The 113,670-nt window shown below is 72.7% G+C and carries 108 protein-coding genes, 2 pseudogenes and 1 riboswitch; of the genes and pseudogenes, 63 read left to right on the top strand and 47 right to left on the bottom strand.

Going from position 1 to position 113,670, the window contains the following annotated elements; genetic code table 11:
- Positions 1–295: pseudogene (locus tag IH00_RS39570) on the bottom strand (aminobenzoate oxygenase); the annotation flags it as partial.
- A 160-nt stretch (positions 296–455) separates the two neighbouring features.
- Here IH00_RS39570 and IH00_RS0124220 point away from each other — a divergent pair.
- From IH00_RS0124220 to IH00_RS0124200, 5 genes are all read left to right on the top strand, one after another.
- Complete coding sequence (locus IH00_RS0124220; RefSeq protein ID WP_031076992.1) at positions 456–1,391, top strand: AurF N-oxygenase family protein; 936 nt, start codon at positions 456–458, stop codon at positions 1,389–1,391.
- A gap of 38 nt (positions 1,392–1,429) precedes the next feature.
- Complete coding sequence (locus IH00_RS0124215; RefSeq protein ID WP_031076990.1) at positions 1,430–2,152, top strand: TetR/AcrR family transcriptional regulator; 723 nt, start codon at positions 1,430–1,432, stop codon at positions 2,150–2,152.
- Between the two features lie 10 nt (positions 2,153–2,162).
- Positions 2,163–2,435, top strand: a complete 273-nt coding sequence (locus IH00_RS0124210) for a hypothetical protein (protein ID WP_031076988.1) — start codon at positions 2,163–2,165, stop codon at positions 2,433–2,435.
- A gap of 37 nt (positions 2,436–2,472) precedes the next feature.
- Entirely contained in the window at positions 2,473–4,959 is a 2,487-nt protein-coding gene (locus IH00_RS0124205) for an outer membrane protein assembly factor BamB family protein (RefSeq protein ID WP_052411599.1), read from the top strand.
- Between the two features lie 76 nt (positions 4,960–5,035).
- Complete coding sequence (locus tag IH00_RS0124200; RefSeq protein ID WP_031076983.1) at positions 5,036–6,253, top strand: C40 family peptidase; 1,218 nt, start codon at positions 5,036–5,038, stop codon at positions 6,251–6,253.
- 98 nt (positions 6,254–6,351) lie between these two features.
- On the opposite strand, the gene IH00_RS0124195 is transcribed toward IH00_RS0124200, so the two are convergent.
- The 5 genes from IH00_RS0124195 to IH00_RS0124175 are packed head-to-tail and all read right to left on the bottom strand — an operon-like array spanning position 6,352 to position 12,071.
- Positions 6,352–7,587, bottom strand: a complete 1,236-nt coding sequence (locus IH00_RS0124195) for a styrene monooxygenase/indole monooxygenase family protein (protein ID WP_031076982.1) — start codon at positions 7,585–7,587, stop codon at positions 6,352–6,354.
- A 21-nt stretch (positions 7,588–7,608) separates the two neighbouring features.
- The gene (locus IH00_RS0124190) at positions 7,609–8,220 is read right to left on the bottom strand and encodes a GTP-binding protein (protein ID WP_031076981.1); all 612 of its coding nucleotides are present in this window, start codon (positions 8,218–8,220) and stop codon (positions 7,609–7,611) included.
- On the bottom strand, positions 8,201–8,620 hold the full coding sequence (locus IH00_RS0124185) for a DUF742 domain-containing protein (RefSeq protein ID WP_031076979.1): 420 nt from the start codon (positions 8,618–8,620) through the stop codon (positions 8,201–8,203). The genes IH00_RS0124190 and IH00_RS0124185 overlap by 20 nt, the downstream gene beginning before the upstream one ends.
- Positions 8,617–9,117 (bottom strand): roadblock/LC7 domain-containing protein, encoded by a 501-nt coding sequence (locus IH00_RS0124180; RefSeq protein ID WP_031076977.1) that lies wholly within the window; start codon positions 9,115–9,117, stop codon positions 8,617–8,619. Before IH00_RS0124180 ends, IH00_RS0124185 begins: the two co-directional genes overlap by 4 nt.
- Positions 9,114–12,071: a nitrate- and nitrite sensing domain-containing protein gene (locus tag IH00_RS0124175; RefSeq protein ID WP_031076975.1), complete on the bottom strand. Its 2,958-nt coding sequence runs from the start codon at positions 12,069–12,071 to the stop codon at positions 9,114–9,116. The genes IH00_RS0124180 and IH00_RS0124175 overlap by 4 nt, the downstream gene beginning before the upstream one ends.
- A gap of 384 nt (positions 12,072–12,455) precedes the next feature.
- Here IH00_RS0124175 and IH00_RS0124170 point away from each other — a divergent pair, with 384 nt between their 5' ends.
- On the top strand, positions 12,456–13,283 hold the full coding sequence (locus IH00_RS0124170) for a protein phosphatase 2C domain-containing protein (protein WP_031076973.1): 828 nt from the start codon (positions 12,456–12,458) through the stop codon (positions 13,281–13,283).
- A 366-nt stretch (positions 13,284–13,649) separates the two neighbouring features.
- Here the strand turns inward: IH00_RS0124170 and IH00_RS0124165 are convergent, their stop codons facing one another.
- The 5 genes from IH00_RS0124165 to IH00_RS42865 form a co-directional block, all read right to left on the bottom strand.
- The gene (locus IH00_RS0124165) at positions 13,650–14,114 is read right to left on the bottom strand and encodes a MarR family winged helix-turn-helix transcriptional regulator (RefSeq protein ID WP_031076971.1); all 465 of its coding nucleotides are present in this window, start codon (positions 14,112–14,114) and stop codon (positions 13,650–13,652) included.
- 465 nt (positions 14,115–14,579) lie between these two features.
- On the bottom strand, positions 14,580–15,386 hold the full coding sequence (locus IH00_RS0124160) for an enoyl-CoA hydratase/isomerase family protein (RefSeq protein WP_031076969.1): 807 nt from the start codon (positions 15,384–15,386) through the stop codon (positions 14,580–14,582).
- On the bottom strand, positions 15,383–16,576 hold the full coding sequence (locus IH00_RS0124155) for a beta-ketoacyl synthase N-terminal-like domain-containing protein (protein WP_158827916.1): 1,194 nt from the start codon (positions 16,574–16,576) through the stop codon (positions 15,383–15,385). The genes IH00_RS0124160 and IH00_RS0124155 overlap by 4 nt, the downstream gene beginning before the upstream one ends.
- Entirely contained in the window at positions 16,573–17,439 is an 867-nt protein-coding gene (locus tag IH00_RS0124150; protein ID WP_031076964.1) for a hypothetical protein, read from the bottom strand. The genes IH00_RS0124155 and IH00_RS0124150 overlap by 4 nt, the downstream gene beginning before the upstream one ends.
- A gap of 42 nt (positions 17,440–17,481) precedes the next feature.
- Complete coding sequence (locus IH00_RS42865) at positions 17,482–17,727, bottom strand: acyl carrier protein (protein WP_031076963.1); 246 nt, start codon at positions 17,725–17,727, stop codon at positions 17,482–17,484.
- 374 nt (positions 17,728–18,101) lie between these two features.
- Between IH00_RS42865 and IH00_RS0124140 the strand changes: the two genes are divergently transcribed.
- The 11 genes from IH00_RS0124140 (at position 18,102) to IH00_RS0124090 (ending at position 31,821) form a co-directional block, all read left to right on the top strand.
- Positions 18,102–18,872, top strand: coding sequence for a 2OG-Fe dioxygenase family protein (locus IH00_RS0124140; RefSeq protein ID WP_031076961.1), 771 nt, complete (start codon positions 18,102–18,104; stop codon positions 18,870–18,872).
- An 11-nt stretch (positions 18,873–18,883) separates the two neighbouring features.
- Entirely contained in the window at positions 18,884–19,975 is a 1,092-nt protein-coding gene (locus tag IH00_RS0124135; RefSeq protein ID WP_158827914.1) for a class-II aminoacyl-tRNA synthetase family protein, read from the top strand.
- A gap of 66 nt (positions 19,976–20,041) precedes the next feature.
- Positions 20,042–20,293, top strand: coding sequence for a hypothetical protein (locus IH00_RS0124130; protein WP_031076957.1), 252 nt, complete (start codon positions 20,042–20,044; stop codon positions 20,291–20,293).
- Positions 20,294–20,345: 52 nt separating this feature from the next.
- Positions 20,346–21,752, top strand: a complete 1,407-nt coding sequence (locus tag IH00_RS0124125; protein WP_199819803.1) for an MATE family efflux transporter — start codon at positions 20,346–20,348, stop codon at positions 21,750–21,752.
- A gap of 35 nt (positions 21,753–21,787) precedes the next feature.
- A complete protein-coding gene (locus IH00_RS0124120) occupies positions 21,788–22,999 on the top strand; it encodes an ATP-grasp domain-containing protein (RefSeq protein WP_158827912.1) in 1,212 nt (403 codons plus the stop codon).
- A complete protein-coding gene (locus IH00_RS0124115; protein ID WP_031076952.1) occupies positions 22,996–24,276 on the top strand; it encodes an aspartate aminotransferase family protein in 1,281 nt (426 codons plus the stop codon). The genes IH00_RS0124120 and IH00_RS0124115 overlap by 4 nt, the downstream gene beginning before the upstream one ends.
- Positions 24,277–24,370: 94 nt before the next feature.
- Positions 24,371–28,234 carry a non-ribosomal peptide synthetase gene (locus IH00_RS0124110; protein ID WP_052411598.1) on the top strand — a complete coding sequence of 1,288 codons (3,864 nt, stop codon included), beginning with the start codon at positions 24,371–24,373 and terminating at the stop codon, positions 28,232–28,234.
- Between the two features lie 173 nt (positions 28,235–28,407).
- Positions 28,408–29,112 carry a 3-oxoacyl-ACP reductase FabG gene (gene fabG / locus IH00_RS0124105; protein WP_031076948.1) on the top strand — a complete coding sequence of 235 codons (705 nt, stop codon included), beginning with the start codon at positions 28,408–28,410 and terminating at the stop codon, positions 29,110–29,112.
- A gap of 86 nt (positions 29,113–29,198) precedes the next feature.
- A complete protein-coding gene (locus IH00_RS37635; protein ID WP_158827910.1) occupies positions 29,199–29,948 on the top strand; it encodes a 4'-phosphopantetheinyl transferase family protein in 750 nt (249 codons plus the stop codon).
- Positions 29,945–30,784: a dimethylargininase gene (ddaH, locus tag IH00_RS0124095; protein ID WP_031076945.1), complete on the top strand. Its 840-nt coding sequence runs from the start codon at positions 29,945–29,947 to the stop codon at positions 30,782–30,784. Before IH00_RS37635 ends, ddaH begins: the two co-directional genes overlap by 4 nt.
- Positions 30,785–30,789: 5 nt before the next feature.
- The gene (locus IH00_RS0124090) at positions 30,790–31,821 is read left to right on the top strand and encodes a hypothetical protein (protein ID WP_158827908.1); all 1,032 of its coding nucleotides are present in this window, start codon (positions 30,790–30,792) and stop codon (positions 31,819–31,821) included.
- Positions 31,822–31,984: 163 nt separating this feature from the next.
- Here IH00_RS0124090 and lon read toward each other — a convergent pair whose 3' ends face one another.
- On the bottom strand, positions 31,985–34,402 hold the full coding sequence (lon, locus tag IH00_RS0124085) for an endopeptidase La (RefSeq protein WP_031076942.1): 2,418 nt from the start codon (positions 34,400–34,402) through the stop codon (positions 31,985–31,987).
- A gap of 233 nt (positions 34,403–34,635) precedes the next feature.
- Here lon and IH00_RS45090 point away from each other — a divergent pair, with 233 nt between their 5' ends.
- From IH00_RS45090 to IH00_RS0124070, 3 genes are all read left to right on the top strand, one after another.
- Positions 34,636–34,770 (top strand): hypothetical protein, encoded by a 135-nt coding sequence (locus tag IH00_RS45090; RefSeq protein ID WP_267882595.1) that lies wholly within the window; start codon positions 34,636–34,638, stop codon positions 34,768–34,770.
- A 379-nt stretch (positions 34,771–35,149) separates the two neighbouring features.
- Entirely contained in the window at positions 35,150–35,575 is a 426-nt protein-coding gene (locus IH00_RS0124075; protein WP_031076940.1) for a DUF4259 domain-containing protein, read from the top strand.
- Between the two features lie 304 nt (positions 35,576–35,879).
- Positions 35,880–36,578 carry a GNAT family N-acetyltransferase gene (locus IH00_RS0124070; RefSeq protein WP_052411596.1) on the top strand — a complete coding sequence of 233 codons (699 nt, stop codon included), beginning with the start codon at positions 35,880–35,882 and terminating at the stop codon, positions 36,576–36,578.
- Here the strand turns inward: IH00_RS0124070 and IH00_RS0124065 are convergent.
- A complete protein-coding gene (locus IH00_RS0124065; protein ID WP_052411595.1) occupies positions 36,502–37,467 on the bottom strand; it encodes a rhomboid-like protein in 966 nt (321 codons plus the stop codon). The two genes, IH00_RS0124070 and IH00_RS0124065, sit on opposite strands and share 77 nt — an antisense overlap.
- A 152-nt stretch (positions 37,468–37,619) precedes the next feature.
- Here IH00_RS0124065 and IH00_RS0124060 point away from each other — a divergent pair, with 152 nt between their 5' ends.
- The 10 genes from IH00_RS0124060 (at position 37,620) to IH00_RS0124015 (ending at position 49,141) form a co-directional block, all read left to right on the top strand.
- Positions 37,620–38,204, top strand: coding sequence for an RNA polymerase sigma factor (locus IH00_RS0124060; RefSeq protein ID WP_031076935.1), 585 nt, complete (start codon positions 37,620–37,622; stop codon positions 38,202–38,204).
- Positions 38,201–39,184 carry a serine/threonine-protein kinase gene (locus IH00_RS0124055; RefSeq protein ID WP_031076933.1) on the top strand — a complete coding sequence of 328 codons (984 nt, stop codon included), beginning with the start codon at positions 38,201–38,203 and terminating at the stop codon, positions 39,182–39,184. Before IH00_RS0124060 ends, IH00_RS0124055 begins: the two co-directional genes overlap by 4 nt.
- 5 nt (positions 39,185–39,189) lie before the next feature.
- Positions 39,190–40,158: an ATP-binding cassette domain-containing protein gene (locus IH00_RS0124050; protein ID WP_420710915.1), complete on the top strand. Its 969-nt coding sequence runs from the start codon at positions 39,190–39,192 to the stop codon at positions 40,156–40,158.
- Positions 40,158–41,390 (top strand): hypothetical protein, encoded by a 1,233-nt coding sequence (locus IH00_RS0124045; protein ID WP_052411594.1) that lies wholly within the window; start codon positions 40,158–40,160, stop codon positions 41,388–41,390. The genes IH00_RS0124050 and IH00_RS0124045 overlap by 1 nt, the downstream gene beginning before the upstream one ends.
- Positions 41,387–42,103 carry a hypothetical protein gene (locus IH00_RS0124040; protein WP_234334939.1) on the top strand — a complete coding sequence of 239 codons (717 nt, stop codon included), beginning with the start codon at positions 41,387–41,389 and terminating at the stop codon, positions 42,101–42,103. The genes IH00_RS0124045 and IH00_RS0124040 overlap by 4 nt, the downstream gene beginning before the upstream one ends.
- A 10-nt stretch (positions 42,104–42,113) precedes the next feature.
- Complete coding sequence (locus IH00_RS0124035) at positions 42,114–42,788, top strand: spermidine synthase family protein (RefSeq protein WP_031076926.1); 675 nt, start codon at positions 42,114–42,116, stop codon at positions 42,786–42,788.
- 89 nt (positions 42,789–42,877) lie between these two features.
- Positions 42,878–43,615 carry a response regulator transcription factor gene (locus IH00_RS0124030; protein WP_031076924.1) on the top strand — a complete coding sequence of 246 codons (738 nt, stop codon included), beginning with the start codon at positions 42,878–42,880 and terminating at the stop codon, positions 43,613–43,615.
- Complete coding sequence (locus IH00_RS0124025; protein ID WP_234334938.1) at positions 43,612–44,748, top strand: HAMP domain-containing sensor histidine kinase; 1,137 nt, start codon at positions 43,612–43,614, stop codon at positions 44,746–44,748. Before IH00_RS0124030 ends, IH00_RS0124025 begins: the two co-directional genes overlap by 4 nt.
- Positions 44,749–45,027: 279 nt before the next feature.
- Positions 45,028–48,864, top strand: coding sequence for a multifunctional oxoglutarate decarboxylase/oxoglutarate dehydrogenase thiamine pyrophosphate-binding subunit/dihydrolipoyllysine-residue succinyltransferase subunit (locus IH00_RS0124020; RefSeq protein WP_031076921.1), 3,837 nt, complete (start codon positions 45,028–45,030; stop codon positions 48,862–48,864).
- 91 nt (positions 48,865–48,955) lie between these two features.
- Positions 48,956–49,141, top strand: coding sequence for a DUF6104 family protein (locus tag IH00_RS0124015; protein WP_031076920.1), 186 nt, complete (start codon positions 48,956–48,958; stop codon positions 49,139–49,141).
- Here the strand turns inward: IH00_RS0124015 and IH00_RS0124010 are convergent.
- Positions 49,059–49,988 (bottom strand): hypothetical protein, encoded by a 930-nt coding sequence (locus IH00_RS0124010; RefSeq protein WP_052411593.1) that lies wholly within the window; start codon positions 49,986–49,988, stop codon positions 49,059–49,061. The two genes, IH00_RS0124015 and IH00_RS0124010, sit on opposite strands and share 83 nt — an antisense overlap.
- A gap of 144 nt (positions 49,989–50,132) precedes the next feature.
- Between IH00_RS0124010 and IH00_RS0124005 the strand changes: the two genes are divergently transcribed.
- On the top strand, positions 50,133–50,960 hold the full coding sequence (locus tag IH00_RS0124005; RefSeq protein WP_031076918.1) for a DUF4097 family beta strand repeat-containing protein: 828 nt from the start codon (positions 50,133–50,135) through the stop codon (positions 50,958–50,960).
- 1 nt (position 50,961) lies between these two features.
- Positions 50,962–51,825, top strand: a complete 864-nt coding sequence (locus IH00_RS0124000; protein ID WP_031076916.1) for a PadR family transcriptional regulator — start codon at positions 50,962–50,964, stop codon at positions 51,823–51,825.
- A gap of 35 nt (positions 51,826–51,860) precedes the next feature.
- Here IH00_RS0124000 and IH00_RS0123995 read toward each other — a convergent pair whose 3' ends face one another.
- The 3 genes from IH00_RS0123995 to IH00_RS0123985 all read right to left on the bottom strand — a co-directional run bounded on the left by IH00_RS0123995 (position 51,861) and on the right by IH00_RS0123985 (position 55,884).
- A complete protein-coding gene (locus tag IH00_RS0123995) occupies positions 51,861–53,270 on the bottom strand; it encodes a glycoside hydrolase family 5 protein (protein WP_031076914.1) in 1,410 nt (469 codons plus the stop codon).
- A 76-nt stretch (positions 53,271–53,346) separates the two neighbouring features.
- Positions 53,347–54,312: a zinc-binding dehydrogenase gene (locus tag IH00_RS0123990; RefSeq protein WP_031076911.1), complete on the bottom strand. Its 966-nt coding sequence runs from the start codon at positions 54,310–54,312 to the stop codon at positions 53,347–53,349.
- Between the two features lie 351 nt (positions 54,313–54,663).
- Entirely contained in the window at positions 54,664–55,884 is a 1,221-nt protein-coding gene (locus tag IH00_RS0123985) for an NAD(P)-dependent malic enzyme (protein ID WP_031076909.1), read from the bottom strand.
- 585 nt (positions 55,885–56,469) lie between these two features.
- On the opposite strand from IH00_RS0123985, the gene IH00_RS0123980 reads away from it, so the two are divergent.
- From IH00_RS0123980 to IH00_RS0123970, 3 genes are all read left to right on the top strand, one after another.
- Entirely contained in the window at positions 56,470–57,438 is a 969-nt protein-coding gene (locus IH00_RS0123980) for an ABC transporter substrate-binding protein (protein ID WP_031076907.1), read from the top strand.
- 474 nt (positions 57,439–57,912) lie between these two features.
- Positions 57,913–58,776, top strand: coding sequence for an amino acid ABC transporter permease (locus IH00_RS0123975; RefSeq protein ID WP_052411605.1), 864 nt, complete (start codon positions 57,913–57,915; stop codon positions 58,774–58,776).
- A gap of 4 nt (positions 58,777–58,780) precedes the next feature.
- On the top strand, positions 58,781–59,542 hold the full coding sequence (locus IH00_RS0123970) for an amino acid ABC transporter ATP-binding protein (protein ID WP_031076903.1): 762 nt from the start codon (positions 58,781–58,783) through the stop codon (positions 59,540–59,542).
- Positions 59,543–59,620: 78 nt separating this feature from the next.
- Here the strand turns inward: IH00_RS0123970 and IH00_RS0123965 are convergent, their stop codons facing one another.
- The gene (locus IH00_RS0123965) at positions 59,621–60,382 is read right to left on the bottom strand and encodes a class I SAM-dependent methyltransferase (RefSeq protein ID WP_031076901.1); all 762 of its coding nucleotides are present in this window, start codon (positions 60,380–60,382) and stop codon (positions 59,621–59,623) included.
- 85 nt (positions 60,383–60,467) lie between these two features.
- On the opposite strand from IH00_RS0123965, the gene IH00_RS0123960 reads away from it, so the two are divergent.
- Positions 60,468–61,097 carry a CGNR zinc finger domain-containing protein gene (locus IH00_RS0123960; RefSeq protein WP_031076899.1) on the top strand — a complete coding sequence of 210 codons (630 nt, stop codon included), beginning with the start codon at positions 60,468–60,470 and terminating at the stop codon, positions 61,095–61,097.
- Here the strand turns inward: IH00_RS0123960 and sodX are convergent.
- The gene (gene sodX / locus IH00_RS0123955) at positions 61,001–61,426 is read right to left on the bottom strand and encodes a nickel-type superoxide dismutase maturation protease (protein ID WP_039947358.1); all 426 of its coding nucleotides are present in this window, start codon (positions 61,424–61,426) and stop codon (positions 61,001–61,003) included. The two genes, IH00_RS0123960 and sodX, sit on opposite strands and share 97 nt — an antisense overlap.
- Positions 61,427–61,568: 142 nt before the next feature.
- Between sodX and sodN the strand changes: the two genes are divergently transcribed.
- Both sodN and IH00_RS39030 read left to right on the top strand, forming a co-directional pair.
- Positions 61,569–61,964 carry a superoxide dismutase, Ni gene (gene sodN, locus IH00_RS0123950; RefSeq protein ID WP_031076896.1) on the top strand — a complete coding sequence of 132 codons (396 nt, stop codon included), beginning with the start codon at positions 61,569–61,571 and terminating at the stop codon, positions 61,962–61,964.
- A 257-nt stretch (positions 61,965–62,221) separates the two neighbouring features.
- Positions 62,222–63,355: a hypothetical protein gene (locus IH00_RS39030; protein ID WP_234334937.1), complete on the top strand. Its 1,134-nt coding sequence runs from the start codon at positions 62,222–62,224 to the stop codon at positions 63,353–63,355.
- A 203-nt stretch (positions 63,356–63,558) separates the two neighbouring features.
- On the opposite strand, the gene IH00_RS0123940 is transcribed toward IH00_RS39030, so the two are convergent.
- Positions 63,559–64,335: a MerR family transcriptional regulator gene (locus IH00_RS0123940; protein ID WP_031076891.1), complete on the bottom strand. Its 777-nt coding sequence runs from the start codon at positions 64,333–64,335 to the stop codon at positions 63,559–63,561.
- 4 nt (positions 64,336–64,339) lie between these two features.
- Entirely contained in the window at positions 64,340–64,483 is a 144-nt protein-coding gene (locus IH00_RS42860; RefSeq protein ID WP_158827906.1) for a hypothetical protein, read from the bottom strand.
- Positions 64,484–64,619: 136 nt separating this feature from the next.
- Between IH00_RS42860 and IH00_RS0123930 the strand changes: the two genes are divergently transcribed.
- A complete protein-coding gene (locus tag IH00_RS0123930) occupies positions 64,620–65,849 on the top strand; it encodes a serine hydrolase domain-containing protein (RefSeq protein WP_031076889.1) in 1,230 nt (409 codons plus the stop codon).
- Positions 65,850–66,137: 288 nt separating this feature from the next.
- Here IH00_RS0123930 and IH00_RS0123925 read toward each other — a convergent pair whose 3' ends face one another.
- The gene (locus tag IH00_RS0123925; protein WP_199819802.1) at positions 66,138–67,088 is read right to left on the bottom strand and encodes a LysR family transcriptional regulator; all 951 of its coding nucleotides are present in this window, start codon (positions 67,086–67,088) and stop codon (positions 66,138–66,140) included.
- 193 nt (positions 67,089–67,281) lie between these two features.
- Here IH00_RS0123925 and snpA point away from each other — a divergent pair, with 193 nt between their 5' ends.
- Positions 67,282–67,932: a snapalysin gene (gene snpA / locus IH00_RS0123920; protein WP_031076884.1), complete on the top strand. Its 651-nt coding sequence runs from the start codon at positions 67,282–67,284 to the stop codon at positions 67,930–67,932.
- An 84-nt stretch (positions 67,933–68,016) separates the two neighbouring features.
- Here the strand turns inward: snpA and IH00_RS0123915 are convergent, their stop codons facing one another.
- The 3 genes from IH00_RS0123915 to IH00_RS0123900 form a co-directional block, all read right to left on the bottom strand.
- A complete protein-coding gene (locus IH00_RS0123915; protein WP_031076882.1) occupies positions 68,017–68,463 on the bottom strand; it encodes a DUF6304 family protein in 447 nt (148 codons plus the stop codon).
- Positions 68,464–68,524: 61 nt separating this feature from the next.
- Positions 68,525–68,743 (bottom strand): hypothetical protein, encoded by a 219-nt coding sequence (locus IH00_RS37625; protein ID WP_039947357.1) that lies wholly within the window; start codon positions 68,741–68,743, stop codon positions 68,525–68,527.
- Between the two features lie 436 nt (positions 68,744–69,179).
- The gene (locus IH00_RS0123900) at positions 69,180–70,595 is read right to left on the bottom strand and encodes a family 2B encapsulin nanocompartment shell protein (RefSeq protein ID WP_031076879.1); all 1,416 of its coding nucleotides are present in this window, start codon (positions 70,593–70,595) and stop codon (positions 69,180–69,182) included.
- Between the two features lie 252 nt (positions 70,596–70,847).
- Between IH00_RS0123900 and IH00_RS0123895 the strand changes: the two genes are divergently transcribed.
- Positions 70,848–71,438 (top strand): N-acetylmuramoyl-L-alanine amidase, encoded by a 591-nt coding sequence (locus tag IH00_RS0123895; protein WP_031076878.1) that lies wholly within the window; start codon positions 70,848–70,850, stop codon positions 71,436–71,438.
- A gap of 21 nt (positions 71,439–71,459) precedes the next feature.
- Positions 71,460–72,383, top strand: coding sequence for a 1-aminocyclopropane-1-carboxylate deaminase/D-cysteine desulfhydrase (locus tag IH00_RS0123890; protein WP_031076876.1), 924 nt, complete (start codon positions 71,460–71,462; stop codon positions 72,381–72,383).
- Here IH00_RS0123890 and IH00_RS0123885 read toward each other — a convergent pair.
- Positions 72,356–73,957, bottom strand: coding sequence for a Na+/H+ antiporter (locus IH00_RS0123885; RefSeq protein WP_031076874.1), 1,602 nt, complete (start codon positions 73,955–73,957; stop codon positions 72,356–72,358). The genes IH00_RS0123890 and IH00_RS0123885 overlap by 28 nt on opposite strands.
- Before the next feature lie 57 nt (positions 73,958–74,014).
- Between IH00_RS0123885 and IH00_RS0123880 the strand changes: the two genes are divergently transcribed.
- From IH00_RS0123880 to IH00_RS0123870, 3 genes are all read left to right on the top strand, one after another.
- Complete coding sequence (locus IH00_RS0123880) at positions 74,015–74,275, top strand: UBP-type zinc finger domain-containing protein (protein ID WP_031076873.1); 261 nt, start codon at positions 74,015–74,017, stop codon at positions 74,273–74,275.
- Between the two features lie 241 nt (positions 74,276–74,516).
- On the top strand, positions 74,517–74,930 hold the full coding sequence (locus IH00_RS0123875) for an ATP-binding protein (RefSeq protein ID WP_031076871.1): 414 nt from the start codon (positions 74,517–74,519) through the stop codon (positions 74,928–74,930).
- The gene (locus tag IH00_RS0123870; protein WP_063835438.1) at positions 74,927–75,937 is read left to right on the top strand and encodes an RNA polymerase sigma factor SigF; all 1,011 of its coding nucleotides are present in this window, start codon (positions 74,927–74,929) and stop codon (positions 75,935–75,937) included. Before IH00_RS0123875 ends, IH00_RS0123870 begins: the two co-directional genes overlap by 4 nt.
- A 16-nt stretch (positions 75,938–75,953) precedes the next feature.
- On the opposite strand, the gene IH00_RS0123865 is transcribed toward IH00_RS0123870, so the two are convergent.
- Positions 75,954–76,385 carry a hypothetical protein gene (locus tag IH00_RS0123865; RefSeq protein ID WP_031076867.1) on the bottom strand — a complete coding sequence of 144 codons (432 nt, stop codon included), beginning with the start codon at positions 76,383–76,385 and terminating at the stop codon, positions 75,954–75,956.
- Positions 76,386–76,475: 90 nt separating this feature from the next.
- Between IH00_RS0123865 and IH00_RS0123855 the strand changes: the two genes are divergently transcribed.
- Together IH00_RS0123855 and IH00_RS0123850 are read left to right on the top strand one after the other, a co-directional pair.
- On the top strand, positions 76,476–77,444 hold the full coding sequence (locus tag IH00_RS0123855) for a diacylglycerol/lipid kinase family protein (RefSeq protein ID WP_031076865.1): 969 nt from the start codon (positions 76,476–76,478) through the stop codon (positions 77,442–77,444).
- 318 nt (positions 77,445–77,762) lie between these two features.
- Entirely contained in the window at positions 77,763–78,020 is a 258-nt protein-coding gene (locus IH00_RS0123850; protein WP_003953983.1) for a WhiB family transcriptional regulator, read from the top strand.
- Between the two features lie 192 nt (positions 78,021–78,212).
- Here IH00_RS0123850 and IH00_RS0123845 read toward each other — a convergent pair whose 3' ends face one another.
- Together IH00_RS0123845 and IH00_RS0123840 are read right to left on the bottom strand one after the other, a co-directional pair.
- Positions 78,213–79,682, bottom strand: coding sequence for a sensor histidine kinase (locus IH00_RS0123845; protein ID WP_031076864.1), 1,470 nt, complete (start codon positions 79,680–79,682; stop codon positions 78,213–78,215).
- A 370-nt stretch (positions 79,683–80,052) separates the two neighbouring features.
- Positions 80,053–80,646, bottom strand: a complete 594-nt coding sequence (locus tag IH00_RS0123840) for a TetR/AcrR family transcriptional regulator (protein ID WP_039947356.1) — start codon at positions 80,644–80,646, stop codon at positions 80,053–80,055.
- Positions 80,647–80,728: 82 nt separating this feature from the next.
- On the opposite strand from IH00_RS0123840, the gene IH00_RS0123835 reads away from it, so the two are divergent.
- Positions 80,729–81,481 (top strand): SDR family oxidoreductase, encoded by a 753-nt coding sequence (locus IH00_RS0123835; protein WP_031076860.1) that lies wholly within the window; start codon positions 80,729–80,731, stop codon positions 81,479–81,481.
- A 4-nt stretch (positions 81,482–81,485) separates the two neighbouring features.
- On the opposite strand, the gene IH00_RS0123830 is transcribed toward IH00_RS0123835, so the two are convergent.
- Positions 81,486–82,535 (bottom strand): SIS domain-containing protein, encoded by a 1,050-nt coding sequence (locus IH00_RS0123830; protein ID WP_234334936.1) that lies wholly within the window; start codon positions 82,533–82,535, stop codon positions 81,486–81,488.
- 102 nt (positions 82,536–82,637) lie between these two features.
- On the opposite strand from IH00_RS0123830, the gene nagB reads away from it, so the two are divergent.
- Complete coding sequence (nagB, locus tag IH00_RS0123825) at positions 82,638–83,423, top strand: glucosamine-6-phosphate deaminase (protein ID WP_031076856.1); 786 nt, start codon at positions 82,638–82,640, stop codon at positions 83,421–83,423.
- Between the two features lie 58 nt (positions 83,424–83,481).
- Here the strand turns inward: nagB and IH00_RS0123820 are convergent, their stop codons facing one another.
- The 6 genes from IH00_RS0123820 to IH00_RS0123795 all read right to left on the bottom strand — a co-directional run bounded on the left by IH00_RS0123820 (position 83,482) and on the right by IH00_RS0123795 (position 89,181).
- On the bottom strand, positions 83,482–85,008 hold the full coding sequence (locus tag IH00_RS0123820) for a glycoside hydrolase family 3 protein (RefSeq protein ID WP_031076854.1): 1,527 nt from the start codon (positions 85,006–85,008) through the stop codon (positions 83,482–83,484).
- Positions 85,009–85,015: 7 nt separating this feature from the next.
- Positions 85,016–85,861 carry a carbohydrate ABC transporter permease gene (locus IH00_RS0123815; protein WP_031076852.1) on the bottom strand — a complete coding sequence of 282 codons (846 nt, stop codon included), beginning with the start codon at positions 85,859–85,861 and terminating at the stop codon, positions 85,016–85,018.
- Positions 85,858–86,862, bottom strand: coding sequence for a carbohydrate ABC transporter permease (locus IH00_RS0123810; protein WP_031076848.1), 1,005 nt, complete (start codon positions 86,860–86,862; stop codon positions 85,858–85,860). Before IH00_RS0123810 ends, IH00_RS0123815 begins: the two co-directional genes overlap by 4 nt.
- A gap of 108 nt (positions 86,863–86,970) precedes the next feature.
- Positions 86,971–88,248 carry an extracellular solute-binding protein gene (locus IH00_RS0123805; protein WP_031076847.1) on the bottom strand — a complete coding sequence of 426 codons (1,278 nt, stop codon included), beginning with the start codon at positions 88,246–88,248 and terminating at the stop codon, positions 86,971–86,973.
- A gap of 328 nt (positions 88,249–88,576) precedes the next feature.
- Positions 88,577–88,957 (bottom strand): hypothetical protein, encoded by a 381-nt coding sequence (locus tag IH00_RS0123800; protein WP_234334935.1) that lies wholly within the window; start codon positions 88,955–88,957, stop codon positions 88,577–88,579.
- Positions 88,954–89,181, bottom strand: coding sequence for a hypothetical protein (locus tag IH00_RS0123795; RefSeq protein ID WP_158827902.1), 228 nt, complete (start codon positions 89,179–89,181; stop codon positions 88,954–88,956). The genes IH00_RS0123800 and IH00_RS0123795 overlap by 4 nt, the downstream gene beginning before the upstream one ends.
- Before the next feature lie 490 nt (positions 89,182–89,671).
- Between IH00_RS0123795 and IH00_RS0123790 the strand changes: the two genes are divergently transcribed.
- From IH00_RS0123790 to IH00_RS0123760, 7 genes are all read left to right on the top strand, one after another.
- Positions 89,672–90,439, top strand: a complete 768-nt coding sequence (locus IH00_RS0123790; protein WP_031076842.1) for a GntR family transcriptional regulator — start codon at positions 89,672–89,674, stop codon at positions 90,437–90,439.
- 138 nt (positions 90,440–90,577) lie between these two features.
- Positions 90,578–92,830 (top strand): carbon starvation CstA family protein, encoded by a 2,253-nt coding sequence (locus tag IH00_RS0123785; protein WP_078887926.1) that lies wholly within the window; start codon positions 90,578–90,580, stop codon positions 92,828–92,830.
- 5 nt (positions 92,831–92,835) lie between these two features.
- Complete coding sequence (locus tag IH00_RS0123780) at positions 92,836–93,072, top strand: YbdD/YjiX family protein (protein WP_420710913.1); 237 nt, start codon at positions 92,836–92,838, stop codon at positions 93,070–93,072.
- 81 nt (positions 93,073–93,153) lie between these two features.
- The gene (locus IH00_RS0123775; protein WP_031076836.1) at positions 93,154–93,657 is read left to right on the top strand and encodes a GNAT family N-acetyltransferase; all 504 of its coding nucleotides are present in this window, start codon (positions 93,154–93,156) and stop codon (positions 93,655–93,657) included.
- Between the two features lie 77 nt (positions 93,658–93,734).
- Positions 93,735–93,811, top strand: a riboswitch (cobalamin riboswitch).
- A 157-nt stretch (positions 93,812–93,968) separates the two neighbouring features.
- Complete coding sequence (locus tag IH00_RS0123770) at positions 93,969–96,338, top strand: ribonucleoside-diphosphate reductase subunit alpha (protein ID WP_031076834.1); 2,370 nt, start codon at positions 93,969–93,971, stop codon at positions 96,336–96,338.
- Complete coding sequence (locus IH00_RS0123765; RefSeq protein WP_031076833.1) at positions 96,338–97,351, top strand: ribonucleotide-diphosphate reductase subunit beta; 1,014 nt, start codon at positions 96,338–96,340, stop codon at positions 97,349–97,351. Before IH00_RS0123770 ends, IH00_RS0123765 begins: the two co-directional genes overlap by 1 nt.
- 122 nt (positions 97,352–97,473) lie before the next feature.
- Positions 97,474–97,752, top strand: a complete 279-nt coding sequence (locus tag IH00_RS0123760; protein WP_420710911.1) for a DUF2809 domain-containing protein — start codon at positions 97,474–97,476, stop codon at positions 97,750–97,752.
- Here IH00_RS0123760 and IH00_RS44225 read toward each other — a convergent pair.
- The 9 genes and pseudogenes from IH00_RS44225 to IH00_RS0123720 form a co-directional block, all read right to left on the bottom strand.
- Positions 97,732–97,943, bottom strand: a pseudogene (locus tag IH00_RS44225) (peptidase M15); the annotation flags it as partial. The gene IH00_RS0123760 and the pseudogene IH00_RS44225 overlap by 21 nt on opposite strands.
- A gap of 143 nt (positions 97,944–98,086) precedes the next feature.
- The gene (gene def, locus IH00_RS0123755) at positions 98,087–98,737 is read right to left on the bottom strand and encodes a peptide deformylase (RefSeq protein WP_031076829.1); all 651 of its coding nucleotides are present in this window, start codon (positions 98,735–98,737) and stop codon (positions 98,087–98,089) included.
- A gap of 86 nt (positions 98,738–98,823) precedes the next feature.
- On the bottom strand, positions 98,824–99,804 hold the full coding sequence (locus tag IH00_RS0123750; protein ID WP_031076826.1) for a tetratricopeptide repeat protein: 981 nt from the start codon (positions 99,802–99,804) through the stop codon (positions 98,824–98,826).
- 105 nt (positions 99,805–99,909) lie between these two features.
- Complete coding sequence (locus tag IH00_RS0123745) at positions 99,910–101,214, bottom strand: HD-GYP domain-containing protein (RefSeq protein ID WP_078887924.1); 1,305 nt, start codon at positions 101,212–101,214, stop codon at positions 99,910–99,912.
- Positions 101,211–102,647 carry an HD-GYP domain-containing protein gene (locus tag IH00_RS0123740; RefSeq protein WP_420710910.1) on the bottom strand — a complete coding sequence of 479 codons (1,437 nt, stop codon included), beginning with the start codon at positions 102,645–102,647 and terminating at the stop codon, positions 101,211–101,213. The genes IH00_RS0123745 and IH00_RS0123740 overlap by 4 nt, the downstream gene beginning before the upstream one ends.
- A gap of 169 nt (positions 102,648–102,816) precedes the next feature.
- Positions 102,817–103,122 (bottom strand): mycothiol system anti-sigma-R factor, encoded by a 306-nt coding sequence (rsrA, locus tag IH00_RS0123735; protein WP_031076821.1) that lies wholly within the window; start codon positions 103,120–103,122, stop codon positions 102,817–102,819.
- Entirely contained in the window at positions 103,119–103,775 is a 657-nt protein-coding gene (locus tag IH00_RS0123730) for a sigma-70 family RNA polymerase sigma factor (protein WP_031076819.1), read from the bottom strand. The genes rsrA and IH00_RS0123730 overlap by 4 nt, the downstream gene beginning before the upstream one ends.
- Positions 103,776–104,030: 255 nt before the next feature.
- Complete coding sequence (locus tag IH00_RS0123725; protein WP_031076817.1) at positions 104,031–104,678, bottom strand: alpha/beta hydrolase family protein; 648 nt, start codon at positions 104,676–104,678, stop codon at positions 104,031–104,033.
- 82 nt (positions 104,679–104,760) lie between these two features.
- On the bottom strand, positions 104,761–105,576 hold the full coding sequence (locus tag IH00_RS0123720) for an SOS response-associated peptidase (protein WP_031076816.1): 816 nt from the start codon (positions 105,574–105,576) through the stop codon (positions 104,761–104,763).
- A 153-nt stretch (positions 105,577–105,729) separates the two neighbouring features.
- Here IH00_RS0123720 and IH00_RS0123715 point away from each other — a divergent pair, with 153 nt between their 5' ends.
- The 4 genes from IH00_RS0123715 to IH00_RS0123700 all read left to right on the top strand — a co-directional run bounded on the left by IH00_RS0123715 (position 105,730) and on the right by IH00_RS0123700 (position 109,270).
- Positions 105,730–106,443, top strand: coding sequence for a M50 family metallopeptidase (locus IH00_RS0123715; RefSeq protein ID WP_031076814.1), 714 nt, complete (start codon positions 105,730–105,732; stop codon positions 106,441–106,443).
- Between the two features lie 75 nt (positions 106,444–106,518).
- Positions 106,519–107,835, top strand: a complete 1,317-nt coding sequence (aroA, locus tag IH00_RS0123710; protein WP_031076813.1) for a 3-phosphoshikimate 1-carboxyvinyltransferase — start codon at positions 106,519–106,521, stop codon at positions 107,833–107,835.
- 4 nt (positions 107,836–107,839) lie between these two features.
- Positions 107,840–108,850: a ribosome small subunit-dependent GTPase A gene (gene rsgA, locus IH00_RS0123705; protein WP_031076811.1), complete on the top strand. Its 1,011-nt coding sequence runs from the start codon at positions 107,840–107,842 to the stop codon at positions 108,848–108,850.
- 96 nt (positions 108,851–108,946) lie between these two features.
- A complete protein-coding gene (locus IH00_RS0123700; RefSeq protein ID WP_031076809.1) occupies positions 108,947–109,270 on the top strand; it encodes a DMT family transporter in 324 nt (107 codons plus the stop codon).
- Here the strand turns inward: IH00_RS0123700 and IH00_RS0123695 are convergent.
- Positions 109,236–109,913, bottom strand: coding sequence for a TetR/AcrR family transcriptional regulator (locus IH00_RS0123695; protein ID WP_031076808.1), 678 nt, complete (start codon positions 109,911–109,913; stop codon positions 109,236–109,238). The two genes, IH00_RS0123700 and IH00_RS0123695, sit on opposite strands and share 35 nt — an antisense overlap.
- Positions 109,914–110,020: 107 nt before the next feature.
- Between IH00_RS0123695 and hisN the strand changes: the two genes are divergently transcribed.
- Positions 110,021–110,821: a histidinol-phosphatase gene (gene hisN, locus IH00_RS0123690; protein ID WP_031076806.1), complete on the top strand. Its 801-nt coding sequence runs from the start codon at positions 110,021–110,023 to the stop codon at positions 110,819–110,821.
- Positions 110,822–111,021: 200 nt separating this feature from the next.
- Positions 111,022–111,420 carry a CBS domain-containing protein gene (locus IH00_RS0123685; protein WP_031076804.1) on the top strand — a complete coding sequence of 133 codons (399 nt, stop codon included), beginning with the start codon at positions 111,022–111,024 and terminating at the stop codon, positions 111,418–111,420.
- 83 nt (positions 111,421–111,503) lie between these two features.
- Here the strand turns inward: IH00_RS0123685 and IH00_RS0123680 are convergent, their stop codons facing one another.
- A complete protein-coding gene (locus IH00_RS0123680; protein WP_031076801.1) occupies positions 111,504–112,955 on the bottom strand; it encodes a catalase in 1,452 nt (483 codons plus the stop codon).
- 144 nt (positions 112,956–113,099) lie between these two features.
- Between IH00_RS0123680 and IH00_RS0123675 the strand changes: the two genes are divergently transcribed.
- On the top strand, positions 113,100–113,516 hold the full coding sequence (locus IH00_RS0123675) for a Fur family transcriptional regulator (protein ID WP_031076799.1): 417 nt from the start codon (positions 113,100–113,102) through the stop codon (positions 113,514–113,516).
- The last annotated feature ends 154 nt before the right edge of the window (positions 113,517–113,670 follow it).

Below are 113,670 nucleotides of genomic sequence, written 5' to 3'. Positions count from 1 at the left end.
AGGCGTAGTGCCGGCGCAGCTCGGCCTTGTCCTTTTCGGTCATCTTCGCCCAGTGGCGGGTGTGGTGGAGGGTCAGTGCCTCGTCCGGTGTGCCGAGCGGGTCGTACGGGTCGACCTCCAGGTCCCAGTCGATGCGCCGGGTGCCGTCCCACTGCTTGTCCTTGCCCTTCTGGTACAGGGCGAGGAGGCGGTCGCGGCCTTCGTCGTACTCCCAGCTGAAGCGGGCGGTGCCGGCGGCCGGCACCTGCCATATCGCGTCTCCCGGGTCGTTGGCGTAGAGGTCTCGCGTCGACACGGACGGCTCCTTCCCCAGTGCGCTGGCGGTAGTCGGCAGGCTCACACGTTGGTAGACGCCGGGTCAACAAGTCGCGCACGAGGGATTGACGACCTTGCTGACAGGCAGTCTTATAAGGGATGACCCCCAGTAACCCCAACCGCGCGAGGTGCCCTCCACCATGACCACCGTGACCGGACGCGACATACGACTCCTCCGGGACGCGCTCGGCCCGCTCCGGGACCGCGAGCAGGTCGCCGAGCGCCTGCTCGAGTCGTCCGCCAAGCACTCCTTCGACCCGGACAAGGAACTCGACTGGGACGCCCCCCTGGAGGAGGGCAAGTGGTTCTGGCCGCCGGAGCTGGTGTCGCTCTACGACACCCCGCTGTGGCGGAAGATGTCCGAGGAGCAGCGCATGGACCTGGCCCGCCACGAGGCGGCCTCCCTCGCCTCCCTCGGCATCTGGTTCGAGATCATCCTGATGCAGCTGCTGGTGCGGCACATCTACGACAAGTCCGTCACCAGCAACCACGTCCGGTACGCCCTCACCGAGATAGCCGACGAGTGCCGCCACTCGATGATGTTCGCCCGGATGATCCAGAAGGGTGGCGCGCCGGCCTACCCGGTACCGCGGCTCTACCACAACCTCGCCCGCGTCCTGAAGACCGTCTCGACCACGCCCGGTTCCTTCGCCGCGACGCTGCTCGGCGAGGAGATCCTCGACTGGATGCAGCGCCTGACCTTCCCCGACGAGCGCGTCCAGACGCTGGTGCGCGGCGTGACCCGCATCCACGTCGTCGAGGAGGCCCGCCACGTCCGCTACGCCCGCGAGGAGTTGCGCCGCCAGATGGTGACCGCCCCGCGCTGGGAGCAGGAGTTCACCCGGCTCAGCTGCGGCGAGGCGGCCCGCGTCTTCTCGGTCTGCTTCGTCAACCCCCAGGTGTACGAGAACGTCGGCCTGGACCGCCGCGAGGCCGTGGCGCAGGTCAGGGCGAGCGGTCACCGGCGCGAGGTCATGCAGTCGGGCGCCCGCCGGCTGACCGACTTCTTCGACGACATCGGCGTGCTGCGCGGCCCTGGCCGGAAGCTGTGGAAGAGCTCCGGGCTTCTGGCCTGAGCCCCGCCGTGTACGGGGGACGGAGCTACGCTGCGGACATGACCAGTGCCGCGACGCCCGCGTACCGACGGCTCAGTGTCGAGGAGCGCCGCACCCAGCTCCTCGGCGTGTCCCTCTCGCTCTTCGCGCACCGGGCGCCGGAGGAGGTCTCGCTGGACGACGTCGCCGAGGCGGCCGGTGTCTCGCGGCCGCTGGTCTACCGGTACTTCCCCGGCGGCAAGCAGGAGTTGTACGAGGCCGCCCTGCGCTCGGCCGCCGACGAGCTGGAGCTGTGCTTCGCCGAGCCGGCCGCGGGGCCACCGACCGAGCGGCTCGCCCGGGTCCTCGACCGCTACCTCGCCTTCGTCGACGAGCACGACGCCGGGTTCAGCGCCCTGCTCCAGGGCGGCAGCGTCGCCGAGACGTCCCGTACGACCGCCATCGTGGACGAGGTGCGGCGGGCCGCGGCCGAGCAGATCCTGCTGCACCTGGGCGTACCGGACCCCGGCCCGCGGCTGCGGATGATGGTGCGCACCTGGATCGCGGCGGTCGAGGCGGCGTCGCTCATCTGGCTGGACGAGGAGAAGCGGCCGCCCGCCGCGGAGCTGCGCTCCTGGCTGGTCGACCACCTCGTGGCGCTGCTGACGGCGACGGCCGCGACCGACGAGCAGACCGCGGGAGCGGTGGCGGCGCTGCTGGAGCAGGAGACGGCGCAGGGTCCGGTGGGCACGCTGGCGCGCCGCGTCGTCCCCGTGGTGAGCGACGCCGCGCACCTCCTGTGACACTTGCTGCGTGCGAAGCGAGAACACCCCCTTCTACGGCGGCCCGCTGGACGGCCGGGTCCTGCCGGTGCTGACCGGCCTCACCGGCCATCCGCCCAAGTGGTACGTGGTCCCCGTCCCCGCGGACGACGGCGGCCCGCCGACCGTGCACGCCTACCGCCGCGTCCCCTCCGGGTACACCAGGCGGCTGGGGCTCCAGCGGGGCTGGAAGTACGAGTACGCGCCCGGGGGCCGCGAGCGGCGCGAGCTCAAGTGGCCGTGGTCCGGGCCCCGCGGGCAATAGGATCGCCGGAGTCGTGCCACCAGGGGGGAGCTTCCGCATGGAGCCGTCGCCGTCGCTGTCGCCGTCCGCGCCGCCGCCGTCCGCCGGGGACCCGGGCCGGGTCGGCCCGTACACGGTCCTCGCGCGGTTCCGCGAGTCGGCCGGCGCCGTGCAGTACGTGGCGCGGGACGGCGACGGCGCGCGGGCCGTCGTGACCGTCCCGCGGCCCGAGCTCGCCGGACTCCCCGCCTTCCGCCGCCGGTTCGTGGCCGAGTACCGGCTGGCCGAGCTGCTGGCGGGCCGCTGGGTGCCGCAGCCGCTGGGCATCGGCGAGGGCGACGCGGCCGGTGACGGCGAGGGTCCGGGGCTCTGGACGGCCACCGCCTACGTCCCGGCGCTCACCCTCGGCGAGGCGGTGGCCCTGGCCGGACCGCTGCCGGAGAAGACGGTGCGGGTCCTGGGCGCGGGCCTCGCCGAGAGCCTGTCGCGGGTCCACGCCACCGGCACCGTCCTGCACGGCCTCGCGCCCGACACGGTGCTGCTGGCCGCGGACGGGCCGCGGCTGACCGCGTTCGGCGCACTGGGCGCGGCGGCGGCCGCGGAGGCGCGCCCCGGCGGGCAGCTGTCGGTCCGGCTCGGCTACCTCACGCCCGAGCAGGCGGCGGGCGAGGAACCGGGTCCGTCGGCGGACGTCTTCGTCCTGGGCCTGCTCCTGGCCTACGCGGCGACCGGCACGGCCCCGCTGCCGGACGCCTCGGACATCGCCACCGCCGAACCGGACCTGACGGCGGTTCCGGAGGCGCTGCGCCCGGTGATCGCCGAGTGCCTGGCCAAGGCGCCCGGTGCCCGTCCCACCGCCTCGCGCGTGGCGACGGCCCTCGCCCTGGAGGGCGCCGCGTCCCTGGCCCGTCCCGGCTGGCTGCCGGACCGCGTGGTGACGGCGATCGGGGAGCGCGATTCCAGGACGGCGTGGCTGAAGGCCCCGGCCGACCGGGTTCCGGAGGACCGCGTCCCGGACCCGGGTCCCCGCCCCGGGCAGCATTCCCCGGCCGCGGCACCCGCTCTCCCGCCCGCGCCGGCGGAGGCGCCCGGAGCCGCCCCGGGCGACGGGCTGGACGCCCGGACCATGCGCGTGGGACGGACGGGGCCGCAGCGCACCCCCGGTGACCGTGTCACCACCGAGCTCGTCGCGGCGCGGCCGCCGGCCCCGCCCGTGCCGCCCACCCCGCCCGCGGCCCCCGCGCCTGCTCCCGCCCAGGCCCCGGCAGCGGCGTCGCGAGCCACCGCCCCCGTCTCCCGGCGCGCCCTGTTCACCGGGGCCGGCGCCGGGCTCGCCGGAGCGGTCCTCGGGGGCGGCGTCGTCGCCTTCGCGTCCGGTGGTGAGGAGCGCCCCGCCCCGAAGCCCGCGGCCCGCCGGCGCCCCGCCGTGCCCGGACTGCCGCCCGAGCCGCGCTGGGCGTACACGCACGAGGCCACCCCGCGAGGTGTCCTCAACGCCACCGTGTGGCGCGAGCGCACCCTGGTCCTCACCTCCGACGCCCACACCACGGCGGTGGACCTCACCACGGGAAGGCGGCTGTGGCGGGCCACCGGCTCCGCCTCCGCGGCAGCCGCCCTCCCCGCCGGGGACGACCTGCTCCTCGTCGTCACGGCCACGGAGTTCCAGTGGCTCTCGCCCAAGGACGGCACGGTCGCGCACCGGGCACCGCACGGGCCGGGCGGCCTCACGGTGTCCTCCGTCGCCGGGCAGGCGGGGACCGCCGTCTGGTTCACCGCCACCGCCGGGGCGGCCACCCACCTCGTCGCGTACGACGCCGTGCGCCGCAAGGAGCTGTGGCGGGCGCCCGTGCCGGCCGGCCGTCCCCCCCACACCCCCGTGTACGCGGTGGTCGCCGTGCGCCCGGACGGCGTCGTCGTCCGGCAGGACCCGGAATCGGTCACCCCGGCCCAGCGCAAGGCGGCCAAGGGGCTGGCGGTCTTCACCTCGTACGACCGGGTCGTCGGCAAGCGCCAGTGGTTCCGGCCGTTCGGGACCGCGCTGCCGACCGCACCGGCGGTGGGGGACGCCTCCGGACGGCTGTTCGTCCCGGTCGGTGACGAGCTGCACGCGTACGACACGCGCAGCCGCGCGCTGCTGTGGCGGCTGGAGGGCGCGGCGGCGGTCGCCGGGGCGCCGCCGTTCGTCTTCGGGGGCGGCGCGCTGCACGACACCACCCTCTACGTCGCGAACCGCTCCCAGACGGTGTACGCCGTGGACCCGGCGACCGGCAGGCCGCGCTGGCAGCGCGGGACGGAGGCGCCGCCGCGCCCCAAGGCGCCGCAGGTGACCGTCGGCGCGGGCGGCCGGGTGGTGCTGGCGGCGGACGGGACGCAGGTCACGGCGTTCGGGGCGGCGGACGGGCGACGGCTGTGGAAGTTCCAGGACGCGGGCGTCCAGGGGCCGGGCGGCACGGAGACGTTCGCGCCGTACACGGCACTGGCCGCCGGACCGCGGACCGTGGTGGTGCGGCGGGACCGGACCTTCTACGCGCTGCCTGTCGGGTGAACACGGTGCCCCGAACCGCCCAGTAGTCCGCTTTTCGCACCATTGCCGCCGCAGGATGACGGGCGGAGGTGATGGTGTGTCAGGAAAGCTGCTGCGCATGGCGTGCACGGCGGCGGTGCTGGTGCTCGCCGGCGCCCTGCCGGTCGCGGCCGAGCCCGTGCCGGACGAGCCCGTACCCGGCGAACCCGTACCCGGCGAACCCGTACCCGGCGAACCCGGACCGGGCGAGTCCGGAGCCGGTACGTCCGGACCGGCCGGCGGGTCGCTGCCGGACCGGCCGGCCGTCGCCGAACTGCTCTCCCGGCTGCGGACGCTGTACCGGGAGGCGGAGGAGGCGAGCGAGGCGTACAACGCCGCCGAGGAGGCGCTGAAGGCGCACACCGCCGAGACGAAGAGGCTGACCGGGGACCTGACGCGGGTCCGCGGCGATCTGGCCCGCAGCCGGGCCGACGTGGGGCGGCTCGCGCGGGCGCAGTACCAGGGGCGGACGGAGCTCTCCTCGGCGCTGCGGCTGCTGCTGGGACGCGACCCCCACCACGCGCTGGACCAGGCCCGCCTGGTGCGGCGCGCGGCGCGCGAACAGGCGTCGGCGGTGGCCCGGCTGGAGCGCGGGGAGCGGCGGGCGGACGCGCTGGCGACGCAGTCGCGCCGGGCGCTGGACCGGGAGCAGACGCTCACCGAGCTGCGGCGCGCGGCGCGCGACGAGGCCCAGGCGCGGCTGAAGGAGATCGAGGAGATGCTCGCCTCGATGTCGGAGGAGGAGGCCGCGGAGGTCTCGGCGCTGGAGGAGTCGCAGACGGCCGACGCCCAGCGCGAGCTGCTCGCCGGGGGAGGGCTGGACGGTGCCCGGACACCGTCGGAGGAGGGCGACGAGGCGCTGGAGTACGCCGCCGAACAGATCGGCAAGCCGTACGAGTGGGGCGCGGAGGGCCCGGAGTCCTTCGACTGCTCCGGCCTCACCTCGCGCGCCTGGGCGCGGGCGGGGCGCACGATCCCGCGCACCAGCCAGGAACAGTGGCGCACGCTCCCGAAGGTGCCGCTGCGCGCGCTGCGCCCCGGCGACCTGGTCGTGTACTTCCCCGGGGCCACGCACGTGGCGATCTACCTGGGCGACGGCCTGGTGATCCAGGCCCCGCGCCCGGGCGCCCGCGTCAAGGTCTCCCCGCTCGCCGCGAACCCCCTGCTGGGCGCGGTCCGCCCGGACCCGGAGGCCCGCCCGCTGCGCACGTACACCCCGCCGCGCCTGGCACCGACCGCCTCGGCGGGCCCGGACACGGGGTACGACGCACCGTGACGCCGCAACGCCGGAGGGACCACGCCGCGGCGGCGTGGTCCCTCCGGTGATCGGTCACGGCGATGAGACCGGTCAGCACCCGGCCGGACTGCCGGTCGTCAGGCTCCGGTGACCGAGGCCAGGTAGGCGCCGGTCTTCTCGGGGTCGTAGAAGAAGTTCTCGAAGTCCGACGGGTCGTTGAAGCCGTTCGCGAAACGGTTCGCCACCTCCGGCAGGCCGCCCGCCGCGCCGATGAGGTTCAGGACGTGCTCCGGCGGAGGGGCCAGCATGGCGTTGGTCCACTTGGTGACGTGCCGCGCCGTGTCCCAGTAGCGGTCGAACGTCCGCTGCATCCACGCCTCGTCGAAGGGCCGGTCGCCGTGCGAGACGATCGAGTCGAGATAGGCCGCGGCGCACTTGGAGGCCGAGTTGGAGCCCTGGCCCGTGATCGGGTCGTTGGCCACGACGACGTCCGCGACGCCGAGGACCAGTCCGCCGCCCGGCAGCCGGCCGATCGGCTTGCGCACGGTGGGCGCGTACCGGCCCGACAGCGTGCCGTTGGCGTCGGTCAGCTCCACGCGGGTCGCCCGCGCGTACTCCCACGGCAGGAACTTCTCCATCAGCTCCAGCGTGAGAGCGAGGTGCTCACGCGGGTCCTTCACGCCCTGGAAGACGTCCAGCGGTCCGCCCGGAACGCCCTCCCAGAAAAGAATGTCGGCGCGCCCGGAGGTGGTGAGCGTGGGCATCACGAACAGCTCGCCGACCCCCGGCACCAGGTTGCACCGCACGGCGTCGAACTCGGGGTGCTCCGGGCGCGGGCCGAGCCCGTGGACGTAGGCGACCGCCAGCGCCCGCTGCGGCTCGGCGTACGGGGAGCGCTCCGCGTCCCGTTCGAACATCGAGACCAGCTCGCCCTTGCCGGCCGAGACCAGCACCAGGTCGTACGTGCGCGAGAAGTAGTCGAGGTCGGAGACGGCCGCGCCGTGGATGACGAGCTGGCCGCCGCGCTGGGCGAACGTCTCCATCCAGCCGGCCATCTTCACCCGCTGGTCCACGGACTGGGCGTACCCGTCCAGCCTGCCCACCCAGTCGATGGCGCGGGAGGCGTCCGGGGCGGCGACGGACACGCCGAGCCCCTCGATCCGCGGGGCCTGGGACTCCCAGAAGTTGATCCCGAGGTCCCGCTCGTGCTGGAGCGCCGTGTGGAACATGCACTGCGTGGACATGACCCGGCCCGCCCGGATCTCGTCCGCCGTGCGGTTGGACATCAGGGTGACCTCGTACCCCTGCGCCTGGAGTCCGAGGGCCAGCTGGAGACCGGACTGACCGGCTCCGACGATGAGTATCTTCCGCATCGGGAGGGGATTCCTTACTCGTTACTCGGGGGTGGTTTCGAGCGCGCGGGCGACCAGCGCCAGCAGGGACTGGATCACGGAGTCCCGCTGCCGGGCGTCCATGATCACGATCGGGACGTCCTTCGGCACGGTGAGCGCCTCCCGGACGTCCTCGGCGTCGAACAGCTCGGTCCCCTCGAAGTGGTTGACCGCCACGACGTACGGCAGGCCGCAGCTCTCGAAGTAGTCGAGCGCCGGGAAGCAGTCCGTCAGCCGCCGGGTGTCGGCCATCACGACCGCGCCGATCGCACCGCGCACCAGGTCGTCCCACATGAACCAGAAGCGCTGCTGGCCCGGTGTGCCGAAGACGTACAGGACGAGGTCGTCGTCGAGCGTGATGCGGCCGAAGTCCATCGCCACGGTCGTCGTGGTCTTGCCGGGCGTCGCGGTGAGGTCGTCCGTCTCCTCGCTGGCCTGCGTCATCAGCGCTTCGGTCTGCAGCGGGGTGATCTCGGAGACCGACCCGACGAAGGTCGTCTTGCCGACGCCGAAACCACCGGCGACCACGACCTTGGTGGCGATCGGGGCGCGGTCGCGGTCCAGTTCCCAGGACTGCAGCTTCTCGTCGGAGACGTCAGAGACGACGGAGTCCACCCAGCACCCTTTCGAGCAGTGCGCGGTCAGGCCGGCCGGTGCCGTGGCTGGTCCCGTACACACGTATCTTCCCCTGGTCGGCCAGGTCGCTGAGCAGCACCCGGACGACCCCCAACGGCATCTTCAGCAGCGCGGAGATCTCCGCGACCGTACGCATCCGGCGGCAGAGCTCGACGATGGCCCGCATCTCGGGCATCACGCGGGAGCCGAGCCCGCCGTTCGCCAGCTCCTTCCGCCCCCGGTCCTCGGGCGCCTCCAGCGCGGCCACGAACGTCTCGACGAGCAGGACGTGACCGAAGCGGGTGCGGCCACCGGTGAGGGAGTACGGGCGGACGCGGGCGGGGCGGCGCCCCTCCCCTCGTACGGGCAGCCTTCCGGCGGCGGCAGCGGCGGACGTCACTGGGCGGCCTCCATCGATTGGCGCAGCTCGCTGCGGAGTTCGGGGGTCAGCACGTGTCCGGCGCGTCCGACGAACAGGGCCATGTGGTACGCGATGACGCTCATGTCGCAGTCCGGGTCGGCGTGCACGCCGAGCAGCGACCCGTCGCTGATCGACATGACGAACACGCTGCCCTCCGCCATGGCGACCATGGTCTGCTTGACCGCCCCGCCGTCCATCAGTCTGGCGGCGCCCACGGTGAGGCTGCCGAGGCCGGAGACGATGGTGGCGAGGTCCGCGCTGGAGCCGCGGGGGCCGTCGGGCCGGCGGCGGGAGGCGGGGGCGGCGGCCGGGGCGGGGGTGTTCTGCGCCGGGTCGGACGAGAGCAGGAGCAGTCCGTCGGACGACACGACGGCTACGGACCGGACCCCTGGCACCTCCTCGACGAGGTTCCCCAGCAGCCAGTGCAGATTGCGGGCCTCGCTGCTCAGCCCGGGTGTGCCGGTCGTCGCAGTCAACTGCGTGCCTCCTCGACTGTATCCCCCGTCTCTTCTGTCACTTCCGTTCGGGCTGCCGAGGCCTGGGCGATCTCCGCCTCGGCGTCACGGCGGCCCTCCTGCGCGCCACGGTGGAACCCGCCGAGCCGGCGGCGCAGCGCCTCGGCGTCGACGCCGCCCGTGAGCGGGGCGCGCGGCTCGGACGTCGCCACGATCCTGGGCGTGCGCTTGGGCAGACCCTTGTCGGTGACGCGCTGTTCCGGCTCGGTGCCGTCCGGCTCGTCGGCCCGCTCGTGGACCGCGTCGGCGGCGGGTTCGGCAGTGGTGGGCTCGTCGGCGGCGGGCTCGTCGGCGGGGCCGGCCAGGCCGCCGCCGGCCCGGTCGTGCCGGGCGCTGTCGCCGTCGGCGCCGTCGTCCCCGGTCCGGTCCTCCACGGCGCGGTCGTGCTCCGTGCGGTCGTGCTCCGTGCGGTCCGTCTCGGGCAGGTCGTCGCCGACGCGCGGGACGCGCACCTGCAGGGTGGTCTCGGGGCCGGCCTGCTCCGGGTCCTCGAAGCCGGTCGGGTCCTCGGAACCGGACGGCTCCTCGGAACCGGTCGGGTTCTCGAAGCCGGTCGGGCCCTCGGGACCGGACGGGTCCTCGAAGCCGGTCGGGTCCTCGGGACCGGACGGCTCCTCCGTCGGCTCCCCGGCCTCCTGGATCGCGGACTCCGCGGCCGCCACCAGCGGGTCGGCGACGCCGGCCGGCCCGGCCGGCAGCTCGACACCGGCCTCGCCCGCGGGCACGGTCCCGTCCTCCCGGGCCGTGCGCGCACCCGGCAGCGTGTTGGAGTTGGCCTCGGCGACCGAACCCGGCAGGTTCAGCGTCGGCGCGGCCGCCGCGACCGCCTCCGGGGCCGGGGGCAGCAGGGCCGGCGGCAGGACGACGACCGCCGTGACACCGCCCTGCTTCTGCTCCCGCAGCTGTACGCGGACGCCGTGACGCGCCGCCAGCAGCGCGGCCACCCGCAGCCCGAGGCCCTCGCCCTCCTCGTCGGCCGGGTCCTGGCCGTCGGGGCCCGGGTCGGCGAGCCGGGCGTTGAGCTCGGCGAGGCGGCTGACGGTCATGCCGATGCCCTCGTCCTGAACGGAGAGCATGATCTCGCCGCTCTCCAGCAGCCAGCCCGAGAGCTGCACCTTGGTCTCCGGCGGCGAGAACGAGGTGGCGTTCTCCAGCAGTTCCGCGAGCAGGTGGCTGAGGTCGTCGGCGGCGAACCCGGCCACGTACGAGTGCGGCGGCAGCGACTGGATGGTGACGCGCTCGTACCGCTCGATCTCGCTGACCGCCGCGCGCAGCACGTCGACCAGCGGCACCGGGCCCTGGTGGGCGTGGTGGTGCTCGTGGCCGGCGAGGACGAGGAGGTTCTCGCTGTGGCGCCGCATGACCGTGGCCATGTGGTCGAGCCGGAAGAGCGTGGCGAGCCGCTCCGGGTCCTGCTCGCGCTCCTCCAGCTTCTCGATGACGGCGAGCTGCCGCTCGACGAGGCCCAGCGTGCGCAGGGAGAGGTTCACGAAGGTGTGGTGGACGCTGCTGCGCAGCCGCTCCAGCTCGGCGGTGACCTGTTCGGTCCGCTCGCGCAGTTCGGCGCGCTGGCCGGCGAGTTCGGCGGCGAGCGCCTCCCGCGCGGCGACCGCGTCGGTCCGCTCGGCGTCCAGGGCCCCGGCCCGGCCGGCGAGCTCGACGAGCCTGCCGTGCAGGGTGTTGAGGGACCGGACGACCTGGGCGAACTCGTCGTTGCGGCCGGTGAAGCGGACCGGCTCCTCCGTCTCGGGCGCGGCGGCGAGCCGGGCGGCGCCGAGGCGCAGGACGGCGAGGGGCCGGGTGAGGGTGCGGGCGACGGCGGTGGAGATGCCGATCGCCACGAGCAGGCAGCCGCCGAGGAGCGCGATGCGCAGCTCCAGGGCGGTGACGTCGTCGTCCCGCAGCCGCTCCATGCCCGCGACCTCGCCGGTGGCGAGCGCCGACTCGACGCCGCGCATCTGCTCGATACGGGCGGTGAGGGCGGCGGCGAGCTTCTCGTCGTCGGTCCTGCGGTCGGCGTCGGACAGCTCCGGCTGGTCGGTGAGGCGCGCGAGGTAGGTCTCGGCCTTCTTCACCTCGGGCCCGGTGACGGTTCCGGCGAGCCGGTCGCGGGCGGCGGGCGCGGCGGCCCGGTCGAAGTCGGCGAGGGCGGCCTGCTCGCGGACGCGGGCCTGCTGGGCGGCGGCGGTGAGCGCGCCGCGGGTGCGGGCGGCCTCCTCGTCGGCCGGGTCCTTCTCCTCGACGTAGCGCCCGGTGACCGGGTCGTACACGGTGGTGCCCGAGCCGTCGCCGCCGGGGACGGCGAGGGCGGCGAGAAGCAGGCCGCGGGTGGCGGAGGCCTGTTCGACGGCGTGGCCCAGTTCGGCGGCGGCGCGGGTGCCGGCGTCGGCGGCGCGGGCGGGGGTCCTGTCGGCGAGCTCGGCCGCGAGGGCCTGGAGCTTGGCGATCACGTCGGTGTACGCCCGGTGGGCGTCCATGGCGGTGCCCTTGCCGGTGAGGGCGGCGCGCCGGACGGAGGCGACGGTGGCCAGCTCGCGGCGCAGGTCGTCGGGGGCGTCGGAGCCGTCGGCGGCGATCTCGTCGATCTGGCGGTCGACCCGGGCGCTGTGCTCGGCGCCGACGGCGGGCGCACCGCTCTTCCCGTCCCGCCCGGCGGCGATGTACGCGGTGATCTCGTCGCGTTCGTCGGCGAGCGAGTGGGCCAGGGTGACGGCCTGCCGGTTGAGCTGGGCGAGGGTCACCAGCCGCTGGGAGTCGGTGAGGTCCGCGGAGGCGGTGAGGACGGCGGGGGCGCCGGCCCCGATGACGGTGATGCCGACGAGTGCCACGCCGGCCACGAGCCGGCGGCGGACCCGTACGCCGCGGCCCCCCGGTGCCTGCTGAGGGTCGCCGGGAGTGTCACTGCGCTTCTGCACCGGTGCTCACATTCTTGAACTCGTCCACCCTTGAAGCAGAGGTGACGGCCGTTCACATACGTGAAGTCCCACCCCTGGTACGGCTTCCGACCATTCCAGCGCTTTTGGGTAGGCAGCACGCATCGGCCACTCCGCCACCCGAACGAGTGAACAACAATCCGGAGTTGGCGAACAACTCGCGCGGGAGCCCGCCGCGGGGCCCGGCCGGAGGCGGGCTGGATCTTCCGCGCGGGCTTTGGCAGGATGCGCGCCCGCACCTTCCCGGAGCCCGGCCTTCCGGGCCCGGGCCCGGCCGTACGGCTCCTCCGGCCCGCCCGTACGGGGTGTTCCGGCCCCTTGTCGGTCGTGTGAAGAAGTCGTGCGCCCTGCGGCACACTGGGGCCCATGCACACCGAGATCTCCTGCGTCCCGGGTGACCCGGAACGCCCCAACGAGGACTGGGCTTCCGTGGCCGTACCGGCATCGGGCCGGGGTGGAGCCGTGATCGTCCTGGACGGGGTGACACCCCTGGAGGGCGATGTCGGTTGTGTGCACCCGGTCCCGTGGTTCACGGCGCGGCTCGGCGGCACGCTGACCGAACTGTCCGCTTCGCGAGCGGATCTGACACTGACCGACATCCTCGCGGAGGCAATCCGGCGCACCGCGGACGCCCACCGCGCCACGTGTGACCTTTCTCACGTCCGCACGCCTCAGGCAACCGTGGTCCTGGCCCGCTGGGACACCGCGTCGCTGGAACACCTGGTGCTGTCCGACTCGGTGCTGCTGCTGGAGTCCGCCGACGGGTCGGTACGGGCCGTGCGGGACGACCGGCTGGACCGGCTGCCGCCCGGTGCGCTCGCGACCCAGGCGATCGCCGACGCGACCGTACGCAACCGCGAGGGCGGTTTCTTCACCGCGGCGGCCGACCCGTCCGTCGCGGCGCGGGCGGTGACGGGCCGTACGCCGCTGCGCGAGGTACGGGCGCTGGCCGCGCTGACGGACGGGGCGACGCGCTGGACGGAGCGGTTCGCGGCGGGTGACTGGGCGGACTGCTTCGGCGTGCTGCGCAAGGAGGGCCCGCGGGGGCTGATCGCGCTGGTGCGCGCGCTGGAGACGGCGGACGCCGAGGGCACGGCGGGTGCGGCCGGCGCGGTGGAGGCGGTGGCGCGTACGCGGCTGCGGCGGCGCGGCAAGCGGCACGACGACGCGACGGCGGTCTACGTCGAGCTGTAGGCGCCCTCCGGCACGTCGGAGCGGGGCGACGACGGGCTCGGGAGCGCCGTCGCCGGTCCGGGTCGACGCGCTGCGGGCGACGGGGGCCGCGGCGGTCCTGCTGACGCCGGCCCACCGGTTCCCCACGGGCGTGGTGCTCGGCGGTGCCGGCGCGGGGCCCGCCGGGGCTGGTGCTCGGGTACGCAGCGGGCACCGCGACCTCCGTCGCCGAGGGCGCGGCGGGGGCGCCGCGATCGGCGAAGGCGGGGCCGGGCATGCAGCGGCGAGGACGGCGGCCGGCTCCGCGAGGAGCTGCCCCGCGTCGCCCTCCTCGGCGCCGCGCTGCGGGACGTGGCGGCCTGACCGCGGGACCCTCGCGAGAGGCCCCTAAGGGGCGTCCTCCGCGCCGGCGTTCAGCTGGTGGAGCAGCCGGGCCAGTTCGGCGACCTCGGCGCGGTCCCAGCCGGCGAGCTTGCGGCGGTAGCGCTCGCGGCGGGCGTCGCGGACGCGGCGGAAGCGGGCGCGGCCCTCCTCGGTGAGGCGGACGAGGGAGGCCCGCCCGTCGGCGGGGTCGGGGTCACGGGTGACCAGCCCGAGGTCTTCCAGGGCGCGCAGCTGGCGGCTCATCGTCGCCTTGCCCACGCCGAAGTACCCGGCGAGGTCGGTGGCGCGCTGGCTGCCCGTGGCGTCGAGGCGGACGAGCAGGCCGTACGCGGCGGGCTCCAGCTCCGGATGGACCTCCCGGGCCATTTCGCCCGACTGGGCGCGGGCGCGGCGCAGGAAGACGGACAGTTCCCGTTCGAGGGCCAGGAATTCCTGGTCCGGTTCATCCGCCGTACCGCTTCCGTGCACGTCAGCACCCCTCGCGCGCTTTTCCGGTTCTGAGAGTCTGCGCCGGCGGCAGACGTCGCCGCAGCGTGCACAGTATTTCGCAGGCGTGGACCGGCGGCGGTGTCCGGTCCCCTTCCGCGGCGCGGTTCCCTGTGCGGGGCGTGAGGTGTGTTCCGGGGCAGGGGCATGGGCGCCGCCGCTTGTCGTGACCGCACCGGCGGTCCGCCGCCCGGCTCGTGTGCCGCGCGGACCGAGGGCGTGGACGTCTCCAGCCACAGGGGCGGGGTCGCCCGGCCGTCCCTGGGAACAGCGGCGTGCGGTAGGCCCAGGCCTCCGAGGGGACGTACTACCGGAACCGATGGTTCGCGCAGCGGTGCAACGGCTCGTACGGCATCGGCGTGATCCGCGGCGCCCGGGACCGTCTACGGGCCCTCGTGCGCGGCTGAGCCCCGCGGGCGGCCGGGGGCCGCCCGCGGAACGGGCCGCTCAGCGGCCCTCGTAGACCGTGGTGTGTTCCGGGCCGTCCGCCAGGAACGCCTTCACCGCTCGCCGGTGGTCCGAGGTGGCCGTGACCTCGGCGGCGGTGGCCGGTACGGCCGCGTCGGCCGCCGCCGTACCGCCGGCCAGGAAGCGACGCACGAGGTGCTTCGTGGCCGCGTGGGCGCGGGTCGGTCCGTTCGCCAGGCGCAGGGCGTAGGCGTGGACGTCCGCCCGGAACGTCTCCGGCGGGAACACGGCGTTGACGACGCCCCAGTCGGCGAGGACCGAGCCCCGGTAGAGGTCGCCGGTCATGACGAGCTCGCGGGCGCGCGAGGGCCCGGCCCGTTCGGCCAGCCGCTGCGTGCCGCCCATCGCCGGGGTGAAGGCGATCTTGCGCTCCACCAGTCCGAACCGGGCCTGGGGCGTGGCGACGATCAGGTCGCACGCCAGGGCGAGCTCGAAGGCCGCGGTGAGGGTGAGCGAGTGTGCCGCGAACACGGTGGGGCAGGGCAGCGCCTCCAGCGCGCGGACGGTGGCCAGCCGGCCCTCCCAGAAGGACGCGGCGTCCTCGTCGGCCAGCTCGTCGAAGACGCGGACGTCGACGCCCGCGCTGACGACGCGCCCCTCGGCGCGGACGAGGAGCGCCCGGGGCGGGTACGCGGCCAGGTGGGCCACCGCGTCCGCCCAGGCCGCCCACATCCCCTCGTCGAAGAGGTTCATCGGCGGGCTGTCCATGGTGAGGACCGTGAGCGGCCCGTCGGTGTCCAGCCGCAGCACCGCCGAGTCCCCGGTGAGGGAGGAGGGCGGCGTCATCCCACGCTCCGGAAGATGCTGATCGCGTTGTTGCCGCCGAATCCGAAGGCGTTGTTCTGGACGTGCCGCAGCTCCGGAAGGGCGAGGGGCTGCCCGGTGACGAGGTTGATGTCGAGTTCGACGTCGTCGCGGTCGACCGTGGTCGGCGGCACCAGGCGGTGGCGCAGGGTCAGGCACGCGGCCACGGCCCCGGCCGCCCCGGCGGCGCCCATCAGGTGACCGATGGTGCCCTTGATCGCGGTGATCGCCGCACCCGGGTAGTGCTCCGCGAAGATGCCGCCCTCGATGGTGTCGTTGGCGCGGCTGCCGGTGCCGTGGGCGAAGATCACGTCGATGTCGTCGGCCTTCAGCCCGGCCTCGTCCAGGGCCCGGCGGTGGCAGGCGGCGACGCCGTCGCGGTCGGGCGCGGTGGGGTGGCTGGCGTCGTTGCTCACCGCGGTGGCGAGCACCTCGGCGTAGGGCGTGGCGCCGGGGCGCAGGGCCCGCTCGGTCTGCAGGACCAGCATGCCCGCGCCCTCCGAGGGGGTGACGTAGCGCCGGTTCCGGCTGAACGGGCGGCACTGCGCGGGGCCGATGGCCTGGAGGGTGTTGAACCCGATGATGTTCTTCTCGGAGTAGGGGTCGCAGCCTCCGACGACAGCCGTGTCGGCGACGCCCGCGCGCAGCATCTCCAGGGCGCACGAGAGGGCGACGTTGGCGGAGGCGCATGTGCTCTGCACGAGGAAGGCGGGGCCGGTGGAGCCCGCGGTGCGGGCCACGCCGTCGGCGATCGAGTACGGATTGAAGGAGCCCGTACGGGCGATGTCGCGCCGTCCGGCGACGATGTCCTCCAGGGCGTCCGCCTGCCCGTCGCTGCTGCCCACGCAGACCACGGCGCTGCGCAGGGCCTCGTCGCCGGGTTCGAGCCCGGCGTCCTGGAGGGCCTCCAGCGCCGCGAACTCGGCGAAGAGGGAGGCGGACCGCGGGTTGGCGCGGGTGGCCGCGCCGACGCGCTCCAGGGCGGCGTCGCGGGCGGCCTGCGGGACGCGGCCGCCGAGGATGCCGGGCTTCATGCCGGCGTACAGCGGTGCCAGGTCCTCGAAGCGGCTCCTGCCCTCGCACAGGTCGTCCCAGAACGGGCCGGTGCCCGCGCCGGCGGGCGAGATGATGCCGAGTCCGGTCACGAAGACCCGTGTCGCTGCCTGGCTCACCAGGTCCTCCCATCGGTGCTGTTCGCCGGCCGGCGGTTCACCGTCACGCGGGCGTGGCGGCCGTCCGGTGCGCGGCATTCGAGGACGGCCTGCTCGGCGGGGCGGAGTTCCTGGAGCACGCCCATGAAGTGGTGGGCCGCGAAGGCGCCGTTGCGGTCGGGGAAGACGGCGGGCCCGGCGTCGGGGGCCGGCTCCCGTGCCGTTCCGCCGTCGCGCGCCGGGCCGCGGTGGACCGCGCGCAGCGGCGTGCCGGGAGCGGCGTCCCCGGCGCCGAAGGAGAACTCGGCGGTGAAGTCGTCCCCGCCGAGCAGGGCGGCGTGGAGGACGCCGGAGGTGCAGGGGGCGTCCGGCGTGTCGAGGCCCGCGTCCAGGACGGCCTCGGGCGCGTACACGTCGCCGATGAGCACCCGGCTTGTGTCGGACCGGCCGCGGTCGAGGGCGGACAGTGCCTGCCACAGGACGGTCACGGGCGTGAGCGGGCCGGCGTTGACCGTCATGTTGCGGCCGGTCGAGCCGATGCGGAGGTTGACGAACGCCGACGCCGAACTGGAGGTGGCGTTGGGGAAGTACTGGGCGGACAGGAGCCGGCCCTTGGCCGCCGCGTCGCGCTGGAGGCGCGCCAGGGCGGCGGTGTTGCCGTACTCGGTGCCGATCACGACGGTGTCGTCCGACCGCTCCCCGGACGCTTCGCCGGTGGTGAGGACGAGATAGAGGCAGAGCCGGGTGAACGAGTCGCGGAACTGGTCACCGGAGGTGCCGACGACCTCGGGGAGGTCCTGCGGCAGTCCGGCGAGCTCGTCGTCCTGCGCTGCTGAGTGCTCGGGCGCGCACAGCGCGACCCGGCCGAGGCTGAAAGAGAACAACACGACCCTCTGGGACGGGAGGCTGGTGGGCTCGCGGGTGCGTCAGGCGGCGATCTGCTCGCCGACGTAGCGCTGGAGATCCGCGACCGTGACGAGGTCGCGGGAGAACTCGTCCCCGATCTCGACGTCCAGGGCCGCCTCCACCTGGACGATGACGTCGATCAGCTTCAGCGAATCGATGTTCAGGTCCGACTTGAGCTCCTGCTCGGGCGCGATGGTGAAGGAGTCGGGAAGTTCGGCGACCTGCTTCAGGACCGCGGAGATCTGCTCTTCGACGTGGTTCGACACTGTTCCCCCAAGTTGTGTGACTTGCCGATCAAGGACGCTAACCCGGCCGTCCACGACTGTCAATGAATTCCAGGCGAACTCAGGGCTTTTTCCCGGCCACCCCCCGCGATCTGTACAGACGCGCAGCAGATGTCCAATTTGAGATCGCCGGGAATCACCTCCGCACGGATCCGGACAGCAGCATGTCAGCCAAATTAGCTCACTATTCGGACATGGCGAGATCCCTTCACCACCCCTTCTGACCTGCCCATACACGGATTCGCACGGATGTTCGGTGGCCCTTCTGTGGCCTGAGTCACATTGATCACGTTTAGCTCTGTGCGCTAGCGTCCAATTTCGTCAGTGCCAATGGCTCACAGGGGGAACTTTCTGCCATGCCCGTAGACCACTCGACTCTCTCTGCTCAGGGATACGACCGCTGGGATTTGCAAACCCATTTCGGAATTACTGAGCAGGACGAGAACTACAAGGCACTCAGGGCCGCGTACAACGACCTCCCGGAAGACCCGTACGCACCGGGTTCCGGGCGATACCGGCGATACGCCCGCGGCGTTTTCCTTCCGTGGTCCAAGGAATTCTTCTGGATGCCGGCCACGGAAAGCCAGGCCCGTGAGGGCATGAACGGCTACTACCAGGGCGACAACAACCCCGAGTACGTCGGCGTCACCCGGAACCTCCCCGCGATCAGCGACGAGGTCTGCGGCAACAAGCTGCTGCTGGACATGATCCAGTTCGACTTCTCGCAGACCCGCTGGAACGAGGACGACTCCGTCTGGCCGCTCTACGTCGGCGTCCACCTGATCAAGCTGCACATCGAGGACGACGAGCACGAGGCCGTCTCCTCCCCCAACGAGCTGCACCAGGACGGCGAGCCCTACGTCTTCGCCCACCTGATCTACCGCGACAACGCCGAGGGCGGCGCCAACCTGATCGCCACGCCCGAGTACCGCGGCAAGCAGCCCGAGGACGTCCCGCCGGCGGACCGGCTGGCCGAGTTCAACATGGAACGGCCGCTGGAGGCGTACGCCATCACGGACCACCTCGTCAGCCACTACGTGGGCCCCATCCGCAAGGGCAGCGAGCCCACCCCCGGTGAGCGGGCCATCCTGCTCGCCGACTGGGTTCCCATGCGTCACCGCATCTGATGGGCGCGCGCATGAACACCGTGCGGTACCGCCATGAGCGCCCGGTCGGCCCGGGGGCCGTCGAGGAGCTGCGCAAGGCCCTCGCCTTCCACCACCCCGACGTGACCGTGGAGGCGCTGGAGACCGGCGTCGAGGTCGTCCTGCACAGCGGCCCGTCCGAGCAGGAACTCGGCGAGATGGTCCGGCACTTCCTGCGCGGCCACCGCGAGGTCGCCACCACCGTCCTGGCCGAGCACCCCGGCCGGCCCGGCATCAGCTGCGGCCTTCCCGAGGACGACCGCATCCCCGCCGTCCGGGGCGCGTACCTCCAGGGGCCGGAGTGGACCAGGGCCATGGACACGGTCCGCCGGCTCTGCCACGAGCGGCTCGCCGAGGGCTTCGGCGCGCCGCTGCTCGCCGGCCCGGCGCAGATCTCCCGGGACGTCCTCGTACGGGCCGGGTACTACCAGAAGTTCCCCAATCTGGTGAACGCGGTCGCCCGGATCCGCGACGGTTACTGGGACGGCGTCACCGTGTCCCGGCTGAGAGCCGACCAGACGGCGGCACTGGACTCGTTCTACACACCGTCCGAGTCCGTCCTCACCCCTGTCACCTGCTACCACGTCTACGCCAACGCGGCCGAGCTGTCGGCCCGATACGGCACCGGCGTGTACGCCATCGACGGGCCGGTCTTCCGCCACGAGTCCCACAACCACAGCGCCACCCGGCTCGGCGAGTTCAGGATGTTCGAACTGGTCAGGCTCGGCAGCGCCGAGGAGGTCGCCGAATCCTACGAGCGGATGCTGAAGGCCTTCACCGCCTTCTTCACGGAGCTGGACGTGCCGCACCGCGTCGTCAGCGCCTCCGACGCCTTCTTCGGGGACGCCCCGACCATGACCCGCGAGGCCCAGCTCCTCAACAAGAGCAAGTTCGAGGTGCGGGTGCCCCTCGCCGACGGCGCGGAGCTCTCCGTCGCCAGCGTGAACGCGCACGGCGAGGTGTTCGCGGAGGCGTTCGGCCTGCGCCCGCTCGGGGCGGACGCCACCTGCTGCGCCGGAATCGGCCTGGACCGGCTGACGTACGCACTGCTGTCGTACGGGCTGCTCCCCGGCGGAACCGGCTGACCGTTCCGCGTACCGCTCACGCCACACCGGGTTTCCCGGCTTACGACCCATCGAGGAATACGTTCCATGGAAGACCTGACGAACACGGTCGACGAACTGCTCGAACAGCTCGCCGCCGCGCGGGACGTCCCCGCGGACGCCGAACCGTCACAGATCATCATCAGCTCCCTCGACCAGATGCGGTTCCTGGTCGGGCTGGAGGAGCGGCTCGACGTCATGCTGGACGTGGGCGACGTGCTGCCCTTCGACCTGTCGAGCCGCGAGGCGCTGATCAAGAGCGTCCAGGTCCTCCTCGCCGAGTCCGGGGTGGACCTGTGACCTGCGTCGCCCCCGGCCACGGAGGGCTCCCCCGGCACACCGGGGCCCTCCGGTGACCCGCACCGGCTCCCGTCGGCTGGACGTCGGCACCGTGCGCGAGGTCGTGCGCGTCTCGGTGCCGCTGATGTTCGGCATGGTCGGCAACCTGGTCCTGATGCTGGTCGACCGGATCTGCCTGGCCCGGTACTCGGAGGACACCCTGGCGGCCTCCGGACCCGCCGTCTTCACCGCCACCACGGTGATCATGGTGACGACGGGGGCCGTCGGCATCACCCGCTCCTACGTGGCGCAGGCCCACGGGCGCGACGACCACCGCGACGCGATGGACGAGGGCGCCAACGGATTCGTCCTGGCCCTGCTGCTGTCGGGGCTGCTGCTCGCCGCCACTCCGCTGCTCACCCGGGTGCCCGCCCTGAGCAGCCAGCCCGCGCACATCCAGGAGCTGGAGGCGCAGTTCCTCGCGCTGTCCCCGCTGTACGGGTCGGTCATGACCCTGAACATGGCGCTCGCCTCGTACTTCAACGGCATGGGCCGCACCAGGGTGCCGATGACCGTCGGCATCCTCGGCCAGGCCGTCGGCGTGCTGATGACCGTCGGCCTGGTCTTCGGCCGCTTCGGGCTGCCGGAGCTGGGCATGCGCGGCTCGGCGCTCGGCACGCTGAGCGCGGTGACCGTGATGTTCGTCGGGTACGCCGTCTGCCTGCCCAAGGGGTACGCCGCCGGCTTCGGCCGGCTGCTGCGCAAGGGCGTGCGAGGGGTCACGGCCGTGCTGTGGCTGCGGCTGCGGCGCGGGGCGCCCGCGGGCGGCTCGCTCAGCCTGGAGGAACTGGGGCAGACCGCGTTCGTGTGGCTGGCCGCCGTGCTCGGTTCGGTGGCGCTCGCGGCCAACAACGTCGCGCTCGCGCTGAACTACGCCGCCGTCATCCCGCTGATCGGCCTCGGCATGGGCTGCAACATCCTGGCCGGCAAGGCCGTCGGGGCCGGCCGCCACGGGGACGTGCCGCACATCATGCGGGTCACCCTGACCGTCAGCGGCGCCTACGTCGCCGTGGTCGCCTTCTTCCAGATCGTCACCCCGACGCTGCTGCTCGCCCCGTTCGGGCTGAACGGCGCCGACCCGGCCGTCACGGAGCACGCCGTCGACACCTCGCGGGTGCTGTGGACCTACGCCGCCACGTTCATGTTCTCCATGGTCGGCTCCGCCGTACTGGAGTGCCTGGGCCTGGCGAGGTTCGGATTCGTGGCGCGGGTGGTCCTCATGTGGTGCCTGTGTGTCCCCACCCTCATCGCGTTCGCCCTGCTCAACCGCGGTGACGCCGACCTGCTGCCCGTGATGTGGCTGATCTTCTCCTTCTTCGAGGGCGTGATGGCCGCCCTGTGCCTGTGGCGCATCAAGCGCGCCGTGGCCAACGAGGAGAACCGGCTCCACGCCGCCGGCACGGTCGAGCAGACCGCCTGACACACACCAGACGACGAAAGAGTGTGACCTTTCCCGTGAACGTACTCGTCCTCGGCAACGAGGAAGACTGCCGCGACTACCTGGACTACGCCCGGGGCCGGGGCTTCACCGTCCAGTTCCTCGCCCCGCCGAAACTCGCCGCCGACGACCGGGACAACTGGCGCGGCACCGTCGCCGACGCCGCCCGGCAGGCGGTGGACCTGTCGGCCGTCGACGACGTCGTCTCCTTCCACGACAGCTACCAGATCCAGCTGGAGCTGCTGCGCGCCGAACTCGGCCTGCCCTCCCGCGACATCGACACCCTGCTGTGCCTGGCCGACAAGACGCGGTTCAAGGCGCACCCGGCCGTGCGCGACCACATCACCCGCCACATCGAGCTGTCGCCGTCGATGAAGGCGCCCGAGGCGCTGGAGGCGGTGACGGCGGAGCTCACCTTCCCCGTCGTGCTCAAGCCGTCCAACGGCTTCTACAGCGCCGGTGTGGTCAAGGCCGACGGCCCGAAGGAGTTCGCCAAGGCGTTCCTCCAGACGAAGCGGGTGTGCACGGTCCTCCGGGACAGTTCCGGCGAGTCCCGGATGCTCGCCGAGGAGTACCTCGACGGCAACGAGTACGCCATCGACGGCATGGTCAGCCAGGGCCGCGTCATCCCGCTGCAGATCCACCGCAAGCTGCCGCCGCTGGTCGGCCCGCTGTTCCACGAGGTGGCGTACCTGACCGAGCCGTTCGACGCCGAGAAGGGCCGCGACTTCAGCACCCTGCTGAACAGCGTGGTCGCGGGTGTCGGCCTGGACAACTCGCCCTTCCACGCCGAGTTCCGCTTCGACGGCCGGGGCAGGCTGCGCATCCTCGAACTCGCGCCCCGCCTCTGCGGCGGCGGCACCACGACCTACCAGCAGCTGCGGATCTGCACCGGTCTCGACGCCTACGACCTGCTGCACCGCCTCGGCCGGGAGCCCATCGACCCCCAGCCCCTCCACCACCGCGTCGCGCTCGAGTTCGACGCCCCCATCGAGCGCAGCGGCTTCCTCCGCAACACCGCGCAGGCGGTCGACGTCTGCCGGAAGAACGACGTCACCACGGTCCACCTGCACCGTGAGGACGGCCAGTTCGTCCTGGCGCCGCCGCTGAACTTCGAGACGGTCCTCACCGCCTACTTCGCCCGCGACACCCGCGAAGAGGCGGAGGCGCTCCTGGACGTCCTGCTCACCGACTGCAAGATCGAGACCGAAACGGAGAAGTCGTCATGAGGCCGGAGATCAAGCGGGCCCAGCACACCATTCCCGTCGGAGCCAGCTCCCCGCTGCGCGCCTGCCGCAACGTGGACAGCGACCCGCTGGTCGTCGCGGAGGCCCACGGGCAGTACCTCCACGACATCGACGGCACCCGCTACGTCGACTTCATGTACGGCTTCGGGCCTCTGATTTTGGGTCACGCCCCCGAGCCCGTCGCCGCGGCCATCGGCCGCCAGGCCGCGAACGGCACGCTCTTCGGCACGTACTGCACGCAGGAGATCGAGCTCGCCGAGCGGATCACCGCGACCGCCGCCCACCTGGAGCAGCTGCGCTTCGTGTGCAGCGGCACCGAGGCCGTCATGTCCACCCTGCGGCTGGCCCGCGCCTACACGGGCCGCACCCGCATCCTGCGGTTCAACGGCGGCTACCACGGGCACTTCGACCTGGTCCAGAACAAGGACGAGGCGCGGATGCGCGACGCCGGCCTGGACCCGGCGGCCATGAGTTCCAACCTCTTCGCCGAGTACAACGACACCGCGAGCGTGGAGCGGGCCTTCGCCGAGAACCCTGGCGGGATCGCCGCCGTGGTCGTCGAGCCGATCGCGTGCAACATGTCGCTGGTGCTGCCCGAGGAGGGCTTCCTCGCCGACCTGCGCCGCATCTGCGACCGCGAGGGCGCCGTCCTGATCTTCGACGAGGTGATCACCGGCTTCCGGCTCACCTTCGGCCCGGCCAGCAACCTCCTCGGCGTCTCCCCGGACCTCACCGCCTTCGGCAAGATCATCGGTGGTGGCACGCCCGTCGGCGCCTTCGGCGGCCGCCGCGACATCATGCGGCTGCTCGACGAGGAGCGCGTCCTGCAGGGCGGCACCCTGGCCGGCAACCCGCTGACCATGGCGGCCGGCGCCGCCACGCTCGACGTGCTGTCGTCGGACGGCTTCTACGAGGAGCTGGAGCGCAAGGGCGCCCTGCTGCAGTCGGAGATCGAGAAGCACCGGGCCGCCAAGGGGCTGGACTTCACCTTCGCCCGCACCGGCAGCATCTTCGCGTTCCTCTTCGTCCCGCAAAGTGCGCCCGTCCGCCGCAAGGAGGACGTGGCGCGCCAGGCGCAGCAGCCGTACACCACCCTCTACCGGGGCATGCGCGAGGCCGGCTACCACCTCGCCCCGGACATCGAGGAACCGATGTACCTGTCCAGCGAGACCACGGACGAGACGATCCGGGACTTCGCGGCCCGAGCCGTGGAACTCCTGGCCACGGACGCGACCACCCCGGTGGCCGCCACCGCATGACACCGTGCGGGCCGCGCCGTGCACCGGCGCGGCCCGCCTCCCGTGACTCCAGCCGGGACTCGCGCCTGCCGCCACCACGCCGACGGGACCAAGGATGCTCAACGAGGACAGGACCCTCCCCCTTCTGCCCGCCCAAGAGGGCGTGCTGTTCGCAGAACAGGCCCACGGCCGGCCCGGCAGCCACAACCTGGCGCTCGCCCTCGGCCTGGGCGGCCCGCTCGACCGGGACGCTCTCCGCGCCGCCCTCCAGGCCCTGACCGCACGCCACGAGGCGCTGCGGGTGGGCATCGTCGAGCACGAGGGCCGGCAGGTGCAGCGGATCGCCGCCGCCGTGACGGTTCCCCTCGAGGAGGCCGAGCTCACCGCCCCCGACCGGGACACCGAGGACCAGCTGCTCGCCGAGCGGTTCACCGAGGCCCAGGACCGGCCGTTCCGGCTGGACCGGGCCCCGCTGCTGCGCGCCGTGCTGTTCCGGCTCGGCCCGGAGCGGCACGCCCTGCTGCTGGTCCTGCACCACGGCGTCGCCGACGGGACGTCCCTGGACGTCCTCGCCCGTGACCTGGAGACGCTGTACGAGGCGTTCGCCACGGGGCGGCCCGACCCCCTGGCGCCCCCGGCCCTGGGCTACGCGGAGCACGTCGGCGCGGCGCTGTCCGCGGCCGCGGGCCGCCGCCGGGAGCGGGCGCTCGCGCACTGGCGCGCCGAACTCGACGGCGCCCCGGCCACCCTGGACCTGCCCATGGCGCGGCTGACCGGGACCACCGCCCGGCACGCCGCCACGCACCGCCGTGACCTGCCCGCCGCCACGGTGGCCGGACTGCGCAAGCTGGCCGGGGAGCACCGCGCCACGCTGTTCTCCGTCCTGGCCGCCGGCGCCTTCGCCCTCTTCTCCCGCTACACCGGCGAGCCCGACCTCGTCCTCGGCGTCCCGCTCTCGACGCGGCTCGCGCCCGGCTCGGAGGAGGTGGTGGGCCTGGCCGTCAACACCATGCCGCTGCGGGTGGAGCACGACCCGGACGAGGGCTTCCTGCCGCTGCTGGGCCGGGTCCAGGGCCGCACCCTGCAGGCCATGCGCCACAACAGCGTGCCCTTCCACGAACTCGTGCAGGACCTCAACCCGCCCCGGTCGCCGGGCCGCCAGCCCGTCTTCCAGCTGGGTCTGAACCACGTCACGGCCGACCCCGCTCCCGCCACCCGGGCCGGTGTCCTCGTCGAGCGCCTGCCCGTCGCCAACGCGACGGCCGCGTTCGAGCTGATGCTGACCTTCGTCGAGGGCGACGAGGACGCGTGGGTGTACGCCGAGTACGACACCGGCCGCTTCGCCGCCGACGCCGTCCACACCCTCACCGACCACCTGGCGAACCTGCTGGGCGCCGTCGCCGCCGACCCCGCCACGCCGCTGCGCGACCTCGAGCTGCTGGACGCCGGCGAACGCGCCCGGGTCCTGCACGGCTGGAACGACACCGCCGCCCCGCTGTCCGACGACAGCATCCCGGCGCTGTTCGCCCGGCAGGCCGGCCGGCACGCGAGCGCCACCGCCGTCGTGCACGGCGGCGACCGCCTCACCTACCGGGAGCTCGACGCGCGGTCCGGCCGGCTGGCCCGCCTGCTCACCGCCCACGGCGTGCGCGAGGGCACCTTCGTCGGCATCTCCCTGCCGCGGGGCGCGGACATGGTCGTGGCGGTGCTGGCCGTGCTGAAGACGGGCGCCGCGTACGTCCCCCTCGATCCGGCCTACCCGGCGGACCGGCTGGCCTTCATGGTGGAGGACGCCCGGCCGGCCCTCGTCGTCACCGCCTCGGCGGTGGCCGGGGCCCTGCCCGCCGGCGACGGGGCGCCGCCCCTCCTCGTCCTGGACGACCCCGCGGTTCGGGCCGGGGCCGAGGCGCTCCCCGACGACGCCTTCCGGCACGACGTCCCGGCGGACGGCACCGCCTACGTGATCTACACCTCCGGCTCCACCGGCCGCCCCAAGGGCGTCGTCGTCACCCACCGCAACGTCGTCAACCTCGCGGCCTGGGCCGGGGAGACCTTCGGTGCCGGACTGGACCGGGTCCTCGCCGCCACCTCCCTGAACTTCGACGTCTCCGTCTTCGAGATCCTCGGCCCGTTGCTCAACGGCGGCAGCATCGAGGTCGTCCGGGACCTGCTGGAGATCGGCGAACGCGGCAGCTGGCACGGGACCCTGGTGAGCGGGGTGCCCTCCGTCCTCGCCCGGCTGATCGCCGACGGCGGGCCGGACCTGCGCGCCGGGCACCTCGTCCTGGCCGGGGAGGCCCTGACGCCGCGGGTGGCCGCCCAGCTGCGCGCGGCCGTGCCCGGGGCCCGGCTGGTCAACGCGTACGGCCCGACCGAGGCCACGGTGTACGCCAGCTCCTCGGCCGCGGACGACCCCGGCGGCGACGGCGCGCCGCCCATCGGCCGCCCGCTGCGCAACACCCGGCTGTACGTCCTCGACGACCGGATGCGCCCCGTGCCCACCGGGGTGCCCGGGGAGCTGTACATCGGCGGCGCGGGGCTCGCCCAGGGCTACCTGAACCGGCCGGAGCTGACCGAGGAGAGGTTCGTACCGGATCCGTTCGGGGCCGCGGGCAGCCGCCTGTACCGCTCCGGCGACGTCGTGCTGCGCCGCCCGGACGGGCAGCTGGAGTACCTCGGCCGCGCCGACGACCAGGTGAAGCTGCGTGGCTTCCGCGTGGAGCCCGGGGAGATCGAGGCCGTGCTGGCCGGGCAGCCCGAGGTCGCCCAGGCCGTCGTCGTCGTCCACGTGGACGGCCTCGGCGAGCGCCGGCTCGTGGGGTACGTGACACCCGCGCCCGGTGCCGTGCCCGACCCGGCGCGGCTGCGCGCGGCGGCCGCGCGCGCCCTGCCCGAGTACATGGTCCCCACCGTCGTCACGCTGGACGAACTGCCCCTGTCGCCCAGCGGGAAGCTGGACCGCGGCCGCCTCCCCGACCCGGGGTTCCGGACGTCCGCGGGCCGGCCGCCCGAGACGCCCGAGGAGCGGAGCCTGGCCGCGCTCTTCGCCGACATGCTCGGCGTGGCGGAGGTGTCCGCGGCGGACGGCTTCTTCGACCTGGGCGGCCATTCGCTGCTGGCGATCCGCCTCGTCCGCCGGATCCGCGAGGCGACCGGGGCGGAGCTCACCGTCCGGGACGTCTTCGAGACCCCGACGGTCCAGGGACTGGCCCAGCGGCTGGGCCGCGGCGCCCGGGCCGGATCCGGCGGTGACTTCGGTGTCCTGCTGCCCCTGCGCCGCACCGGTTCCCAGCCGCCGCTGTTCTGCGTCCACCCGGGCTTCGCCCTGGGCTGGAGCTACGCGGCGCTGATGCGCCGGCTCGACGCCGACCAGCCGGTCTACGGCCTCCAGGCGCGGGGTGTCGGCGCCGAGGAGGAGCTGCCGGCCACGTTCGACGAGCTGGCCGCGGACTACCTGGAGCACATCCGGTCCGTGCAGCCGCACGGCCCGTACCGGCTGCTCGGCTGGTCCTTCGGCGGGCTGGTCGTCCACGCCCTGGCCACCCGCCTCCAGGCGGAGGGCGAGGAGGTCCAGCTGCTGGCCATGCTGGACACGGTGATGGTCGGCACCGACGAGGAGCTCGAGCCCGGGGAGCAGCGGCGGCTCATCGAGACCGAGACCGCCGCCGTACGGCAGGTCGTGCCCGACGAGGACCGGTTGCTGCGCGTGGTGGAGAACCTCATCCGGGTGCGTTCCCTCTTCCGGCCCGGGCGGTTCGAGGGGGACGTGCTGCACTTCACCGCCGCCGAGGAGCCCGGGCGTACCGACTCCGTCAGCGACCCGTGGCGGCCGTACGTCGCCGGTCGGGTGGAGGAGCACCGCATCGCCTGCTCCCACCTGCAGATGATGGACGCCCGGCCCGCCCAGGAGATCGGCGACCTGCTGGCCAAGACCCTGGCCCGCTTCCGCGCGCCGGACGCGTCCGGCTCCGTGTCCTGACCCTGTGCCGCGGCGTGCTCGACCTGCCCGACCGCACGACCCGTTCGACCTGTACGACCCGCTCGACCGCACGACCCGCACGGCCCGTACCGCCCCTTTCCGTGGACCGCCCGGTCCGGTCCCGCCGCGACCGGGCGGCCGTTCGTACCGCCCCACCGCACGAAGGACTTCTCATGCCCCGTACTGCCCTGGTACTCGGCGGCAACCGCGGCATCGGCCTGGCCGTCGCCCGCCGGCTGGCCGACCGCGGTGACCGGGTCGCCGTCAGCCACCGCACCGGCGAACCCCCCGAGGGGCTGTTCGGCGTGCGGTGCGACGTCACCGACCCCGAGGCGGTGACCGCCGCCTACGCCCGGGTGAAGGAGGAGCTCGGCCCGGTGGAGGTCCTCGTCGTCAACGCGGGCATCACCCGGGACCGGCTGTTCGTGTCGATGACGCGGGAGGATTTCGAGGCACCGCTGCACACCAACCTCGTCAGCACCCTCCACACCGTCAAGCCCGCCCTGCGCGGCATGATGCGCGCCCGCTGGGGGCGGATCGTCCTGGTCTCCTCGACCGTGGCGCTGTCCGGGGCGGTGGGCCAGACGAACTACGCGGCCTCCAAGGCCGGGCTCATCGGCTTCGGCCGCTCCCTCGCGCTGGAGGTCGCCCGGCACGGCATCACGGTCAACGTCGTGGCCCCCGGCTACACCGACACCGACATGGTGGCCGCGATGCCGGAGGCCGAGCGCACGTCCCTCCTCGCCACGGTGCCGATGGGCCGGATGGCCGCCCCCGAGGAGGTCGCCGGCGCCGTGGCGTACCTGACCGGCGAGGACGCGGGCTACGTCACCGGCACCGTCCTCCAGGTCGACGGGGGCGTCGCCATGGGCCACTGACCCGGCACGGGCACCACTCACGACCACACGACCGGCCCGGACGGCCATACGAGGGGGAACAAGCAGTGCTCACGGGGCTGCCGCGCGTGCGCGGTACAGGCACCGGCGCGGTCACGCGCCCGACGACGGTCCAGGTCGCGATCCGGCCCACCCGTGACGTCCTGCCCCTCCTCGACGCGGTGCGACTGGCCCCGTACGAAGAGGCCCGGGCGGCCCGTCTCGCCCCCGGGCCCCGCCGCGACGACTTCCTGGCGGCGCACGTCCTGGTCCGGCTGTGCGCGGCCCGCTCCACCGGCGAGCCCCTGTCGTCCCTGGTCATCGGCCAGCGCTGCGAGGACTGCGGCGGCGACGACCACGGGCGGCCGTACCTGCCCGGCCGGCCCGGCACCGGCGTCAGCCTCTCGCACGCCGAGGGCGTCGTCGCGGCCGCCGCGGGCCCCGGCCCGGTGGGCGTCGACGTCGAGGCCGTCCCCCCGGGCGCGCCGGACGCCAGGCTCCTCGCCCGGGTGCTGGCGCCGCCCGAGATCGCCGCCGTCCGCGCCGCGCCCGACCCCATGCCCGCCTTCCTCCGCCACTGGGTGCGCAAGGAGGCGCTGGTGAAGGTGGGGGCCGCGACCCTGGGGACGCTGCGCCGGCTGGACCTCACCGACCCCGCGACGACCTCCGGGCTGCGGCTGCACGACTGGACGAGCCCCGACGGCCGCCTCCTGGCCGCCGTGGCCACCGGCGAGCCGTCGTCCCCCGGCCCCGGCGGCGACCCCGTCTTCGACCCTCCGCCCGCATCCGGCGGCGGCACCACCCCTTTGCCACTTCCTCACCAGGAGCAGTACCGATGACCACGAATCAGTCCGCCGCACCGTCACGGACCCGCACGGCGACCCCGCGCCGGTTCCTGATGTGCCCCCCGCGCCACTTCGACGTCACCTACTCCATCAACCCGTGGATGCAGCCCAGCAAGCCCACGGACGGGGCGCTCGCCCTGCGGCAGTGGGAAGGGCTGCGCGACCTGTACCGGGAGCTCGGCCACACCGTGCACGAGATAGACCCGCTGGAGGGTCTGCCCGACATGGTCTTCGCGGCGAACGGCGCGACCGTGGTCGACGGGAAGGTGTTCGGCGCGCGCTTCCGGCACGCGGAGCGCACCGCCGAGGGCCCGGCCTACCTGGCCTGGTTCCAGCGCCAGGGGTACGAGGAGCTGTACTGGCCCGAGCACATCAACGAGGGCGAGGGCGACTACCTGGTCGTCGGGCGGCGCATCCTGGCGGGGACGGGCTTCCGCACGGACCAGCGCTCGCACTTCGAGGCGCAGGAGTTCTTCGGGCTGCCCGTCACCACCCTCCAGCTCGTCAACCCGTCGCACTACCACCTGGACACCGCCCTGTCGGTGCTCTCGGACGACGAGGTGATGTACTACCCGGCCGCGTTCTCCGAAGGCAGCCAGGCCGTCCTGCGCGAGCTGTTCCCCGACGCCGTGCTCGCCTCGGCCGAGGACGCGGCCGTGTTCGGGCTGAACGCGCTCTCGGACGGCCGGCACGTCCTGCTGCCCAAGGCCGCCACCGGGCTGGCCGCGCAGCTGTCGGCCCGCGGCTTCGAGCCGATCGGCGTGGAACTGACGGAACTTCTCAAGGCAGGCGGCAGCGTGAAGTGCTGCACGCTCGAACTGCGGGGGTGAACGCGATGACGGACAGCCACATCGTGGAGCGGTACGACGGCACGGCGGTCAACTGCCTGACGGGCAGTTACTCGGTGCTCTCGGGGATGGTCGGCCGTCCCGTCGAGGAACAGGTCGTCTTCGAGCGCGGCGACGGGTTCCTCTTCCAGGCGGGCCTCGACGAGTCCGGCTATCCGGAGTACATCTTCCCGGTCGAGGAGGCCGGTGCCCTGGGCATGACGCGCTCGGGCTTCACCGTGCACAAGGAGCCGGTGGACTTCGGCGCACCCGGGCCGCAACTGGCCGCGCTGCTGGAGAAGTTCGGCGGCGTGATCGTGTGGGTCAACACGGCGCACCTCGGCTACGCCGCGGTGTACCGCGACAACGCGCCCTATCTGCACGCCGTCGTGGTCGAGTCGATCACGGCCGACCACGGCCATGTGCAGGTGCGCGACAGTCTCGTCGTGGACATGAAGCCGTTCAGCTGCCGTGCCGTCCTCACGCTGGACGACCTCGGCCGGGCCGCGGCCGACCGCATCCGCAGCGACGCCCACGACGCCATGGGCTTCTTCTACGCCGTGTCGGACTCCCGCACCGCGGCGCCCGCGGCGGGCGAGGGCGGTACGGACGCGGGTGCGGGGCTGGGCGGCGCCCTGGCGCGTCAGGCCGAGCGCTTCTTCGCCGAGCCCCGGTTCCGGGGCGCGATTCGCCGCTACCAGGAGCTGTGCGAGGAGTGCTTCGACGCCGGCGGTGAGCGTGCCGCCCGCGGCGCCCGCCGCCTGTTCCACCACGCCTCGGTCCTGTACGCGGTGCCCAGCCTCACCCTGATGGGCCGCTCCCTGCGGGCCGCGGGCGCCTCGGAGGCCACGCTCGCGGTGCACGAGGAGGCCCTGCGTCACTGGGAGGCCATGGGCGTGCTCGCCCTGCGCTACGAGGCGACGTCCGCGCCGTCCGTGCGGACCCGGATGGCGAAGCGGTTCGACCAGCTGGAGGAGACGACCGTGGCGCTGTGGCGCTCCGTGGCCCAGGACTGGCCGGCGGCCGGGGCGACGGGCTGAGCTCCGGAGCGGGCCGCCGCCCGGCGGTCCGCTCCACCTGCTTGCGCTGTGCGCCGCCCGGCGGGCGACGGGCGGCGGCCCGGGGGCTCCTTCCTGGAGCATCCGGGCCACCGGGCCGAGCCCCCGAGGCCTGGCCCCGGCCCCGCGAGGGGGCCGGTCGCCGTCACGCCGCGGCCGTGACCGGGACCTCCGCCGTCGCCGGGGACAGGGCGAGCTCCAGGACCTGGCGGACGTCCGTGACCGGGTGGACCTCCAGCTTCTCCAGGATCTCGGCCGGGACGTCGTCCAGGTCGGCCTCGTTCCGCTTCGGGATGATCACCGTCGTGATCCCGGCGCGGTGCGCGGCGAGCAGCTTCTGCTTGACGCCGCCGATGGGCAGCACGCGGCCCGTCAGCGACACCTCGCCCGTCATCGCCACGTCCGTACGGACCAGGCGGCCGCTCAGCAGCGACGCGAGCGCCGTCGTCATCGTGATGCCGGCGCTCGGGCCGTCCTTCGGGACCGCGCCCGCCGGGAAGTGGATGTGCACGCCCCGGTCCTTCAGTCCGGTGACCGGCAGCTCCAGTTCGGCGCCGTGCGAGCGCAGGAAGCTCAGCGCGATCTGCGCCGACTCCTTCATCACGTCACCGAGCTGGCCGGTGAGGGTCAGGCCCGCCGCGCCCGTCTCCGGATCGGCCAGCGACGCCTCGACGAACAGGACGTCCCCGCCCGCGCCGGTGACCGCGAGCCCGGTCGCCACGCCCGGCACGGCGGTGCGCCGCTCGGCCGGGTCCTGGGCGGACTCGGGCACGTGGTGCGGCCGGCCGATGAGGCCGCGCAGGTCGGCATCGGTGATGGTGAACGGCAGCTCCCGCTCCCCCAGTTCGTGCTTGGCCGCGACCTTCCGCAGCAGCCGTGCGATGGACCGCTCCAGGGTGCGCACGCCCGCCTCGCGCGTGTACTCGCCCGCGAGCTTGCGCAGCGCCGACTCGTCGAGCGTCACCTCGCCGCTCTCCAGGCCCGCGCGCTCCAGCTGGCGCGGCACGAGGTGGTCGCGGGCGATGACGACCTTCTCGTCCTCGGTGTAGCCGTCCAGGCGGACGATCTCCATACGGTCGGCCAGCGCCTCCGGGATGGCTTCCAGGACGTTGGCGGTGGCGAGGAAGACGACGTCCGACAGGTCGAGTTCGACCTCCAGGTAATGGTCGCGGAAGGTGTGGTTCTGCGCCGGGTCGAGCACTTCCAGGAGCGCCGCCGCCGGGTCGCCCCGGAAGTCGGAGCCGACCTTGTCGATCTCGTCGAGCAGGACCACCGGGTTCATGGACCCGGCCTCCTTGATGGCCCGTACGATCCGCCCCGGCATCGCGCCCACGTAGGTACGCCGGTGCCCCCGGATCTCCGCCTCGTCGCGTACGCCGCCGAGGGCGACCCGGACGAACGCACGGCCCATCGCGTGCGCGACCGACTCGCCGAGCGACGTCTTGCCGACGCCGGGCGGGCCGACCAGGGCGAGGACCGCGCCGCCGCGCCGCCCGCCCACGACGCCCAGGCCGCGGTCGGCGCGCCGCTTGCGCACCGCCAGGTACTCGGTGATGCGCTCCTTCACGTCCTCCAGCCCGGCGTGCTCGGCGTCGAGGACCTCCCTGGCGCCCTTGATGTCGTACCGGTCCTCGGTGCGCTCGCTCCACGGCATCTCCAGGACCGTGTCGAGCCAGGTGCGGATCCAGGCCGTCTCGGGGTTCTGGTCGCTGGACCGCTCCAGCTTGTCGACCTCCTTGAAGGCGGCTTCCCGCACCTTGTCCGGCAGGTCGGTGGCCTCGACGCGGGCCCGGTAGTCGTCGGACTCCTCGCCCTCCTTGTCGCCGTTGAGCTCGCGCAGCTCCTTGCGCACGGCTTCGAGCTGGCGGCGCAGCAGGAACTCGCGCTGCTGCTTGTCGACGCCCTCCTGGACGTCCTTGGCGATGGACTCGGCGACATCCTGCTCGGCGAGGTGGTCGCGGAGCTGCTCGGTGGCGAGCCTGAGCCGGGCGACCGGGTCATCGGTCTCGAGCAGCTCGACCTTCTGGGCGGTGGTCAGGAAGGGCGAGTAGCCGGAGTTGTCGGCGAGCGCGGCGACGCCGTCGATCTGCTGGACGCGGTCCACGACCTGCCAGGCGCCGCGCTTCTTCAGCCAGCTGGTGGCGAGGGCCTTGTACTCCTTCACCAGCTCGGTGACCGCGCCGGGCAGCGGGTCGGGGACCGTCTCCTCGACCCGGGAGCCCTCGACCCACAGGGCCGCGCCCGGGCCGGTCGTCCCGGCGCCGATCCTGACGCGGTGGCGGCCGCGGATGAGCGCGCCGGGGTCGCCGTCGGAGAGCCGGCCGACCTGCTCCACGGTTCCGAGGACGCCGGTGCCGGCGTACGTCCCGTCGATGCGCGGCACCAGCAGCACCTGCGGCTTGCCCTTGCCGTCCCCACCCGCGCGGGCCGCCGCCTGGGCCGCCTCCACGGCGGCGCGCACCTCGCTGTCGGACAGGTCCAGGGGCACCACCATCCCCGGCAGGACGACCTCGCCGTCGAGCGGCAGCACGGGCAGGGTGAGCGGTGTGGACGTCGAAGCCATGATCTCCCCTTCGGCAGTCAAGTTGAGCTGTACTGGCTCAATGCTCATGAGCTGCCGAGTGTTCCCGGAGTCGCGTTCGCTCTCAGCGATCACCTCCCTCCGCCCCGAGCCGCGCCTGGGAGCAGCACTTACCTACCTGCACATAGGTATGCGACGCCGAGCCGACGGTGTGTCACCCGAACGCACAGGGGCAGCCGAGGACACGCAGGTGCCACCGGAAGCCGTCATCCCTGATGGCCCGTCAAGAGCTCGGCGTCCTCGAGGCGACCGCCGTCTCCGTCGTTTCGCCCGCCGAACCCGACCGCGCGGGCCTCTTCACGCTCACCGCACAGGGCGCCTGGCAGCGGTCGCCGGAGCACCGGGCCTGACCGCGTTCGAGGGCGCGGCCGGTCCGCGGGGGCACCTGCTCCGGCGGGTGCTCCTGGGCCTGCGACGGCGGCCCGAGCCGGGCCGGGCGGCCGGCTGGACGGTCACCGCCCGCCGCGACAGGGCGGGCTCGCGGCCCGCTCCCCGATGCCGGCCGGCGGCCTCGTGGTCCCGGGTCGACGGGGACCGGGTGCCCCGTGAACCTTCCTGCGCCGCGACCGGCCGGTCGCGGCGCGCCTGTGGTCACGGCTGTCGCGGGTGCACCGCCGCGTGGCGGCAGGCCTGCCGCGTACGCGTACCCGGTCCGCCATCCACAGCCGCCGGGTGAGCTGTCAGTGGCCGGTGCCAAGCTGTCCGGACCGCACGACGACAGGGGGACGCATGGGCACCTGGGACACCGGTCCCTACGACAACGACACGGCCGCGGATTTCGCCTGCACGCTGGACGAAGCCGCCCCGGAGGAGCGCCCGGGCCTCGTCCGCGACGCGCTCGCCCGTGCGGTCGGCACCACCGGCCCCCTCGACGCCCCCGTCGCCGACGAGGCCGTCGCCGCGGCCGCCCTCGTCGCCGCACAATGCCCGGGTGGCGAACCGGTCGATCCGGTCTACGGCCCCGAAGAGCCCCTTCCCGACCTGACATGTCTGCGTACGCTTGCCCTGCAGGCGCTGGACCGGATCGTCGTGGAGCCGTCCGAGGTGATGGAGCTCTGGGCCGGACCGGACGGCGCCCCCTGGCGGGCGGCCGTCCACCGGCTGCAGGAAGTCCTCCAGCCCCGCCCTCCCGGGAAGCAGCTCCACCTGTACTGACGCACGCACCGCAGTCATCGTTCCTCGCCCGGAGGTCCATATGAGCCGGTACCTTTTCCGCCACTTTTCCGATCCCACCTGGGGCGACTTCCACCGGCGAAGCGGGGCCGGATCCCCCGCATGACGGAGCGTCACCCCACCGGGCGCGACCGCGTCCGTGGCACTCCCGTACGACGCTGATCCCCGCCTCCGGGGCCGGCGCGGCCCGTCCCGGCCACCCCGGTCCCGGAGCGCACACCGCCGGTCCCCCGCGTACCCGACGCAAGGGTGGCGCTGCCGCATGTCCGACGTGTGTAATAGCCCGATGCAGAATGCAGACATTACAGATGCCTGGGTTCGGGGTTGGGCCGTCTCCCGCGGCACCCCCGCGCCGGTCACCGAACCCTGGGGCTACCGCATCGACGTCGGCCTCCCCGGGCACGTGTTCCGGCACGTCCTGCCCCACCCCGACGAGACGTCCGTCCGCACGCTGTGCGCGGCCGTCACCCGACCCGGCGCGTGGCTGAAGGTGCTGGCGGCACCCGAGGAGGTGGCGGACTGGATCACTCCCGGCTGGCGCGTACCGGACGACCCCGGCTTCATGATGTTCACCGCCCTGCGCGCCACCGCCGCCCCCGCACCACCCGAGGGGTACGCCATGGAGACCGGCACCCGCGACGGGGTGTTCCGCGTCCGCATCGTGGCGCCCGACGGGTCGCTCGCCGCGCGGGGACAGATCGCGCCGACCGGCCGGACGGCGGTGTTCGACCAGATCGAGACCTACGCCGGGCACCGCCGCAGGGGCCTCGGCAGCGTCGTGATGCGCACGCTCACGACGGCCGGCGCCGAAGCGGGTGCCGACACGGGCGTGCTCTCCGCGACCACGCAGGGCCGGGCGCTCTACAGCTCCCTGGGGTGGGAGTACCAGGGACCGCTGACCGGCGTGGTCAGGGACCCGGTGCCCGCCGCTCGTCCGGCCGGCAGCCCGGCAAAGCCGCCCGCCGCAGCAGCGGCCAGCCGCTGACGCCGGTCAGCAGGGCCAGCGGATGGCCCCAGTCGGTGAGCGGGTCCTCGAAGGCGAGCAGGTCCTGCAGCAGCATCACCGACACCCAGGCCAGCACGATCGCGCGGGCCACCGGACTCAGCAGCCCGGCGAGCGCGCCGACGCTCGCCATCAGGCCGAAGCTGATGCCGTAGTCGAGCCGGTGCAGCGACGTACCGGGCAGATGACCCGCCAGGACCGACAGGGCGACCGGGATTTCCGTCGCCAGGGTGGCCACCACGTGCCCGACCAGGAACACGGCGGCGGCGCGCCACGCGCCGATGCGGCGCTCCAGGGCGGTGAGGACGAAGACGAAACCGACGGCGTACGGCGAGAACAGCCCGCCCGCCACCCACAGCGCGCTGGCGCCCAGGACGAGCATCGGCGTCCGGGAGAGGTGTGCGACATCGGTGCTGGAGCCGTGCAGCAGTGCGGAGACCGTGGCGGGGTCCCCGTACCGGGCGAAGAGCGACGTGGCGACGAGGACGAGGGTGTAGCCGAAGGTGAAGGGTGCGCCGGCGGGCGTGGGCAGCAGGCGGCCCGTCGCGCGCCACCACCGCCGCCGGGATTCCGCCGCGGCGGCCGGACGGGCCGCGGCAGGCAGTCCCGCCGGGGGCCGGGTTCGAGGCCCGGCCGGGGATCCGGCCGGAGCCGCGGCCGACTGCGCGGCCGGCCGGACGGGCGGCGGTTCGGCGACGGCAGGGACGGGGACGACGGCAGGTGTGGGGACGGCGGCAGTGCCGGCGGTCGGGCGCTGGCGGGGAATGCCGTGCAGCAGGCGTTCCCGGGCCTCGGCCGCCGGGCGGCCGACGGCACCGGCCGGCGGTCGCACCGTGTCGTCGTCCGTCTCCCGCGCTGTGAGCCGGTGCACCGTGGGCAGCCTTTCGCCTCGTCAGGTCCCCCCGGACCGCCCCCCGTCAACCTTGCCCCCTCAGCCAACGCGATCACCGACCGGGCGTCCATGACGTGGATCACACCCGCCACCCGTGAACCGGCCGCGTCCGTACGGGCGATAGAGGGAGCGTGAGACTGTTGCGCCCCACAGGGGAAGACCGGGACGACGATTCCGCGCTGCTGCGGGCCGTCGCGCGCGGGGACGCGGAGGCGCTCGCGGAGCTGTACGACCGGCACGCGGGCTGGCTGCACGCCCGCCTGACACGCCGCTGCGGGGATCCCGAGACGGTACGGGAAGTGCTCCAGGACACGTTCGTCACGGTCTGGCGGTCCGCCGGGACGCACCGCGGCGGCGAGGCGGGCGGCTGGCTGTGGGTCATCGCGGCCCGCCGCCTGGTCGACGCGCGGCGCGCTCAGGCGCGGGCCGAGCGGCCCGGCCCGGAGCCGGCGACGCCCGTACCGTCCGCCGAGGACCGGGTGCTGGCCGGACTGGAGTACGGGGACGTGGGCGCCGCCCTCGACCGCATCTCGCCGGAGCTCCGCGAGGTCCTGCGGGCCACGGTCGTCGACGGCCTGACCACCCGTGAGGCGGCGCGGCTGCTCGGCATCCCGGAGGGCACGGTCAAGAGCCGCGCGCTGCGGGCACGCCGCGAGCTGCGCGACGCACTGGCGCAACTCGGCGCGCGGACGGGCACCTTGGGAGGTACGGCATGAGTGCGGGGTGGCACGTGGACGCCGCGCTGGCGGCCCGGTACGCCGACGGATCGGCGTCCGAGCCGGACGCCTGGTCCCTGGAGAAGCACGTCGAGCGTTGCGGCCGGTGCGCCGCCCTGGTGTCCGCCGCGGTACGGGGGTCCACGGCGGGCCCGGCACTCGCGGAGGTGCGCGGCGCGCTCCTCGCGCTGGCGACGCCGGAGGCGGCTCCGGCGGCGGGGCGGGTAACGGCGGTGGGGTCGGTTTCGGCGCCGGGGCGGGTAACGGCGCCGGGGGCGGTTTCGACAGCGCATGCCCCGGTCCCGGTACCGACGGGCGGGCCCGCGGGCCCCGGCCGCGCCCGCGCCTCCCGCGTCGGGCGCCTGGCGTGGGCCGCCGGGCCCGCCCTGCGCGGGGCGTGGATCGTCGCCGTGCTGCTGGTGGTCGCGGGGGCGCTCGCCCTCGCGTACGGCGGCGGCGTCGACGGCGTACGGCCACTGCTGCTGGCCCTGGCACCGGTGGTGCCGCTCGCCGGGGTGGCGGTGTCGTACGGGAGGCACGCGGATCCGCTGCACGAGATCGCCGCCGCCACCCCGTCCGGCGGGCTGCGGCTGCTGCTGACGCGGACGGCCGCCGTGCTCGCGGTGTGCGTCCCGCTGCTCACCGCCGCGGGCGCGGTGCTCCCCGCGGAGGCCGGGGCACCGGGGGCCGCCGTGTGGCTGCTGCCCGGGCTCGCCCTGACGCTGGCCGCGCTGGCGCTGGGCTCGTACGTGGGCTGCCGGACGGCGGCGGCGGCCGTGGCGGTGGCCTGGCTGACGGTGGTGGCCGGCCCCGCGCTGGGCGAGGCGTTCCCGTTCCCGTCCGACGCCGCCGCGGGCGGCGCGCCGGCGTGGTACCTCTCCGGCTCCGCCGCGCAGGGCGGCTGGGCGGCCGCCGCGGCGGTGTGCGCCGGACTGCTGGCGCTGCGGCGCCGTTCCTTCGACCATCTGGAGCGCTGGTGACACACATCCACAGCACCGTCGCGGTCGGCGGGCTGACCGTCCGGCACCGCCGTACGACCGCGCTGGACGGCCTCGACCTGGAGCTGGGCCCCGGCGTGCACGGCCTGCTCGGGCCGAACGGCGCGGGCAAGACGTCCCTGATCCGGGTGCTCGCGACGGTCGCCGCCCCCACCGGCGGCCGGGTGCGGCTGCTGGGCCGCGACATCGCGGACCGCCGCGAACGCGCGGAGGTGCGGAGGCGGCTGGGCTACCTGCCGCAGGAGTTCGGTTACTACCCGGGTTTCACGGTCCGGGAGTTCGTGGCGTACGTGGCCTGGCTCAAGGAGATGCCGGCCGCACGCGCCGCGGCCGCGGTGGAGCGGGCGGTGGAACGCGTCGGGCTGGCCGACCGGATCGACGCGAGGATCAGGACGCTGTCGGGCGGCATGGTGCGGCGGGTGGGCATCGCGCAGGCGATCGTGAACGAGCCGGAGCTGCTGCTCCTCGACGAACCGACGGCCGGTCTCGATCCGGAGCAGCGCGTCGAATTCAGAGCACTGCTCCGCGATGTGGGCACCGCTTCCACCGTCATCGTCTCCACCCACCTCGTCGAGGACGTCGCCGCGGCGTGCACCGAGGTGACCCTCATCGAGTCGGGCCGGCTCGCCTTCCGCGGCACCACCGCCGAACTCACCGCCATCGGCGAGGACTCCCTCGCGGACGACGGCGACGACACCCCGCCCGGCGGCGCCACCGAAGCCCCTGGTGCCTCCGGTGGCGCAGGTTCTCCCCGTGCCTGGGGTGCACCCGGTGGTGCAGCGTCTCCCGCTGCCCCCGCTGCTCCCGATCCCTCCGGTGCCTCCGGTGACGCAGGTTCCCCCGGTGCACCCGCCCCGCCGCGCCGCCGCCCCGCCCCGCACGGCAGCGCCATCGAGCGCGGCTACACCATCGTCCTGCGCGCCCACCGCGCCGCCGTCGCCGGGGGGCGGCGGTGATGCTCCGTACCGAGCTGCGCCGCGGCATCGGGCCCTGGTCCGGGGCCGCCGTCGCCGTCACCGTGCTCGTCGCCCTGTACGGCAAGGCGCCCGGCTGGCAGGGCCGCTGGTCGGACGCCACCGACATGCTGCACACCGCCGCCGGGCTGCTCGCCGGACCGCTCGCGGCCGCCGCCGGCTGCTGGCAGGGCGGCCGGGAACGGCGTCGCTCCACGGGCGAACTGCTCGCCTCCGCGCCGCGCGGCCGTCTGGCCCGCACGCTGGTCGCCGCCGCTCCGGCCGCGCTGTGGCCCGCCGCCGGACTGCTGCTCGCGGTGGCCGTCTGCCTGGGCGCGACCTGGCCGTACGCCGGCGGCGGGCGCCCCTTCGTGTCCGTAACGGCCGCCGACGCCGTCGCCGTGGCGGCGCTCGGCACGCTCGGGTTCGTCGCCGGGCGCCTGGTGCCGTGGCGGCTGACGCCCCCGCTGGTCGCCGCCGCCACGTACGTGGGCCTGGGCCTGCCGTCGTACACCGCCTCCCCCGCCCGCTGGCTGAGTCCGGCGGCCGACCGCTCCACGGCCTGGCAGGAGCCGCTCTGGTGGTTCGCCCCGGCGATGACGGTGTGGACGGGCGGCCTCGCGCTGGCCGCGCTGCTCGCGTACGGGGCCCGGCGCCGCGCCCTGGCGCTCGTACCGCTCGCCGCGGCCTGTGCCGTCGCCGTACCGGTCGTCCGCCTGGACGGGAGCGCCGGCCCGTGGCGGCCGGACCCGGACGCGGCCCGCCTCGTCTGCGACGACGGCACGCCCCGGGTCTGCCTGTCGGCCGTCGACCGTGCCCTGCTGCCCGAGGCGTCCCGGGCGCTCGCCGGCCTGAACGCCAGGCTCCGCGGCGTGCCCGGCGCCCCCGCCCGCTGGGTGAGCGGCCCGCACGAGCCGGGCCCGGGCGAGGCGCCGCTCCCCGACCCGGTGGCCGCGGCCGCCCACGGCGTGCTCCAGGACCCGCGGCAGTACGCGCACGACGCGGCCTCGGGCCTCTTCGACGGCGCGTGCCTGTCCGGCGAGGACGGCATCGTCCTCGATCTGGCGGTCCAGGAGTGGCTCGCCCCCGCGCCGCCCGGCAGCGGCGTCGACCCGGCGGCCCTCCAGCCGTTCCTCGACCGGCTGCGCGCCGGATCCCCGGCGCAGCAGCGGGCCTTCCTCGGCCGCTACCTGACCACCGACCTGTGCGAGGCCGCAGAGGTGCCCCTCCCATGAGCCTCCGGCTGTACGCGCGCTCACGCGCGCTCCCCGTGACGTACGCCGTTCTCCTGGGCACGGCGCTCGCCGCCGGCTGGTCCGCCCACCGGCTCCAGGCGCAGCCGTTCTTCGACCACACCGCGCGCGTCCCCGTCGTCGTCCTCGCCCCGCTGGTCGCCGGCGCGGCGATCGGCACCGGGCTCCACGTGCACGCCGACGAGCTCGACCGCACCGCGGTACGCCCCTGGTGGCGGCGCCGTCTGGCCCACCAGGCCGTACTGACGGCGTCGGCCGCCGTGCTGCTCGCCCTCGCGGTGCCGGGCCGGCCGGAGGCGTTCGGGCAGCCGGCGATGGTGCGCAACGTGCTGGGCGCTGCAGGCGTCACGGCGGCCGCGGCCGTGGTGCTGGGCGCCCGGCTGAGCTGGCTGCCGCCGCTGGTGTACTTCGGCGCCGTGTACGTGGCGGCGCCGTCCATGCCGGGCGGAGCCGCCGCGGTCTGGGCGTGGCCGGTGCAACCGGGGCCCGAGGGCTGGGCCTGGGCGGTGGCGCTGGCGGCGTTCGTGACGGGGGTGATGCTGTACGCGGCTCTCGGCGCGCGCCCCGACAACGGGCGGCCCCGTTCCCGGTACCCGGGCCGCGGCGCTCCGCCGGAGGGCCGTCCCCCGGGCGACGAGCCCCCACCGGGGAGACGTCCGCGGAACGGCCGGAAATCCGGTGGCGGGCCCAACTAGGCTGAAAGCCATGGCTGAGACGACGCCCGTGACCACGCTCGACCGACGTGTAGGCCCGTACGGCGAGGTGGTCCTGCGCCGGCGCGGCGACCACTACGAGATCATCGCCAACGGCACCTTCCTCATGGACACTTCCGACGGCCGCTCGGAGCGGCTGCTCGTCGACGCGGCGCTCCAGGCACTGGGCGGGCGGCCCGGTTCGTCCGTCCTCATCGGCGGCCTCGGGGTCGGCTTCTCGCTCGCCCACGCCGCCGCCGACCCCGCCTGGAGCCGTATCGCGGTGGTCGAGCGCGAGCAGGCCGTCATCGACTGGCACCGCGAGGGGCCGCTCGCCGCGATCTCGGGCAGCGCGCTCGCCGACCCGCGCACGGTCCTGCTCCACGCCGACCTCGTGGAGTACGTCCGCACCTCGCCGGACACGTACGACGCGCTCTGCCTGGACATCGACAACGGCCCCGGCTGGACCGTCTCGGAGGGCAACGACGGCCTGTACTCACCGGACGGTCTGGCCGCCTGCGCGGCCCGGCTGAACCCCGGCGGGATCCTCGCCGTCTGGTCCGCGCAACCGTCCGCCGATTTCGAAGAGTCATTGCGGAATGCCGGATTCAGCGGGGTAAGAACCGAAGAGATCCCGGTTGCCCGGGGCGTTCCGGACGTGGTCCACCTCGCCGTTCGCCCTGCGTAGCCGGGACGCGGTCGGTGCCTTTACGCTGCTGACCGAACACACGGATCTACACGCGGTTCGCGTCGCTGGACGCGAGCAGGGGCGGGGCGATGGAGCAGACACACACCAGCCATACCGGTACGGCGGTCACGCCGGGTACCCAGCGCCGAGTGCTGGTCGTCGAGGACGACACCACCATCGTCGAGGCCATCTCCGCACGGCTGCGGGCCGAGGGCTTCCTGGTGCAGACGGCGACGGACGGCCCCGCGGCCGTCGACGCGGCCGAGGCCTGGCAGCCGGACCTGATGGTCCTCGACGTCATGCTGCCGGGCTTCGACGGCCTGGAGGTGTGCCGCCGGGTGCAGGCCCAGCGGCCGGTTCCGGTGCTGATGCTGACCGCCCGCGACGACGAGACCGACATGCTGGTCGGGCTCGGGGTCGGGGCCGACGACTACATGACCAAGCCGTTCTCGATGCGGGAGCTGGCGGCCCGGGTGCACGTCCTGCTGCGCCGGGTGGAGCGGGCCGCGCTGGCCGCGGTGACGCCGCGCAGCGGCATCCTGCGCCTCGGCGAGCTGGAGATCGACCACGCGCAGCGGCGGGTGCGGGTCAAGGGGGACGACGTCCACCTGACGCCGACCGAGTTCGACCTCCTGGTCTGCCTGGCGAACACTCCGAGAGCGGTGCTCTCGCGCGAGCAGCTGCTCGCGGAGGTGTGGGACTGGGCGGACGCCTCGGGCACCCGCACCGTGGACAGCCACATCAAGGCGCTGCGCCGCAAGATCGGCGCCGAGCGGATCCGTACGGTGCACGGCGTCGGTTACGCGCTGGAGACCCCGGCGCCATGAGCCGGCGGAGGGCGCCGCTCCGGTCCCGCGTGCGGTCCGGGGTGCGGTCCCGGCTGCGGCTGCGGTCCCGGGTGCGGGCGGTCACGATCTCGATCAAGACCAAGCTGGGCACCCTCGTCGTCGTCTCGGTCTTCATCACGACCGGACTGCTGATGGTGGCGCTGCGCACCGAGACCGAACTGCGCTTCATCACCGTGTTCTCGGTGATCGCCACCCTGCTGATCACCCAGTTCGTGGCGCACGGCCTGACCGCGCCGCTGGACGAGATGAACACGGTGGCCAAGTCGATCTCGCACGGCGACTACACCCGCCGGGTGCGGGGGGCCGACCGCCGCGACGAGCTCGGCGACCTGGCGTCCACGATCAACCGCATGGCGGACGACCTGGAGGCGGTGGACCGGCACCGCAAGGAGCTGGTCGCCAATGTCTCGCACGAGCTGCGCACGCCGATCGCGGCGCTGCGCGCGGTGCTGGAGAACGTCGTGGACGGCGTCTCCGCCGCCGACCCCGAGACGATGCGCACGGCGCTCAAGCAGACCGAGCGGCTGGGCCGGCTGGTGGAGACGCTGCTGGATCTGTCACGGCTCGACAACGGTGTCGTACCGCTCCGGTCGCGCCGCTTCGAGGTGTGGCCGTACCTGTCCGGGGTGCTGAAGGAGGCGAACCTGGCCGCCGCGCAGCGCGGCCTGAGCTCGGGCTCCGGCCACCACACCCGGACCGACGTGCACCTGCACCTCGACGTGTCGCCGCCGGAGCTGACCGCGCACGCGGACGCGGAGCGGCTGCACCAGGTAGTGGCGAATCTCATCGACAACGCCGTCAAGCACTCCCCGCCGCACGGGCGGGTCACGGTCCGGGCCCGGCGCGGGCCGCAGCCGGAGTCGCTGAACCTGGAGGTGCTGGACGAGGGACCGGGCATTCCGGAGTCCGAGCGCCACAAGGTCTTCGAGCGGTTCAACCGCGGCAGCGTCGCGTCCCCGCACGGCCCGGGCAGCGACGGCGGCACGGGACTGGGGCTGGCGATCGCCCGCTGGGCGGTCGATCTGCACGGTGGCCGTATCGGGGTGGCCGAATCCGCACGTGGATGCCGGATTCAGGTCACTCTTCCGGGGATCCCGCGGCCACGTAATTGACGTAGGGTTCGAACCGGAGGACCGGCTTCTGCGTGGACACGTGCAGGACGCGACAGGAGCCGCCCGGGTCTGCGCGCCGATGTGGGGCGCAGCCCCGCTGTCGGCTACCCGATCTCGGGGGAACCACGCTTGTTTCCCGCCATTTCCTGCCCCGAAACCCGCCCTCGGATGTGATGTACGCGACGATGGCACGCCCGGCCTGCACCTCCAGGCCAGGGAGGCGTAGCCTTTATTTCCGCTGTCCATCACCTTGTGAAGCGGAAGAGGGCGGTTGCCGCCGTGTCGTCTCAGTCCCCCAGTAACTCGAGCATCTCGACCGACCAAGACGGGCAGGGTCCTCAGAACCCCGCCGCCGCGTTCGGTGCCAACGAGTGGCTCGTCGACGAGATCTACCAGCAGTACCTCCAGGACCCGAATTCGGTCGACCGTGCCTGGTGGGACTTCTTCGCCGACTACAAGCCGGGTTCCTCCGGCTCGGCGGACAAGCCCGCGGGCGAGGGCGGTGCCGTAGCCGCGGGGGCTGCCGGCACCGCGACGCCCGCCGCCCCTGCCCCGGCGGCCCAGGCCCCGGCGCAGCCCGCACAGGCGCCGCAGGCTCAGGCCCCGGCCGCTCCGGCGAAGCCGGCAGCGGCGGCTCCCGCACAGGCCGCCGCTCCCGCCGCCCCGGCCAAGGCCCCCGCCGCGAAGCCCGCGGCCGAGCAGCCGAAGCCCGCCGCGGCGAAGGCCGCCCCGGCCACCGAGGCGCCCGCCGGCCCCGAGTACGTGACGCTGCGCGGCCCGTCCGCCGCAGTCGCGAAGAACATGAACGCCTCGCTGGAACTGCCGACGGCGACGTCCGTCCGCGCCGTCCCGGTGAAGCTGCTGTTCGACAACCGCATCGTCATCAACAACCACCTCAAGCGCGCCCGCGGCGGGAAGATCTCCTTCACGCACCTCATCGGGTACGCGATGGTCCAGGCCATCAAGGCCATGCCGTCCATGAACCACTCCTTCGGGGAGAAGGACGGCAAGCCGGTCCTGGTGAAGCCGCCGCACGTCAACCTCGGCCTCGCCATCGACCTGGTGAAGCCGAACGGCGACCGCCAGCTCGTCGTCGCGGCCATCAAGAAGGCCGAGACCCTGGGCTTCTTCGAGTTCTGGCAGGCGTACGAGGACATCGTCCGCCGCGCCCGCGCGAACAAGCTGACGATGGACGACTTCACCGGCGTCACCGTCTCGCTGACCAACCCCGGCGGCCTCGGCACCGTCCACTCGGTGCCCCGCCTGATGCCCGGTCAGTCGGTCATCATGGGCGTCGGTTCGATGGACTACCCGGCCGAGTTCCAGGGCACCTCCCAGGACACCCTGAACAAGCTGGGCATCTCCAAGGTGATGACCCTCACCTCGACGTACGACCACCGGGTCATCCAGGGCGCCGCGTCGGGCGAGTTCCTCCGCATCGTGGCCAACCTCCTCCTCGGCGAGGACGGTTTCTACGACGACATCTTCGAGTCGCTTCGCATCCCCTACGAGCCGGTCCGCTGGCTCAAGGACATCGACGCCTCGCACGACGACGACGTCACCAAGGCCGCGCGCGTCTTCGAGCTCATCCACTCCTACCGGGTCCGCGGCCACGTCATGGCCGACACGGACCCGCTGGAGTACCGCCAGCGCAAGCACCCCGACCTGGACATCACCGAGCACGGCCTGACGCTCTGGGACCTGGAGCGGGAGTTCGCCGTCGGCGGCTTCGGCGGCAAGTCGATGATGAAGCTGCGCGACATCCTCGGCGTGCTGCGCGACTCGTACTGCCGCACCACCGGCATCGAGTTCATGCACATCCAGGACCCGAAGCAGCGCAAGTGGATCCAGGACCGCGTCGAGCGCCCGCACTCCAAGCCGGAGCGCGAGGAGCAGCTGCGCATCCTGCGCCGGCTCAACGCCGCCGAGGCGTTCGAGACGTTCCTGCAGACCAAGTACGTCGGCCAGAAGCGGTTCTCCCTGGAGGGCGGCGAGTCGGTCATCCCGCTGCTCGACGCGGTCATCGACTCCGCGGCCGAGTCCCGTCTGGACGAGGTCGTCATCGGCATGGCCCACCGCGGCCGCCTCAACGTCCTGGCGAACATCGTCGGCAAGTCGTACGCGCAGATCTTCCGGGAGTTCGAGGGCAACCTCGACCCGAAGTCGATGCACGGCTCCGGCGACGTGAAGTACCACCTGGGCGCCGAGGGCACCTTCACCGGCCTGGACGGCGAGCAGATCAAGGTCTCGCTGGTCGCCAACCCCTCCCACCTGGAGGCGGTCGACCCGGTCCTGGAGGGTGTCGTCCGCGCCAAGCAGGACGTCATCAACAAGGGCGGCACGGACTTCACCGTCCTGCCGGTCGCCCTGCACGGTGACGCGGCGTTCGCCGGCCAGGGCGTCGTCGCCGAGACGCTCAACATGTCGCAGCTGCGCGGCTACCGCACCGGCGGCACGGTCCACATCGTCATCAACAACCAGGTCGGCTTCACCGCCGCCCCGGAGTCCTCGCGCTCGTCGATGTACGCGACCGACGTGGCCCGCATGATCGAGGCGCCGATCTTCCACGTGAACGGCGACGACCCGGAGGCGTGCGTCCGGGTGGCGCGGCTCGCCTTCGAGTTCCGCCAGGCGTTCAACAAGGACGTCGTGATCGACCTCATCTGCTACCGCCGCCGCGGTCACAACGAGGGCGACAACCCGCAGTTCACCAACCCGCAGATGGTGAGCCTGATCGACAAGAAGCGCTCGGTGCGCAAGCTCTACACCGAGTCGCTGATCGGCCGCGGCGACATCACGCTGGAAGAGGCGGAGCAGGCGCTCCAGGACTTCCAGGGCCAGCTGGAGAAGGTGTTCACCGAGGTCCGCGAGGCCACCTCGCAGCCCGCTCCGACGCCGGTCCCGGACGCCCAGGCCGAGTTCCCGGTCGCCGTCACCACCGCGGTCTCCCAGGAGGTCGTGAAGCGGATCGCCGAGTCGCAGGTCAACATCCCCGACCGGATCACCGTCCACCCGCGCCTGATGCCGCAGCTCCAGCGCCGCGCGGCCTCCATCGACGACGGCACGATCGACTGGGGCATGGGCGAGACCCTCGCCATCGGCTCGCTGCTGATGGAGGGCACCCCGGTCCGGCTGGCCGGCCAGGACACCCGCCGCGGCACCTTCGGCCAGCGCCACGCGGTGCTGGTGGACCAGGTCACCGGCGAGGACTACACGCCGCTGCTGTACCTCTCCGAGGACCAGGCCCGCTACAACGTCTACGACTCGCTGCTGAGCGAGTACGCGGCGATGGGCTTCGAGTACGGCTACTCGCTGGCCCGCCCGGAGTCGCTGGTCATGTGGGAGGCGCAGTTCGGTGACTTCGTCAACGGCGCGCAGACCGTCGTCGACGAGTTCATCTCCTCGGCCGAGCAGAAGTGGGGCCAGACCTCCGGCGTCACCCTGCTGCTGCCCCACGGCTACGAGGGCCAGGGCCCGGACCACTCCTCGGCCCGGCCGGAGCGCTTCCTCCAGATGTGCGCGCAGCACAACATGACGGTCGCCATGCCGACGCTGCCGTCGAACTACTTCCACCTCCTGCGGTGGCAGGTGCACAACCCGCACCACAAGCCGCTGGTCGTCTTCACCCCGAAGTCGATGCTGCGCCTGAAGGCGGCGGCGTCGAAGGTGGAGGAGTTCACCACCGGCGGTTTCCGCCCGGTGATCGGCGACGCATCGGTGGACGCGAACGCGGTCCGCAAGGTCGTCTTCTGCTCCGGCAAGGTCTACTACGACCTCGACGGCGAGCGGAAGAAGCGCGGTGTCACGGACACGGCGATCATCCGGCTGGAGCGCCTGTACCCGCTGCCGGGTGCGGAGCTCCAGGCCGAGATCGCCAAGTACCCGAACGCCGAGAAGTACATCTGGGCCCAGGAGGAGCCGGCGAACCAGGGTGCCTGGCCGTTCATCGCGCTCAACCTGATCGACCACCTCGACCTGGCGGTCGGCGCCGACCTGCCCCCGGCCGAGCGCCTGCGGCGCATCTCGCGCCCGCACAGCTCGTCCCCGGCGGTCGGCTCGGCCAAGCGTCACCAGGCCGAGCAGGTCCAGCTGGTGAACGAGGTCTTCGAGGCCTGAGCGGCCACGCCGTACGCACCGACCGGAGGGCCCGGAACCGCGAGCTGATCGCGGTGCCGGGCCCTCCGGCGTGCTGACTTACGCTAAGGGCATGTACTTCACCGACCGTGGCATCGAGGAACTGGAGAAGCGGCGCGGCGAGGAGGAAGTCACCTTCGAGTGGCTCGCCGAGCAGCTGCGGACGTTCGTCGATCTCAATCCCGACTTCGAGGTTCCCGTGGAGCGGCTGGCGACGTGGCTGGCGCGGCTGGACGACGACGAGGACGACGACCTGTAGGGACTTCGCCGGACACGAGGCACAGCAGCAGCCCGTCGGCCACGAGCAGGGCGCCGGCCGCCACCCGGCCCGGGCTGCGCCGTGAGACGCCCCGGACCAGCAGCGGGACACCGGCCGCGAGCCGGACAGCGGCGAGGATCCGGCCCCGGGGGCCGTGGAGCCAGGAGACGCGGGAGGCGGCACCGACGGTGTCCCCGACCACGCGGCCGACCGCCGTGCCGACGGCCTCCTCGACGGCCCGCACCTCGTCCCGTACCGCGTCCCCCGGGCCGGGCCGGGCGACCTCCTGGCCGCCCGCTTCCCCTGCGGCGGTCCGGAGCCGGGCGGCCGGTTCGCCGGGGGCGAGCCCGGGCGGCAGGGCCAGGCCGAGCCGGGCGAGTACGGCGATGAGCCCGAGCAGCCGGGAGCGGGCGTCCGCCACCGGGTCGGGCCGGGTGAGCGGCTGGAGGTCCTGGACGTCCAGGACCGGGTCCAGGCCCAGGCGGACGGCGAAGGTGTGCATCGCCTCGTCCTCGCCGGCCGGGGTGCCGTCCGTGAGCCAGGTGTAGCCGACGGGCCGGCGGAAACCCGACGCCAGGGTGTAGCCCGCCCGGTCGGCGTCCCACCACAGGGCGAGCACCGGCCAGGGGGTGGCGACCGCGAGGGCGGAGGCCCAGCCCGCAGCGACCCGGTCGGCCGGTTCGCCGCCGTCCAGCCAGGGACGCCCTTCGGGGACGAGCACGCTCCAGCCGCGGCCCGCCGGAGCGAGCAGCAGGTGCTCGCCGAGGAGTTGGGCCGCGGGCCGTACGGCGGGGGGCTCGGCCCGGCACAGCAGCAGCACGCCCGGGGTGGTCGCGGAGGTCGGCATGGCCCATACGCTAGGCCAATTCGTCCGCTTTTGCGGCTTATGCCGACCTCTGTCGACTGGAGACCGGCCTTGACGCGGAGTCACCGCGATATATCGTGTATTCCAGGAGACGCGATATGTTGCGTCCTGTCCCGAGGAGGCGCCATGCCGGAGTGGTCCGTCAGCGAGCCGGTGGAACTCACCCTCGACGACCCCGTGACGGCGCTGAAGGTGCGCATCGTCCACGGCACGGTGAACGTGGTCGGCATCGAGGAGGGCCCGGCACGGCTGGAGATCCCCGGGATCGAAGGGCCGCCGCTCGTCGTCAGCCAGCGCGGCTCCGTCCTGACCGTCTCGTACGAGGACCTGCCCTGGCAGGACTTCCTCACGTGGTTCGACCGCAAGGGCCGGCACCGCAGCGCCGTCGTGTCCCTCGCCGTACCGGCGGGCGCCGACGTGGAGGTCGGCGTCGTCGGCGCCGGAGCCGTGATCTCCGGCATCCGGGGCCGGGTGGAGGTACGCGGCGTCAGCGGCGACACCACGCTCGTCGGGCTGCCCGGGCCGGTCCGCGCGCAGACCGTGTCCGGCAGCGTGGAAGCCCAGGCGGTCGCCGGCGACCTCCGGTTCCACTCCGTCTCCGGCGACCTGACGGTCATCGAGGGCACCGGCAGCTCCGTGCGCGCCGACTCGGTCACCGGCGACATGGTCATCGACCTGGAGCCCGCCGACGGCTCCACCGACATCCGGCTGACCACCGTCTCCGGCGAGGTCGCGATCCGGCTGCCCCACCCGGCCGACGCACGCGTGGAGGCGAACACCACGAGCGGCGCCGTCTCCAGCGCCTTCGAGGACCTGCGGGTGGACGGCCAGTGGGGGGCCAAGAGCATCAAGGGCACGCTCGGGGCCGGCACCGGCACCCTCAGGGCGACCACGGTCTCCGGCTCCATCGCCCTGCTCCGCCGCCCCGCCGCCCCCTCCGGAAAGGACCTGTGACATGCCGCCGGTCTTCGCCCACGGCCGCCTGCGGCTGTACCTGCTGAAGCTCCTCGACGAGGCTCCCCGCCACGGCTACGAGGTGATCCGGCTCCTGGAGGAACGCTTCCACGGGCTGTACGCGCCGTCCGCCGGCACGGTCTACCCGCGGCTGGCCAAGCTGGAGGCCGAGGGCCTGGTCACACACGCCACCGAGGGCGGCCGCAAGGTGTACTCGATCACCGACGCCGGGCGTGCGGAGCTGGCGGGCCGCGGCGACGAGCTGGCCGACCTGGAACAGGAGATCCGCGAGTCCGTCTCCGAACTCGCCGCCGAGATCCGCGACGACGTGCGCGGGGCGGCGGGCAAGCTGCGCAGCGAGATGCGGGCCGCGGCGAGCGAGACGCGCACGCACCGGGCGACGTCCTGGCAGGAGCAGGCCCGGCGGGCGAAGGAGGAGTCGCGCAAGGCCCGCGAGGAGGCGAAGCGGGCGCGGCACCAGGCCGAGGAGGCGCGGGACACGGCCCGCCGGGAGATGCAGCGCATCGCCCAGCAGGTCCAGGACCACATCGCGACGGGCGAGTGGCCCTCGGCCCTCTCCGACCTGACCGGCCGGCTGTCCGGCCTGTTCGGGGGCGGTACGCCGAACACGGCGCGGCCGTCCCGGGCCGAACCCGAGCCGCCCGGGGCCCCCGCATGGGAGGACGTGCCCGCCTCGGGCGACGCCGCCCGCGACCTGGAGCGCCTGCTGGACCGCTTCCGCGACGACATCCGCGACGCGGCCCGCGACCACGGCGTGACGGCGTCCCAGCTCTCCGAGGCCCGCCGCCACCTCTCCACGGCGGCGGCCCGCATAACCGCCCTGCTGCGGGGGCCACGCGACTGACGCGTACCGGGCGCGGCCGGTGCCGCCCCGGGGCGTCAGCCCCGTGTGACGGTGACGGTCACGGCCGCCCCGGGCACCGCCCGTACCGCCACCCGGTGCGCCGTCCCGGGGCCCACCACCGTCGTCCGCGGCCATGCCCGGCCCGCCACCTCCACCCGCCAGCCGGTCGGGGCCGGCGGCAGGGACAGTTCCGTCGCACCGCCGCGGCCGGCGACGTACACCAGCCGCTCCGGCGACCGCGAGACCACCCGCCCCGCCACCGCCCCGGCGTAGGGCGCCGCTGTCCGCTCCTTGTTCGTACGCCAGGCACCGGCGCCGTCCACGGCGCAGTACCCGCCGCCGTAGCACCACACGTACCCCGCCCACCCCGAGGACCAGCGGTTCAGGGAGGCGAGCGCCTCGCGGTAGAAGCGGCCCATGTTCGGCAGTGCGTTGTTCAGCGGCCCCCACTCCCCCACGACGACCGGCACCCCGTACTCCTCGGGGTACGCCGTCACCGCCGCCTCGTACGACTCGATCCAGCGCGCCGCCGGGTCGTAGTCCGCGCCCGCCTCCATCGCGGTGTTGTAGAAGTGCGGGGCGTAGACGACCTTCGGGTCCTCGATCCTCCCGAGGCCCGTGGGGACGCCCTCGCCGACGATCGGGGTCGGCTCGACGAAGACCCAGTTGTCGTCGTCGGCCACGCGCACCGCGTCCGCGAGGCGGTTGTACATCGGGGTGAGGTGGTCGCGCTCGATGCGGCGCGCGGCCGTCGCCAGGTCCTCGCCGTCCCGCAGCTCCCCCATCGGCTCGTTGATCAGGTCGTAGCCGAGGACCGCCGGGTGGTGCGCGAACCGGCCGGCCAGCACGCGCCACATGCGTGCCTGGGCGCGGCGCAGGTCCTCGTCCTCGTACAGGTGCGTGAAGGCTCGCTGCACCGCCGGTTCGAAGTACTCGGCGAACCAGTCGCCCGGGTGCGGCGTGAAGGGCAGTCCGTCGGTGCGGGTGGCCCACTCCGGGATGCCGCGGTGGCCGAAGGCCGGGCCGAAGACGTCCTGGTGGGCGTCGATCAGGACCTGGATGCCGTACCGCTCCGCCCAGTCCAGGATCCGCTCGATCCTGCGCAGGTACGCCCCGCTGTAGCGGCCGCGCTCGGGCTCCAGGTCGTCCCAGAACACCAGCAGCCGGGCGAAGTTGAAGCCCCGGGCCCGCATGTCGCGGAAGTGTCGCTCGGTGATGGCGGAGAGCGCGGCGTCGCCGCGGTGCGTCTTGTCCTCGACGTTCCAGCCGCGCAGTGTCAGGACACGGCCGCGGTCGTCGGTCAGTTCCGGGATGCCCGTACGGTCCACTCGGTCCGCTCGGTTCACACGGTCCACTCGGTTCACGCGGTCCGTACGGTCGGCGTGGGCCGGGGCGGCGGGGGCGAGGGTCAGCAGGGCGGCCAGGGCGAGAGCGACGGTGCGCATGAGGGACCTCCGGCGTCGGGTGCCGGAGATCCCATCAGCAGAACTGACGAACCATCAAGAGGCTGTCACGCCGTCATCAGGCCATCGTGAGGACGATCTTTCCGAAGAGGTCGCCGGCCGCCATCTTCTCGAAGCCCTCGCGCGCCCGGTCCAGCGGCAGCACCTCGTCGATGACCGGACGTACGCCCGTCGCCGCGCAGAAGGCGAGGAGGTCCTCCAGCTCGTCCTTGGAGCCCATGGTCGAACCGACGACCTTCAGCTCCAGGAAGAAGATGCGGGTCAGCTCGGCGTGCGACGGGCGGTCGCCGCTCGTCGCGCCCGAGATCACCAGCGTGCCACCGGGCCGCAGGGACTTGACCGAGTGCGACCAGGTGGCCGCGCCGACCGTCTCGATGACGGCGTCCACCCGCTGCGGCAGCCGCGCGCCCGGTTCGTACGCCTCCAGGGCCCCGAGCTCCACGGCGCGCTTGCGCTTGGCCTCGTCGCGGCTGGTGGCGAAGACGCGCAGGCCGGCCGCCTTGCCCAGGACGATCGCCGCGGTGGCGACGCCACCGCCCGCGCCCTGGACGAGGACCGAGTCGCCGGGGCGGACGCCGGCGTTGGTGAACAGCATCCGGTACGCGGTGAGCCATGCGGTCGGCAGGCAGGCGGCCTCCGCGAAGGACAGCTCCTTCGGCTTCGGCAGGACGTTCCACGCCGGGACGGCGACCTTCTCGGCGAAGGTGCCCTGGTAACGCTCGGTGAGGATGGAGCGGGGCTCGTCCGGTCCGACGCCGTGCCCGCTCTGCCCGATGACGGAGTGGACGACGACCTCGCGGCCCTGCTCGTCGATCCCGGCGGCGTCGCAGCCGAGGATCATGGGCAGCTTGTCCTCGGCGAGCCCGACCCCCCGGAGCGACCACAGGTCGTGGTGGTTGAGGGAGGCGGCCTTGACGGTGACGGTGGTCCAGCCGGGACGGACCTCGGGCGCGGGGCGTTCGCCCAGCTCCAGGCCGTTCAGGGGCTGATCGCGGTCGATTCGGGCGGCGTAGGCAGCGAACATGACCTTGAGGTTAGGGCGGCACCCGGGCGCTGCGGAACCGCGCACCGGTGTGACGTACGTCAGCCCCGCCTCCGGTGTGACGTGCACCGACCCGGACCGGGAGCCGGACCGCCTCCGGTGTGGCGTGCACCGCGCCCGGCCCCGGAGCCGGCCTCGCCCGCGGCGGTGGCGTGCACCGACCCGCCCGCGTCCGCAAGCCGGAGGGTTCCGCCCGCAAGGCGGAAGGCCCCGCCCGCAGCCGGGAGGCCCCGCCCGCAGCCGGGAGGCGCCCGCCCGCGCCCGCAACGCGGAGGGCCGCGCCGCGCCCCCGGGTGGGGGTACGGCGCGGCCCTCGGAGAACCGTGCGGCGCGTCAGCGGCGAGCGACGCCCTCCGCGCGGGCGGCGGCCGCCACCGCGGCCGTGACGGCCGGGGCGACGCGCTCGTCGAACGGCGAGGGGATCACGTAGTCCGCGGCGAGCTGGTCGCCGACCACGTCCGCCAGCGCGTTCGCCGCGGCGATCTTCATGCCCTCGGTGATCCGCGACGCCCGCACCTGCAGCGCGCCCGCGAAGATCCCGGGGAAGGCGAGCACGTTGTTGATCTGGTTCGGGTAGTCGGACCGCCCGGTCGCCACGACCGCCGCGTACTTGTGCGCGACGTCGGGGTGCACCTCGGGGTTCGGGTTGGCCATGGCGAAGACGAACGAGTTCGGCGCCATGGCGGCGATCGCCGCCTCCGGCACCGTGCCGCCCGAGACGCCGATGAAGACGTCCGCGCCGGCCAGCGCGGTCTCCAGGGAGCCGGAGAGCCCCGCGCGGTTGGTCAGCTCGGCGAGCTCGCGCTTCACCGGCGTGAGGTCGTCGCGGTCGCGGCTGACGATGCCCTTGCGGTCCGCGACCGCCACGTCGCCGAGGCCGGCCTCCAGCAGCATCTTGGCGATGGCGACACCCGCGGCGCCCGCGCCGGAGATGACCGCGCGCAGGTCGCCCAGGCCCCGCCCGGTCAGCTTGGCGGCGTTGCGCAGGGCGGCCAGGGTCACCACGGCGGTGCCGTGCTGGTCGTCGTGGAAGACGGGGATGTCGAGGCGCTCCTGCAGCTTGCGCTCGACGTCGAAGCAGCGGGGCGCCGAGATGTCCTCGAGGTTCACTCCGCCGAACGAGGGCGCGAGGCGGACGACCGTGTCGACGATCTCGTCCACGTCGGTGGTGGCGAGCGCGATCGGCACCGCGTCCACGCCGCCGAACTGCTTGAAGAGGATCGCTTTCCCCTCCATGACCGGAAGCGACGCCTCCGGGCCGATGTCACCGAGTCCCAGCACGGCCGTGCCGTCGGTCACGACGGCGACGACCTGGGACTTCCAGGTGTAGTCGTGCACGAGCTCGGGCTGCTCGGCGATGGCGCTGCACACTTTGGCGACGCCGGGCGTGTACGCGAGGGACAGGTCGTCCTTGTCCCGCACGGGCACGGTGGCCTGCACGGCCATCTTGCCGCCCCGGTGGAGGGCGAATGCCGGATCGAATGCCGGATCGAAGGGCTCGTCGGAAGAGCCCTCGCCACCGTCGGTGCGAGGGTTGACGATCTCCGCTGCCATTTGTTGACCCCTTAAGTCTTCATGTTGAGGGTGGCCGCTCCTGGTTGAGGAGGGGTGGGCGGGCACCGCGTCCGTGCCCCGACCAGGCGATCGGGCTGCCCTGTCGGGGGGAGGTACGTACGCGCGGGCGCGCCGCACACGCGCCCTGAGCCCCGGATGAGGGGTGTAAGGATCCTTCTTACCGGACGGACACGTCCGCAGACGAGTCGGTATCCGGAGAGCGGACGCCCCGGCATTCGGACACGTCCAGTGGCGATGAGGCGACTCATGCATCAATATCTGGACAAGTCAGTACGCCACCTGGATTGCAACCGCAATCCCGTCCGCATGACGAGATCAACCGAAGATTTTCCGGCCGGGCGAAGGTAGCCCCGTAGAAGGTCCGGCCCTGATGTACCGGCCTGTAGGGGTTCGGGGGTCTCCCGTTATCCGATTTTGACATGCCTGGCCCCCTGTTTGGGCTAGTCCGAATGGCAAGATGCCGTAATCACACGAGGTCGCGACACCCGAAGGTGCGTGCCCCGACCATGTGCCGACAGTTGGGCAACCCCTCATACGCCGCTCTTAAGCCGGAGGAAACCGACCATGACCGCAAGCACCACCCGCCGCACCACCGCTGCGAAGTCCCGAACCGCCGCGGTCGGAGCCATCGCGGTCGCCGGCGCCCTGCTGCTGAGCGCCTGTGGCGACCAGACGAACGGCGGCGGCACGACGGGGACCACCGAGCCCGGCAAGGCCGTCAGCTCCGCACCGCTCTTCGACAAGCTGCCGAAGAAGTACCAGGACGCCGGCGTCATCAAGGTCGGCACCGACGCCCAGTACGCCCCGATGGAGTTCGAGGAGGGCGGCAAGATCGTCGGTATCGACCCCGACATCGCCGCCGCGCTCGGCAAGCAGCTCGGGGTTGAGTTCAAGTTCACGAGCGGCACGTTCGACGGCCTGATCTCGTCCCTGAACACGGGCCGCCAGGACCTCGTCATGTCCGCGATGAGCGACACCAAGGCCCGCCAGGAGGGCCTGGACGACAAGGGCAAGAAGGTCGGAAAGGGCGTCGACTTCGTCGACTACTTCAATTCCGGCGTCTCCCTGCTGGTCAAGAAGGGCAACCCGCAGAACATCAAGACCCTCGACGACCTCTGCGGCAAGAAGGTGGCGGTCCAGCGGGGCACCACCTACGAGGACACCTTCAAGCAGCAGGCCGTCAAGTGCGACAAGGACAAGAAGGGCAAGCTCGCGATCGAGGCGTTCGACACGGACGCCGAGGCGCAGACCCGTGTGAAGTCCGGCGGCGCGGTCGCCGACATGAACGACTACCCGGTCGCCGCGTACATCGCGAAGACCGCCGGCGGCGGCAACGACTTCGAGGTCACCGGTGGCCAGACCCAGGCTGCCCCCTTCGGCATCGCCGTCGACAAGGACAACACGCAGCTGCGTGACGCGATCAAGGAAGCGCTGGACGCGATCATCAAGAACGGTGAGTACGCCAAGGTGCTGGAGAAGTGGGACGTCAAGAGCAGTGCGGTCACCGAGGCGACCATCAACGCCGGTAAGTGATCTTCAGCATTTCGTACCACTCTCGTGTACCACTGAAGGGCAGTCACGGTGACTGACAAGTTCGACAAGGCCCCCGCCGAAGAACCACCCGCCGGGGACCCGCCGGCGGACGCCTCGCCCGCGGAGGCGGCCACGCCCGCCGAGCCGACGGCCGGCGAGGCCGCAGCCGGCGAGGCCACGGCCGACAAGCCGGCGCCCGCCGAGGGCGCGGCGTCCGAGGACGCGGCAGCGCCCGCCGACGCCGCCGCCGCGTCCGAGGGTGCCGCAGCCGCGGCACCGGAGGGCGAGCCCGAGGGCGAGTCCAAGGGTGAGTCCGGGGGCAAGTCCACGGGCGAGTCCGAGGAGGCCCGCCCCGCGAGGGCGGCGGCGAAGACCGCCGCCGAGCCCGCGGGGGCCGCCCCGGCCAAGCCCGCCGGGGTCGCCAAGGAGGCGGGGCCGGGCAGCCTCGCCAAGTCCGACACGCTCCCCGAGCAGATCAAGGCCATCCCGGTCCGGCACTGGGGCCGCTGGGTGAGCGGTGTGATCGTGGTGGCGCTGCTGGCCACCCTGGTCTCCGCCTTCGCCCAGGGCGACCTGCGCTGGGCGACCGTCGGGGAGTTCATCTTCGACGAGCGGATCCTGATCGGCCTCGGCAACACCCTGCTGATCAGCGTGCTGTCGATGGCGATCGGCCTGGTCCTCGGCGTCGTCTTCGCGGTGATGCGGCTGTCGAAGAACCCGGTGACCGGGGCCGTGGCGTGGCTCTACATCTGGTTCTTCCGCGGCACCCCCGTCTTCGTGCAGCTGCTGGTCTGGTTCAACCTGGCGCTGATCTTCCCCATCCTCAATCTCGGGTTCTACAAGGACGAGATGGTCGATGTCATGACCCCGTTCATGGTGGCCCTGCTGGGCCTCGGCCTGAACGAGGGTGCCTACATGGCGGAGATCGTCCGGGCCGGCATCCAGTCCGTCGACGAGGGCCAGACCGAGGCGGCGCACGCGCTCGGCATGAAGAACGGCAGGACCATGCGGCGCATCGTCCTGCCGCAGGCCATGCGCGTGATCGTCCCGCCGACCGGCAACGAGTTCATCAACCTGCTCAAGACGTCCTCGCTGGTCTCCGCCGTGCAGTACACGGAGCTCCTGCGGGCCGCGCAGAACATCGGTTCGACATCGTTCGCCATCATGGAGATGCTGATCGTGGCCTCCGTGTGGTACCTGGCCCTGACCAGCGTCTTCAGCGTCGGCCAGTACTACGTGGAGAGGCACTACGCACGCGGCTCGCTGCGCACGCTGCCGCCCACGCCGTGGCAGAAGGTCAAGGCGAACGTGCTCTCCCTCTCGAACCTGTGGCGGTGAACAGATGACTGCGATGGTCAAGGCCGAGGGCGTGCACAAGTCCTACGGCGCAGCACACATCCTCAAGGGCATCGACCTGGAGGTGAACAACGGCGAGGTGTTCTGCCTGATCGGCCCCTCCGGTTCCGGCAAGTCCACCTTCCTGAGGTGCATCAACCACCTGGAGAAGATCAACGCCGGCCGGCTGTACGTCGACGGCGAGCTCGTCGGCTACCGCCAGAAGGGCGACAAGCTGTACGAGCTGAAGGACAGCGAGGTGGCGCTCCAGCGGCGCGACATCGGCATGGTCTTCCAGCGCTTCAACCTGTTCCCGCACATGACGGCGATCGAGAACGTCATGGAGGCGCCGATCCAGGTCAAGGGTGAGGCGAAGGCCGTCGCCCGGGAGCGGGCGGCCAAGCTGCTGGACCGGGTCGGCCTGGCCGACAAGGCCGGCAACTACCCCTCGCAGCTCTCCGGCGGCCAGCAGCAGCGCGTGGCCATCGCCCGCGCGCTGGCGATGGAGCCGAAGCTGATGCTCTTCGACGAGCCCACCTCGGCGCTCGACCCGGAGCTGGTGGGCGACGTGCTGGACGTCATGCGGGACCTCGCGGAGTCGGGCATGACCATGGTCGTGGTCACCCACGAGATGGGCTTCGCCCGTGAGGTGGGCGACTCGCTGGTGTTCATGGACGGTGGCGTGGTGGTCGAGTCGGGCAACCCGCGCGACGTCCTGACCAACCCGCAGCACGACCGTACGAAGGCGTTCCTGTCCAAGGTGCTCTGACGGCGACGGCGAAGGGGCGGTACGGCTTCGGCCCGTACCGCCCCTTCGCCCGTGTCCGGCCCCTCCGGCCGGACCCGGCTACTTCAGCGCCAGCACCAGGGAGTCCGAGGGCGAGCACCACACGGCCCGCGCCTCGGCGAAGCCGGCGCCGCGCAGGGTGCGCACGTGCCAGTCGAGGGAGGGGGTGTCACCCTCGGCGTGCTCCCCGTAGATCGCGAAACGCTCGGCGGTCGGCGCGGCGAGGACCGGGTCCGCGGCGGCGAGCTCCCACCAGGCGGACCAGTCGAGCGCGCCGCCGGCCTTGGCGCGGTCCATGGCGGCGTGGCGGTGGGCGCGCTCGGCGGCGTCGATGCGGGGGGTGGACCCGTCGCGCATGCGGTCGGCGTTCATGAAGACGCCGCCCTCACGGACGAGGCCGCCGAGCTGTCCGTACAGCGCGGTGAGCGGTTCGGCGCGCAGCCAGTGCAGGGCGGTGGCGGTCAGGACGGCGTCGTACGAGTCGTGGGGCAGCGCCCGGATCCAGCCCGGGTCGTTCAGGTCGGCCCGTACGAGACGGACCCGGTCGTCCCCGGCGAAGCAGCCCTCGGCGATGGCGAGGAGCGCCGGGTCGAGGTCGACGCCGGTGCTGGTGGCGTCCGGGAACCTTTTGAGGAGCCGGTCCGTGATACTCCCCGTACCGCACGCGAGGTCGAGCACCCTCGGCGCGGGCCCGGTGATCGCCTCCACCATGTCGAGCATGACCCGGAACCGCTCCTCGCGGTCGGGCATGTACCACTCCTGCTGGCGGTCCCAGCTCTCCTGCCACGCCTGCCAGTCGGTGCCCGCGACCGTCTCCGTCACCACGACCTCCGTAATACCCTCGTCAGTGATGGGTCTCTTACAAGCCCGTTGCTCCGACCCTAGACCGCCGCCGTAAGGACTACAAGTGGAACTGGCCTCTTACTCGGATTACGCCGTACGTCTGGTGAACACCGAGGAGCCGGCGCGCAACAAGGACTCCCTCACCTCCGTCGACGCGGTCCGCGCCCTGTTCGGCGAGGCGTCGCAGATGGCGCGGCGCGCGACGGACGCGGACGTGACCCGTTTCCGGTCCGTGCGGAGCCGGCTGCGCGCGGTGTTCACGGCGGCCGACGCGGGCGACCAGACGCAGGCCGTGGACCTGCTGAACTCGTTGCTCCTGGAGTTCCCGGTGAGCCCGCAGATCTCGGGCCACGACTACCTGGACGACCAGGGCCGGCCGCGCTGGCACATGCACCTGGCGGACCACCCGTCCAACGCCACCGCCGGGTACGCCGCGATCGCCGCGATGGGGCTGGCGATCCACCTCACCGAGTTCGGCGCCGACCGGCTCGGCCTGTGCCAGGCGGCCCCGTGCCGCAACGCGTACCTGGACACCTCCACCAACCGCTCCCGCCGCTACTGCTCCGACCGCTGTGCGACACGCGCCAACGTCGCCGCCTACCGGGCCCGCAAGCGCCTGGAGACGGAGCGGTCGGCCGGCACGAGGCGGACCGCGGACACCAGCCAGGCGAGCACCACCCCGAGCGACCGCTGACGCCCGGGGCGGATGCCCCGGTACCGGGCCCGTACCCGTCCCAGCACCAGCTCGGCCGGCACCGCTCCGAACGCCCGGCTGTCCACCACGTCCGCGTCCGGGTTGTCCCCGAGCACCCACCACCCCTCGCGGCGCCGCTCGACCAGCCGCTTCACGATGAGCAGGTCCTGCTGGAGGGGGTGCCGCAGCACGGCCACCTGCCCGGCGCGCAGCTCGGCGCCGTAGTGCACCAGCAACTGGTCCCCGTGCCGGAGCGTCGGCACCATGGAGAGCCCCGTGACCTCGGCGATCCCGAACGGCACCCCGGTCTCCCGCCCCTGCTCCGTCATTCCTGCACCTCCAGGTCCTTCCTCCACGAGTCCCATGGTGGCCCTGGACTTTTGTCCTAAGCACCCGGGGGCACCCGCGAAAAGCCGACCCCCACGGAGTAATGTCCCACCTGAGAAGACGATCACGAGGAAGGACAGCTCAATGCTCTCCCGCCTGTTTGCCCCGAAGGTGAAGGTCAGCGCGCACTGCGACCTCCCCTGCGGTGTCTACGACCCGGCCCAGGCCCGCATCGAGGCCGAGTCGGTCAAGGCCACGCAGGAGAAGATGCAGGCCAACGACGACCCCCACTTCCAGGCCCGCGCCACGGTCATCAAGGAGCAGCGCGCGGAGCTGGCCAAGCACCACGTCTCCGTGCTGTGGAGCGACTACTTCAAGGCCCCGCATTTCGAGAAGTACCCGCAGCTGCACCAGCTGGTCAACGACACTCTGAAGGCGCTGTCCGCGGCCAAGGCCTCGACGGACCCGAAGACGGGCGAGAAGGCCCTCGAGCTCATCGCCGAGATCGACAAGATCTTCTGGGAGACCAAGAAGGCCTGATCTCCACTAGGCGGCCTGCGTGCACGTTCACGGGCCGTGCCGCTTAGCTGCCCGCACCCGGACCGCAGGTCGCCGAGCACGGCGTCCATGACGGCCCGGGTGCGGTCTTGCAGCGGGGACGGAAGCTCGCCGGGTTCGTCGGCGACGCCGCGCTTGCCGTCGCCCTCGGCAGGACCGCTGACCGCCGCCGGCCCGGCGATGGTCGGCCGCCACAATTTTCGGCATGCGCGCCCGCACCGCTCACTACGCTGACGGGCGTGAACGCATCGTCGCCTCCGCACCTGACCCCGGAAGCCGCCCGTGCCCTCCAGGGCATGCTCCGAACCGAGATCGGGCCGGGGCTCACCGAGCGGGAGCTCGACGCGGTCGAGACACGGTTCGGCTTCACCTTCTCGGCGGACCACCGCGTCTTCCTTGCCGCCGGGCTCCCCCGCGGCTCGTCGCGGTGGCCCGACTGGCGCAACGGCGACCCCGAGGACCTGGCCGGGCGGCTGGCGTGGCCGGTGGAGGGCGTGCTCTTCGACGTGGAGCACAACGTGTTCTGGCATCCCGCCTGGCCGCCGAGGCCGGCGGGGAAAGCCGAGGCACTGCGCGTCGCCAGGACCGAGCTGGAGAGCGTACCGAAGCTGGTTCCGGTCTACGGACACCGCTACCTGCCCGGCACGGCGGGCGAGTACGGACACCCGGTCCTGTCCGTCCACCAGACCGACATCATCCTGTACGGGAACGACCTCACCGACTACATCCACCACGAATTCGCCGGCCGGTCGAGCGGCCTCCTCGCCCACGCGACCGTCGGCTTCTGGTCGTACTTCGTGGAGGGCGGACCGGGTATCGACGTCACCGCGCCCACGCCGTTCACGCCGTACGCCATGACCGCGCAGGAGGCCGTCGACTGCATCCGGATGCTGGCCCTGGAACGTCTGATCGGCCGCCGCCACCGCCCGGAGCAGCTCATCGAGGCCGGCCTCACGGCCCTGGTCCTCGACATCGAGACGGAGTCCCTTCCCCTCCTCGCCGGCCTGTCACGCTCCGAGCACGAGCAGGCCGACGCCCTATTCGACCGGGTGCTGAGCGAACTCGGCCTGCTCCAGGACCTCCCGGCCGACACCACCGACCTCCCCGGGGAAGCGGCCCGCTGGGAACTCGTCCGCTGGTGGCTCCGGCTGATCGTGAACGGCAGCCTGGCCCCCGGCGCCGGCGGCGACTTGATCACGTACGAAGGGTGGGGCGCTCTGGCCCGGCCCCGGGCGCTCAGGCCGCTGGTCGACAAGACCGCTGCCTACAACGACTGGGCGACGATCCGAGACGGCGACCGGGAACCCCTGTCGCACTCGATCACCGAGGAGGCAGGACGCCTGCTCGCCGGACCCTGGCCGCCGCCGGGCTGATCCCACCGGCGGCGGACGAGGATCCCGCCGAGGCAGGTGACCTCGTACGGGCCGTAGCGGGCGGTGTGGACGGCCTGGCTCCCCATCGACGGCGCGCTGTGCAGTCGGGCACCACCGCGCAGGGTCGCCCGATCGTCGGTCCGGTCCGGACACGGCGGGGCAGGCGGGCGTCTCGCCACAGCACCGGTTCTGCCGAGCGGCCGTCACTGATGCGGGATATCGATGCCGGCTGCGCGCAGGTTCGCCTCTACCAGCGTGTTCAGCCGGGCGATGGACGACTCCCGGTCCTCCCGGTGGTGGTTGACCAATCCGTACCGGGCGGCGGCGTCGGACTGCTTGCGCAATCCGGTCGGCGTGGCCAGCGGCGCGGGGTCGGCCAGCAGCTTGTCGGCCAGCGCGGACGCAAGCTCCTCGATCCGCGGGTCGTCGGGATCCCAGGACCTCGCATCCAGGCCGCGCTTGGTCAGTTCGACGAACTCGGGGTCGTCCAGCCAGTGCTCGAGCAGGGTCAGGAAACTGTCGAAGATCTCCGGAACCAGCGCCCGGGACAGCACGAGAGCCTCCCGTTGCGCGGCCACGTAGTCGGGGCCGAAGCCGAGATCGGCGAGTCGGTCCAGGACCGTGCAGGCCCGGTCGGGCAGCAGGGCCCGGTCGCCATGGGCGAGCCGGTGCAGTGTGTCGCGTCGCGCGATCAGGTCCTCGATCCGTTCGGTGAGCCGGTGATGGACGTCGTCCAGGGCGGCGGCGAACCTCTCGGGATCGGCGTCGAGGAGCTCACCGATCTCGGCCAGCGGGACGCCGGCCCCGGCCAAGGTCCGGGCCTGGACCAACCGGAGGAGGTCGGCCGACCCGTAACGCCGGTAGCCGGAACCATCACGTTCCGGCTCGGCGACCAGGCCGAGCCGGTGATAGTGCCGCACCGTCTTGATCGTGACGCCGACGAACGCCGCCGCCTGGCCGATCGTGAGCCCGTCCGCCATCGGCTCAGCACACCTCCGGATCGTGGACGGCCGCGGTCTCGCAGACCGCGACGGCTACGGCGGCGGCCTGGAAGTCCTTGCGCAGAAATAGGCGTTGGTCGCCGGCGACCTTCGCGCTCGCCTTGAGCCACGGGTTGCGGACGATCACAGGGGCGAGGGTAGCGCGAGCCCCTCAGCCCATGGCCCCGATCGGCATTGACCTTGACCTTGGGTCAAGCTGCACGCTCCTCACATGGCCGCCTCGAAGGGGCTCGGTCGAAGACTGTCGACAAGGGAGATTCATGATGGGCCAGAGCAACAGCGGCTTCTCCGAAGCAGGGCTCCGCCGACTGCGCGAGGTGCTGGCGCGGCATGTCGAGTCCAAGAGGATTCCCGGGCTGGTCGCCCTGGTCAGCCGCGGCGGCCGGACGCACGTCGAAGCGATCGGCACGATGCGTTGTGACGGTGGCGCGCCGATGCGCCGGGACACGATCTTCCGGATGGCGTCCGCCTCCAAGCCGGTCACGATGGCGGCGGCGATGGTCCTGCTCGACGAGTGCAGGCTGCGGCTGGACGAGCCGGTGGATCCATGGCTGCCCGAACTCGCCGACCGCCGGGTGCTGAAGCGGCCCGACGGCCCGCTGGAGGACACCGTGCCGGCCCGGCGCCCGATCACCGTACGGGACCTGATGACCTCGACGTTCGGGCTCGGAGTGGATTTCGGCCTGCTGGACTCCCCGATCAGGGCCGCGACGTTCGAGCGGCTCGACTACAGCGTCGCCTCCGGGCCGGCGCCCGAACCGGACGAGTGGATGCGCCGCCTCGGCGAGCTGCCGCTGTCGTACCAGCCCGGAGAGCGGTGGCAGTACGACCTCAGCAACGAGGTACTCGGCGTGCTTGTCGCCAGGGTCGCGGGCCGGCCGTTGGAGACGTTCCTGCGCGAACGCATCCTGGAGCCGCTGGGGATGAAGGACACCGGTTTCCACGTGCCCGCCGGCAAGATCGACCGGCTGCCGCCCCTTTACGGGCCCGACCCGCAGACCGGAGAGTTCCTCGTGTGGGACGAGGCGGAAGGCGGAAGGAGCAGTCGGCCTCCGGCGTTCCAGGGCGCCGGCGGCGGGCTGGTGTCCACCGCCGACGACTACCACGCCTACTTCCAGATGCTGCTGAACCACGGCATGCACGGCAGCGAACGGATCTTGTCCCGGCCCGCCGTCGAGCTGATGACCACCAACCGCCTCACGCCCGAGCAACAAGCCGCCTGGAACGCCATGTACAGGAACGTCGCCCACATCACGGTCGGCCAGGGGCAGCAGGGCGGCTGGGGCTTCGGGATGGCAGTGCGCACCCATCGTGGCGACCACGCCCCCATCGGTCAGTTCGGCTGGGACGGAGGTACCGGCACCACGGCCTACGCCGACCCGGACAACCAGCTCACCGGAATCCTGCTGACCCAGATCGGGATGTCCACCCCCGACTCGGCGCGGCTCATCCACGACTTCTGGACCACGCTCTACCAGGCCACCGACGACTGACACCGACCTCGCCGAGCACGATGCGGCCGATCCACATGCGCAGACAACCGGCCGGCCGAGGCGCGTCCCCTCGCCAACTGCAACGAGCTCACCTCCGCCCCAACTGATGGCACAGACGTCACCGTCGGCGGTCCGCACACAGTCCGCAGGACACCCGGTCAAGACCGTCGCACCCCATCGCCATCCATCACCAAGAGACCAGGTCAGCGCCGTGCAGCGGAAGACCGGGCGGTTGACCGCTGTCCCCCGGGGGTCATGGCGCCGTACCGGCCTGCTCCCGGCAGTCCGTCAGGCCGCCGGGAGCAGGGGGCTGCCGTGGCGCAACAGCCACTGGCGGTACGTCGCCGTGCCCAGGGCCGCCTCACGGTACGCGGCGGCGAGCTCGGTGTAGACGGCGTCGGTCTCGGTGCCGGGCCGGTGGTAGAGCAGCAGCCGTACGGCGAGGGGGTCGTCCCGTAACGGCCGGATCGCCATGTCGTCGCGCGGCCCCGACGTCGGCTGGCACGGCGCCACCGCCTCGCCGGCCACGATGAGCGACGCGGCGGTGTGGTAGTCGCCGTGCAGCACCGGCGGGTCGATCCCCGCCGCCCACAGCACCCGTCGCAGCCCGTCCCACTCGCCGTCCACCGTCGGGTCGACCATCCACCGGTCGCCTGCCAGGTCGGCCAGGTCCACGACCGGCGCGGCGGCGGCCGGGTGGTCCCTCGGCAGGGAGATGAACTGCGGCTCGCGCTCCACCAGGACGCGCCGCTCCAGCCCCTCCGGCACCCGCAGCGGACAGCCCTCCACCTCGTGGACGAAGGCGACGTCCAGCCGCCCCGCGGCCAGGCCGCGCAGCAGCGCGCCCGCCGAGACGTCCATCTGCAGCGTGATGTCGGTGCCCGGCAGCCGCCCGCGCAGCCGGCGCAACCAGCCGGCGAGCACCCGGCTGGCGGTGGAGCCGATGCGCAGCCGGGCGACGCCGTCGGCGTGCGCGGCGGCGGCGCGGGTGTCGCTGACGAGCCGCTCCAGCTGCGCCACCAGGGGGCGGGCGCGGCTGAGGACGGCGTGGCCCAGCGGGGTGGGGCGGCAACCGGTGCGCTCGCGGGTGAACAGCTCCGCCCCCAGGGCCTGTTCGATGCGGCGCAACTGGGTCGTCAGGGACGGCTGGCTGGTGCCGAGCCGGCGGGCGGCCTTGTGCAGGCTTCCCGTGTCCGCGATGGCGCACAGCGCCCGAAGGTGCCTCACCTCCAGCTCCATGTCCCGAGCGTAAGGCGGCACCTTGCGCCACACCAGACTCAGGACGGAGGCCGGCAGCGGCTGTTGAGCGGGGTGACGCGTGATGCCGCTGTCCTATCGGGAGTTGGCATCATCCGTACGCGCGCGGGCTCCCCGACACTCTGTCCCACCGAACGTGTCCACCCAACCGTTCAGGACCGCATAGGAGCCCCCCATGAGACACCCCAAGGCCGTGCTGGCCGCTGCCCTGAGCCTGACCGCGGCTCTGGCAGCCGTACCGGCCACGACCGTCAGCGCCGCCGCGGCGCCCTCCCCCGTGCCCGGCTTCGCCGCCTACGCCGGGTCGGCCGAGAACGCCCGGGCGAACAAGGCGTTCCACGACGCCGTGATGAAGTCGGTCGCCGAGAAGCGCGCCGCGAACCCGGGCGCCCTGGCCGTCACCGTCGTGTACTCGGCGGCCAACGCCCCCAGCTTCCGCACCCAGATAGCCCGCTCCACGCAGATCTGGAACAGCTCCGTCACCAACGTGAAGCTCCAGGAGGGCAGCAACCCGGACTTCCGGTACTACGAGGGCAACGACTCGCGCGGCTCGTACGCCTCGACCGACGGGCACGGCCGCGGCTACATCTTCCTCGACTACCGGCAGAACCAGGTCTACAACTCCACCCGGGTCACCGCCCACGAGACCGGCCACGTCCTCGGCCTGCCGGACCACTACTCGGGCCCGTGCAGCGAGCTGATGTCGGGCGGCGGCCCCGGTCCGTCCTGCCAGAACGCCCAGCCGAACGCGCAGGAACGCAGCCGCGTCGACTCCCTGTGGCGCAACGGCCTGGCGGCGGCGGTCGCCGCGGCCGCGTCCTCCTAGCCCGCACGCGCAGAGGGGCGTCCCGCGAGCCGCGGGGCGCCCCTCCTGTCGCCCCGGACGGTACGCCGCGGCCGGCGCCCCGCGTCAGGCGGCTTCGAGGAGCCTGCGGACGAAGCGGGAACCGGGCGGGAGCTGGCGCAGGATGCGCGCCAGGGCGAGGTCGAAGTCGCCGCCGGCCACGCCGGACTCGTACGCCGCCCCACCGAAGTGCAGGGTCAGCTGAAGATCCACTCTCTCGGGTGAGCCGTCGGAGAGTGCCTCACCGAGCGCCAACAGGCAGCTGAGCGTGGACCGTTGGGGCGTGTCGTCGATGACGACCGGCAGCGGCAGGTCCCACTCCAGGACGCAGCCGGCGAGCGGCAGGCCGCCGTTCTCCTCCGCCGCCCGCAGCGCGGCGCAACTGGCGCCCGTGTACTCCACGCCCCTGATGCGGGTGGCGATGCGCCCCCCGTCCGCCGTGATGGTGATCGCTTCCGCACCCCGGCGGTCCCGGTACCAGCCGGTCCAGACTTCCGTCGACTCCGATGACATGGCGCGGACTGTAGCGGTACGACCGGCTACGGCGTGCGGCCGGTCACCCCCGGGCCGGACTTCAGCCGGTCTCCGCCCCCTTGCCCGACTCGTCCGCCACCTCCCCGACGTACAGCGCACAGTCGGGGTTCCGGCAGGGCCGGGGCTCCCACACGGGCGCCCACACGCCGAGGATCTTCCGCCGCTTCATCGTCGTACCGACCGGCCGTCCGCAGGCGGGGCACAGATGCTCGGGCCCGGCCTGCGGGCGGTGGACGGTCCGGTGTCCTTCACTGCCCATGGATCCAGACTATTGCCTAGTGGACAAACCGGACAGGCGGCAGCGGCCGGCTCCTCACCGCGGCCTGCGGTACGTCCGCACGAGGACGCCGTCGCCGAAGGCCCGCATCGACTCCCGCACGAAGCCCGCGACCGGGAAGCCGGACCCGAACACCACTGCGCTCAGAGCGCTCCGGGTGTAGTGGTCGCGCGCAAGGTCCTTTCTCAGAGGCAGGCATGGCGAGATTTCGCTGTGCAGGACCGCGCCCCGCGACGCCGCTCCGGCGCCTGGGCGCGGGCCGGTGCAGTGCTTCGTCGGGGCGCGGGCGGGCGCACGTGCTTCCGGCCTGCCCGGGCGGTGGTCATGGAGGCCGGGGTCCCGGCGTCCACGGGCTCCCACCGGCGAGGAACGCCGCCGCCCCCTGGCCCCCCGGTCGCGGCGTCCCTGCCGGTCATGGTCACCGCCAGCGGCTGACTTCGACGTTCTCCAGCACGCCGAGCGCGTCCGGGACGAGGATCGCGGCCGAGTAGTAGGCGGTGACCAGGTACGAGATGATCGCCTGCTCGTCGATGCCCATGAACCGCACCGACAGGCTCGGCTCGATCTCGTCCGGGATGCCCGTCTGGTGCAGCCCGATGACGCCCTGGTCGGCCTCGCCGGTACGCATGCACAGGATCGAGGTGGTGCGGGCCTCGGAGATCGGGATCTTGCTGCACGGGAAGATGGGCACGCCCCGCCAGGCCGGGAGCTGGTGGCCGCCCACGTCCACGGAGCCCGGGACCAGGCCGCGCTTGTTGCACTCGCGTCCGAAGGCGGCGATGGCGCGCGGGTGGGCGAGGAAGAGCTTGCTGCCGCGGCGGCGCGAGAGCAGCTCGTCCATGTCGTCCGGGCTGGGCACGCCGTCGTGCGGCTGGATCCGCTGTCCGTAGTCGCAGTTGGACAGCAGCCCGAACTCCTTGTTGTTGATCAGCTCGTGCTCCTGGCGCTCGCGCAGCGCCTCGACCGTGAGCCGCAACTGCTGCTCGGTCTGGTTCATCGGCTGGTTGTAGAGGTCGGCGACCCGGCTGTGGACCTTGAGCACGGTCTGGGCGACGCTCAGCTCGTACTCGCGCGGCGAGGCCTCGTAGTCGACGTAGGTGTGCGGGACGACCGCCTCGCCGACGTGGCCGGCCGACAGGTCGATGGCCTTCTCGCCGTACTTGTTGGTGCGCTGGCGCGGCAGGGACGCCAGGCCCGCCAGGTGCCCGGCCAGCGAGTCGGCGCGCTCGGCGAGGTTGGTGACGTCGGCCCGGGTGAGCTCCAGGACCGTGCAGGCGGTCGCCGCGCGGGCGGTCCAGTCCCAGGTGGCGCCCGGGTCGACGAGCGAACCGTCACCGAGGTAGGCGCCGTCGGCCAGGACGCCGAGGACCGCCTCGTCGCCGTACGGACCGGTGCCGATCTGCTCGATCCTGCCGTGGGCGAGCAGGAACACGCGGTCGGTGGACGCGCCGGCCTCCGCGATGACCTCGCCCGCCGCGAACTCGCGCTGCGTGCACCGCTGGGCGAGCTCGGCGAGCGCCGCCTCGTCCTCGTAGCCGCGCAGGGCGGGCAGTTCCCGCAGCTCGGCGGGGATCACGGCGACGCGGTCACCGGTCTGGACGAAGGTGACCCGCCCGTCTCCGATCGCGTAACTGAGTCGCCGGTTCACCCGGTACGTACCACCCTGCACCTGCACCCACGGCAGCATCCGCAGCAACCACCTGGAGGTGATCTCCTGCATCTGCGGCGCCGACTTGGTGGTGGTCGCCAGGTTCCGCGCGGCGGCCGTGCCGAGACTCTGCTGCGGGCGTGCCTGCTCGGAGCGGAATTCCTCGCCAACCGAACCAACCGACATGAACATCCCTCTCGATCATGGTCTGACCTTCAGGAAAAGCCTTCAGCACACAGCGTGTCGACGCCATTACACGAAGGAGCGAGACTGAATCACCCTCGGCGGGGCATCACTTCGGTTTTTCCAGCCCCGGCGACACCAGGCGCCCCAGTGATGACGGCTGTCCGGATCGGTTCGCACGACGCCCGAACGCCGCCGCACCCCGGGGATGGCCCCCTTACACCCCTCGTACATCACCCTCATGAAGGAGACGGCGTGGCTTCACCCCTGTCCGCGAACGGGTTCCTCGACGCACTGCGCGACGAAGGCCTCACGGTCGTCGAGGTCGGCGACTGGCGCCACCACAACCGCAACCACAAGGGCCCCTGGGGGCCGGTGCACGGCGTGATGCTCCACCACACCGTCACCAGCGGCAGCGCCAAGACGGTCCGTATCTGCCGTGACGGCCACCCCGGGCTGCCCGGCCCGCTGTGCCACGGCGTGATCACCAAGGACGGCCGGGTCCACCTGGTGGGGTACGGCCGCGCCAACCACGCCGGCAAGGGGGACGACGACGTCCTGCGCGCCGTGATCGCCGAGAAGGCCCTCCCTCACGACAACGAGTCCAACCGGGACGGCAACCGGTACTTCTACGGCTTCGAGTGCGAGAACCTCGGGGACGGCGAGGATCCATGGCCGGAGGCCCAGCTGGAGGCGATCGAGAAGGCCGCGGCGGCCGTCTGCCGCCGGCACGGCTGGACCGCCCGGTCGGTGATCGGCCACAAGGAGTGGCAGCCGGGCAAGGTCGACCCGCGCGGCTTCTCGATGAACACCATGCGCGCCCGCATCGCGGCACGGCTGAAGTGACCGCTGGGCGACAATGGCCGGGTGACCGCGCTCGACCTGTCCTCCCTGGGCCCGCTGCTGCCCTCGCCGCTGCGGCCCGTGCGGGACGAGCGCCTCACCCGGCACGGTGTGCGGCTGCTGCTCAAGCGGGACGACCTGATCCACCCGGACCTCGTCGGCAACAAGTGGCGCAAGCTCGCCCCGAACCTGGCCGCCGCGGCCGGCCGCCCGGTCCTGACCTTCGGCGGCGCCTACTCCAACCACCTGCGTGCCACGGCCGCGGCCGGCCGCCTGCTGGGCTGCCCCACCGTGGGGGTCGTACGGGGCCAGGAGCTGGCCGACCGCCCGCTGAACCCGTCGCTCGCGCGGTGCGCCGCGGACGGGATGCGGCTGCTGTTCGTGGACCGGGCCACGTACCGCGCCAAGGACGACCCGGCGGTGCTGGCGGAGCTGCTGCGCCGCGCCCCCGAGGGCAGCGTCGTCGTGCCCGAGGGAGGCAGCAACGCGCTCGCCGTCCGCGGCTGCGCGGAGCTCGGCCGCGAACTGCGCGGACAGGCGGACGTGGCCGTGGTGGCGTGCGGCACGGGCGGCACGCTCGCCGGGCTGGCGGCGGGGCTGGGGCCCGGCGGCCGGGCGCTGGGCATTCCGGTGCTGAGGGGCGGCTTCCTCGGCCAGGAGATACGGGCGCTGCAGGAGCGGGCGTTCGGCGGGCCGGCGGGCGACTGGAGCCTCGACGAGCGCTTCCACTTCGGCGGCTACGCCCGGACGAGCCCCGCACTGGAGGCGTTCGCCGACGACTTCGAGCAGCGGCATGGACTCGCCATCGAGCGCATATATGTCGCCAAAATGCTGTACGGACTCGTCACACTGGCCGCGGAGGGGGCCTTCCCCCGCGGCACCACCGTCGCCGCGGTGATCACCGGAAGCCCGGAGCCGCGTCAGCCCGCGGAGCCGCCCTCCCGGTAGGCCGCGGCCTCCTCCAGGTCGAGCCGGCGCAGCAGCGTGCGCATCATCTCGTCGTCGATGCGCCGCGCGTCCCGCAGCCGCACGAACACCTCCCGCTCGGCCGCGATCATCTCCCGCGCGAGTCGCCGGTAGGTGTCGTCCGCCGACTCGCCGGTGAGCCGGTTGACCCCGCCGAGCCGCTCCCACACGGCGTTGCGCCGTCGCTCCAGGACCGTGCGCAGCCGGTCGGCCAGCGGCCCCGGAAGGGCGTTGCGCTCGTCGGCGAGCAGCTCCTCCAGGCGCTGTTCGGCCGCCCGGGACGCCTCGCTCTGCGCCTGCGCCTCGGCGAGGGTCTCGGCGCGGGCGTCCCGGCCGGGCAGCTTCAGGGCGCGGATCAGCGGCGGCAGGGTGAGGCCCTGGACCACCAGGGTGCCGATCACCGTGGTGAAGGTGAGGAAGAGGACGAGGTTGCGCGCGGGGAACGGCTCACCGCCCGAGATCTCCGGGATGGAGAAGGCGATCGCCAGCGACACCACGCCGCGCATCCCCGCCCAGCCGACGATCACCGGCGACGTCCAGGTGACGCCCGCCTCCCGCTCCCGGATCCGCCGCGACAGGGCACGCGGCAGATAGGTGGCCGGGAAGACCCACACGAACCGCACGACGACGACCGCGAGGAAGACGCCCACCGCGTACCAGGCGGCCTCCCCCACCCCGTACGCCCCGAGCTCCCGCACCACGTGCGGCAGCTGGAGCCCGATCAGTGCGAAGACGGAGGACTCCAGGACGAAGGCCACCACCTTCCACACCGCCTCCTCCTGCAGCCGGGTGGCGAAGTCCACCTGCCAGGCCCGGTGCCCCAGGTACAGGGCGACCACGACGACGGCCAGCACCCCGGAGGCGTGGAAGTGCTCGGCCGCCGCGTACGCGGCGAAGGGGATCAGCAGGGAGAGGGTGTTCTGCAGCAGCGGCTCGCGCAGGCCCCGGCGCAGCCAGTGGATCGGGACCATGAGCACCAGGCCGACCGCGATGCCGCCGACCGCGGCCACGGCGAACTCGGCGATGCCGCCCGCCCAGCTGATGCCCTCGCCCACCGCCGCCGCCAGGGCCACCTTGTAGGCGGTGATGGCGGTGGCGTCGTTCACCAGGGACTCGCCCTGGAGGATGGTGGTGATCCGGCCGGGCAGCCCCAGCCGGCGGGCGATGGCGGTGGCGGCCACCGCGTCCGGCGGCGCGATCACCGCGCCCAGGACCAGGGCGGCCGTCAGCGGCAGGTCCGGCACGAGCAGGTGGGCGAGGTAGCCGACGGCGACCGTGGCGAACAGGACGTAGCCGACCGAGAGCAGGGCGACCGGCCGCGCGTTGGCCCGCAGGTCCAGGTAGGAGGAGTCGAGCGCCGCCGTGTGCAGCAGGGGCGGCAGCAGCAGCGGCAGCACGATGTGCGGGTCCAGGGTGTAGTCCGGCACCCCTGGTACGTACGAGGCGACCAGCCCGGCCGCCACCAGCAGCAGGGGTGCCGGGACCGGCGTCCGGCGGGCGGCTCCGGCGATCGCGGCGCTGACCGCGACCAGCGCCACCAGTGGCAATACGTCCATCGTCTCCCCGCTCATGGCCCGCGCCGTACCCGCCGCACCCGTCGTAACCTGGCCATCATGCGCGAGTGCCAGCACGTAGCCGAACTGCCACGGTCGGAGCCCGTCCCGTCGGGCGACACCTGCCCCGAGTGCCGGGCCGAGGGAACGGATCCGGTGCAGCTGCGGTTGTGCCTGGTGTGCGGGCACGTCGGCTGCTGCGACTCCTCGGCGGGGCAGCACGCCTCCAAGCACTTCAAGGACACCGGTCACCCGGTGATGCGGACCTTCGAACCCGGTGAGGACTGGCGTTGGTGCTTCGTCGACGGTTCGATCGTCTGAGCTCTGGGTACGTCAACCCTCCGCCGGTTTCTCGCGATTGGGCACCGCACACCCCTAGCCACTGTGCGTACTCATGTGCTTACCATGAGTGACAGGCGCTGGGACAGGGGTCCCCGGCGACACGGCACCATGGATCGCGATAGCGTCACGGCGGACTACGCACACCTGCGTACCGCACCGGCCCGGGGAGGATCTTCCTCCCGCGAGCCCCGAATGAGCTTGTGCCACCTTGGAGGTGAGGGTGTCCCAGATCGCAGGCGAGCCCGGGACCCAGGACTTCGTGGAAGTCCGGCTGCCCGCTGCGGGTGCCTACCTGTCCGTGCTGCGGACGGCCACGGCCGGCCTGGCAGCGCGCTTGGACTTCACCCTCGACGAGATCGAGGACCTGCGCATCGCCGTCGACGAGGCGTGCGCGATCCTGCTCCAGCAAGCGGTCCCCGGCTCCGTCCTCAGCTGCGTGTTCCGCCTCGTCGACGACTCCCTGGACGTGACCGTCTCGGCGCCCACGACCGACGGCCGCGCGCCGGAGCGCGACACGTTCGCCTGGACGGTGCTGTCGGCACTGGCCGGCAAGGTCGACTCGTCCGTCGCCGACGACCGGACGGTCTCCATCAACCTGTACAAACAGCGCGGCGCGGGTCCCGGGCCGGCGTGAGGAACGGGGACGGTCCGGTGCGAAACGAGGAGCGCGGCCCCCGGGCGTTGAGCTCGCCGGAGGGAATCCCGGAGCAGCAGGCGCGGCCGCACCCGGTGGACGGTCTATTGGAGGCGCCGGAGCGGGCGGCGCGGGCAGATCAGGCGGGCCGGATGAGCGAGCACGAGCAGGACCAGCATCAGCAGGACCAGCACGGGCACGACGAGCACGACCGGCAGCAGGACCGGCACAAGCAGGCGTCGCACGCCGAGCCGCAGGACCGCAGCGGCGCGCGGGCGATGTTCATCCGGCTGCGCGCGCTGCCGGACGGCTCACCCCAGCGGGCCGAGCTGCGCAACCAGCTCGTGCGGATGCACCTGCCGCTGGTGGAGCACCTGGCGCGGCGCTTCCGCAACCGCGGGGAGCCGCTGGACGACCTGACGCAGGTCGCCACGATCGGGCTGATCAAGTCCGTGGACCGGTTCGACCCGGAGCGCGGGGTCGAGTTCTCGACGTACGCCACCCCCACGGTGGTCGGCGAGATCAAGCGGCACTTCCGCGACAAGGGCTGGGCGGTCCGGGTGCCGCGCCGGCTGCAGGAGCTTCGCCTGTCGCTCACGACGGCGACCGCGGAGCTCTCCCAGCAGCACGGCCGCTCCCCGACCGTGCACGAGCTGGCCGAGCGTCTGGGCATCTCGGAGGAGGAGGTCCTGGAGGGCCTGGAGTCCGCGAACGCGTACTCGACGCTCTCGCTGGACGTCCCCGACACGGACGACGAGTCCCCGGCGGTCGCGGACACCCTGGGCGCGGAGGACGAGGCGCTGGAGGGCGTCGAGTACCGGGAGTCGCTCAAGCCGCTGCTGGAGGACCTCCCGCCGCGCGAGAAGCGGATCCTGCTGCTGCGGTTCTTCGGGAACATGACCCAGTCGCAGATCGCGCAGGAGGTGGGCATCTCCCAGATGCACGTCTCCCGCCTGCTGGCCCGCACGCTGGCGCAGCTGCGCGAGAAGCTGCTGGTGGAGGAGTAACCGCCGTTCCGGCGGGTCAGGCGCGGCCGCGGATGCCGAGGGCCTGCGTGGTCTGCGGGTGGAGCAGCAGCACCAGGCCGGTGACCGCGGCGGCGGCGAGGGCGATGCCGGCCGGGATGGCGGCGCTGTCCGCCTGGAGCAGCGTCCAGGCGACCGGCAGCGCCATCAGCTGCGTGATGATCGCCGGGCCGCGGCTCCAGCTGCGGCAGCGCAGCAGGCCCCGGGCGGCGAGCAGCGGGATCAGCCCCAGTGCGAGGAGCGTCGCGCCCCCGGTGAGCGCCTGGGTGAGGTTGTCGGGGGTGCCCGTGAGGCTCGTCACGAGCAGGTACGCGCCCCCGGCGAACAGGGCGAGCGCCTCCAGCCCTGCCACGGCCGCGGCGGCGGTGACCCGGGCGGGGCGCGGGGCGTCGGCGGCGGTCCCGGCGGTGTTCGGCTCCGTACTACTCACCCCAGCAGGGTAACGGCCGCGCCGTCCACGGACCGGACAGGGGCGGGCACGGCCTGGGCCAGGTACCGCGCGGTAGGTAACCTGGCGGACATGCGCGCACTTCTCGTGGTCAATCCGGCAGCCACCACCACCAGTGCCCGCACGCGTGACGTACTGATCCACGCCCTGGCCAGCGAGATGAAGCTGGAGGCCGTGACGACCGAGTACCGCGGCCACGCCCGGGACGTCGGGCGCCGGGCGGCCGAGGCCGAGGACGTCGACCTGGTGGTCGCGCTCGGCGGTGACGGCACGGTCAACGAGGTGGTGAACGGGCTGCTGCACCACGGCCCCGATCCCGACCGGCTGCCGCGCCTGGCGGTGGTGCCCGGCGGCTCCACCAATGTCTTCGCCCGCGCGCTGGGCCTGCCGAACGACGCGGTCGAGGCGACGAGTGTGATCCTCGACGCACTGGGCGAGCGGCGTGAGCGGACCGTCGGACTGGGGCTCGCCTCCGGCACGGCGGGCTCGGAGGACGAGGCGGTGCCGGTCCGCTGGTTCACGTTCTGTGCCGGTTTCGGCTTCGACGCGGGAGTGATCGGCCGGGTGGAGCAGCAGCGGGAGCGCGGTCGCAGATCGACGCACGCGCTCTACATCCGGCAGGCGATGCGCCAGTTCCTGGACGAGCCGCGCCGCCGTCACGGCGCGATCACGCTGGAGCGCCCGGGCACGGACCCGGTGCACGACCTGGCGCTGTCCATAGTCTGCAACACCGCTCCCTGGACCTACCTGGGCAATCGTCCCGTGTACGCGGCGCCCGAGGCGTCGTTCGACACGGCCCTGGACGTGCTCGGGCTGAGCCGGCTGTCGACCGCCGCGGTGGCGCGGTACGCGACCCAGCTGCTGACCTCGACACCGGAGCGCGGCCCGCGGGGCAAGGACGTGCTCTCGCTGCACGACCTGACGGACTTCACCTTGCATTCGAAGGTGCCGCTGCCGTTCCAGATGGACGGTGACCACTTGGGCCTGCGCACAAGCGTGACGTTCACAGGCGTTCGTCGTGCACTGCGTGTGATTGTGTGAGTGGAAGGGCCCTTGGTCCTTTATCTCGAACGTATGGGCCAGGGTCCACCCCATAGAAGTACGGCTGTGACCTAGCCGACACCGAGGAATCAAAAAAAACTTTCCGGAAGGGGTTGTATCCGCAGCCGAGGTTTGCGAATCTCTACGTGGCGATCGGGACGGCCCGCACAACCGGCCTCCAGTGAAAGCCAGAACCCCTCCTCAAATCCAGGTCCACACACGCCCACCCGGCGGTCGGCCCTTCACTTGTTGAGGGATTCGTGAAAGCGTTCACATTCACAAGCAACTTGAATGCAACACCAAGGAGAGGTAGCAGCCATGGACTGGCGTCACAACGCCGTTTGTCGTGAGGAAGACCCCGAGCTGTTCTTCCCCATCGGCAACACCGGTCCTGCGCTGCTGCAGATCGAGGAAGCCAAGGCTGTCTGCCGTCGCTGCCCCGTCATGGAGCAGTGCCTGCAGTGGGCGCTCGAGTCCGGCCAGGACTCCGGCGTCTGGGGTGGCCTCAGCGAGGACGAGCGTCGCGCCATGAAGCGCCGCGCCGCTCGCAACCGGGCGCGTAACGCCAGCGCCTGAGCGACGCCACCGCTACGAGCCTGAGGTCAGGCGACGCGTACAGCGTGTACGCACCACCCGCCTCCCGAGCCGCAGCGCGCAGCAGTAACCCTTAAGCGTTCGAGCCCCGGACCGTCTCCGACGGACCGGGGCTCGCTGCTGTGCGGAGGCGGCCCCGAACCCGGTCCGGAACCCGGCGCCGCTACGGGCTCGCTACTTCTGAGGGCGTACGGGAACGTCGAGCACCACGCGGGTGCCGCGTACGGGGGCGGGCTGCATGTCGAACGTGCCGCCCAGTTCGCCCTCCACCAGCGTCCGGACGATCTGGAGCCCGAGGTTGCCGGCGCGCTGCGGGTCGAAGTTCTCCGGCAGACCGCGCCCGTCGTCCTGGACGGTGATCAGCAGCCGGGCGTCGGCGGCACGTGGGTCGCCGCGTACCGCGGAGACCTCGACGGTGCCCTGCTCCCCCGGCGCGAAGGCGTGCTCCAGGGCGTTCTGGAGGATTTCGGTGAGGACCATCGACAGGGGCGTGGCGACCTCGGCGTCGAGGATGCCGAAGCGCCCGTTGCGGCGGCAGGTGACCTTGCCGGGCGAGATCTCGGCGACCATCGAGATCACCCGGTCGGCGATGTCGTCGAACTCGACGCGCTCGTCGAGGTTCTGCGAGAGCGTCTCGTGCACGATCGCGATGGAACCCACGCGCCGCACCGCCTCGTTGAGCGCCTCACGGCCGCGGTCGGAATCCATGCGGCGGGCCTGGAGCCGCAACAGCGCGGCGACCGTCTGGAGGTTGTTCTTCACCCGGTGGTGGATCTCCCGGATGGTGGCGTCCTTCGTGATCAACTCCCGTTCGCGGCGCCTGAGTTCGGTCACGTCCCGCAGGAGGACGAGTGAACCGATGCGCGTGCCCTTGGGCTTGAGCGGGATCGCGCGCAGCTGGATGACACCGCCGCTGCCCTCGACCTCCGCCTCGCGCGGCGCGTACCCGCTGGCCAGCTTGACCAGTGCCTCGTCGACCGGGCCGCGGGAGGGGGCGAGTTCGGCCGTGATCTGGCCGAGGTGCTGGCCGACGAGGTCGGCGGCGAGGCCGAGGCGGTGGTACGCGGAGAGTGCGTTGGGCGACGCGTACTGCACGACGCCGTCCGCGTCGAGGCGGATCAACCCGTCGCCGGCACGGGGCGAGGCGTCCATGTCGACCTGCTGGCCGGGGAAGGGGAAGGTCCCGTTCGCGATCATCTGCGCGAGGTCGGAGGCGGACTGGAGGTAGGTGAGCTCCAGCCGGCTGGGCGTGCGGACCGTGAGCAGATTGGTGTTGCGGGCGATCACGCCGAGGACGCGGCCCTCCCGGCGTACGGGGATGGACTCGACCCGCACCGGTACCTCCTCGCGCCACTCCGGGTCGCCCTCGCGGACGATCCGGCCCTCGTCGAGCGCGGCGTCCAGCAGCGGGCGGCGGCCGCGCGGGACGAGGTGGCCGACCATGTCGTCCTGGTAGGAGGTGGGGCCGGTGTTGGGCCGCATCTGGGCGACGGAGACGTAGCGGGTGCCGTCCAGGGTGGGGACCCACAGGACGAGATCGGCGAAGGAGAGGTCGGAGAGCAGCTGCCACTCCGACACCAGCAGGTGGAGCCACTCCAGATCGGAGTCGCTCAGGGCGGTGTGCTGGCGGACGAGGTCGTTCATGGAGGGCACATGGGCGAGGGTACCTGTGCGGCCGACCTGGTGTTCCGTCGGCCGGTAGGGGAGGATGGGCGCTGGAATTACCATCTTCTTACCGATGGACAGACTCGATTGGTCTAGTCCACAATGCTTGACAAGCCTCCGCCCTCCCCGCACAGGAGGGTGGATCGAGGACCCGGCGCTCTCTGCCCTGACTGCGCTCGGGACCTCCCAACGGCCGCGGGACCGCACACCCGACGGCCGGGCAACTCCGGGCTGCGGTGCCGGACGGGTTGAGGGTCCCGTCGCGGCGCCGCGGCCCGCGGGTGTTTCCGGGCCCGGGCCGGCGCAGGCCCCGCCGGGCCGCGAGCCGGCCCGACCGGCGGGACACCGGCTAGCCGGGCCAGGCCCGCATGGCCGCCTCGGCCACCGCCTCCAGCTCCTCCTTCGTGGCGCCGTCCCGCGCCTGCTGCGACATGCCCTGCAGGACGGCTCCGCTGAAGCGGGCGAGCGCGGTCGCATCGGTCCCCGCGGGCAGCCGTCCCGCCGCGACGTCGGCGCGGATCCGGTCCGCCATGCCGGCCAGGTTGGCGTTGCGCCGCTCACGCAGGACCCGCCCGACCTCGGGTGTGGAGCAGTTGACCGCCGCCGAGATCACCAGACAGCCGCGCGGGTGCGCGGGGTCGGTGAACTCCGCCGCGGCTTCCCGGAGCATCCGGGCGATGCCCTCGCGCGCGGTGGGCTCGCCGTCGAGCGCCCGGGCGGCGAAGGAGCCGTACCGCTCCCCGTACGCGCCGACGACCTCGTCGAACAGGGCTCTCTTGTCGCCGAAAGCCGCGTAGAGGCTGGGCGCGCCGATGCCCATGGCCCGGGTGAGGTCGGCGACCGAGGTCGCCTCGTAACCGTGCTCCCAGAAGGCCATCACCGCCTGCTCCAGGGCCGCCGAGCGGTCGAAGGAGCGGGGCCTGCCGCGCTGTCCCGTCGCCATGGCCCTCATTTTATAGCGACCACTAAAAAACGCCTGCTACGGTGATTCTGTAACGACCACTAAAGAAAAGGGGGGCGTTGCCATGGGCACGCTCACGGGCAGGACGGCACTCGTCACGGGCGGCAGCCGGGGCATCGGCCGGAGCATCGCGGAGCGACTCGGCCGCGACGGGGCGAGGGTGGCGGTGCACTACGGCACGAACGCGGCCGCCGCGGCGGAGACGGTGGCCGCGATCGAGGCGGCCGGGGGCTCGGCCTTCGCGATCGGCCAGGAGCTCGGCGTACCGGGGGACGCCGAGGCGTTGTGGGAGCGGTTCGACCGGCACGCGGACGGGCTGGACATCCTGGTGAACAACGCGGGCATCGCCTCCCGGACGCCGTTCGGCGAGATCCCCGAGGCGGAGTACGACCGGCTGTTCGCGGTGAACACCAAGGCGCCGTTCTTCCTCGCCCGGCTGGGTCTGCGGCGGCTGCGGGACGGCGGCCGGATCGTGAACGTCTCGACGGGGCTGTCGAAGGCGGCGATGATGCCGGACCTGATCGCGTACGCGATGACCAAGAGCGCGCTGGACGTCTTCACGCAGTACCTGGCGAAGGCCGTCGGCGGCCGGGGCATCACGGTGAACGCGGTCGCGCCCGGCATCGTCGACACGGACATCAACGCGGCGTGGCTGCGGACCGGCGAGGCCGCCCGGACGGACGCGGCCGCCTTCTCGGCGCTCGGCCGGGTGGGCGCGCCCTCCGACATCGCGGACGTGGTGGCGTTCCTGGCGTCCGACGACGGCCGGGCCGTCACCGGGCACTGGCTGGACGCGACGAACGGCTCGATGCCGTAGCGCCTCAGTGCGTCTCGGTCACCTTCGCCAGGGCGCGCGGCGCGTCGGGGTCCTGGCCCCGGGCGAGGGTGACCTCGTGGGCGAGGAGCTGCAGCGGGAGGATCTCCAGGATCGGCTGGAGCTCCTCGGGGACGCCGTCCGTCGGGAGGACGAAGCCCGCCGACGCGGCGTCCACCTGGGGGCGCGGTCCCACGACCACCAGGTCGGCGCCGCGGCCGCGGAGGCGGTCGAGGACCGGCTGGAGCGCCTCGCCGCCCTTGCCGTCCGGGACGACCGCGATGACGGGCGAGATGTTGTCGACCATGGCGAGCGGACCGTGCAGCAGGTCGGCGCCCGAGTAGGCGAGGGCGGGGATGTAGCTGGTCTCCATCAGCTTCAGGGCCGCCTCCTTGGCCGTGGGGTAGCCGTAACCCCGCGAGGTGATGACCATCCGCTCGGCGAAGCGGTAGCGGGCGGCCAGGGCCCGGACCTCGTCACGGCGGCCGAGGACCCGGGCGGCCAGTTCGGGGAGGTCCCGGGCGGCCGCGCCGCCGCCGTCGCCGCCGAGGCCCTCGACGAGGAGGTACAGCGACAGCAGCGAGGCGGTGTACGTCTTGGTGGCGGGCAGCGCCTTCTCGGGGCCGGCCAGGATGTCGATGTGGTGCTCGGACACCGCCGCGAGCGACGAGTCGGGGTTGTTGGTCACCGCCAGGGTCAGCCCGCCCGCCTCCCGCGCCGCGCGGGCCGAGGCGACCAGGTCCGGGGAGCCGCCGGACTGGCTGACCGTGACGACCAGGACGTCGGTGTAGTCGGGCTTCGCCCCGTACGCCGTCGTGGTGGACATGGACGTCAGCCCGCACGGCAGCCCGAGCCGGACCTCCAGCAGGTACTTGGCGTACAGCGCCGCGTTGTCCGAGGTGCCGCGCGCCGTCAGCAGGACGAACCGCGGGCGCCGCTCCCGGACGGCCCGCGCCACCTCGCGGATCCGCGGGGCGCCCTCGTCGAGGATCCGGCGCAGCACCGCGGGCTGCTCCGCCATCTCCCCCGCCATGATCCGGCCCGGCTGCTCGCTCATGCGCACCATCGAACACGGGCTCCCGCCGGGCCGCCAGCGGGGAGGGCCGTTCTGCTAGATTGGTCTATACCACATGTCATCCTTCAGATCGGCAGGTCCAGCGTGGAAGTTGTCATCGTCCAGGACGCCAAGGCGGGCGGCGAGCTGATCGCCGAAGGCATCGCCGCTCTTCTGCGCCGCAAGCCCGACGCTCTGCTCGGCGTGGCCACCGGATCGACCCCGCTGCCCATCTACGACGCGCTGACCGCCAAGGTCGCCTCCGGCGCCGTGGACGTCTCGCGCGCCCGCATAGCCCAGCTCGACGAGTACGTCGGACTGCCCGCCGGGCACCCGGAGTCCTACCGCTCCACCGTCCTGCGCCAGGTCGTCGAGCCGCTCGGGCTGGGCCCCGACGCCTTCATGGGCCCCGACGGCTCCGCCGAGGACGTCCAGGCGGCCTGCGAGGCGTACGACAGGGCGCTGGCCGAGGCGGGCGGTGTGGACCTGCAGATCCTCGGCATCGGCACCGACGGGCACATCGGCTTCAACGAGCCGTGCTCCTCCCTCGCCTCCCGCACCCGCATCAAGACGCTCACCGAGCAGACCCGCGTCGACAACGCGCGCTTCTTCGGCGGTGACATCGAGCAGGTGCCCCACCACGTGATCACCCAGGGCATCGGCACCATCCTGGAGGCCCGCCACCTGGTGCTCCTCGCCACCGGCGAGGGCAAGGCCGAGGCGGTGGCCCAGACGGTGGAGGGCCCGGTCTCCGCCCTCGTGCCCGCCTCCGCACTGCAACTGCACCCGCACGCCACGGTCGTCGTCGACGAGGCGGCCGCGTCGAAGCTGAAGCTCGCCGACTACTTCCGGCACACGTACGCCAACAAGCCCGTCTGGCAGGGCATCTGACCGCAGACGCGAGGGGGCCCGGTTCCGTCCGGAACCGGGCCCCCTCGCGTGTCCGCGCTCACGCGCCGGCGATGACCTCCGCCGCCGCCGTCCCGCACACCCGCGCCGCGCCGTGCGTCGCGATGTGCAGGGCCCCGCGCGCCGGGGCCTGGTTCACGCCCATCTCGACCACCACGGAGTCCGGGCGGGCCGCCAGCAGGCCGTCCAGGGCCCGGCCCATCCACGGGTGGCGGTGCACGTCCCGCACCACCGCGACGATCCGCCGCTCCCCCGCGTCCCGCAGCACCCGGTCCACGGCCACGTCGGCGGCGTACGTCCCCGTCGCCGTGCCCGGCAGCAGCCGCGCCAGCTCTGGCCCGATGCCCCACGGCGTCTCGTCGCCGACCGCGATGTTCGCCACCGGGGCGAAGGCGGCGACGTAGGGGGGAGCGGTGAGCGGCTCGCGCGTCCCCGTCACCGTGAGGGCGCGCCGCGCGGCCACGAGTCCGACACCGACGGTGTCGGTGCCGGGCGCGGTCCCCTCCTCTGAAGCCGCGCCCGGCTCCGTCTGAGCCCCCCTGACCCGGTGCGCCTGGGTCCAGGACGCCAGGGCGCGCACCCGCGCCGCCGCGTCGGCCAGCCGCTCCTCGGGCAGTTCGCCGGTCCGTACCGCTTCGACCAGCGCGTCGCGCAGCCGCAGTACGGTCTCCTCGTCCGCCAGGCCGCCGCCGACGCAGATGGCGTCGGCGCCCGCCGCGAGTGCGAGGACGGAGCCGCGCTCGATGCCGTACGTCGACGCGATGGCCTGCATCTCCATGCCATCGGTGACGATCAGCCCCTCGTACCCCAGTTCCTGGCGCAGCAGTCCGGTGAGGATCCGCGGGCTCAGGGTGGCGGGGCGATCGGGATCGAGCGCGGGAAGAAGGATATGCGCGCTCATCACCGATTTGGAACCCGCGGCGATGGCCGCGCGAAAAGGTGCCAGCTCACGGGCGTGCAATGTGTCCGGATCCACATCGATACGGGGCATCGCGAGGTGTGAGTCCACATTGGTGTCGCCGTGTCCGGGGAAGTGCTTGGTGCAGGCGGCGACACCGGCGGACTGGAGTCCCTCGATGTACGCCACGGTGTGCCGGGCCACCAGCCCGGGGTCGGCGCCGAAGGACCGGACGCCGATGACCGGGTTCCCCGGGTCCGAGTTGACGTCGGCGGACGGCGCCCAGTTGAAGTCCACGCCGCAGGCGGCGAGCCGGCGGCCGAGCTCCCGGGCCACGGCCCGGGTCAGTCCGGTGTCGTCGACCGAGCCGAGCGCGAGGTTGCCGGGGAAGGAGGAGCCGGTGCGCACCTCCAGGCGGGTGACGTCACCGCCCTCCTCGTCGACGGCGACGAGGATGTCGTCCCGCTCCGCCCGCAACTGCGCGGTGAGCGCGGACAGTTGCGCGGGGTCCTCGATGTTGCGGCCGAAGAGGCCCACGGAGGCGAGCCCCTCGCCGATGCGGCGCAGCAGCCAGTCGGGCGCGGTGGTCCCGGCGAAGCCCGGCTGGAGGACGGTGAGGGCGTCCCGGGTGAGGGAGCCGGAGGCGGTGTCCCGTACGAGTGTGGTCATGACGGCGTTATCCCTTCACCGCGCCGGCTGTCAGACCCGCGGCCATCTTGCGCTGGACGAGGAGGAAGAGGACGACGATGGGGACGGCCATCAGCGTGGCGCCGGCCATCATCGGGGCGTACTCGGTCCCGTGCTTGGTCGTGAAGTTCCCGAGCCACACGGTGGCCGTCTGGTTCTGCTGGCTCATCAGCATCAGGGCGTACAGGTACTCGTTCCAGGCCTGGATGAAGCCGTACACGGACGTCGCGACCATGCCGGGGGCGAGCAGCGGGAAGACCACGCGGACGAAGGCGCCGGTGCGGGTGCAGCCGTCGACCATGGCCGCCTCCTCCAGCTCCCGGGGGATGTTGACGATGAAGCCGCGCAGCGTCCAGACCGTGAACGGGAGGATGAAGGTCAGGTAGGTGATGATCAGGCCGGTGAGCTTGTCGTACTGACCGAGGTCGTTCAGGAGCAGGAAGACCGGGATGATCATCGCGACGAGCGGGACCATCTGGACCGCCAGGATGCCGATGATCACGACCTTGCGGCCCCGGAAGGCGAACCGCGAGATGGCGAGCGCGGCCAGCATGCCCACGACGATGCCGATGAGGACGACGACGACCGAGACGATCAGTGAGCGTCCGACCGGGCCCCAGAAGTCGGCGACCTGGAAGGCGCGCTCGAAGTTCTCCAGGGTGAACGTGCGCGGGAAGAAGTGCGGGTCCGGATCGATGGCGTCCCTGGCCGGCTTGAACGCCGTGTTCAGCATCCAGTAGACGGGGAAGCCGGCGCAGACGAAGACGAGCAGGCCGAGCAGGTTCCAGCCGAGCTTCCCCGCGGCCTTGTTCCGCGGCGCAGTGGTGGTGCTCACTCGACTTCTCCGATCTTGAGCATCTGCCGCATGTACACGGCCACGACGCCGAGCAGCAGGACGACGGTGACGAGTGCGATGGCCGAGCCGCCGCCGTAGTCGTTGACGACGAAGGCCTTGTCGTACGAGTACGTCGTCAGCAGCTGGAACTCGGCCTCCGGGTGGCCGTTGCGCATCACGAAGACCTGGGGGAAGACACCCATGTCCCAGATCACCGAGAGGGTCGTGAGCATCACGATGATCGGCTTGAGGATCGGCAGGGTGACGTAGCGGAACACGCCCCAGCCGCCGGCGCCGTCGAGCCGGGCGGCCTCCTCCAGCTCCTTGGGCACCTGGGTGAGGCCGGCGCTGAGCGTGATGACGACGAAGGGCACGGCGCCCCAGACGACCAGCAGCATGATCACGGCGAGGCCCTGCGGCCCGCTGGCGAACCAGTTGTGGCCGATCATGTCGACGCCGGGCAGTTTGTCGAGCAGCCAGTTCAGGACGCCGTAGTCGGTGTCGAACAGCCACTTGAAGATCGCCGTGGCGACGATGATGGGCATGCCCCAGCTCGCCACCAGCGCGATGTTGATCAGCGTCCTGACCCATCCGGAGACCCGCTGGAGGAGCAGGGCGATGAGCATGCCGATGACCATGGTGAGGATCACCGCGCCGCCGGCGAAGACCACGGTCCGCAGCACGACGGCCCAGAACTCGCCGTCGCCGAGGATCTTGGTGAAGTTCGCGAAGCCGACGGACTCGGGCTCCTTGAAGCCCCACAGCTGGGGCTGCTCGAACTTCTGGAAGGACAGGGTGACCAGTCGTACCAGCGGATAGCCGAGGACGAGCAGGAGGACGAGCAGGCAGGGCGCGAGCAGCGCCCACGGCACTCCGGCTCCTGCCGCGGTCCCCTTCTTCGTCCTGGCCGGCCCGCCTGGGCCACCGGGTGCGGCGGTTTCCGGTGCCGACGATGGCCGTATGGACGGCACCTTGGCAGTCGTTGTATCTGCGGCACTCATCGCGCGCTCCTCAGCGGTCCCTCTCGTGTGTCGAGGCCGGCCTCCTTCCCCCGGCCGGACCGGGGGAAGGAGGCCGGGAGCCCGTGCGGTCACCACGGGCGCCCCAGGTCACTTGGTGTTGATGACCTTGTCGATGGCGGCGTCCGCGTCCTTCGCGGCGGCCTCGACCGACTTCTTGCCGGTGCCGATCTCCTGGAGCATGGTCTTGAGGGTCTGGGCCTTCTCGACCTGGCCCCAGCCGGGGGCCATGGGGACGAACCAGCTGGACTCGGCGGCCGTGGCGGGGACCGCCGTCTTGGGGTCGGCCTTCAGGGGCCCGAGGTCGGCCTTGTTGTTGGGCAGGTTGCCCTTGGCGAGCAGGCCCTTCTGGCCCTTGGCGCCGGTGAAGGCGTTGATCCACTCGGCCGCCGCGTCCTGCGCCTTGGACTTGACCGGGATGGCGAGGTCGGACCCGCCGAGGAAGACCGGGATGTTCTTGCCGGACGGGCCGGGCATGACGAAGTTCTCGAGGTTGCCCTTGAGCTTGCCGGTCTTGTCGTTCTTCGGGTCCTCGGCCGTGGCGCCCTCCCAGGCGGCGGCGAAGATCATGGCGGAGTTGCCCTGGCCGTAGACGATGTACCGGTCCGACTCGTCCTTGGTCTTGTCGGCCTTCATGTACCTGTCGAGGACCTTCTTGTACTCGTTGAGGCCCTTGAGGGACTCGGGCGAGGACAGGTTGGCCTTCCAGGTGTCGCCGTCCTTCTTGGCGATGGAACCGCCCGCGTCGTACACGAAGGACATCGCGGCGTACCAGTCCGGCGACGGCTGGTACCAGGCGCTGAACTTGTCGCCCTTCTTGGCCTGGATCCTGTCCAGGGCGGCGGTCAGCTCCGCGTACGTCTTCGGCGGGGTCTTCACGCCGACCTCGGCGGCGACGTCCTTGCGCCAGTTGGCGACACGGCCGCCGGCGTAGTAGGGGACGCCGTAGGTCTTGCCCTCGTAGGTGACGGACTCCTTGAGGCCGTCCAGCCACTGGTCCGACCGGTCGAACTTCTTCGGGTCGACCTCGGCGAAGGCGCCCTTGACCATGTAGCCGAGCATCTCGGTGTTGCCCATCTCGACCACGTCGGGCGCCTTGTCCGTGGCGAGGACGGCGTCCAGCTTCGCGTTCTTGTCGGGCCAGCCGTAGTACTCGTGCTTGATCTTGATGCCCGGGTACTTCTTGGCGATCGCGTCGTCGGCCGCCTTGACCAGGTCCGGCCAGTTGTTCTGGGCGTCGACCGTCAGCCAGACGGTCAGCTCCTTGGTGTCGCCCCCCGCGCTGTCGCCACCCTTGTCGGAACCACACGCCGCGACACCGGCCATCATGCCCGCGACGCCTATCGCCGCGATGAGCTTGCGCTTCACGCCACCCTCCTCAGGGATGCCTGCAACCCCTGCCCACCGCGAAGCCATACGACCTGTACTGCCCGTGGGACTGGGACCTGGTCGTTAATGGTTTAGACCAGTAGCCCGGAGCTTGGCCTAGACCTTTTGGGGTGTCAAGAGTGAGCAAGACGGGCGGTCCTGTCTGTTACCGGACCGACACCTGGGGACGGACGCGTGCCGGCACCCCCCGGATCGGGGGCACCGGCGCGCACGGAGGCAGGGTCTGCGACAGCCGGACGGGCCGGGTACCCGAGGACCGCACACCGGCCCCCGGGCGCCCGGCGCGCCACCCCGGCCCGGGTCGTGGTCAGCCGATTTCGAATTCCGGCTGGCCGTAGAGGGCCGACGTCTGATTCGCGGAGCAGGTCGCCCGGGACACCCCCGACCTGACCCACGGCCCGGTGAGCGTCCATGTGGCCCCGCCGTTGTTGATGCATGTTCCGCGGACCCGGTATTTGGCGGTACCGATGTTCCGGCAGCCGGCACTGGCCGTGTAAGCCGATTCCTTCTGCACCCAGCATTCGGGATAGGCCGCCGGGGCGGCCGTCGCCTGGTGCGCGAAGACCACGCCCGAGGCGGAGAAGAGCACCGACACCGCGGCAAGAGCCGTACTCCTGTGGAGCTTTCGCACCATTCCCCCATTCTCGCCGTTCACCGATGAAAGACCGGACGGGACGTCCGGGGTCACACCCTGAACTGGATCGACGCCGAGAGCACCGTGGCGCCGCAGTCCGCCGAGGAGTAGTCGGGGAGTCCCACACCCCTCCAGGGCCCGTACTTGGTGAACGTGCCCGCCCCGTTGCCCATCCGGCAGACGGCCTTCACCCGGTACGTTTCCTCGCGGGCCGTTCCGCGGCAGACACCGTTCGCCTTCGTACCGCTGATCCAGGTGTCGCACGCAATGTCCGGCACACCCTCAAAACCGGCCGCGGACGCCGGTGACGCCAGGAATCCCCCGGCCGCCACGACCGCGGCACCCGCACCGACGGCGAGAATTCTCCGTACAAACACACTTCCCCCTCAGTGTCGCTCGAATTGACCGCTCGAAAGGTACAGACCTTTCGGATGCCGGGGCAATGGGAATGCCAAATTCCCTTCCGGGCCGCCCCGACGGCCGACAACAGGGCTCGGCACGGCTTCGCCAGCGCCTCCGCGCGGCACCTCGCACGCCACCCCCGCGCGCCGCCCGCGGCCCTGCCGACCCGGACGCCCGCACGACACGGACGATGAATGGCCTAGACCAACAGGGGTGTCCACGGTGTATAAGAGCGGTGACGACGTACCGTCACTGAACCGGTGGCCTCGGGTAACGGGTCCCCGGCCCGCAAACCGTGCCACCATGTGAGCCGCAACAACGGAGGAGCCGGTGACGGCAGCAGCACAGGAGTCGGGAAGGCGGGTCATGGCCACGGATGGGGGCGGCAGCACGGAGGGCGAGAACGGAACGGCCACTCGCACCGCACGCGTGCCCAAGTACTACCGGCTCAAGCGGCATCTGCTCGACATGACGCAGACCATGCCCCCGGGCACCCCGGTGCCCCCCGAGCGCACGCTCGCGGCCGAGTTCGACACCTCGCGCACCACCGTGCGCCAGGCGCTGCAGGAGCTGGTGGTCGAGGGGCGCCTGGAACGCATCCAGGGCAAGGGCACGTTCGTCGCGAAGCCGAAGGTGTCCCAGGCGCTGCAGCTCACCTCGTACACCGAGGACATGCGCGCCCAGGGCCTGGAGCCCACCTCGCAGCTGCTCGACATCGGGTACGTGACGGCCGACGACACGCTCGCCGGGCTGCTCGACATCTCGGCCGGCGGCCGGGTCCTGCGCATCGAGCGGCTGCGCCTGGCGAGCGGCGAGCCGATGGCCATCGAGACGACGCACCTGAGCGCCAAGCGCTTCCCGGCGCTGCGGCGGTCGCTGGTCAAGTACACCTCGCTCTACACGGCGCTGGCGGAGGTGTACGACGTCCGGCTCGCGGAGGCCGAGGAGACCATCGAGACCTCCCTGGCCACGCCGCGCGAGGCGGGCCTGCTCGGCACGGACGTGGGCCTGCCGATGCTGATGCTCTCGCGCCACTCGCTGGACGAGAACGGTCAGCCGGTGGAGTGGGTGCGGTCGGTGTACCGGGGTGACCGGTACAAGTTCGTGGCGCGGCTGCAGCGGCCCAACGGCTGAGCCCCGAATGGCCGGTCCGTGACGCGGCCCGGCCCAAAAGCGTTGCCGTACCGATATGCGGACGGGGGGTGACGCTGCGCGAGGCGCTCCCCTAGATTTCCTGCGCATTACAGGTGATCAGTGAGGGGACGTGCCACCATGCCAGAGCCGTCAGCACCACCGAACTCTTCGAGGACCGGCCTCACTCCGCGGTCGATCGCCATCTGGTCACTCGTGGCCCTGGTGGGGGCGGCGGGCTGGGCCGTGCTCGCGCTCTCCCGCGGCGAGGAGATCTCAGCCGCCTGGATGCTCGCGGCGGCCCTCGGCTCCTACGCGATCGCCTACCGCTTCTACTCCCGCTTCATCGCCAACCGGGTGCTCAAGGTCGACAAGACCCGTGCCACCCCCGCCGAGCGGCTCGACAACGGTGTCGACTTCCACCCCACCGACCGCCGGGTGCTCTTCGGCCACCACTTCGCCGCCGTCGCGGGTGCCGGACCGCTGGTCGGGCCCGTCCTCGCCGCGCAGATGGGCTATCTGCCGGGCACGATATGGATCATCGTCGGCGTGATCTTCGCCGGTGCCGTCCAGGACATGGTGACGCTGTTCTTCTCGACCCGCCGCGACGGCCGTTCGCTCGGCCAGATGGCGCGCGACGAGATCGGCCCCTTCGGCGGCGCCGCGGCGCTGATCGCGGTCTTCGCCATCATGATCATCCTGCTGGCCGTGCTGGCCCTGGTCATCGTCAACGCCCTCGCGCACTCGCCGTGGGGCGTCTTCTCCATCGGCATGACGATCCCGATCGCCCTCTTCATGGGCGTGTACCTGCGGGTGCTGCGCCCGGGCAAGGTCACCGAGGTCTCGGTCATCGGAGTCGCGCTGCTGCTGCTCGCCATCGTCGCGGGCGGCTGGGTCGCCGAGTCCTCCCTCGCCGAAACCTTCACCCTGGAACCCGGCACGCTGGTCATCTGGATGATCGTGTACGGCTTCCTCGCCTCCGTACTGCCGGTGTGGATGCTGCTGGCGCCCCGCGACTACCTCTCGACCTTCATGAAGGTGGGCACGATCGCGCTGCTCGCGATCGGCGTCTTCGTCGCCCTGCCGACCCTGAAGATGCCGGCGTTCACCGACTTCGCGAGCCGCGGGGACGGTCCGGTCTTCGCCGGCTCCATGTTCCCGTTCGTCTTCATCACCATCGCGTGCGGTGCGCTCTCCGGCTTCCACTCCCTGGTCTCCTCGGGCACCACGCCGAAGATGGTCCAGAAGGAGACCCAGATCCGGATGATCGGGTACGGGGCCATGCTGACCGAGTCCTTCGTCGCCGTCATGGCGATGATCACGGCCTCCATCATCGACCCGGGTCTGTTCTTCGCCATCAACTCCCCGGCGGGCATGGTCGGGACGACGGTGCAGTCCGCGTCCGAGGCGGTGACGAACTTCGGCTTCACCGTCTCGCCCGACCTGCTGGCGAAGGCGGCGGCGGACGTCGAGGAGGCGTCACTGCTCTCCCGGACCGGCGGCGCGCCGACCTTCGCCCTCGGCATGTCGGAGATCTTCTCCGCGGTCGTCGGCGGCAGCGCCATGAAGGCGTTCTGGTACCACTTCGCCATCATGTTCGAGGCGCTGTTCATCCTCACGACGGTGGACGCCGGCACCCGCGTGGGCCGCTTCATGCTCCAGGACATGCTCGGCAACGTCTACAAGCCCTTCCGGCAGGTCAGCTGGAAGCCGGGCGTGTGGTTCGCCAGCGCGGTCGTCGTCGGCGGCTGGGGCTACTTCCTCTGGGTCGGCGTGCACGACCCGCTGGGCGGCATCAACCAGCTCTTCCCGCTGTTCGGCATCGCCAACCAGCTGCTGGCCGCCGTGGCGCTGGCGGTCTGCACGACGCTGCTGGTCAAGTCGGGCCGCCTGAAGTGGGCATGGGTCACCGCGGTCCCGCTCGCCTGGGACGTGGCGGTCACGCTGACCGCCAGCTGGCAGAAGATCTTCTCGGCCGACCCGCGGGTGGGATTCTTCGCCCAGCGGGACAAGTACCAGGCCGGTATCGACTCCGGGCAGGTCCTGCCCCCCGCGAAGTCGATGGACGACATGCACACCGTCGTCACCAACTCCACCGTCGACGGGGTCCTCTCCGCCCTCTTCGCCCTGCTCATCATCGTGGTGATCGCGGACGCGGGGCGCGTGTGCTGGAAGGCCGTCACCGACCCCGCCGGCGTGAAGCTCTCCGAGGTCCCGTACACCGAGTCCCGGATCGTCGCCCCCGCGGGACTGTTCCCCACGGCGGAGGAGAAGGCCGAGCTGGTCGCGGCCGGGCTCGGCCCGGACGGCGGCGTCCGGGCCGACCGCGGCCACGGCGACCGCAGGGACGGCGGCAGTGGTGACGAGGTGCCGGCCGGGACCGGCTCGGCATGACACCGGTGACCGCCACGGGAGCACACGGCCGCCTGCGGCGCGCCCTGGGCCGGCTGCGGCGCGCCCTGGGCCGGCTGCGCTGGTACCTGCGTGAGCTGTCCGGCGAGTCGGTGTACGACAAGTACGTCGCCCACACCCGCTCCCACGACCCGGACGCCGAGGTGCTGACCCGGCGCGAGTTCGAGCGCCGGCGCACCGACGCGCGGGAGGCGGACCCCCGCGACGGGTTCCGCTGCTGCTGAGCGGGTGAGCGCACGACGGGCCGCCGCGATTCCGGGGACGGAATGCGGCGGCCCGTCGCCGTCCCGCCCCACACTCGGACCATGGACATCACCATCAGGGCCGTACGGCCGGAGGAGCACGGGACGCTGGGCGAGGTCACGGCCCAGGCGTATCTCGGAGACGGGCTGCTGGACTTCGGGGAGAGCGACGAGTACCTGATCGAGCTGCGGGACGTGTCCCGCCGGGCCGCCGGGGCCGAGGTCCTCGTGGCCGTGGAGCAGGACCGCCAGGTGCTCGGCGGCGTGACGTTCGCCGCCGCGGGCGGCGGGCCGTGGGCCGGTCTCGCCGGGGACGGGGAGGCCGAGATCGGGATGCTGGCGGTCGCTCCGGCCGCGCGGCGGCGGGGCGCCGGGGAGGCGCTCGTACGGGCGTGCGTGGAGCGGGCGCGGGCGGTGGACGGCTGCCGGCGGGTGGTGCTGTCCTCGCGCCAGGCGATGCGGGCGGCACACCGGCTCTACGAGCGGCTGGGCTTCGTACGGACCCCGGAGCGGGACTGGCAGCCGGTCCCGGGCGTCACTCTCTTCACCTACGCGCTGGAGTTGTGACCCGCGGCTGACACAACATGTGGGGGGTGCCGTCGCAGGCGCCCCCCACATGTATGCTCATCTCGCTGTCGCCGCAGGGGAATCCGGTGCAAATCCGGAACTGTCCCGCAACGGTGCACCGGTGTGCTTTTGCGCACCCGGGAGTCCGATGACCTGCCGACGGCGCACCCGGCCGTCCGGTCCGGGTGCCCAGACGTCCGGGCCTCGCGGAGTGGGCCGGTGGACGCGGTGCGTGCGCCCCTGTGCCCGGGGCGCCGGTTCCGCTCCCCCGCCCGCCCGCCGGCCCCGAGCCGAGCGAGGGAGAGCCCCACGTGACCATCGCGCCAGCCGATCCGGCTTCAGCAGTCGCGGACGCGGAGACCGACGCACCGGGGACCGCGCTGCTGCGGACCCTGACCGACCTCACCGCCGATCTGCCCGACACCGACCCCGGCCGGGTCGCCGCCGCGGCGCTGCGCGGCCGGCACGCCGGGTCGGACGAGGCGGAGCTGCGGGAGCTGGCCACCGAGGCGGCGGCCGGTCTCATCGCCGAGGACCCGGCGTACTCGCGGCTCGCGGCCCGGCTGCTGGCCCGGACGATCGCCGAGGAGGCGGCGGGCCAGGGCGCGGTGTCGTTCTCGGCGTCGGTGGCCACCGGCCACCGGGAGGGCCTCATCGCCGACCGGACGGCGGACTTCGTCCGCGTCCACCGGGAGCGGCTCGACGATCTCATCGACCTCGCGGCCGACGACCGCTTCGAGTACTTCGGGCTGCGGACGCTGTACTCGCGCTACCTGCTGCGCCACCCGCTCACGCGCCGGGTCGTCGAGACGCCGCAGCACTTCATGCTGCGGGTCGCCTGCGGACTGGCGGAGGACGACTCGGTGCGCGCGCTGGAGGAAGTGGCGTCGCTGTACCGGCTGATGAGCCGGCTCGACTACCTGCCCTCCTCCCCCACGCTCTTCAACTCCGGTACGCGCCACCCGCAGATGTCGTCCTGCTACCTGCTCGACTCGCCGCAGGACGAGCTGGACTCCATCTACGACCGCTACCACCAGGTGGCGCGGCTGTCGAAGCACGCGGGCGGCATCGGGCTGTCGTACTCCCGCATCCGGGCCCGCGGTTCGCTGATCCGCGGCACGAACGGGCACTCCAACGGCATCGTGCCGTTCCTCAAGACGCTGGACGCCTCGGTCGCGGCCGTGAACCAGGGCGGGCGGCGCAAGGGCGCGGCCGCGGTGTACCTGGAGACCTGGCACGCTGACATCGAGGAGTTCCTGGAGCTGCGCGACAACACGGGCGAGGACGCCCGGCGCACCCACAACCTGAACCTGGCGCACTGGATCCCGGACGAGTTCATGCGCCGGGTCAACGCCGACGCCGAGTGGTCGCTGTTCTCACCGGCCGACGTGCCGGAGCTGGTCGACCTGTGGGGCGAGGAGTTCGACGCCGCGTACCGTGCCGCGGAGGCCCGGGGGCTGGCGCGCAGGACCATGCCGGCCCGTGACCTGTACGGCCGGATGATGCGGACCCTGGCGCAGACCGGCAACGGCTGGATGACGTTCAAGGACGCCTCGAACCGTACGGCGAACCAGACGGCGGAGCCGGGCCACACGGTCCACTCCTCCAACCTGTGCACCGAGATCCTGGAGGTCACGGACGACGGGGAGACCGCCGTCTGCAACCTGGGCTCGGTCAACCTCGGTGCCTTCGTGGCGGGCGACTCCCTCGACTGGGAGCGGCTGGACGAGACCGTCCGTACCGCCGTGACCTTCCTCGACCGCGTCGTCGACATCAACTTCTACCCGACCGAGCAGGCCGGGCGGTCCAACGCCAGGTGGCGGCCCGTCGGCCTGGGCGCCATGGGCCTCCAGGACGTCTTCTTCAAGCTGCGCCTGCCGTTCGACTCCCCCGAGGCGCGTGCCCTGTCGACCCGGATCGCCGAGCGGATCATGCTCGCCGCGTACGAGGCGTCCGCCGACCTCGCCGAGCGCAACGGTCCGCTGCCCGCCTGGGAGAAGACCCGTACCGCGCGCGGGGTGCTGCACCCCGACCACTACGACGTCGAGCTCAACTGGCCCGAGCGGTGGGAGGCGCTGCGCGCCCGCATCGCCGAGGTCGGCATGCGCAACGCGCTGCTGCTCGCCATCGCGCCGACCGCGACGATCGCCTCGATCGCGGGCGTGTACGAGTGCATCGAGCCGCAGGTGTCGAACCTCTTCAAGCGCGAGACGCTGTCGGGCGAGTTCCTCCAGGTGAACTCCTACCTGGTGGCCGAGCTGAAGCAGCTCGGCGTGTGGGACGCCCAGACCCGTGAGGCGCTGCGCGAGTCCAGTGGCTCGGTGCAGGGCTTCACCTGGATCCCGGCCGAGGTGCGCGAGCTGTACCGGACGGCGTGGGAGATCCCGCAGCGCGGCCTGATCGACATGGCGGCGGCCCGTACACCGTTCCTGGACCAGTCCCAGTCGCTGAACCTGTTCATGGAGACGCCAACCATCGGCAAGCTCTCCTCGATGTACGCGTACGCCTGGAAGCAGGGGCTGAAGACGACGTACTACCTGCGCTCGCGCCCGGCGACCCGCATCGCCCGTGCCGCCCAGGCGTCCGCCGCCGTCCCCGTACCCGTACCCGCGCAGGTGACCCCGGAGGACGCGGTCGCCTGCTCCCTTGAGAACCCCGAGTCCTGCGAGGCCTGCCAGTGATGAGCTCCACCGAGAAGAACCTGCTCGACCCGGGCTTCGAGCTGACCCTGCGTCCGATGCGCTACCCGGACTTCTACGAGCGCTACCGGGACGCCATCAAGAACACCTGGACCGTGGAGGAGGTCGACCTCCACTCCGACGTCGCCGACCTCGCCAAGCTGACGCCCGGCGAGCAGCACCTGATCGGACGGCTGGTGGCGTTCTTCGCCACGGGCGACTCGATCGTGGCGAACAACCTGGTGCTGACGCTCTACAAGCACATCAACTCGCCCGAGGCGCGGCTGTACCTGTCGCGGCAGCTGTTCGAGGAGGCCGTGCACGTCCAGTTCTATCTGACGCTGCTCGACACCTACCTCCCCGACCCCGAGGACCGCGCCGCGGCGTTCGACGCCGTGGAGAACATCCCCTCCATCCGGGAGAAGGCGCAGTTCTGCTTCCGCTGGATGGACTCGGTGGAGAAGATCGAGCGGCTGGAGACGAAGGCAGACCGGCGTCGCTTCCTGCTGAACCTGATCTGCTTCGCCGCCTGCATCGAGGGCCTGTTCTTCTACGGGGCCTTCGCCTACGTGTACTGGTTCCGCTCGCGCGGTCTGCTGCACGGCCTGGCGACCGGCACCAACTGGGTGTTCCGGGACGAGACGATGCACATGAACTTCGCGTTCGAGGTTGTCGACACCGTCCGCAAGGAGGAACCCGACCTCTTCGACGACGAGCTCCAGCAGCAGGTCACCGACATGCTGAGGGAAGCCGTGGAGGCGGAGCTGCAGTTCGGCCGCGACCTGTGCGGTGACGGCCTGCCGGGGATGAACACCGAGTCGATGCGCCAGTACCTGGAGTGCGTCGCCGACCAGCGCCTGACGCGCCTGGGCTTCGCCCCGGTGTACGGCTCGGAGAACCCGTTCTCGTTCATGGAGCTCCAGGGCGTGCAGGAGCTGACGAACTTCTTCGAGCGCCGCCCGTCCGCCTACCAGGTGGCCGTGGAGGGCTCCGTCGACCTCGACGAGGACTTCTGAGCACGCGCCGTACGCGGTGGGCGGCCTGTGCCGCCGCCGCGCTGACCGTCGCCGCGGGCCTGGGTGTCAGGTCCGCGGCGGCGGGCGCGTGGTCCGGGTACGCCGGGGACGCGCTGTACACGGTGCTGGTCGTGGCGCTGGTGGTGGCGGCTGCGCCCCGGCTGCGGCCGGTGGTGGCGGCAGGGATCGCGCTGGGGTTCTCGTGCGCGGTGGAGCTGTTCCAGCTGACGGGCGTCCCGGCCGCTCTGGCCGCTCGCAGCAGGCTCGCGCCGCTGGTCCTCGGCACGTCGTTCCACGCCCCGGACCTCCTCTGGTACGCGGTCGGCGCGGCGGCCGGCTGGGCGGTGCACGCCGGGCTCCGCCGCCGCGCCCGGCGGTCGGACGCCGCAGGCGGAGGCTGACCGGAAGCGGCTCGCGCGGTGGTCGGGGTGGGTGTGGTCGCCGTGGCCGGGGCAGCCGGGGCCGAGGATGCCGTTGAAGCCGTGGTTGCGGGCCTGATGGGCTGGTCGCCGAGCGCGTGGCGCAGGGCCTCCAGCTTCCACATGGTGCGCAGGGCGTTGGACCGGGCGGTGGCGGCGCTGACCGCGCCTCCAGGTCCGAAGGGAACACCGTCCCCGAGCCTGACGGGCGGGTTGACGCGCGTCAACCGGCCCCGCACGACCGTCATGGACAAGGCCCGGCGGCAGACACGCGAAAGCCCCGTCCCGGTCACCGGAACGGGGCCTCGGCCGCATGTCAGTCGTTGGCGACGACGGGGTAGCGCGGCGTGCCCGCCTCCATCTGCTTCAGCGCGTCCTTGCGCTCCCGCTTCGACAGCCGGTCGATGTACAGGTATCCGTACAGGTGGTCCGTCTCGTGCTGCAGGCAGCGGGCGAAGTACCCGGTGCCGCGCACGGTGATGGGGTTGCCCTTGACGTCCTGGCCGCGCACCACGGCGTAGTCGGGCCGCGCCAGCGACGCGTACGCCGTCGGGACGGACAGGCAGCCCTCGTTGGAGTCGTCCAGCACGCGCCGGTCCGCCGGCAGCTCCTCCAGCACCGGGTTGCAGACGACGCCCACGTGCCGCACGCCCTCGTCGTCCGGGCAGTCGTAGACGAAGACCTTCAGGTCCACACCGATCTGATTGGCGGCCAGGCCCACGCCCTCCGCCGTCCGCTGGCTGGCGAACATGTCGTCCACCAGCTGCGCGAGGGACTCGTCGAACGCGGTGACGTCCTTGCACTCCTTGTGCAGCACGGGGTTGCCGACGACCGTGATCGGGCGGGAGGTGCCGCGCTCGCGGTGGATCCGCTCACGCTCCTCGCAGTTCTCCGTGTCGATGACGAAGCCCTCGTCGTCCACGGGGAGGACGTCGATGTCCTGCTGGTCCGTCTCCTGCTGCGCCATGTCCGCCTTCGCGCCTTTCCGTCGGTGCCCGGGTACCCGTTGCCGTGATGTGCCCGTACAGCCTACGCGGGCGCGGGCGACCGGGGTCAGCAGACTTCCTCGAGATCCCGCCACTCACGGCTGTCCGGGCTGTCCGCCACCCAGCCGTCCAGCAGCCCCCGCACCAGCCCGGCCGGGGCCGCGATCCCGCACTCCCGCTCCGGCACCCACAGCTCGCCCGGCGAGCGGTGCCCGAGCGGCCCCGGGTGCCCCGGCTCGCTGTGATCGTGCGGGTCGAGGTGCTCGCCCTCGCCCTCGGCGCTCGGCATCCGCGACTCGGAACACGCCCGGCACAGCAGCCGCACCGACGACGACCAGTCCTCGGCGGCGAAGCCGGCGTCGGCCGCCAGCCGCTCCAGGGCGTCGCGGTCGGCCTCCGTGGCCGCCTCCAGCAGCACCACCCAGGTCGGCACGGGCGACGGCGCCCACAGCTCGATCTCGTCGAACACCGGGAAGCTGTGCCCGGCCGCGGTGGTCCGCTCGCCGTTGGGCACCCCGTCGTGCAGCACGACCTCGCCCCAGCGCCGCCCCGAGGACGGCAGGGGGATCGACAGCACCTCTATCCGGGCCGGGTCGAGCCGGCGGCCCCACACCACCTCCGCCTCGCCCTCCGGCGAGAGCCGTACGGCGGCGCTGCCCAGCTCCATGCCGGTCGGCTCCCCGCCTGCCGCGGCCGCCCCGGGCACCTTCAGCCCGTACGCCTGCCAGGCGCGGCGGGCCAGCGGCCAGTCCTGGAGGGCGGTGGCGGCGATGCCCACGTTCCACCAGTCCGGCGCACCGGTCTCCTTGTCGAGCAGCGCGACGGCCCGCAGGCCCGCGGTGCGCGCCTGCTCCCAGTCGTGCCGGAACTTGTGCAGCAGCGCCAGATTGAACCAGGACTCCGAGAGCCAGGGCTCCAGGTCCGCCGCACGCGTCAGCAGCGCGCCCGCGTCCTCGTACCGCCCGTCCCCGATCAGCGTGAACGCGCGGTCGGTGGCCTGCCGCCACGAGGCGGAGGGCCGATGCCGTACCTTCCCGAAGATCCTCACGATTCCCGCCTGCCGGTCCGCCGGTCACTGAAGGTCTCTGCCCCCGGACACCCTCTTGTTCGCATCCAACCATGCCGGGTCGCACACCCGCTCATTACCCATGGGTTACCCCGGTGCGGGACCGGTGACGCCGCCCCGGGCCAGCACTCTGGCCAGGGACTCCACCACCGCCGGGTGGTAGTCCCGCGCGGTGCCCAGGCGCAGCTGCTCCAGGGCGGTGAGCGACCCCTGGGCTGTTTCCCCGGCGAGGTCGTCGTATGCGTTGACGGCCCGGACGATCCGGGCGGGCAGCGGCTGCTCGCGGTAGGGGTCGGCCTGGCGCTCCACGACGACCGCGACCGCCGCCGGCACTCCGGTCTGCCGCACCACGGCTCCCCCCAGCAGGGCGATACGGCGCTGTTCCGCGGCCGGCAGCAGAGCGGTGGCGCCCTCCGGAACCGGGTCGACCAACGAGAGCTGCCCGATGTCGTGCATCAGCGCGGCGTACTCGAGAACGGTCAGGTCGGGTTCCGGCAGCCCGAGCTCGCGCCCGACGGCCCGGCTGAGCGCCGCGACGCGGTGGGCGTGGCCGGGCGGTGTGTATCCGGCGACCTCCGTGGCCCGCGCGAGGGAGGCGATGGTCTGGCGGTACGTGGCGCGCACGGCGGCGTACCGGCGGAACGACATCTGGGTGAGCAGCAGCGGTACGCAGAACAGCGGCAGCGCCCACAGGCCGGCGACCGCGACCGCGAGGGCGATCACGGCGCCGGTGGCGCAGACCGCCGAGCCGATGCCGAGCAGGGCGCGCAATCCCTCGCGCAGCAGCGGCCCGTACCGGTAGCCCGTGCGGACCCGCAGCAGCAGGGCGGCGAGCACCGCGTCGCACAGCGCCGACAGGACGAGCACGAGCGCCAGGAAGAGCGCGTAGAAGGGCCCCTGCCCGATGGACTCGTCCAACCGCCCGGTGTTGTAGAGCGGTTGGAAGCAGGCGGCGGCGAACGCGGTGGTCAGCACCCGGCGCGCCAGGTGGTCGTGGGCGGGCCGGCAGCCGCGGGCCACGTGCGGCACGGCACCGACGAGCGTGCCCGCGACGACGACGGCGACGATCTGGAGCACCCCGTGGGTGGTGGGGCGCCCGGCGGACTCGCCGAGCAGGGCGTACGCGAGGGCCCCGGCGGCCCCGAGCGGTGCGGGCTCCCGTGCCCACAGCTCCGCGAGCAGCGGCGGTGTCCGTCCGCCGGGCCCGGCGCCCCAGCGGGCGAGCTCCCCGACGGCGATGAGCACGCCGAAGGCGAGCGCCGTGCCCGGCTGCGCGACCCCGTGCCACAGGGTCCATCCGAGCCCGCCGGCGGCCAGGACGCCGGCCGCCCCGTGGACGACGCGTGCCGGGTGCGGCAGCGCCGCCGCCCGGGCGGCCCCGAGCGCCGTCACAGGGCCCCGTCCCGCGCGGCGCCGGGCCCGGCGTCCCGGCCCGCGCCGTCCCGGGGGCCGGGCCGGGCTGCGGCGGACGGGCCGCGGCCCGGGTCACGGGGTGGAGGGACGTTTCGGCGCGGCGCCTCGGGCGGATCGTCGGCGGTGACGGCCGGGTCCCATCCGTGCTTGTCCAGCGCCCGCGCCAGCGCCCGTACCATCCGCGGGTCGAACTGCGTGCCCGCGCACCGCTCCAGCTCGGCCATCGCCGTCGCCACGGGGCGCGCCCGCCGGTAGGAGCGGGTGGAGGTCATCGCGTCGAAGGCGTCCGCCACCGCGACGACCCGGGCGAACTCGGGGATCTGCCGGCCGCGCAGCCCGTACGGGTAACCGCTGCCGTCGATCCGTTCGTGGTGGTGCAGGATCGCCGCCCGCGCCTCGCCGAGGAAGCCGATGCCGCGCACGATCTCGTGCCCGTACTCCGGGTGCAGTTCGATCACCCGCCGCTCCTCGGTGGTCAGCGGTCCGTCCTTGCGCAGCACCCGGGTGGGCACCCCGAGCTTGCCGATGTCATGGAGGATCCCGGCGAACCGGACGACCTCCAGCCGTCCGTCGTCCATGCCGAGTTCGCGGGCGATCAGCACCGAGGCGTGGCCGACCCGCTCGCTGTGGCCGCGCGTGTAGGTGTCCTTGAGGTCGACGGCCTGCACCAGGGCGCGGATGGTCGCCTGGTGCGCGGCGCGCTCCCGGTGGTACTGCGTGAACATCCAGCTGGAGACGTACATGGGCAGCAGCACGAACAGCGCGGCGGGCCAGCCGTACGGGCTGCGCCACAGCACCGCCATCATCAGCCCGGCCAGTCCGTGCACGGCGTGCGGCGCCAGCGACCGCGGCAGCAGCCCCCGCCAGGCGCCGCGCCAGGGGACTCCCATGGCCGTGGCCATGATGCCGCCGTCGAGCGCGGTGAGCACCAGGGAGAAGGCGAGCACCGACAGGCCCGCGGGCAGCAGCACGTAGGGGAAGCCGGGGGTCGCGGAGAGGGCGTCGCCGTCGGCGCCGAAGGCCGCCGCGGTCTGCGCCGCGGCCCACGCGGCGAGGGCGAGCCGCGCGGCGCGCCAGGCCCGCCGGGGCGCGGCGGGCCGCTCCTCGACCGGGGCGATCAGCGCCCCGGGGACGGCCACCAGGGCGGCCGCGGCGGGCGGCAGCAGCAGCGCGGCGGCGAGCAGGACAGGGAAGAACGAGCCGGTGCCCGCGGGCGCGTCGGGGGCCCCGGATGCCCGCCCGGACACCGCCCGGCGCGCGGGCCACTCGCAGAAGGCGTAGAGCGCGGCGAGGAGCGCGAGGGCGCTCCAGGGCGTCCCGGCGGCCGGATCGAACGCGGGCAGCACGCACGCGGTGGCGCACAGCACGGTGCCCACCAGATACATGCACGCCCCCACCGGAATGCCCGCCACCGTTCCCGCCTCCCACCGGCCCTCCGAAACGAGCGCAAGGCTACGAGCCGGTGCCCGTCCGGTGGCGGCGGACGGAATCTATTAGCCCCTTCGGGTGACCAGCGGATAAACGGGAGGAGCGCACCGCGGTGCTCGCGGCGCGCCCCTCCCGTCACCTGTGCGGCAGGCGTCACTCCTGGGTCGCGGGCGTGGACGACACGTCGTGGTCCGGCACGGCCTCGCCCGAGCGGATCAGCTCGATCCGCCCCATGACCTTGGCCCGCAGGTCGCTCGGTACGTCGTCATGGCCGCAGCACCGCTTGACCAGCTTCTTCACGGCCTGTTCGAGCCCGTACTTCTCCAGGCACGGGGAGCACTCCTCGAAGTGCACCTCGAACTTGGTGCAGTCGCTGTCGGGCATCTCGCGGTCGAGGAACTCGTAGAGATGGTCCAGGACCTCCGCGCATTCCGTCTCGTGCGGCTCTCCGCAGCTCATGAGCCCGAGCCTTTCCCGTTGTTCGACGACTCTCCGGCGCCCGCGGGGACCAGTCCGCGGTCGCGGGCGTAGTCCTCGAGCATGCCGCGCAACTGGCGACGGCCACGGTGCAGTCGGGACATCACCGTACCGATGGGTGTACCCATGATGTCCGCGATCTCCTTGTACGCAAAGCCCTCGACATCGGCGAGGTACACCGCGATGCGGAACTCCTCGGGGATCGCCTGGAGGGCTTCCTTCACGTCGGAGTCGGGCAGATGGTCCAGCGCCTGGGACTCGGCGGACCGCAGACCGGTGGACATGTGCGACTCGGCGCGGGCGAGCTGCCAGTCCTCGATCTCCTCGGCGGCGCTGCGCTGGGGCTCGCGCTGCTTCTTGCGGTACGAGTTGATGAAGGTGTTGGTGAGGATCCGGTACAGCCAGGCCTTGAGGTTCGTGCCCTCACGGAACTGATGGAACGACCCGTACGCCTTGGCGTACGTCTCCTGGACCAGGTCCTCGGCGTCGGCGGGATTGCGTGTCATGCGCAGGGCCGCGGAGTACATCTGGTCGAGGTAGCCGAGGGCGTCCCGCTCGAAGCGCGCGTTGCGCTCGGTCTCCGTCTCCTCGGGGCCGTCGTTGGTCCCTGTGTCGGTCCCGGTGACCGGACCCACCTCCTCCAGCGCAGTGACGGGACCGAGTCCGGACCCGCTCGAATCGGAGAATAGTCGACCTTCCGGCGCCAGTCCCTTCGAATTAGCTCCGCGAGCTGCCCGGACAGGGGCGGTCCTGGCCGCAGGGAGCACGGTCCAGTCCAGCTCGGCGGACGCGGACCGGCTCGGGCAGACGATCGAACCCATGCGACGGACTTCCTCTCCTGGCTCAGCTCTCTTCACCGACGCCCGTCACAACAACACCGCGGCGGCTCTTCATTCCCGCAGGGAACCCACCCACTCCCCGACCCGGTCGGTGATCACCGCGAGCGCCGCCTCCTGGGTCACCGGCGCCCGCTTCGGCACGGCGAAGCCGTGGTCGCCGAAGGGGACCTCCACCAGCTCGTGGTCCCCCTCCGGGAACTCGGCGGGCCTGCCGAAGGGGTCGTTGCCGCCCTGGACGACGAGGGTGGGCACGCCCGCCCCGCGCAGCTCGTCCGCCCGCGAGTTCTCCGGCCTGCCCGGCGGGTGGAGCGGGAAGCTCAGCGCCAGTACGGCGCGGGCGCCCAGCTCGCGGGCGGTGCGGCAGGCCACCCGGGCTCCCGCGCTGCGCCCGCCCGCCACGATCGGCAGCCCGGGCGCGCGCAGGGCGGGCCACAGGTCCCGCCAGGCGGCGTCGAGGGACTTGGGGGCGGGCGCGAGCTTCTTGCCGGCGACCCGCCAGGGCTGTTCGACCAGGGCGACGGTCACGCCGGCGGCGGGCAGGGCCGCGGCGAGCGCCCGGAGATCCCGGGCCTCGATGCCGCCGCCGGCGCCGTGGCCGAGGGCCACGACGAGACGGGCGTCGCCTCCGGCGGCGTGCCAGGTGATACGGGCGTCGCCGGCGCCGGTCGGCACGGTTTCGGTGGTGGTGGTGTCGGTCACCGTGCCATGGTGCCCGGGCGGCGCCCGGCGTGCCGTGTCCCGCCCCCCGCGGCCTGCGTGCCGCGGCCCCGCGTGCCGCGCGTCAGAAGAGGGTTTCCTCCACCGGGCCGGGGAGTTCCTCGAGCAGCTCCGGCCCGTTGTTGCGGACGTTGCTGACGGCGGGCGTCACCGGGTAGGCGCGCATCAGACCGGCCGGGGGCGGGCTGAGCAGGGAGCGCAGCTCGTCGGGGTCCGTGCGAGAGGGGTCCAGCCAGGCGTCCCACCGGTCGGGCGTGAGCATCAGCGGCATGCGCGGGTGGATGTCCGACAGGGCGTGCGGCCCATCCGCCGGGGCCACGCCCAGCGGTTCCGTGTCCGCCTCGGTGGTGATCACCGAGCAGGTGGCCCACCACGCCCGGGGGTGGTCGGGCGGCAGGGTCGGGTCGCGCCAGAACTCGTACAGCCCCGCCATCGCGAAGACGGACCCGTCGGCGGGCGTGACGAAGTACGGCTGCTTGCGCGGGCGCTTCTTCTTCCCCTGCTCCTCCAGCTGCCGCTCCGCGGCGCCGGTCACCCACTCGTAATAGCCGTCGGCGGGCAGGATGCAGCGGCGGGTGGCGAAGGCCTGCCGGAAGGACGGCTTCTCGTGGACCGTCTCCGCCCGGGCGTTGATCATCCGGGCGGCGCCCTCGGGGGACTTGGACCACGACGGTACGAGACCCCACTTCAGGGTCCGCAGCTGCCGGACCGGACTCGGGGAGTCCGCTCCCCTGAGCGGGCGCTCGAGGACCGCGTACACCTCCTTGGTGGGCGCCACGTTCCAGTCGGGGGCCAGGGTCTCCTCCGGCTCCCACTTCCGGACGCCGAACAGACCCGTGAGGTCCTCGGGCCGCCGGCTCGCCGCGTACCGTCCGCACATCGCGTACCACCCCTCCTCCGTATGCGCTACGAGCCTAGGCGGTGAGGTGGCGGAACGGGCGGGCCGTCCGCGGAACAGGGGCCGGGGTTGAGCCACCGCCCACCGGGCACGGAGGATGCTCCCTACGCCGAGACACCAGGGAGCCGCCCGACCATGGACCGTACGAGCCTCGCCGACCTCTGGGACCGCGTCACCGGCACCCAGCCCGCCCCGGACCTGTGGCTCGTCCTGGTCACGGCCGCCGCCGCCCTCGCGGTCACCGTCCCGCACGGGCTGTGGCGGGTGGCGCGGAACGCGATCACGATCGCCCACGAGGGCGGCCACGGGCTCATCGCCCTGGTCACCGGCCGGCGGCTGCAGGGCATCCGGCTGCACTCCGACACCAGCGGTCTGACCGTCAGCCGGGGCCGGCCGACCGGACTGGGCATGATCCTCACCGCGGCGGCCGGCTACACCGCCCCGTCCCTGCTCGGCCTCGGCGGCGCCTGGCTGCTGGCGGCGCACCGCATCACGCTCCTGCTGTGGGTGGCGACCGCGCTGCTCGTCGCCATGCTGGTGATGATCCGCAACGCGTACGGGGCCCTCACGGTGCTCGTGACCGGCGCCGCCTTCCTGCTCGTGTCGTGGCTGACGGAGCCCGTCGTCCAGGCGGCGTTCGCGTACGGCGTGGTCTGGTTCCTCCTTCTGGGCGGTGTCCGGCCCGTCTTCGAGCTCCAGTCGAAACGGCGGCACGGCGGTGCCCCGGACTCGGACGCCGACCAGCTCGCCCGGCTCACGCACGTCCCGCCGGCCCTGTGGTTGTTCCTCTTCCACGCGGTGTCGCTGTGCTCCCTGACCGGCGGCGGGCGCTGGCTGCTGGGCCTCTGAGACCGGCGAGTCCGATGATCATGAGAGCCCGGTGGAGGTGAGCTCTGGCCATAGGGCCCGTCTAAAGTGAGGGGCATGACCGATAGCCCCGCACACCTCGACCTCTGGCCCGCTCCCCCCGCACGCGGAGCCGTCGACGCGACCGTCACCGTGCCCGGGTCCAAGTCGGTCACCAACCGTGGCCTGGTGCTCGCCGCGCTCGCCTCCGAACCCGGCTGGCTGCGCCGCCCGCTGCGCTCCCGCGACACCCTGCTGATGGCCGAGGCCCTGCGCACGATGGGCGTGGGCATCGAGGAGGGCGTGGGCCCCGACGGCACGGGCGAGCGGTGGCGGGTCATCCCCGCGGGCCTGCACGGCCCGGCGCACGTCGACGTCGGCAACGCCGGCACGGTCATGCGCTTCCTGCCCCCGGTCGCCGCCCTCGCCGACGGGCCGGTCCGCTTCGACGGCGACCCCCGCTCCCACGAGCGGCCGCTGCACGGCGTGATCGACGCCCTGCGCGCCCTGGGCGCCCGCATCGACGACGACGGGCGCGGGTGCCTGCCGATGACCGTGCACGGCAGCGGGGCACTGGACGGCGGCCCGGTCGAGATCGACGCCTCGTCCTCGTCGCAGTTCGTCAGCGCGCTGCTGCTCTCCGCCCCCCGCTTCAACCAGGGCGTGGAGGTGCGCCACACCGGCGCCAAGCTGCCCTCCATGCCGCACATCCGGATGACCGTCGACATGCTCCGCGCGGTCGGCGCGCAGGTCGACGAGCCGGAGACCGGCGGCGAGCCGAACGTCTGGCGGGTCTCCCCCTCCGCGCTGCTGGGCCGCGACCTGACCGTCGAGCCGGACCTGTCCAACGCCCAGCCGTTCCTGGCGGCCGCCCTGGTCACCGGCGGACGGATCACCATCCCGGACTGGCCGCAGTACACCACCCAGCCCGGTGACGCGCTGCGCGAGATCTTCACCGCGATGGGCGGCTCCTGCGAACTGACCGAGCAGGGGCTCACCTTCACCGGTACGGGCACCGTCCACGGCATCGACTGGGACCTCGGTGACGTCGGCGAGCTCACGCCCGGCATCGCGGCGGTCGCCGCCCTCGCCGACTCGCCCTCGACCCTGCGCGGAGTGGCCCACCTGCGGCTGCACGAGACGGACCGGCTGGCCGCGCTGACCAAGGAGATCAACGAGCTCGGCGGCGACGTCACCGAGACCGCGGACGGGCTGCACATCCGCCCGCGCCCGCTGCACGGCGGTGTCTTCCACACGTACGACGACCACCGCATGGCGACCGCCGGGTCGATCATCGGCCTCGCCGTCGACGGCGTGCTGATCGAGAACGTGGCGACGACCGCCAAGACCCTGCCGGACTTCCCGCAGATGTGGACCGGAATGCTCGAGGCCTGACGACATGCGCCGCTACGGCAAGCACACGGACGAGGACGACATCCGTTCCCGCCCCAACCGCAAGGGCACCCGCCCCCGCACCACCATCCGCCCCAAGCACGAGGACGCGGCCGAGGGCATGGTCCTCACCGTGGACCGGGGCCGCCTGACCTGCCTCGTCGACGGCCGCACGGTCATGGCGATGAAGGCCCGCGAACTGGGCCGCAAGGCCGCCGTGGTGGGCGACCGGGTGTCCCTCGTCGGTGACATGTCCGGCAAGAAGGACACCCTGGCCCGGATCGTCCGCATCGAGCCGCGCCGCTCCGTCCTGCGCCGTACGGCCGACGACGACGATCCGTTCGAGCGCGTGGTCGTCGCCAACGCCGACCAGCTCGCCGTCGTCACCGCCCTCGCCGACCCCGAGCCACGCCCCCGGCTGATCGACCGCTGCCTGGTGGCGGCGTACGACGGCGGCCTGGAGCCGCTGCTGGTGCTGACCAAGTCGGACCTCGCACCACCCTCGGCGCTGCTGGAGCTGTACGGCGCGCTCGACATCCCGTACGTCGTCACCAGCCGCGAGGAGCTGTACGACGGGAACGCGGCCGACCGGGTCCGCGAGTTCCTCGCCGGCCGCACCACCGCCTTCGTCGGCCACTCGGGCGTCGGCAAGACGACCCTGGTCAACGCGCTGGTGCCGGAGGAACGCCGCCGGCTCACCGGTGACGTCAACGCGGTGACGGGCCGCGGCCGGCACACCACCACGTCAGCGCTGGCGCTGCCGCTGGGCGGCGCCGAGGGATGGGTGATCGACACCCCGGGCGTGCGGTCCTTCGGGCTCAACCACGTCGACCCCTCCCGGGTCATCAACGCCTTCCCCGACCTGGTGCCGGGCACGGAGCAGTGCCCGCGCGCGTGCAGCCACGACGAGCCGGAGTGCGCGCTGGACGCCTGGGTGGCCGAGGGGCACGCCGACCCGGCGCGGCTGTACTCGCTGCGGCGGCTGCTCGCCACGCGCGAGCGACGCGAAGGCGACTGAGTCGCGCACGTTTGCGGATCCCGGCGCCCGGTAAGTGCATAATCGCACCAAGTCGGACCGGGCAGTCACGGACCACGGACGCGGGAGGCACTGACGATGGCGTGGCTGCTGGTGATCGTCGCGGGCTTCCTGGAGACCGGTTTCGCCGTCTGCCTCAAACTCTCCCACGGCTTCACGCGCTTGTGGCCGACGGTCGCCTTCGCCTGTTTCGCCCTCGGCAGCTTCGGGCTGCTGACCCTGTCGCTGCGGAAGCTGGACGTGGGTCCGGCGTACGCGGTGTGGACCGGGATCGGGGCGGCGGGCACGGCCGTCTACGGCATGATCTTCCTGGGTGACCTGGTGTCCACGCTGAAGATCATCTCGATCTCGCTGGTGATCCTCGGGGTCATCGGGCTCCAGCTCTCGGGCTCGTCGCACTGACACCGCCGACGACCCGGCGCACGAGCGCGCCGACCTCCTCCTGGGGGCCGGGCGCGACGACGCAGGACAGGGCGAGCCGTACGGCCAGCTCGCACACCTCCTCCCCGCAGCCCTCCCGGCCCAGCGCCGCCAGATACCGCTCCCGTACGGCCGTCACCAGTTCGGCCGGACCGGGTGCGCCCGCGTCGGCGCGGCGCTGGGCGGCCGAACCGGTCAGGACCCGCCGGGCCGGACCGGGCCGCGGACGCGGCGCCGGGAGCCGGTCGCCCCAGCAGCCGGTGAGCAGGGCGCGCAGCAGGGGCCGCGTCCGCGCCTCGCGGACGATCCACTCGGCGACGAGCGCGAGGCGGTCCCCCGCGTCCTGCCGGACGCCGGCGCGCGTGTCCGCGCCCGCGCCCGCCCCCATGCCCATGGCCGGGTCGGTGTTGCCCCCGAGGAGTCGTTCGACGCCCTCCAGGTACGTGTCGGCCTCGCTGCGCAGCAGGGCCCGCGCCAGGCCCTCCTTGCTGCCGAACTCGTTGTAGAGGGTCTGCCGGGACACGCCCGCCGCCGCCGCGACGTCGACCATCCGCACCGCCGCCCAGGGCAGGTCCGCGAGCGCCGCGCGAGCGGCGTCGAGCAGCGCTTCGCGCGCGGTGGGCATCGTCGCCTCCCCTGGCCCGACGGCTCTGAGCTCAGAGTTGACGGGCTGCCACGCACTGTCAATAGCTCCCGCGGAAGCGGCCGGTCCAGCGGGATAGAGTGCGGCTCATGGCCGATTACCACGATGATCTGCGTCTTGCCCACGTCCTCGCGGACGCCGCCGACGCCGCCACCATGGACCGGTTCAGGGCGCTGGACCTCAAAGTGGAGACGAAGCCGGACATGACCCCGGTGAGCGAGGCCGACCGGGCCGCCGAGGAGCTGATCCGGGGCCAGCTGCAGCGGGCGCGGCCGCGCGACGCGATCCTGGGCGAGGAGTACGGCGTCGAGGGCACGGGCCCGCGCCGCTGGGTGATCGACCCGATCGACGGCACCAAGAACTACGTGCGGGGCGTGCCGGTCTGGGCGACGCTGATCGCGCTCATGGAGGCGGGCGAGGGGGGCTTCCAGCCGGTCGTGGGCGTGGTGTCGGCGCCGGCGCTGGGCCGCCGCTGGTGGGCGGCGAAGGGGCTCGGCGCGTACACCGGCCGCAGCCTGTCGTCGGCGACGCGCCTTCATGTGTCCAAGGTGGCGGAGCTGTCCGACGCGTCGTTCGCGTACTCGTCGCTCAGCGGCTGGGAGGAGCAGGGCCGGCTGGACGGCTTCCTCGACCTCACGCGCGCGTGCTGGCGGACGCGCGGGTACGGCGACTTCTGGCCGTACATGATGGTCGCGGAGGGCTCGGTGGACATCTGCGCCGAGCCGGAGCTGTCGCTGTGGGACATGGCGGCGACCGCCGTCGTGGTGCAGGAGGCGGGCGGCACCTTCACCGGCCTGGACGGCGCGCCGGGACCGCACAGCGGGAACGCGGCGGCGTCCAACGGCCTGCTCCACGACGAGTTGCTGGGCTACCTGAACCAGCGTTACTGAGACCGTCCCGCGGGACCCGCGGCCGGCCGCGGGTCCGGCCGCTCGCCCGTCGGCCGCCCACCGTCCGTCATGGCGTATGTGCGCCAGGTCATGCAGACCCCTTGTTGAGGCCGCGCCGGGCTGCCACTCTGAAGTCCCCCCACTTGTGAATTTGTGAATCGATTCTCGACGAGTCGTTCACCAAGGAGGTGGCTCCGTCCATGCTCGTCCGTGACGCCATGAGCACGGTGGTCCTCACCATCGGCCCCGCCCACACGCTCCGCCAGGCAGCAGCCCTGATGGCGGCGCGCCGGGTCGGCGCGGCCGTCGTTCTGGACCATGACACCAGCGGCCTCGGCATCCTCACCGAACGGGACATCCTCGTCTCGGTCGGCGCCGGGCAGAACCCGGACCTGGAGACGGCCGGCGCGCACACGACGACCGACGTCGTCTTCGCCGCGCCGGAGTGGACCCTGGAGGAGGCCGCGACCGCCATGTCCCACGGCGGCTTCCGCCACCTGATCGTGCTGGACGGCACCGGGCCGGTCGGCATCGTCTCCGTGCGCGACATCATCCGCTGCTGGGCGCCGGCGCGGCGTCACGCGGCCGCCCTGGCCTGAAGGGGTGTCCCCCCGGACGGACCGGAGGGCCGGCCCCCTGCGGGAGCCGGCCCTCTCGGCTACGACAAGCGGTCCGGTGCTGTTCAGCCGCGCAGGGCCTGGACCGCGGCCTCCAGCCGCTTGCCGAAGTCTCCGTCGGCCTGACGGAAGTTGTTGATCGCGCGCTCGACGATGTCGTCGCGCGAGACCTGGGAGATCGAGCCCGCGAGGTTCTCGATCAGACGGTCCTTCTCGTCCTCCGTCATGAGCCGGTAGAGGTCGCCGGCCTGGACGAAGTCGTTGTCCTCGGCGTGCACCGGCGCCTCGTGGTTGCCGGTCCCGCCCGTCACCGCGATCGGCTGCCACAGCGGCCGGTCGGTCTGGAGCGGGCCGCCGAAGCTGTTCGGCTCGTAGTTCTTCGCGCCCTTGTGACGGCCGTCGTACAGGAAGCCGTCACGGCTGTTCGTCCGCGCCTCGGTGGCGTGCGGGCGGTTCACCGGCAGGTGGTCGGCGTTGATGCCGACGCGGTAGCGGTGGGCGTCGCCGTACGCGAAGAGGCGGCCCTGGAGCATCTTGTCCGGGGACGGCCCGATACCGGGCACGAAGTGGGCGGGGCTGAAGATCGACTGTTCGACCTCGGCGAAGACGTTCTCCGGGTTGCGGTTGAGCTCCAGCTTGCCGAACTCGATGACCGGGTAGTCGGCGTGCGGCCACACCTTGGTCAGGTCGAACGGGTTGAAGCGGTAGGTCGCCGCGTCCGCCACCGGCATGATCTGCACGCCGACGGTCCAGGACGGGTACTCGCCGCGCTCGATGGCCTCGCGCAGGTCGCGCTGGTGCGAGTCGGGGTCCTCACCGGCGAGCTTGTTGGCCTCGGCCTGCGTGAGGCACTTGATGCCCTGGTCCGTCTTGAAGTGGTACTTCACCCAGAAGGCCTCGCCGGCCTCGTTGTTCCACTGGAAGGTGTGGGAACCGAAGCCGTCCATGTGGCGGTAGCCGGCCGGGATGCCGCGGTCGCCGAACAGCCAGGTCACCTGGTGCACCGACTCGGGCGACAGGCTCCAGAAGTCCCAGACGTTGTCCGCCTCCTGCGAGCCCGTGTACGGGTCGCGCTTCTGCGTGTGGATGAAGTCGGGGAACTTGATGGCGTCCTTGATGAAGAACACCGGGGTGTTGTTGCCGACGAGGTCGTAGTTGCCCTCCTCGGTGTAGAACTTAAGCGCGAAGCCCCGGGGGTCCCGCACCGCGTCGGCGGCGCCCAGATTGCCCGCCACGGTCGAGAAGCGCAGGAAGACCTCGGTCTGCTTGCCGACCTCGGAGAGGAACTTCGCGCGGGTGTACGGGGTGACGTCGGCCGTCACCGTGAAGGTGCCGTAGGCGCCGGCGCCGCGCGCGTGGACCACCCGCTCCGGGATGCGCTCCCGGTTGAAGTGGGCGAGCTTCTCGAGAAGGAGCTGGTCCTGGACGAGAACCGGACCGCCGACGCCCGCGGTCTCGCTGTTCTGGTTGTCGGCGACCGGCGCGCCGGCCTCCGTGGTGAGCGGTCCCTGCGTCACGTGCGCCTCCTGCATGTCTCCTGCACTACCTGTCCCTCGGCCAATGCCTGGCATCGATCCTACAATGGACATTGTCTAAGTCAAGCCATCATCCAAACCCACACCGGTTCGGGACTGGGTCCCCTCCCTGTTAGGCTGGTCTCCATGAGCGACCTGTTGGAACGACTGCGAGGACGCGGCTGGCGCATGACCGCGCAGCGACGTGTCGTGGCCGAGGTCCTCGACGGCGAGCACGTCCACCTGACGGCTGACGAGGTCCACGCACGCGCGGTGGAGCGGCTCCCGGAGATTTCCCGTGCGACCGTCTACAACACGCTGGGCGAGCTGGTGACGCTGGGCGAGGTCCTGGAGGTCACGACGGACCGCCGCGCGAAGCGGTACGACCCGAACGCGCACCGTCCGCACCACCACCTGGTCTGCGCGGGTTGCGGCGCGATCCGCGACGTGCACCCGTCGGGCGACCCGCTGGCCGACCTGCCGGACACCGAGCGCTTCGGGTTCACCATCTCCGACGTCGAAGTCACGTACCGGGGCGTGTGCCCCACCTGCGCGGCCGCCTGACCGCGCCTGCGACGGACACGGAAGCCCCCCGGGAGACCGGGGGGCTTTTGCGTTGCCGGGGGCCTTGCGCGAGGGGGGCTTTGCGGTGCGACGCCTTCAGGAGACGAGGAAACGCCGAAGGCCCGGATCTCGTGAGATCCGGGCCTTCGGTTTC

The organism is Streptomyces sp. NRRL S-118 (assembly GCF_000716335.1).
GTDB lineage: Bacteria > Actinomycetota > Actinomycetes > Streptomycetales > Streptomycetaceae > Streptomyces.
Note: the sequence above shows the minus strand (reverse complement) of the source record. Positions and strands in the feature narration are given on the sequence as shown.

Coding starts and splice junctions, on each gene's coding strand:
- IH00_RS0124220 (WP_031076992.1), top strand. CDS start 456: ATGACCACCGTGACCGGACGCGACATACGACTCCTCCGGGACGCGCTC.
- IH00_RS0124215 (WP_031076990.1), top strand. CDS start 1,430: ATGACCAGTGCCGCGACGCCCGCGTACCGACGGCTCAGTGTCGAGGAG.
- IH00_RS0124205 (WP_052411599.1), top strand. CDS start 2,473: ATGGAGCCGTCGCCGTCGCTGTCGCCGTCCGCGCCGCCGCCGTCCGCC.
- IH00_RS0124195 (WP_031076982.1), bottom strand. CDS start 7,587: ATGCGGAAGATACTCATCGTCGGAGCCGGTCAGTCCGGTCTCCAGCTG.
- IH00_RS0124170 (WP_031076973.1), top strand. CDS start 12,456: ATGCACACCGAGATCTCCTGCGTCCCGGGTGACCCGGAACGCCCCAAC.
- IH00_RS0124160 (WP_031076969.1), bottom strand. CDS start 15,386: ATGACGCCGCCCTCCTCCCTCACCGGGGACTCGGCGGTGCTGCGGCTG.
- IH00_RS0124140 (WP_031076961.1), top strand. CDS start 18,102: ATGCCCGTAGACCACTCGACTCTCTCTGCTCAGGGATACGACCGCTGG.
- IH00_RS0124135 (WP_158827914.1), top strand. CDS start 18,884: ATGAACACCGTGCGGTACCGCCATGAGCGCCCGGTCGGCCCGGGGGCC.
- IH00_RS0124130 (WP_031076957.1), top strand. CDS start 20,042: ATGGAAGACCTGACGAACACGGTCGACGAACTGCTCGAACAGCTCGCC.
- IH00_RS0124115 (WP_031076952.1), top strand. CDS start 22,996: ATGAGGCCGGAGATCAAGCGGGCCCAGCACACCATTCCCGTCGGAGCC.
- IH00_RS0124110 (WP_052411598.1), top strand. CDS start 24,371: ATGCTCAACGAGGACAGGACCCTCCCCCTTCTGCCCGCCCAAGAGGGC.
- fabG (WP_031076948.1), top strand. CDS start 28,408: ATGCCCCGTACTGCCCTGGTACTCGGCGGCAACCGCGGCATCGGCCTG.
- ddaH (WP_031076945.1), top strand. CDS start 29,945: ATGACCACGAATCAGTCCGCCGCACCGTCACGGACCCGCACGGCGACC.
- IH00_RS0124090 (WP_158827908.1), top strand. CDS start 30,790: ATGACGGACAGCCACATCGTGGAGCGGTACGACGGCACGGCGGTCAAC.
- lon (WP_031076942.1), bottom strand. CDS start 34,402: ATGGCTTCGACGTCCACACCGCTCACCCTGCCCGTGCTGCCGCTCGAC.
- IH00_RS45090 (WP_267882595.1), top strand. CDS start 34,636: ATGGCCCGTCAAGAGCTCGGCGTCCTCGAGGCGACCGCCGTCTCCGTC.
- IH00_RS0124075 (WP_031076940.1), top strand. CDS start 35,150: ATGGGCACCTGGGACACCGGTCCCTACGACAACGACACGGCCGCGGAT.
- IH00_RS0124070 (WP_052411596.1), top strand. CDS start 35,880: ATGCAGAATGCAGACATTACAGATGCCTGGGTTCGGGGTTGGGCCGTC.
- IH00_RS0124055 (WP_031076933.1), top strand. CDS start 38,201: ATGAGTGCGGGGTGGCACGTGGACGCCGCGCTGGCGGCCCGGTACGCC.
- IH00_RS0124045 (WP_052411594.1), top strand. CDS start 40,158: ATGCTCCGTACCGAGCTGCGCCGCGGCATCGGGCCCTGGTCCGGGGCC.
- IH00_RS0124040 (WP_234334939.1), top strand. CDS start 41,387: ATGAGCCTCCGGCTGTACGCGCGCTCACGCGCGCTCCCCGTGACGTAC.
- IH00_RS0124035 (WP_031076926.1), top strand. CDS start 42,114: ATGGCTGAGACGACGCCCGTGACCACGCTCGACCGACGTGTAGGCCCG.
- IH00_RS0124030 (WP_031076924.1), top strand. CDS start 42,878: ATGGAGCAGACACACACCAGCCATACCGGTACGGCGGTCACGCCGGGT.
- IH00_RS0124025 (WP_234334938.1), top strand. CDS start 43,612: ATGAGCCGGCGGAGGGCGCCGCTCCGGTCCCGCGTGCGGTCCGGGGTG.
- IH00_RS0124015 (WP_031076920.1), top strand. CDS start 48,956: ATGTACTTCACCGACCGTGGCATCGAGGAACTGGAGAAGCGGCGCGGC.
- IH00_RS0124010 (WP_052411593.1), bottom strand. CDS start 49,988: ATGCCGACCTCCGCGACCACCCCGGGCGTGCTGCTGCTGTGCCGGGCC.
- IH00_RS0124005 (WP_031076918.1), top strand. CDS start 50,133: ATGCCGGAGTGGTCCGTCAGCGAGCCGGTGGAACTCACCCTCGACGAC.
- IH00_RS0124000 (WP_031076916.1), top strand. CDS start 50,962: ATGCCGCCGGTCTTCGCCCACGGCCGCCTGCGGCTGTACCTGCTGAAG.
- IH00_RS0123995 (WP_031076914.1), bottom strand. CDS start 53,270: ATGCGCACCGTCGCTCTCGCCCTGGCCGCCCTGCTGACCCTCGCCCCC.
- IH00_RS0123990 (WP_031076911.1), bottom strand. CDS start 54,312: ATGTTCGCTGCCTACGCCGCCCGAATCGACCGCGATCAGCCCCTGAAC.
- IH00_RS0123985 (WP_031076909.1), bottom strand. CDS start 55,884: ATGGCAGCGGAGATCGTCAACCCTCGCACCGACGGTGGCGAGGGCTCT.
- IH00_RS0123980 (WP_031076907.1), top strand. CDS start 56,470: ATGACCGCAAGCACCACCCGCCGCACCACCGCTGCGAAGTCCCGAACC.
- IH00_RS0123970 (WP_031076903.1), top strand. CDS start 58,781: ATGACTGCGATGGTCAAGGCCGAGGGCGTGCACAAGTCCTACGGCGCA.
- sodX (WP_039947358.1), bottom strand. CDS start 61,426: ATGACGGAGCAGGGGCGGGAGACCGGGGTGCCGTTCGGGATCGCCGAG.
- sodN (WP_031076896.1), top strand. CDS start 61,569: ATGCTCTCCCGCCTGTTTGCCCCGAAGGTGAAGGTCAGCGCGCACTGC.
- IH00_RS0123940 (WP_031076891.1), bottom strand. CDS start 64,335: ATGGCGGACGGGCTCACGATCGGCCAGGCGGCGGCGTTCGTCGGCGTC.
- IH00_RS0123930 (WP_031076889.1), top strand. CDS start 64,620: ATGGGCCAGAGCAACAGCGGCTTCTCCGAAGCAGGGCTCCGCCGACTG.
- IH00_RS0123925 (WP_199819802.1), bottom strand. CDS start 67,088: ATGGAGCTGGAGGTGAGGCACCTTCGGGCGCTGTGCGCCATCGCGGAC.
- snpA (WP_031076884.1), top strand. CDS start 67,282: ATGAGACACCCCAAGGCCGTGCTGGCCGCTGCCCTGAGCCTGACCGCG.
- IH00_RS0123915 (WP_031076882.1), bottom strand. CDS start 68,463: ATGTCATCGGAGTCGACGGAAGTCTGGACCGGCTGGTACCGGGACCGC.
- IH00_RS37625 (WP_039947357.1), bottom strand. CDS start 68,743: ATGGGCAGTGAAGGACACCGGACCGTCCACCGCCCGCAGGCCGGGCCC.
- IH00_RS0123900 (WP_031076879.1), bottom strand. CDS start 70,595: ATGTCGGTTGGTTCGGTTGGCGAGGAATTCCGCTCCGAGCAGGCACGC.
- IH00_RS0123885 (WP_031076874.1), bottom strand. CDS start 73,957: ATGGACGTATTGCCACTGGTGGCGCTGGTCGCGGTCAGCGCCGCGATC.
- IH00_RS0123880 (WP_031076873.1), top strand. CDS start 74,015: ATGCGCGAGTGCCAGCACGTAGCCGAACTGCCACGGTCGGAGCCCGTC.
- IH00_RS0123855 (WP_031076865.1), top strand. CDS start 76,476: ATGCGCGCACTTCTCGTGGTCAATCCGGCAGCCACCACCACCAGTGCC.
- IH00_RS0123850 (WP_003953983.1), top strand. CDS start 77,763: ATGGACTGGCGTCACAACGCCGTTTGTCGTGAGGAAGACCCCGAGCTG.
- IH00_RS0123845 (WP_031076864.1), bottom strand. CDS start 79,682: ATGAACGACCTCGTCCGCCAGCACACCGCCCTGAGCGACTCCGATCTG.
- IH00_RS0123840 (WP_039947356.1), bottom strand. CDS start 80,646: ATGGCGACGGGACAGCGCGGCAGGCCCCGCTCCTTCGACCGCTCGGCG.
- IH00_RS0123835 (WP_031076860.1), top strand. CDS start 80,729: ATGGGCACGCTCACGGGCAGGACGGCACTCGTCACGGGCGGCAGCCGG.
- IH00_RS0123830 (WP_234334936.1), bottom strand. CDS start 82,535: ATGAGCGAGCAGCCGGGCCGGATCATGGCGGGGGAGATGGCGGAGCAG.
- IH00_RS0123820 (WP_031076854.1), bottom strand. CDS start 85,008: ATGACCACACTCGTACGGGACACCGCCTCCGGCTCCCTCACCCGGGAC.
- IH00_RS0123810 (WP_031076848.1), bottom strand. CDS start 86,862: ATGAGTGCCGCAGATACAACGACTGCCAAGGTGCCGTCCATACGGCCA.
- IH00_RS0123790 (WP_031076842.1), top strand. CDS start 89,672: ATGGCCACGGATGGGGGCGGCAGCACGGAGGGCGAGAACGGAACGGCC.
- IH00_RS0123785 (WP_078887926.1), top strand. CDS start 90,578: ATGCCAGAGCCGTCAGCACCACCGAACTCTTCGAGGACCGGCCTCACT.
- IH00_RS0123775 (WP_031076836.1), top strand. CDS start 93,154: ATGGACATCACCATCAGGGCCGTACGGCCGGAGGAGCACGGGACGCTG.
- IH00_RS0123765 (WP_031076833.1), top strand. CDS start 96,338: ATGAGCTCCACCGAGAAGAACCTGCTCGACCCGGGCTTCGAGCTGACC.
- def (WP_031076829.1), bottom strand. CDS start 98,737: ATGGCGCAGCAGGAGACGGACCAGCAGGACATCGACGTCCTCCCCGTG.
- rsrA (WP_031076821.1), bottom strand. CDS start 103,122: ATGAGCTGCGGAGAGCCGCACGAGACGGAATGCGCGGAGGTCCTGGAC.
- IH00_RS0123720 (WP_031076816.1), bottom strand. CDS start 105,576: ATGTGCGGACGGTACGCGGCGAGCCGGCGGCCCGAGGACCTCACGGGT.
- IH00_RS0123715 (WP_031076814.1), top strand. CDS start 105,730: ATGGACCGTACGAGCCTCGCCGACCTCTGGGACCGCGTCACCGGCACC.
- aroA (WP_031076813.1), top strand. CDS start 106,519: ATGACCGATAGCCCCGCACACCTCGACCTCTGGCCCGCTCCCCCCGCA.
- rsgA (WP_031076811.1), top strand. CDS start 107,840: ATGCGCCGCTACGGCAAGCACACGGACGAGGACGACATCCGTTCCCGC.
- IH00_RS0123700 (WP_031076809.1), top strand. CDS start 108,947: ATGGCGTGGCTGCTGGTGATCGTCGCGGGCTTCCTGGAGACCGGTTTC.
- IH00_RS0123695 (WP_031076808.1), bottom strand. CDS start 109,913: ATGCCCACCGCGCGCGAAGCGCTGCTCGACGCCGCTCGCGCGGCGCTC.
- hisN (WP_031076806.1), top strand. CDS start 110,021: ATGGCCGATTACCACGATGATCTGCGTCTTGCCCACGTCCTCGCGGAC.
- IH00_RS0123685 (WP_031076804.1), top strand. CDS start 111,022: ATGCTCGTCCGTGACGCCATGAGCACGGTGGTCCTCACCATCGGCCCC.
- IH00_RS0123675 (WP_031076799.1), top strand. CDS start 113,100: ATGAGCGACCTGTTGGAACGACTGCGAGGACGCGGCTGGCGCATGACC.